The organism is Pseudomonas arabinosi (genome assembly GCF_047758675.1).
GTDB classification, from domain to species: Bacteria; Pseudomonadota; Gammaproteobacteria; order Pseudomonadales; family Pseudomonadaceae; genus Aquipseudomonas; species Aquipseudomonas arabinosi.
Window position 1 is genome coordinate 852,353 of the sequence record NZ_CP180480.1, and the last position, 115,343, is coordinate 967,695.

The window sequence follows — 115,343 nt, forward strand, 5'->3', positions numbered from 1 at the left end:
CGTCACTACACCGATCAGGTTATGCAGATCGAGCCAACGCAGGCGGGTGGATTTGTCCTGGCGCACGGTGGCGAATTTCAAACGGCGCATGAACGGCAGGTACAGCACCGTCCCGGAGACAAGCGCCGCCACGAACAGAATGCCCATGAACGCCAGCAGCAACTTGCCCGGCAGACCGGCGAACATGTCCACGTGCAGGCGCAACATGATCATCATGAAGCCGCCATTGGCCGACGGCATCTCCAGCGCTTCGCCGGTACGGGCGTCGAGCATGAAGGTGTGAGACGAATTCGGTTCAGTGCCGGCGGTGGCCGCCATGATCGTAATCGCGGCGTTGGGCTCGTCTTCATCGAAGCCGAAATACTGCATGACCTCGCCGGGCCGATGCTTTTCAGCCGCTTGCACCAACTGCTGCAAATTCAGCTGTGGGGTGTCCGCCGGCATCGTCTTCAATTCAGCGGCATCGCCCAGCAAGTGGTCGATCTCGTGATGGAAGATCAATGGCAGGCCGGTCAGCGCGAGTATCAGCAGGAACACGGTGCAGATCAGGCTGGTCCAGGTGTGGACGAAGGACCAGCGGCGAATTGTTTTGCTTTTCATTTCATAGCCTTCAGAAATACCAAAGCCGTCCTCGAAGGACGGCCTGGGTATCAGGTGTGTCAGATCAAGCCGTTACCACTTGTAGCCGACGCTGGCCATTACGTTGCGGCGGTCGCCGTAATAGCAGTAAAAACCGTCGCAGGTCGAAATGTATTCTTTATCGAATACGTTGTTGGCATTGACGCTGAGACTGACACCCTTGAGCGTATTGTTCAGGCGGCCCAGGTCGTAATGGACTGCCGCGTCATAGACGGTGTAGGAACTGCTATGACCATCTGACGGGTCGCGTACGAAGCCCATACTGCCGATGGCGATGTTGTCGGTTTCGCCGATATAGCGCACGCCGAAGCCAATTCCAAAGCCATCCAGTACACCTGTATGCCACGTGTAGTCAGCCCATGCAGAAGCCTGGTTTTCCGGGGTCAGTGGTAGTGGGCGGTTTTTATCCAGAGGGTCGGTGACTTTAGTCATCTTGCTGTTGGCGTAGGTGTACGCGGCCGTCAATTTCAAGTTCTCGTTGACGTTACCGGTAGCTTCCAACTCGAACCCGCGCACATTGGCCTCACCCAGTGGGCGAGATACACCCAGGGTGTCACTCAGTACGATGTCCTTGCGGGTCAGGTCATAGGCAGCTGCGGTGAACAGGATGTCGCTGCCCGGAGGCTGGTACTTGATACCGATCTCATATTGTTTGCCAGTACCTGGACGGAAAGCCGCGCCATTGGCTCCACCGGCTTCTGCCTGGAAGGATTCGGCGTAGGAGATGTAAGGAGTAAAGCCGGAGTCGAACACGTAGCTAAGCGCCGCGTTGCCGGTGAAGGCGGTGTCGTCGCGAGTGTCCTTTGCATCGTTCATGTTGTAGAAGGTCGAGTCGGTGTGCAGCCAGTCCTGACGGCCGCCCAACGTCAGGCGCCAGTTATCCAGGGCCATCTGGTCCTGGAAGTACAGACCTGTGTCATGGGTCTTCTGGTTGTAATCATTGAACGCGGTGTAGCTGACGTTGCTGAAGTCCTGGCCGTAAATCGGGTTGATGATATTGCTGGTCGGCGCGCTGCCAAACAGCCATTTGTAATGGGTGTTGACGCGCTGGTGGTCCAGCCCCAGCAACACTGTGTGCTTGATCGAACCCGTGTCGAAATCCGCCTGGAAATTGTTATCCACGGCGAACTGGCTGATGTCTTCGTTGACGACGTTGGCACCTCGGGCCACGGTACCGTCGTCACTGACCGAACCAAAAAAACCGCCTGCGGTGATGCCTTGGAAGGACAGGTCGCTTTTGGTGTAGCGCAGATTCTGACGGAACTGCCAGACATCGTTCATCCGGTGCTCAAAGGCATATCCCAAAGCGTAATAGGTCTTGTCGTAGAACTCCCACTCCGGGTCACCGAGATTCTTGTGGTACTTCACTTCGCCTGCAGGCGTTGAAAGTTTGGTGCCCTGTAAAGGAAGAAACTGGCTGGTGATGCCTGTGTCGTCACGGTTGAACTGGCTGAGGAATGTCAGCTTGGTGTCGGGATCGATGTTCCATGTCAGGCTGGGGGCGATGTTGTAACGCTTGTCGTCGTTGTGCTCGATGGTTGTGTTGCTGTCTCGCACCACGCCGCTGACACGGTAAAGAAAACGCCCTTCATCATCGATGGGGCCGGTGCTGTCGAAGCTGATCTGCTTGCGCTGATAGCTGCCGATCTGCAATTGCACTTCGTTGCTGGCAATGTCTTCAGGGCGGCGGCTGACCATGTCGATCAAACCACCAGGCGGTGTCTGGCCGTAAACCGAGGACGCAGGGCCGCGCAGCAAGGCGACACGCTCCAGATCCCAGGTTTCCATCTTCGGCATGGTATAGGTGCCCTTGGGCAGGGGCAGTCCATCGAGGAATTGGGTGGGCTCAAAGCCACGAACCTTCAACCACTCGGCGCGGCTATCGCTGCCGTAGCTGCTGGCTACGACGCCGGGCATGTAACGAACTGCGTCATCGAGGTTTTGTACGGCGCGGTCTTGCATCTGTTCACGGGTGGCAACAGAAATTGACCGAGGTGCCTCCGCCAGTGCCGTATCGGTTTTAGTCCCGGCGGCCGTACGTTTTGCGAGGTAGCCTTGCACCGGACCCCAGGCGTTCTCGGTGTTTTCCGCGCCGATCACGCTGGTCACCGGCAGGGCCATCACGCCCTCGGGCACGGCCACCAGGCTGAAGGTGCCAGTGCTGCTTTGTTCCAGTTGCAGACCGCTGCCACGCAAGGCTTCGCGCAAGGCGCCGGCTGCGTCGAACTGGCCGTTGACCGGCGCCGAGGTCTTGCCTGCCGCCAGTGACGGGTTCAACGACAGCGCTAAACCAGCCTGGCTGGCGATCTGGTTCAGGGTGCTGGCCAATGGCGCGGTCGGCAGGTTGTAGGCGCGAACACTGGACGCCTGTTCAGCGGCCATCAGCTGACTGCTGGCCAGAGGGGCACTAAGGGCAATGGCAATCGCCAGCAAACTGGGGCGCAACACGGTGTCTAGCGAACGGGACATACAGCGGCTCCTGAATGGAAATATTTCTCAATTGCCTAGGTGCCGAACGAGAATTCAAAAGTGATAGGGCTGATTGAAAATAATTTAGATTCAGTAAACAAGTCAGGGTTTCGTGGTGAGGATGTTGGCCTCTTCGCGAGCAAGCCCGCTCCCACATCTATGGTTACCCCCTGGAGGAACTCGGTCGAATGTGGGAGCGGGCTTGCTCGCGAAGGCGGCCTATCAGGCGCAACACCTCTCAGGGTTTAGCTTCAGTCTTCGCCGCCACCGTCACCCACCACGGCGTGTGCTGTTCGATCTGCACCGGCAGGGTCGGCAGCAGGGCGCTCAGGGCCAGATCGGTGTCGTGTAGCGGGAAGCTGCCGGTGATTCGCAGGTCGGCGATTTCTGGCGCAACGCCAAGATGCCCGCGGCGATAACGACCGAGTTCATGGACCAGGTCCTCCAGCCGCGAGTTATCCACCACCAGCATGCCGCGGGTCCAGGCGTCGGCACCGAGGTTGAGCGCGACGATCGGCCCCAGGCCATTGCTGCGCATCAGGACTTGCTGGCCTTCACGCAGAATCTGCTCTTCAGGACTCGACTCGGGATGGGCCGCCACCGCCGATTTCAGCACGCTCAGGCGCGTACCTTCTTCTTCACGCTTGACCAGGAACCGCGTGCCCAGTGCACGCATGCTGCCTTCGCGGGTTTCGACGATAAACGGCCGAGCGTCGCCATGGCCGGTTTCGACGAGGATTTCCCCTTCCTGGAGGATGATCAGCCGTTGTTTTTCATCAAAACGCACATCCACGGCACTGTGGGTGTTGAGGTTGATCAGCGTGCCGTCGGTCAGGCGCAGGGTGCGTTGCTCACCGGTGGCGGTGCGCTGGTCGGCCAGCCAATAGTCGATCGGCAGATAACGATCACCGGCGAACAACGCCAACCCGATCACCGCGACGATGCTGGCCACGCCGCTGCCGAGTTTGCGCACGCGCCGGCGAATGCTTTCGCGCGATTGCAGTAAAGCAGTGCGAGCCGGGCCGCTGGCGACACTGAAGCGCTGGTCGAGCATGCCCAGTTGGCGCCAGGCCCGCGCATGTTCTTCGTGGGCGGCGTGCCATTTGGCGAACTCTTCGCGCTCCACCGGGTTGCCGGAGTCCAGGGACAATTGCCAGGCAATCGCGGCATCCAGCACCTGCGCCGAGACGGGTTTGGAGCTGACCGGACTCATACCGGCTCACCGTACAACGCGATGTAGCACTGACGAATGCCTTGGGCCAGATACTGACGCACCCGCGGTACTGACACACCCAGGCGCTCGGCGATTTCGGCGTGGCCGAGGCCGTCGAGACGGTTATAGAGAAACGCTGCGCGGGCTTTGCTTGAGAGCTTGCCGAGCAGGCGGTCGATGGCTTTGAGGTCTTCGAGGATCAGCTGCTGTTCCTCCACCGACGGTTGTTCACCGGCGGGGATCAGCATCAGTTCGGTGAGATAGGCCTGTTCCAGCGCGGCGCGGCGGAAATAGTCGAACAGCAGACCCTTGGCAATCGCCACCAGAAACGCGCGCGGTTCGCGCGGCTCCTTCAGTTCTTCACGACCCAGCAAACGCACGAAAGTGTCCTGACTCAGGTCTTCGGCCCGTTGCGGACAGGCCACATTGCGTCGCAGCCAGGCCAATAGCCAACCGCGATGGTCGCGATACAGCGCACCAACGAGCTCACTTTGAGGGCTTTGGACTGACGACACGCAGCATCACCGACTGGGAAGTATTAACTAACGAGAATTGTTCGCGATTGTGGCAGAGGCGGGGGAGGTAAGCAATTGGCGCTGGTCGGGTGGCCGCCAACGTCGGTGTATTGGCGCAAAACCCCTGTAGGAGCTGCCGAAGGCTGCGATCTTTTGACTTTGGATTTTAAGATCTAAAGATCGCAGCCTTCGGCAGCTCCTACAAAGGATTGTGGTGTCTTTTAGAAAGAAGGCGCTCGCTGTCTGCGCTTCCACTGATTCATCCGCTGCTGCAAATTCAACGGGCTATGAATCTGCATCTGCCGTGCCCGGCTGAACAAAATCAACGCCAGTTCAGCGGTGGCCAACGCATCGGCACTGGCATTGTGGCGCTCGAACACTTCCAGTTTGAACCAGTCGATCCACTGATCCAGCCCGGCATCGCGAATGTGCGCCTGAGGGCAAAGCAGCGGCGCGATATCAGCCACATCCAGAAATGGATGCTGCAACTTGTAACCCAGATGATTTTTCAGCGCGCGCCCGAGCATGTGCTGATCGAACGGTGCATGAAACGCCAGCACCGGGCTGTCGCCAACAAACTCCATGAATTCGACCAGCGCCTGCGCCGGATCACTGCCCGCGGCAATCGCACTCGGCCCCAGGCCATGGATCAACACGCTGGGAGCCAATTTCATGTCGGTGCATTGCAACGTGCGTTCGAACTGCTGGCTGAAATCGATCGCGCCGTCCTCGATCACTACCGCGCCGATGGACAACACTCGATCCTTGTTCAGGTTCAGCCCGGTGGTTTCCAGGTCGAGCACCACCCAGCGCTGTTCGCGCAGGCTGCATTCGCCCAGCTCTGCGGCCGAAGGCAAGCGTTGCAGACGTTGTTGAAGTTCGCAGGGAAGGCTGGGACCTGCCGGGCGCAGCCATGAAAACAGGCTCATAGCTGATACCGCAGGGCCAGGCTGCTTTGCAGGCGTTGTGCCTGGCGCAGGGATTCACGCAGGATCCGTCGATCCAGATGATTGAGGCTGTCCGGATCGACCCGGTTGGAGTAGGGCAAGTTCTCCCGGGTCTGTAGCTGATGTTGCTGCATGCGGGCTTGCTGGATGAAGTGATAGGCCTCTTCGTACGCCGCACCGTCCAGCCGTTCGATGACTTCTTTGTCCACCAGTTGGCGGAAGCGCTCCAGCGTGTTGTTCGCCTCGATCCCATGGGCCAAGGCGAGCAGTCGGGCACCGTCGACAAACGGCGTCAGCCCCTGGACTTTTAAGTCCAGAGTGGCTTTCTCGCCATTTTTGCGAGCCAGTACGAACTCACGGAAACGTCCTACGGGCGGACGGTTACGCAGGGCGTTCTCGGCCATCATCCGTTGGAACAGTCGGTTGTCATTCACTTGATCGAGAATGCCCTGGCGCAGCTGCTCGCAGCCTTGCTCGTCGCCCCAGACCACCCGCAAGTCGAAATAAATGCTCGAACCCAGCAGGTTCTCCGGCGTTGCCTCGCGGATAAACGCCGCAAAACGTCGCGACCATTCGGCCCGGGACAGACACAGCTCCGGGTTGCCGGCCATGATATTGCCCTTGCACAGGGTGAAACCGCAGAGCGCCAGGCTCTGGTTGATCTGCTGGGCAATGGGCAGCAACTTGCCGCGAATCTCGGCGGCGTGGGCTGCGTCCCGGGCTTCGAACAGAATGCCGTTGTCCTGATCGGTGTGCAGCGTCTGTTCGCGACGGCCTTCGCTACCGAAGCACAGCCAGCTGAACGGAATGCCGGGGTCACCTTTCTCGGCGAGGGTCAGTTCGATCACCCGGCACACGGTGTGGTCGTTGAGCAAGGTGATGATGTGCGTGATCTGGGTTGAAGAGGCACCGTGGGCCAGCATGCGTTCCACCAGTTGGCCGATCTCGCCGCGCATCGCGACCAGATTTTCCACCTTCTGGGCGCTGCGGATAGTCCGCGCCAGGTGCACCAGGTCGACCCGTTGCAGGGAAAACAGGTCACGTTCCGAGACCACGCCGCACAGGCGATGATCCTTGACCAGGCAGACGTGGGCGATGTGCCGTTCGGTCATGGCAATCGCCGCATCGAAGGCGCTGTGATCCGGCGACAGGAAAAACGGCGCCTGGGTCATGTGGCGCTCGATGGCTTCGTTGAAATCGTTAGTGCCGTCGGCCACCACATGGCGCAGGTCGCGCAGGGTGAAAATCCCCAGCGGCGCTTTATGTTCGTCGACCACCACAATGCTGCCGACCTGCTGCCCGTGCATCAGGGTCACGGCTTCACGCAGCGGCGTGGTCGGGCTGCAGGTCACCGGGTGGCGCATGGCCAATTCACCCAGGCGGGTATTGAGCGAGTACTGGGTGCCGAGGGTTTCCACGGCTTTTTGCTGGACTTGCTGGTTGACCTGATCCAGCAGGCTGCTCACGCCGCGTAGGGCAAAGTCGCGAAACGCGTTGGAAAGTGCGAACAGTTTGATGAACGCCAGCTTGTTCAGCTGTAGGCAAAAGGTGTCTTCGGAGGCCAGATGCTCAGTACGCGTCGCGCGCTCACCCAGCAGCGCGGCGAGGGGGAAACACTCGCCGGTGGTGATTTCGAAGGTGGTTTCGGTGCCGCCCTTGGCCGTATGGGGGCGTTCACCCACGACCCGGCCTTGCTTGACGATGTAGAAATGCTCAACCGGGCCGTCGGCGGGCTTGAGGATGCTCTCGCCGGGCGCATAAAAACGCAGCTGACACTGCTCGACCAGGTACGCCAGGTGGGCCTGTTCCATTTGATTGAAGGGCGGGAAGCGCTGAAGGAATTGCAACGTGCCCTGGATGTTCTGCAACACCGCGGTTTTCCCGGCCTGTGTGAAGGCGTCCTCTTTACTCATAACCATTACCGCAGTCTTTTTTGAATTGTTGTTGTCGGATGACTGAGCCATGGTCGGCCCCTGCGCGCGGGGTGCCCATTGGACGTAAGTCTAGGTAGGCAGTAAGGGTGTCGATATTTGGGAAATGTCCGACGCAAGAGTGGGAAAAACCTCCTACATTGGCTATAGGAAACTTTTCCGACGAAGTGCACATTGAAGGTGTGCTTAGCGATGTCTGACGGATGTGCTAGGGAATAGAAATGAAAACGTAGAGTAAGCCATGTCCGACCACGATATTTTGAGTGACGCGGAGCGCAAGGCGCTGAGTGACGTCATGCTGGAACCTGACCTGCCGCCGCAGCGGGTGCTGATCGTCGACGACGATAAAGATGCGCGCGAGTTGCTGTCGGAGATTCTGGCGCTGGACGGGGTGCGCTGCATGACTGCCGCCAGTGGCGAAACCGCACTCAAGATGTTGGAGACGATGCCCTCGATTGGCCTGGTGATCACCGATCTGCGGATGGGCAATGTCGATGGTCTGGACCTGATCCGCCAGGTCCGTGAATCCGTTCGGGCAGCAATGCCGTTCATCATCGTTTCCGGTGACGCCGACGTGAAAGATGCGATCGCTGCGATGCACTTGAGCGTGGTCGACTTCCTGCTCAAGCCTATCGATACCGGCAAGCTGTTGGAGCTGGTCAAACATGAGTTGGGAATGGATGTGTAGGAACCGATTTGAAACAAAAAAGCCCTGATCTTTCGATCAGGGCTTTTTTTTGTCCGGCGTCAGCGCTTAGTTACAGGCCATTGGCAGCCTTGAACTCGCGGCGACGACGGTGCAGGACCGGCTCGGTGTAGCCGTTCGGCTGCTTCGTGCCTTCGACCACCAGTTCGATGGCCGCCTGGAAGGCGATGTTGCTGTCGAAGTTCGGCGCCAATGGACGGTACAGCGGGTCATTGGCGTTTTGACGGTCAACCACGGGCGCCATGCGCTTGAGGCTTTCCATGACCTGATCTTCGGTGACGATGCCGTGACGCAACCAGTTGGCGATGTGCTGGCTGGAAATACGCAGCGTTGCACGGTCTTCCATCAGGCCGACGTCATTGATGTCCGGCACTTTCGAGCAACCGACGCCTTGGTCGATCCAGCGCACCACATAACCGAGAATGCCCTGGGCGTTGTTGTCCAGTTCGTTCTTGATCTGTTCTGCAGTCCACTGCGGGTTCACCGCCAATGGGATGGTCAGGATGTCGTCCACCGAAGCGCGAGCACGTTTGGCCAGTTCGGCCTGACGGGCAAACACATCGACCTTGTGGTAGTGCAGCGCATGCAGCGCAGCAGCGGTCGGCGATGGAACCCAGGCAGTGTTGGCGCCGGCCATCGGGTGAGCGATTTTCTGTTCGAGCATCGCTGCCATCAGGTCCGGCATGGCCCACATGCCTTTACCGATCTGGGCGCGACCTTGCAGGCCGGTGCTCAAACCGATATCGACGTTCCAGTTCTCATAGGCGCCGATCCACTTCTCAGCCTTCATATCCGCCTTGCGCACCATCGGGCCGGCTTCCATGGAGGTGTGGATTTCATCGCCGGTACGGTCGAGGAAACCGGTGTTGATGAACACTACACGCTCGCTGGCAGCCTTGATGCAGGCCTTGAGGTTGACCGTGGTACGGCGTTCCTCGTCCATGATCCCGACTTTCAGCGTGTTGCGCGGCAGACCGAGTACTTCTTCGATGCGACCGAACAGCTCGTTGGAGAACGCCGCTTCTTCCGGACCGTGCATCTTCGGCTTCACGATGTAGACCGAGCCAGTGCGGCTGTTCTTACGTGAGTTGTTACCGTTGAGGCTGTGGATCGCCGCGAGGCTGGTGACCAGACCGTCGAGGATGCCTTCCGGCACTTCGTTGCCATCCTTATCGAGGATCGCGTCGATGGTCATCAGGTGACCGACGTTGCGCACGAACAACAGCGAACGACCATGCAGGCTCAGTTCTTTACCATCGACGCCGGTATAAGTGCGATCGGCGTTCATGGTGCGGGTAAAGGTCTGACCACCCTTGGAGACTTCTTCCGACAGATCGCCCTTCATCAGGCCGAGCCAGTTGCGGTAGATCACCACTTTGTCATCGGCATCGACGGCGGCGACGGAGTCTTCGCAGTCCATGATGGTGGTCAGCGCGGCTTCCATCAGGATGTCTTTGAGGCCGGCAGGGTCGGTCTGGCCGACCGGGGTGCTGGCATCGATCTGGATTTCGAAGTGCAGGCCGTTGTTTTTCAGCAGGATCGCGGTCGGTGCGGCTGTATCGCCGTGGAAACCGATCAGCTGTGCATCGTTGCGCAGGCCGGTATTGCTGCCGCCTTTAAGGGCCACCACCAGTTTGCCGTCAACGATCTTGTAGCCGGTGGAATCGACGTGAGTGCCGGCAGCCAATGGTGCCGCTTCGTCGAGGAAGGCACGGGCGAAGGCGATGACCTTGTCGCCGCGAACCTTGTTGTAGCCTTTGCCTTTTTCCGCGCCGTCAGCTTCGCTGATGGCATCGGTGCCGTAGAGCGCGTCATACAGCGAACCCCAACGGGCGTTCGAGGCATTGAGCGCGAAACGGGCGTTCATCACCGGAACCACAAGCTGTGGACCGGCCATGCGGGCGATTTCGTCATCGACGTTTTGCGTCGTTGCCTGGAAATCGGCCGCTTCTGGCAGCAGATAACCGATGTCTTGCAAGAAGGCTTTATAGGCCACGGCGTCGTGTGATTGACCGGCACGGGATTGGTGCCAGCCATCGATACGAGCCTGGAAATCATCGCGTTTGGCGAGTAGGGCTTTGTTCTTCGGCGCCAGGTCATGAATGACCTTATCGGCACCGGCCCAGAACTTATCGGCGGTGAGGCCGGTACCGGGAATGGCTTCGTTGTTCACGAAGTCGAACAGGACTTTGGCGACCTGCAGGCCACCGACTTGAACGTGTTCAGTCATTGCTTGCCTCACTCTGCTCAGCTATTTCGCTTTTCAGCTCTTCAATTTAACAATGAAGCCTCTGGCATTTAAACCACAAACCTTTTGACCAGTACATGCCATTGCGGGCGGCTGGGTTATGACCAATCAACGGCGTTGAGGCCTTGCTGACGGGGCTTTCAGGGTTGTGGCTGCACCTGCGGCAGACATCGATCCAGCGTTATGTAGTGCGCGCTGCGGCATACTACATGATGAATTGCGCTTGTGAAAATTAGACTAATTACGTCGTTCTGCGACGCCATGACGCATTGCAGTCACGTCGGGGAACGGGATGTTCTCAAAAAACCATTGGATTGTTCCAGTTAAATATAAAAACTTGTACACATAATCTTCATTGCCCTGCTATGGGGCTTTGGTTTTCTGACACGCCGAGCCGATTCCCGGCCCTTGCCTATACTTGCTTTTCTATAACAAAAGTCATGACAAGAGGGCTGCGCCATGGACCACCTCGTACTCACTGTTTTCGCTCCGGACAAGCCAGGGCAGGTCGAGCGCATTGCCCAATGCATCGCCGAGCACGGCGGCAACTGGCTGGAGAGCCGCATGTCGCGCATGGCCGGGCAGTTCGCCGGGATTCTTCGGGTGGGCGTGCCGGCCGAGGCCTACGATGAATTGGTCGATGCCCTACAGGCATTGTCCGCCCATGGCATTCGCGTGCTGATTGCCGAAAGCGGCATCGAGCAATCCTGCACCTGGAAACCGATAGCCATGGAATTGGTGGGCAATGACCGCCCCGGGATCGTGCGAGACATCACCCGTCTGCTGAGCGAGCAGGGCGTGAATCTGGAAAGGTTGGTCACCGAAGTACGTCCGGCGCCGATGAGCAGCGAACCTTTGTTCCACGCTGAAGCGATTCTGGCAGTGCCGCTGACGCTGTCCCTGGACGTGCTGCAATCGCGCCTGGAAACCCTGGCGGACGATTTGATGGTCGAATTGGTGCTGCGCAGTGACCCCTGAAAAGGTTATCCAAGTTATACGTGCACCTGCCTGTGGATAACCTGTAGAGACAGCCCGCCAGGCCACGTCGGCGGGGGCTCTTCAGGATCTGATCAAAAAACCAGCAGTTTCAGAGACTTGCGCACAAACGCCGGGGATCACGTTGTGGATAACCTTGGGAAGGATCGATGCAAGCCACGGGAGCCGTGGCTTGCAGAGGTTTGGGTGTTTTTTGATCAGCGGCGGCGTCGCAGACTTATCCACGCATCGACGCTGTAAACCGCCAGGCCCGCCCAGATAAAGATGAACGCTACCAATGTGCTTGACGACAAATGTTCGCCAAACAGCAGGACGGCCTGCAACAGCACCAGCGTCGGCGCCAGGTATTGGAGGAATCCCAGCGTGGTGTAGGGCAAATGCCGTGCAGCGGCGTTGAAACACACCAGCGGCACCAGCGTCACGGGACCGGCGGCCACCAGCCACCAGGCTTCGGATGTGGTCCAGAATTCGGGCTGAGCGCTGGTGGCCGTCTGATTGAATAGCAGCCAGGCAATCGCAATCGGCACCAGCATCCAGGTTTCCACCACCAGCCCAGGCAACGCCTTGACCGGTGCCTGCTTGCGGATCAGTCCGTAAAAACCGAAGGTCAGCGCCAGCACCAGGGACACCCACGGCAGACTGCCGACTTGCCAGACCTGCTGCGCGACGCCGACCGCCGCCAGGCCAACCGCCAGCCATTGCATGCGCCGCAGTCGTTCGCCAAGGATCAGCATGCCCAACAGAACGTTCACCAGCGGGTTGATGTAGTAACCGAGACTGGCTTCCAGCATGCGCCCGTTGTTCACCGACCAGACGTAGGTCAGCCAGTTGGCCGCGATCAACGTGCCGCTCAGGGCCAGGATCGCCAGGCGTTTCGGGTTATCACGCAACTCGCGCCACCAGCCCGGATGTTTCCACACCATCAGCAGCAAGGCGCCGAACAGCGCGGACCAAAGCACTCGGTGGATGATGATTTCTACGGCCGGCACCGAGGCGATGGCTTTGAAGTAGATGGGGAAAAGGCCCCAGATGATGTAGGCACTCAGGCCCAGGATGTACCCGCGACGCGGGTTGGCAGCTTGCATGCAGAATCCTTGCTTAGGCAGCTAACAAAGAGGGGATTGTAAGGAGGTTGTATAGATGTGTCGTGTCTGAAAGCAAAAGATCGCAGCCTTCGGCAGCTCCTACAGAGGAATTGCGTACACCTGTAGGAGCTGCCGAAGGCTGCGATCTTTTGCTCTTGAATTTAAAAAAGCTTCAATGGCTCTTCATTGAGCGCCGCCAGTTGTTCGCGCAACGCCAACACCTGATCGCCCCAATACCGCTCGGTACCAAACCACGGAAAACTGTGCGGGAACGCCGGGTCGTCCCAGCGGCGGGCGAGCCAGGCGCTGTAGTGCATCAGGCGCAAGGCGCGCAGCGGTTCGATCAACGCCAGTTCCCGCGGATCGAAGTCGTGGAACTCGCTGTAGCCGTCCATCAATTCCGACAACTGACCGAGACATTCCTGACGATCACCCGCCAGCATCATCCAGATGTCCTGCACTGCCGGGCCCATGCGGCAGTCGTCGAGGTCGACGATGTGGAACATCTCGTCGCGGCACATCATGTTGCCGGGATGGCAGTCGCCGTGCATGCGGATGTTCTTGTGCGGCGTGGCCTTGTAGACCTCTTCCACCCGTTTGAGCAGGTCTCGGGCCACGGACTCGTAGGCCGGCAGCAGACTTTTGGGTACGAAATTGCCTTCGAGCAATGTCGTCAGCGAGTCATGACCGAAGTTCTTCACCCCCAGCGCTTCACGGTGCTCGAACGGTTTTGTAGTGCCGACGGCGTGCAAGCGACCGAGCAGTTGCCCCAGGCGATACAGCTGATCGAGATTGCCCGGCTCCGGCGCACGGCCGCCACGGCGGGGGAACAGGGTGAAACGGAAACCGTTGTGTTCGTGCAGGCTGGCACCGTTGTGAATCATCGGCGCGACCACCGGTACGTCGCACTCGGCGAGTTCGAAGGTGAATTGGTGTTCTTCGAGAATCGCTTCATTGGTCCAGCGCTGCGGACGGTAGAACTTGGCGATCAGCGGCTCGGAGTCTTCGATACCGACCTGATAGACACGGTTCTCGTAGCTGTTGAGCGCCAGAATGCGCGCGTCGCTGAGAAAGCCGATGCTTTCGACGGCATCGAGCACGAGGTCTGGGGTGAGGGTTGCAAACGGGTGGGCCATGCTGACTCCTGCGCGCAGCAGGCTGCCGCGTCCGGCCAAGCATGGTAGCGCAGACGGGGCTTCTTTAGGGGTTGGGCTTGAGATGAGTGTTGTCTGAGCTGACGCCTTCGCGAGCAAGCCCGCTCCCACAGTGGATCTTCAGTGTGAATGCAAATTGCGGCACACCTTAGATCTAATGTGGGAGCGGGCTTGCTCGCGAAGGGGCCTTGTCAGGCGCCGACGACCCCGCCATCTTCCCGTGAAATCGCCATCACCGAAGACCGCGGCTTGCCATTAGGCAGATGCTCAGGGAACGTCGACCCACCGTTTTCCCCCGGATGCTGAATCCCGACAAACAGGGTTTTCTGGTCTGGCGAGAAGCTGATTCCCGTCACTTCGCAGCCCACTGGCCCGACCATGAAACGACGTATTTCCCCGGTGACCGGATCAGCGCAGAGCATCTGATTGTTGCCCATGCCCGCGAAGTCGCCGGCGTTGCTCGAATCACCATCGGTGAGAATCCACAACCTTCCGGCCTTGTCGAAACCCAAGCCGTCCGGGCTGTTGAACATGTTCTGCGGGGTGATGTTCGAGGAGCCGCCCTTCGGCGTACCGGCGTGAACACCCGGGTTGCCGGCGACCACAAACAGGTCCCAGGAAAAGCTCTTGGCACCGTGATCGTCACGGTCAGTGCGCCAGCGCAGAATCTGTCCGTAGACGTTCTTCTCGCGCGGGTTCGGTCCGCCCACCGGTTGGCCATCCTCGCCACGCTTGGCGTTGTTGGTCAGCGTGCAATAGACCTGACCATCCTTGGGGCTGACGACGATCCACTCCGGGCGGTCCATGCGCGTGGCCTTCACCACGCTGGCCGCGAGGCGCGCGTGAATCAACACTTCGGCCTGGTCGGCGAAACCGCTGCTGGCGTCGATGCCGTTTTTGCCGTGGGTCAGTTCGACCCATTCGCCCTGGCCTTTCGGATGATCGGCGTTGCCGTCGCCCGCGTCGAAGCGCGCCACGTACAAGGTGCCATGGTCCAGCAGGTCGCGGTTGGCCTTGGGGGTTTTGTGGTTGATCTTGTCGCGGCTGACGAATTTGTAGATGAACTCACCACGTTCATCGTCGCCCATGTACACCACCGCGTGACCGTCACTGGTTTCGGCCAGGGCGGCGTTTTCATGTTTGAAGCGGCCCAGCGCGGTGCGTTTGACCGGCGTCGATTGCGGGTCGAACGGGTCGATCTCCACGACCCAACCGTGACGGTTGAGTTCGTTGGGGTTTTTCGCCAGGTCGAAGCGCTCGTCGTGTGGGTGCCAGTTGATCTCTTTGCTGGCGGCCACCACGCCGTAGCGTTTCTGTGCAGCATCGAATTTCTGTTCGGCATTGCTGCTGCCGAAGCAATCGGTGAAGTTCTCTTCGCAGGTCAGATACGTGCCCCACGGCGTCTTGCCGTTGGCGCAGTTCTGGAAGGTGCCGAGAACGTTCTTGCCGTGCGGGTCGGCGCTGGTTTTCAGCAACGCGTGGCCGGCGGCCGGGCCGCTCAGGCTGATCGGTGCGTTGCCGTGAATGCGTCGGTTGTAGCGCGAGCCCTGGACGAAATGCCACTGGCCGTTCTTGCGCTGCACTTCGATCACCGACACGCCTTCACAGGCCAATGCCTTGCGCACGTCAGCAGCCGATTGCGGCATGCCGCCGTGGGCGTAGAGGTAGCGATAGTTGGTGTATTCGTTGTTGATCGCCATCAGCGCCCGGTTGTTGTCACCGGGAAACTCAAACAGACTCATGCCGTCGTTGTTGTCGCCGAACTGGACTTCCTGATGTTCGGCGGAGCCGTTGCCACTCGGGTCGAATGCCGGGCCGTTCTTCTGCAGGGGCTGGCCCCAACTGATCAATACCGAAGATTTGTAACCTGGCGGCAGGGTGATGGCGTCGTTGGTGGCGGCGGGAATACTGTCAAAACCCAACAGTTTGCTGGAGCCGGCGCTGACGCTGGCGGCCAGCACGCTGCGGCTCAGCAGGTTGCCACCCAGGAACATCGCTGCACCGCAAAGGGCGCCGGCGCTGATGAAGCCTCGGCGGCTGAGGCCGACCATGTTCTCGAGGTCGGTGGATTGGTTGTCTTCTAATAGGCTCACATCAGGCTCCCTGCGGGTTTTTGCAGTCACCTTAATGAGCGTTAATGACACTTGTGTTTCAAAGCGGTGTACCGAGCAAAACGTTGGAGGGTGCGAACTGCACCAGCACCGGTTTATCAGCGGCGAGGCCGAGGGTTCTCAAGTGCAGCGGTTCGGCCAGCGCGCAGAGTGTCTGGCCATTGGGCAGGCCGATGCGCACTTCGCTGGGGCCGTCCTCGGCGTCGAGAATTTCCTCGATGATGCCCTTCAGGCAATTATTGCCGGGTGTTGCCCCTTGATCGATGCCCAGCAACTCCAGCCAGCCGGCCTTGATCAGTGCGACCACTTCGGTACCGGTTTCGAGTTCCAGACGCAGGGTGCTGTCGTGAGTGATCTGCGCATCGATGCTCAAGCCTTCGGCCAGTTCAAGGCGAATCCGGTCGTTATGCCCTTGGTTATCAATCGCCACAACCTTGCCATGCAGTTGATTGCGCGCGCTGGTTCTGAGCATCAGTCGGCCGAGCAGGTCGAGATCGCTGGCATCTTCGGCGGCTTCCAGCACCTGAGCCTGTAAAGCTTGCAGCTTTTGATACAGGCGCAATACGCGCTCGCCTTCGCTGGAGAGTTTGGCGCCGCCGCCGCCCTTGCCGCCGACACTGCGCTCCACCAACGGTTTTTGCGCGAGGTTGTTCAACTCATCGATGGCGTCCCAGGCCGCTTTGTAGCTCAGCCCCGCGCTTTTCGCGGCACGGGTGATCGAGCCCTGTTCGGCGATGTGTTGCAGCAACGCGATGCGCTGTGGACGACGGACGATGTGCTGGGACAACAACGTAGGCAAGGACATGGCAAGACGCTTTGGGCTGTGACAATTAAGAAGACGTTGGCCGCTTGGGCTGCGGGAGTCAAGTCAGGCGGTAATCCCTGTGGGAGCGAGCCTGCTCGCGATGGCGGTCTGACATTCAGAATTAAAGTCGTCTGACACACTGCTATCGCGAGCAGGCTCGCTCCCACGCTGAATGCATTCAATCAGGCTACGTCACCCGGTTTGGGTGTGCGGGCCAGGCAGTAGACGTCAACCCGTGCCGCGCCGGCGTCCATCAACAGACGAGCCAATGCTTGCGCCGTGGCGCCGGTGGTCAACACATCGTCCACCAATGCTAAACGACGACCCTTGATGCACGCCTCGGGCGTCAGGGCGAAGGCGTTGCGCAGGTTCTTTTTGCGGGCCTCGGCATTCAGGTCCTGTTGGGCGCTGGTGTCCTGAGTCCTCAGCAACAGCGTTTCATCGCACGGAATGTCGAGGTTGGCGCTGAGCCAGCGGGCGAGCATTGCGGCCTGGTTGAAACCCCGTTGGCGCAGGCGCTTGGTGGCCAGTGGCACCGGGATGAGCGCGTCGGGTCGATTCAGGTCTTCATCGAAGCGATGTTGCAGGAACTGAGCGAGAAGCTCGGCAAGCAGGCGACCAAACGGCCACTTCGCAGAGTGTTTGAAGCGCGTGATCAGCGTGTCCACCGGAAAACTGTAAGTCCAGGGCGTAGCGACCCGTTCAAAGGCTGGCGGCTGTTTCAAACATTGGCCACAGGTCAGGCCAGCAGTGGGCAACGGCAGAGCGCAGGTTTGGCATTGATCGCCCAGCCAGGGCAACTCCGTTTCACAGGCCATGCAGAGGGGGGTGCATTCATCGGCGGGTTCTGAACAGAGCAAACAGAGTTGTTCGTTTTTTAACCAGATGTAAACCGGTCCTTCGTATCGTGGTTGACAGCGCATGAGTCTTCCTTAAATATGCCGAACATCCGTGTCGCGTCTGTGGGTATTCCATTCCCCAGTCGCTTGCCAAGCATAAAACAAAGGAAACGCCCATGAGCGCCAGCACCACTGCAACCCTGCGTCATGACTGGTCTTTGGCCGAAGTCAAAGCACTCTTCGTTCAGCCATTCAATGACCTGTTGTTCCAGGCGCAGACGGTGCACCGCGCGCATTTCGACGCCAACCGGGTCCAGGTGTCGACGCTGCTGTCGATCAAGACCGGTGCCTGCCCGGAAGATTGCAAATATTGTCCGCAGTCCGGTCACTACAACACCGGCCTGGAAAAAGAAAAACTGATGGAAGTGCAGAAGGTCCTCGAAGAGGCCGCTCGCGCCAAGGCCATCGGTTCGACCCGTTTCTGCATGGGCGCGGCGTGGAAACATCCATCGGCCAAAGACATGCCTTACGTGCTGGAAATGGTCAAAGGCGTGAAAGCCATGGGTCTGGAAACCTGCATGACCCTCGGCCGTCTCGATCAGGACCAGACCGTTGCGCTGGCCGACGCCGGCCTCGACTACTACAACCACAACCTCGATACCTCGCCGGAGTTCTACGGCAGCATCATCACCACCCGCACTTACGGCGAGCGCCTGCAGACCCTGGCCTACGTGCGTGAGTCGGGGATGAAGATCTGCTCCGGCGGCATCCTCGGCATGGGCGAGTCGCTTGATGACCGCGCCAATCTGCTGATCCAGCTGGCCAACCTGCCAGAGCACCCAGAGTCGGTGCCGATCAACATGCTGGTGAAAGTCGCCGGTACGCCGCTGGAAAATGCTGACGATATCGACCCGTTCGACTTCATCCGCATGCTCGCTGTCGCACGTATCCTGATGCCGCAATCCCACGTGCGCCTGTCCGCTGGCCGCGAAGCGATGAACGAGCAGATGCAGGCCCTGGCGTTCTTCGCCGGTGCCAACTCGATTTTCTACGGCGAAAAACTGCTGACCACCGCGAACCCGCAGGCCGACAAGGACATGCAACTGTTCTCGCGCCTGGGCATCCTGCCGGAAGCGCGCGAAGAGCACGCAGATGAAGTGCATCAAGCTGCAATCGAACAAGCGCTGGTTGAGCAGAAGAGCAGCGAGCAGTTCTATAACGCCGCTGTTTGAAGCCTCCACCGATTCCTCTGAAGGAATGCAAAACACTGTGGGAGCGAGCATGCTCGCGATAGCGATCTGTCAGTCGATATTTAAGTCGAATGTGTCGCCGCATTCGCGAGCAAGCTCGCTCCCACAGGTTCTGCGACATCGCTTCTGAATTCTGATCCACGAGGCCTGCATGTCTTTCGATCTCAGCGCGCGCCTTGCTGCCCGTCGTGCCGAAAATCTCTACCGCCAACGCCCATTGCTCGAAAGCCCCCAGGGCCCGGAAGTGGTGGTCGATGGTCGGCCGTTGCTGGCGTTCTGTAACAACGACTACCTGGGCCTGGCCAATCACCCGCAAGTGATCGAAGCCTGGCGCGCCGGTGCGACCCGTTGGGGCGTCGGCGGCGGGGCGTCGCATTTGGTTATCGGCCACAGCAGCCCACATCACGCGCTGGAAGAGGCCTTGGCCGATTTCACCGGTCGCCCGCGCGCGCTGTTGTTCACCACCGGTTACATGGCCAACCTCGGCGCGGTCACCGCGCTGATCGGGCAGGGCGATACGGTGCTGGAAGACCGGCTCAATCACGCGTCCCTGCTGGATGCGGGTCTGTTGTCCGGAGCGCGCTTCAATCGCTATCTGCACAACGACGCAGCGAGTCTGGCCAAGCGTCTTGAGAAGGCGACCGGCAATACTCTGGTGGTCACCGATGGTGTGTTCAGCATGGACGGCGACATTGCCGACCTGCCGGCGCTGGCTCGGGAAGCCAGGGCCAAAGGTGCCTGGTTGATGGTCGATGACGCTCACGGCTTTGGTCCGCTGGGCGCCACTGGTGGCGGGATCGTCGAGCATTTCGGCCTGAGCCAGGAAGACGTGCCGGTACTGGTCGGCACCCTCGGCAAGGCGTTCGGGACCGCCGGCGCTTTTGTGGCTGGCAGCGAAGAGCTGATCGAGAGCCTGATCCAGTTCGCCCGACCCTACATTTACACCACCAGCCAGCCGCCGGCGCTGGCCTGCGCGACGCTGAAAAGCCTCGAATTGCTGCGCACTGAACACTGGCGACGTGAGCATCTGAAGACGCTCATTGCCCAGTTCCGCCACGGTGCCGAACAAATCGGCCTGGAGTTGATGGACAGTTTCACACCGATCCAGCCGATCATGATCGGCGATGCCGGGCGCGCGGTTCGACTGTCGCAGATGCTGCGCGAACGCGGTCTGATGGTCACTGCGATCCGTCCACCGACCGTGCCCGCCGGCAGCGCCCGACTGCGAGTGACCCTGACCGCCGCGCACAGCGAGGCGCAGGTACAGCTATTGTTAAATGGACTGGCCGATTGTTTTCAACAACTGGGAACGGAGCCAAGCCATGCGTGATCGTCTGATTCTGCTGCCCGGCTGGGGTCTCGGCATTTCTCCCCTGGAGCCCTTGGCGGCAGCGTTACAAGGACTGGATGAACACTTGCGGGTCGAGATCGAACCGTTGCCGGAACTGGAATCGAGCGATCTTGAGGAGTGGCTCGATGAGCTGGATTCGACGGTGCCTCAGGACGCCTGGCTCGGCGGCTGGTCGCTCGGCGGCATGCTCGCTTCAGAGTTGGCAGCCCGGCGCGGTGATCGCTGCTGCGGCTTGCTGACCCTGGCGAGCAATCCTTCTTTTGTCGCCCATGAGCAATGGCCGAGCGCGATGCCTGCCGAGACCTTCGATGCGTTTCTGGCCGGCTGCAAGGCTGATCCGCGCATGACGTTGAAACGTTTCTCGCTGCTCTGCGCTCAGGGGGCCGAAGACCCGCGCGGGCTGTCTCGGCTGTTGCTCGGTGGCGCGCCACACACTTCGGCAGAGGTGCTGATGAGCGGCCTGGAGCTGCTCGCACAACTGGACACCCGACAGGCTTTGCAGGCGTTCCGCGGCCCGCAACTGCACTTGTTCGCCGGCCTCGATGGACTGGTTCCAGCCGAAGCGGCGGGCGACCTGCTGACATTGCTGCCGGATGTTGAAATTGGTCTGATCGAGCAGGCCAGTCACGCGTTTCTTCTGGAAGACCCTCACGGTGTGGCGGGGGCAATTCAGGCCTTTTTGCATGAGTCCGGTGATGACTGATCTATCCCTTCCCAACCTGCCCGGCGGCTTGCCCGACAAACGCCAGGTGGCGGCATCTTTTTCCCGTGCGGCGGCCAGCTACGACAGCGTGGCCGAATTGCAGCGCGACGTTGGCAGTGAGTTGTCGAGTCGTTTGCCAGAGGACTTTGTGCCGGGTGTCTGGCTGGACCTGGGCTGCGGCACCGGGCATTTCAGTCGTGCATTGGGCGAGCGATTTCCCGCCAGTCACGGGCTGGCACTGGACATCGCCGAAGGCATGCTCAATCACGCCAGGCCGTTGGGTGGCGCAACGCATTTCATCGCCGGCGATGCAGAGCGGTTGCCCTTGCAGGATTCGACCTGCGATCTGATCTTCTCCAGCCTGGCGGTGCAGTGGTGTGCGGACTTCGCTTCGGTGCTCAGTGAGGCCCATCGCGTATTGAAACCTGGCGGCATTTTCGCGTTTGCTAGTCTGTGCGTGGGCACACTGTTAGAGCTGCGTGACAGCTGGCGTCAGGTGGATGGCAGGGTGCACGTCAACCGCTTCCGCGAGTTCGGGGTTTATCAACAGCTTTGCGCGGACAGTGGGTTGAGCGTCGTGAGTCTGGAAACCCGACCGCACGTGTTGCATTACCCGGATGTGCGCAGCCTGACCCATGAACTCAAGGCACTGGGTGCGCACAATTTGAACCCCGGTCGGCCGGGTGGTTTGACCGGCAGGGCGCGGATCCTCGGAATGATCGAGGCGTATGAGCAATTTCGTCAGGCCCAAGGCCTGCCGGCGACTTATCAAGTGGTCTACGCCGTGTTGGAGAAACCCTTATGAGCGCAGCCTATTTCATCACTGGCACTGACACCGATGTCGGCAAGACCACCATTGCAGCGGGTTTGTTGCACGCTGCGCGGTCGGCCGGTTTGAGCACGGCGGCGGGCAAGCCGGTCGCCTCCGGCTGCGATGTGACGCCCAAGGGCTTGCGCAATGCCGATGCGTTGGCGTTGCTGGCGGAATGTTCAGTGCCTTTGACTTATGCACAGGTCAACCCTATGGCGTTCGAACCGCCGATCGCACCGCATCTGGCAGCGCGGGAGGCCGGCGTGGCATTGACGGTGCAATCACTGTTGACGCCCATGCTGGAAATTCTCGATATGCAAGCGGACTTCACCTTGATCGAAGGTGCTGGAGGCTGGCGAGTGCCTTTGGCGGATCAGGACAATCTTTCGGACCTGGCGATGGCGCTGGATCTGCCGGTGATCCTGGTGGTGGGCGTGCGCCTGGGTTGTATCAACCATGCGCTGTTGACGGCTGAGGCGATTGCTCAGGACGGTTTGCAGTTGGCGGGGTGGGTGGCCAATATCATCGATCCAAAGACTTCGCGTCTGGAAGAAAATCTCGCGACACTTGCTGAGCGGATCCCGGCACCGTGCCTTGGGCGAGTGCCGAAACTCAAGTTGGTGACGGCTGAAGCGGTGGCGGAGCATCTGCAACTGGACTTACTGGACTGAGTTTTCTAACAGGGGTTTTAACTATGACAAGGCAGTGTGCCATTAGTGTTTTTGTCGGGCCTTTTGACGGTGGGTCTGGTTCAATGGCCGCAGTTGATCCTTTGTAGGACGAGTTCTCCCATGGAAATCTCAGGAAACACCGCTTTTTATGCCGGTCTGAGCACTATTCAGACAGGGCAGAACCGTGTCGATCAAGCCTCTGGCCAGATCGCCAACACGACGATCGAGCGTTCGGTCACCAGCCAGTCTTCCGAGGCTCAGGTTGATCGCCTGCGCTCGGTGGATCTCAGTCAGCAGTCGGATCTGGCCAGTAATATGGTCGAGATGTCCCAGGGGAAATTTCAGGTTGAACTGGGTGTCAAAGTCGCCAAGGCATCCGACGAAGTGCTCGGTACGTTGATCGATACTTTCGCCTGATCGCTTGGCTTAGCGACAAACCAATATTCTTTTAATGCGTACGCTCAATGGCTTGTGACCATTGAACGCATTTGTGTGGCTAATAAATCAGAATCAGGCCCCCAGACGGCCCGATACTCTTGGAAAGCGAGGCCCAATGGTAGTGGCCCCGGAACTGCCCGGAATAACAACTCGCCCTCCCGGTTGTATCGTCACATCGGTACAGTCACCGAAACTATAGTCGCTCCTAAAACTCTCTATTTCTCCGTTTTCGCTAACCCGTTCGTAAAATTCCCTGGTCGTGCCTTCGATGTTGCTTCTGCCCACGACCACAATTTTGCTGTCTGGTTGGATCGCAAGGGAGTGGAGGGACACATTGTCGTCAGGCATCACAAGAGGATTTCCCTTGTTGAAATGTTCATCAATCCTGCCGTCAGATTCGAGCCTGGCAAGTAACCCGTTTTGCAGGCCGTCAGGGTCGTATGTTGAGCCGGCGAGGATGATCTTGTCGTCATTCTGGATGGCAACTCCGGCGACAATATCGGGCCAGAGAAGCCCCTCAACCTGTGACTTTTTCCCTTTCTCGCCGGGCACCACAACATCGGCATAACCTGCTAGGCCAAAGGTATTGTCCAGAATGCCCTCAGCCGTGTAGCGAGCCACGGTCCGTGTTCTCTGTGGTTCACCTTTATATCTCCAACTGCCCGCCACGATAATGCTGCCATTACGTTGGATCTGGACGTGACAGGCATAGCTATCGTGCTCATGGAACTTGATATCGATGAACCCGCGGCCTTCGCCAAACAGCTTGTCAGGCTCGCCATCAGCTTGCAGACAAAACAGCCTGCTCAAAGGGCGCCCTGATTGAAGTTCGTAACTCGCTGCTATGAGTGTTTTTTGGCCTTTTTGCAGGCAGCCATCTACGAATTTGTACCTGATTCTACCGGGTGTCGCATCTTCTGGCCCTGTTGTAATGACTCTGCGACCAAACACCAGGTCGGGACTACCGCTGGAGTTAAAGCGAGTGACGGCGGGCCTCATTACTCCGGCTTTTAACGAGTCACCGATAACCAGGATTTTTCCATCTTCTTGCAGCAGAACGCGCATCGGTGCGGATTGATCGCCATCTTCGAAGTTCCTGGTCGTTTCCCCGAACGAGTCATCTTTAGCGCCGTCGACAAGGTAGCGCGATAGCCGAAAACGGTCGCCGATCTGTGAGGCAAGAATCAGTTTGCCGTCCTGATCAGAGGTGATTGAGTTTGCGGTGCCTCTTTCGCTGATCTCGATGCGGCCATCGATTGCGAAGGTACGGTCGAGATCGCCGGGTGTGCGAGGTTGACTGTTGTCACTTGGCTTCACTTCCATATCGTTTCTCCTGCGGCAAATATTCCCCCAGACCGCAGTAGCCCGAAGATGCGTCCGCTATAGTCAGTACACAGCTTTTGCACCGAGTCCGAACCTGTGAGAACTGACAGTTCGTCATTCTTTAGAAGCCAATAAACTTGCTTCAAGGGCCAGTGGCCGGGAGTTTCCATAGTCGACAGCCTCGCGCATGACGAACGGCAAAAGATCGGCGCTTGACAAGATTTGGGCGTAAACGTATGTTTCAAACAACTGTTTGACCGCCACAACAAATCAACGCGGTCGTTCATTCCCGGTTACATCAGCAGAGGTTTATCGCTATGCCTGACTACAAGGCCCCCTTGCGTGATATTCGCTTCGTTCGTGACGAACTGCTCGGCTACGAAGCGCACTATCAGAGCCTTCCGGCTTGCCAGGACGCAACTCCAGACATGGTTGACGCCATTCTCGAAGAAGGCGCCAAGTTTTGTGAGCAGGTGCTGGCTCCGCTGAACCGCGTGGGTGACACCGAAGGCTGCACCTGGAGCGAGTCCGGCGTTAAAACACCGACGGGCTTCAAAGAAGCCTACAAACAATTCGTCGAAGGCGGCTGGCCAAGCCTGGCTCATGACGTAGAGCACGGCGGCCAAGGCCTGCCGGAATCTCTGGGTCTGGCCGTCAGCGAAATGGTTGGCGAAGCCAACTGGTCGTGGGGCATGTACCCAGGCCTGTCACATGGCGCGATGAACACCATTTCCGAGCACGGCACGCCTGAGCAGCAAGAGGCTTACCTGACCAAACTGGTTTCTGGCGAATGGACCGGCACCATGTGCCTGACCGAACCGCACTGCGGCACCGACCTGGGCATGCTGCGCACCAAGGCCGAACCTCAGGCCGACGGTTCCTACAAAGTCTCCGGCACCAAAATCTTCATCTCGGCCGGTGAACACGACATGGCCGACAACATCGTCCACATCGTGCTGGCACGTCTGCCGGATGCGCCGGCGGGCACCAAAGGCATTTCGCTGTTCATCGTTCCCAAGTTCATGCCGAACGAAGACGGTTCGGTCGGCGCACGCAACGCTGTGACCTGTGGTTCCCTGGAACACAAGATGGGCATCCACGGTAACGCCACCTGCGTAATGAACTTCGACGCGGCCACCGGTTACCTGATCGGCCCGGCGAACAAAGGCCTGAACTGCATGTTCACCTTCATGAACACCGCACGTCTGGGCACTGCGTTGCAAGGCCTGGCCCACGCCGAGATCGGCTTCCAGGGCGGACTGAAATACGCTCGTGATCGTCTGCAAATGCGCTCCCTGACTGGCCCGAAAGCGCCGGAAAAAGCCGCTGACCCGATCATCGTTCACCCCGATGTACGTCGCATGCTGTTGACTATGAAGGCTTTCGCCGAAGGCAACCGTGCGATGGTTTACTTCACGGCCAAGCAAGTCGACATCGTCAAGTACGGCGTGGACGAAGAAGAGAAGAAGAAAGCCGACGCACTGCTGGCCTTCATGACTCCGATCGCTAAAGCCTTCATGACTGAAGTCGGTTTCGAATCTGCTAACCACGGCGTGCAAATCTACGGCGGCCACGGCTTCATCGCCGAGTGGGGCATGGAGCAGAACGTTCGCGACAGCCGCATTTCGATGCTGTACGAAGGCACCACCGGTATCCAGGCACTCGACTTGCTGGGCCGTAAAGTGCTGATGACTCAAGGCGAAGCCCTGAAAAGCTTCACCAAGATCGTCCACAAGTTCTGCCAGACCAACGAAGGCAACGAAGCGGTCAAAGAGTTCGTCGAGCCATTGGCTGCGCTGAACAAAGAGTGGGGCGAGCTGACCATGAAGGTCGGTATGGCTGCCATGAAAGACCGCGAAGAAGTCGGCGCAGCGTCGGTGGATTACCTGATGTACTCCGGTTACGCCTGCCTGGCTTACTTCTGGGCTGACATGGCGCGTCTGGCTGCCGAGAAATTGGCTGCCGGCACCACCGAAACGGCGTTCTACACCGCCAAGCTGCAGACTGCGCGCTTCTACTTCCAGCGCATCCTGCCGCGTACCCGCACTCACGTTGTCACCATGCTGTCGGGCGCTAGCAACCTGATGGACATGAAAGAAGAAGACTTCGCGCTGGGTTACTAAGTCCCACGCTGTCGCTTCATAAAGCCGCTGCTTCCTCGGGAGCAGCGGCTTTTTTGTGTGCGATATCTACGCGTAAATATTCCTGACTAAAACGTTAAGAAGAATGCCTTTGCTGCCGTTAAAGAGGGTGGCGATGTGACATGTCGCCCGAGGAAAAGGCACAATGCCATCCTTGTTTGCCGGGTCGGAGCTTTACCCTTGCCGCGTTCTTCCGCTGTACGTTTCAGCCATTTCCTGCCGTCATTACTGCTTTTGCTCGCGGGGCTGGCGGCTGCGTACGTGAAGGATCTGAACGTCTTTTTCACCTCACTGTTCAACGTGCTGCCAACCCTGGTGTTGTTGCTCGGCGGTGCTTACTGTGCGGTTTACCGACGTCAGCGTGAGCTGTTTCTGATGGTCACTGTGTACATCGCCTACTTCCTGCTCGACACCCAGACCGACTATTACCGCGACAACGGCAAGGTTCGAGAAGACGCCGCAGTGGTCTTCCATCTGTGCTGCCTGTTGCTGCCGTTGCTCTATGGCTTGTTCGCCGGCTGGCAGGAGCGCACCCACCTGTTCCAGGACATGGTGGCGCGCTTCGCCGTGTTGCTGGCCTTCGGTAGCGTGGCGTTGGGGTTGGAACAAAGTTACCCGCAGGCGCTGTTGATGTGGTTGTCGGAGATCCGTTGGCCAGCCTTGCATGGTGCCTGGATGAGCCTGATCCAGTTGTCTTATCCCGTGTTCATCGCCTCGTTTGTGTTACTGGCCTGGCAATACTGGCGTAACCCGAGACCCTTGCATGCCGCCCAACTGGTGGGCCTGCTCGGGTTGTTCTGGATGTTGCCGAAAACCTTCATCCTGCCGTTCACCCTGAACATCATGTGCAGTCAGGTGATGTTGATGATTGCCGCAGCGGTCGCCCATGAGGCCTATCAAATGGCCTTCCGCGACGAACTTACCGGCCTGCCGGGGCGCCGCGCCTTGAACGAGCGGATGCAGCGATTGGGGCGCAATTACGTGCTGGCGATGAGCGACGTCGATCACTTCAAGAAATTCAATGACACCCACGGTCACGATGTCGGCGATCAGGTATTGCGACTTGTCGCCAGCAAGCTGTCGAAAATCGGCGGAGGCGGTAGGGCGTATCGCTACGGCGGTGAAGAATTCGCCCTGGTGTTCGCAGGCAAGACCCTCGAAGAGTGCATGCCGCACCTGGAAGTCATCCGCGAATCCATCGCCACTTACAACATTCAACTGCGCAATCAGGACAGCCGTCCTCAGGACGACCAGCAAGGTCGTCAACGTCGCGCAGGCTCGGGCGCCTCAAGTGTGTCGGTCACCGTCAGCATCGGCGTGGCCGAGCGACTGGAGCAGCGTACCCCCGAGAAAGTGCTCAAGTCCGCGGACGAGGCGCTCTACAGTGCCAAGGGAGCGGGGCGAAACTGTGTGGTGGCGTTCGGTCAAAACCGTCGTGGCGCGGTGCGAATGGACGCCGCTACTGATTGAGTGATGATGGCGCATTCAGCGTCTGGACTGTGATTGTGAGGCCGGTTGCGCGGCAGTAGGTTTGGGGAATCTGCTGCCGGAGAAATGACCATGCCTGAGTACAAAGCTCCCCTGCGCGACATGCGCTTTCTGATCGACCACGTCTTCGATTTTCACAGCAACTACGCCGCGCTGGGCGCCACCGATGCCAGCCCGGACATGATCAATGCGATCCTCGAAGAAGGTGCAAAGTTCTGTGAGAACGTTCTCGCACCGCTGAACCGCAGCGGCGACGAAGAAGGCTGCCATTTCGACAATGGCGTGGTGACTACGCCTACAGGCTTCAAGCAGGCCTTCGCACAATACGTTGAAGGTGGCTGGCACGGTCTGGCAGCTGATCCGGTTTACGGTGGCCAGGGTTTGCCGAGCTCACTGAGGCTGGTGATCAGCGAAATGGTCGGCTCCAGCAACACCTCCTGGGGCATGTACCCCGGTCTGACTCACGGTGCAATGTCGGCGATCCACGCCCATGGCACTGAAGAACAGAAGCAGACTTACCTGAGCAAACTCACCGCAGGCCAATGGACCGGCACCATGTGCCTGACCGAAGCCCATTGCGGCACTGACCTGGGCATCATCAAAACCCGCGCCGTGCCTGCGGCTGACGGTAGCTATTCGATCTCCGGCAGCAAGATTTTCATCTCTGCCGGCGAGCACGATATGAGTGAAAACATCATTCACCTGGTGCTGGCGAAACTGCCGGACGCTCCGGCAGGCACCAAGGGCATTTCGCTGTTTATCGTTCCTAAATTCCTACCCAATGACGAGGGTGAGGCGGGAGAACGTAATGGCGTTTCCTGTGGCTCGATCGAACACAAAATGGGCATCAAGGCCTCGGCCACCTGCGTGCTGAACTTCGACGATGCCAAGGGCTTCTTGATCGGTGAGCCGAACAAGGGCCTGAACTGCATGTTCACCATGATGAACCACGCGCGGCTCGGCACCGGCATGCAGGGTTTGTGTCTGGGGGAGGCGAGCTTTCAAGGCGCAATCAAGTACGCCAATGATCGTCTGCAGATGCGCGCGCTGACCGGCCCGAAAGCGCCGGACAAACCAGCCGATCCGATCATTGTTCATCCTGACGTGCGCAGGATGTTACTGACCATGAAGGCCTTCAACGAAGGCAATCGGGCGCTGACTTACTTCACTGCGCAGTTGCTGGACGTGGCACATCTGAGTACGGATGAGACGGCGCGTCAGGATGCCGAAGACCTGCTGGCGTTCCTCACGCCGATCTGCAAAGCCTTCATGACCGATACCGGACTGGAAGTCACCAACCACGGCATGCAGGTGTTCGGTGGTCACGGATTCATCCGCGAATGGGGCATGGAGCAGTTGGTTCGTGACTGCCGCATCGCTCCGATCTACGAAGGCACCAACGGCATTCAGGCGCTGGACTTGCTTGGAAGAAAAGTCCTCGGCAGCCAAGGGAAATTGCTGCGAGGGTTCACCAAAATCGTTCACAAGTTCTGTGCGGCAAACGCCGGACATCCGCAACTCGCCAGCTACGTGGCGCATCTCAACGAGCTGAATCAGCAGTGGGGAGAGGTGACCACCAAGGTCGGCATGGCCGCGATGAAAAATCCGGATGAAGTCGGCGCGGCTTCGGTGGATTACCTGATGTACAGCGGTTACATCATCCTCGGCTATCTGTGGCTGCGCATGGCGCTGGTCGCTCAGGCGCAGCTCGATTCGGGCAGCGGCGATGCCGATTACTGCCAGGCAAAACTGGCAACCAGCGAGTTTTACTTCAAGCGTTTGCTGCCACGCACGGCGGCTCATCGGGCGGCCATCGAGGCGGGCAGCGATTGTCTGATGAACCTGCCTGCGGAGTTATTCGCACTATAGTGTTTCAAGCCGACGTAAAAGAGCCCGCCTGGTTGCGGGCTTCTTTAATGGTTCGTTCTTTAGTGACTAAAAATAACAAAACGGTCATGATCTGACCCTATGTGTCGTAAAAGTTGTTGGGTTACACTCGAACTCAACGAAAGCACCACTCCTACGAATCACCTGTTTAGATCTTGCGAGGTTTGCCATGGCTGACTACAAAGCGCCCCTGCGCGATATGCGCTTCGTCCTCAATGAAGTTTTCGAGGTCGCCAAACTCTGGGCCGAGCTGCCTGCGCTGGCCGAGACTGTCGACGCTGAAACGGTCGAAGCCATTCTCGAAGAAGCCGGCAAGGTCACCAGCAAAAGTATCGCGCCGCTGAGCCGTGCGGCTGATGAAGAAGGTTGCCATTGGGCGGACGGTGCCGTCACCACGCCGGCAGGTTTCCCACAGGCTTATCAGACTTATGCGCAAGGCGGTTGGGTCGGTGTCGGTGGCGATCCGACCTACGGCGGCATGGGCATGCCCAAGGCTGTGTCGGCTCAGGTCGAAGAAATGGTCAACTCCGCCAGCCTGTCGTTCGGTCTGTACCCGATGCTGACCGCGGGCGCCTGCCTGTCGATCAACGCCCACGCCAGCGAAGCGCTGAAAGCCGCCTACCTGCCGAACATGTACGCCGGCGTCTGGGCCGGCTCCATGTGCCTGACCGAGCCACACGCCGGGACTGACCTGGGGATCATCCGCACCAAGGCCGAGCCTCAGGCCGACGGGTCCTACAAAGTCAGCGGCACCAAGATCTTCATCACCGGCGGTGAGCACGACCTGACCGAGAACATCATTCATTTGGTACTGGCCAAACTGCCGGACGCACCGGCGGGGCCGAAAGGCATTTCGCTGTTCCTGGTGCCGAAGTTCATGGTCAATGCCGACGGCAGCCTCGGCGCGCGCAACCCGGCGACCTGCGGTTCGATCGAACACAAGATGGGCATCCAGGCGTCCGCGACCTGTGTGATGAACTTCGACGAGGCCGTGGGTTATCTGGTCGGCGAGCCGAACAAAGGCCTGGCGGCGATGTTCACCATGATGAACTACGAGCGTCTGGGGGTCGGTATCCAGGGCCTGGCCACCGGCGAGCGCTCTTACCAGAACGCCGTCGAATACGCCCGCGACCGTCTGCAAAGCCGTTCGCCGACCGGTGCGCAGAACAAGGACAAGGTCGCTGACCCGATCATCGTCCACCCGGACGTGCGTCGCATGCTGCTGACCATGAAAGCCTCGAACGAAGGCGGTCGTGCCTTCTCGACGTATGTGGCCATGCAACTCGACACCGCCAAGTTCAGCGAAGACGCCACCACCCGCAAACGCGCGGAAGATTTGGTGGCCTTGCTGACCCCGGTGGCCAAGGCGTTCCTGACCGACCTGGGTCTGGAAACCACGATTCACGGCCAGCAGGTGTTCGGTGGCCACGGTTACATCCGCGAGTGGGGCCAGGAGCAATTGGTCCGCGATGTGCGCATCACCCAGATCTACGAAGGCACCAACGGCATTCAGGCGCTGGACTTGGTCGGGCGCAAGATCGTCGGCACTGGCGGGGCGTTCTACAACCTGTTTGCCGACGAGATCCGTCATTTCACCGCGACTGCCAGTGCTGATCTGGCCGAGTTCACCAAGCCGCTGAACGATGCGGTAACTACCCTCGACGAACTGACCGCGTGGCTGCTCGATCGGGCGAAAAGCAACCCGAACGAAATCGGCGCTGCCTCGGTCGAGTATCTGCAAGCATTCGGTTACGTGTCGTATGCGTACATGTGGGCACTGATGGCCAAGGCGGCTTTTGGCAAAGAAGCGCAGGACGATTTCTACGCGAGCAAGTTGGGCACGGCGCGCTTCTATTTCGCCCGTCTGCTGCCGCGCATTCACTCGTTGAGCGCGTCGGTGAAGGCCGGTAGCGAGTCCTTGTTCCTGCTGGACGCAGGACAGTTCTGACAATGTAACGCTATGTAAGCATTCTCTTACATGACGTGCTGCTCATCTCCCATAGATGAAGATTGGATCCACAGCTAATCTACTTCACATGGACGTCGCGCAGGAAGCGCAAAGCAACAACACGGACACGTAGGATTCTGCCAGGACGGCGGAGTGAAATGGATGTCAGGGAAACAGTCTGCAAAGCCCCGCTTCGGCGGGGTTTTCTTTTGCCTGCAGAAAAGTGCTCAGTTCATCTCATCCAGTGTTGCCGGGCTGCTCAAACGCCCACCCGAGCCATTCATCACTTCTTCCAGCAACGTACGCAATAAAGCCAGCGAGGCCTGTTGTCTCTGCACATCCCGACACACCAATCCAACTTTCAGCGGCACCCTCGGCTCGCTCAATGGTTTCCACAACAGTTCCTTGTTGCCGTGTGCCTGTTGCGAGCGTCCGGGCAGCACCGTCGCCAGTCGCGTGTGCGGCAAACTGTCGAGAATCCCCGCCATGTTGTTCAGTTCTGCCTGTACCTGCGGACGTCGTCCCAGATTGGCCAGTTGTGCCTGCCAGATCTGCCGTACTTGAAACTCTTCACCCAGTAGCAACATTGGCAATTCGGCGGCCTGCCTCATCGAGACCTTCTTGAATTCCCGCAACGGGTGATCCGCCGGGATGACCAGGGTGAGCTCGTCTTCGTACAGCATCACGCCGTGCAATCCCGGCTGACGAGGTGGCAGATAGCTGATACCGATGTCCAGAGAACCGTTGAGCAAGCGCCGTTCGATTTCCAGCCCTGTCAGTTCATAAATCTGCACCACCAAATGCGGCTGCGCCTTGCGCACGCGTTCGAGCATCTGCGGCACCAGGCTGGTGTGGACAGTTTGCAATACGCCGATGGCCAACGTGCGCAGTGCCTGGCCCTTGAAGTTGCCTAAGGCTTCCCGTGCCCGCTGCAATCCATCCAGCAAGGGCAGGGCGTGGTTGTACAAAGTATGAGCAGCCAGGGTGGGCAGCAGACGTTTGCTGCTGCGTTCGAACAAGCTCACATCGAGGTTTTGTTCGAGGTGGCGGATCTGCTGGGACAGCGCCGGTTGGGAGATTGAAAGCCGCTCGGCAGCCCGGCCCACATGACCTTCTTCGTAGACCGCGACGAAATAACGCAGTTGCTTTAAATCCATAAGTAATGCTTATCGAAAATGCTGGGAAATCGAAATGGCTCAAGGCCTTGGCTGAGCCTAGTCTAACCGCATTCACAAGGCTTACAGGGCCACAGAGCGCGATGAATACCGTTTGCTTCGATGGTGTTTACATAGGTAAGGCAAAAAACCTCGCACGAGGTTTGATCAGATGAATTTATTCAACTTACGGCGCAATCCTCCCAGTCTTGATGACTTGGCCGTAGACGCTTTTTTGCCGTCCAAAGACGACGATCTTTCCAGCGAGTGCCTGATGCCCAGTGTCGAGCGACCGAAACAGATATTCGTGCGCGGCCAGGGTTCGTGGTTGTGGGACAGCGATGACCGCGCGTATCTGGATTTCTCACAGGGTGGCGGGGCCAATAGCCTCGGACACAGCCCTTCGGTACTGGTCAACGCCATTGCGACGCAAGCTCAGTCGCTGATCAATCCCGGTTTCGGCCTGCATAACCGCGGCATGCTCAATCTTGCTGAGCGCCTCTGCTCCAGCACCGGCAGTGATCAGGCGTACCTGCTCAACAGTGGCAGCGAAGCCTGTGAAGCCGCGATCAAACTGGCGCGCAAATGGGGCCAACGGCATCGCGGCGGGGCTTCGCGGATCATCGTTGCCAGAAACGGCTGCCATGGTCGTAGTCTGGGGACGATTTCGGCATCGGACAGTTCGAATCTGACTAACCGATTCGAGCCGTTGCTTCCGGGCTTCAGTCACGTGCCGTTCAATGATCTTTCGGCCTTGCATGCGGCCGTCGACGCCCAGACCGTGGCGATCATGCTCGAACCGATCCAGAGCGAAGCCGGGGTAATACCGGCCACCGAGCATTACCTCAAAGGGGTCGAGCGCCTGTGCCGTGAGCTGGGCATTCTGCTGATCTTTGACGAAGTGCAAACCGGTATCGGCCGTTGTGGCACTTTGCTCGCCGAACAATCCTACGACGTGCGGGCAGATATCGTCGTTCTCGGCAAAGGGCTGGGCGGTGGCGTGCCATTGGCAGCGTTGCTGGCGCGGGGCAAGGCCTGCTGTTTCGACATCGGCGAAGTGACAGGCACTCATCATGGCAATGCGCTGATGACGGCGGCCGGTCTAGCGGTACTCGACAGCGTGCAGGACAAGGGTTTTCTCGATCATGTCGGGGAAATCGGTCAGCACCTGTGCGAAGGGCTGCAGTGTTTGTCCCATCGCTATGGTCACGGCGAGTTGCGCGGGCTAGGACTGTTCTGGGGTCTTACCTTGTCCGACGAATCGGCTGACGCCGTCGTCAAAGCGGCGTTGTACGAAGGCTTGCTGCTCAACGCTCCGCAACCCGATTGCCTGCGCTTTACCCCGGCCCTGACCGTCAGCAAAACCAACATCGACGAAATGCTCCTGCGCCTGGCCCGCGCCTTCTCCCGCGTGCGCACTGCGCAACTGCAGTGCCGTAAAGGGATTGCCGTCTGATCAGACCCGCCCTACACGAATTCCCGAACCGTCTCGCGGTATAACGCATCGCCCCACGCCTGATTCTTTTGGCGTGGGGCGTTTTTTTGTCTCTGCGTTTCGCCGGAAAGGTTTCACTCTCGGACGTGATGGCACTGAACCCTGACGAACGGCAAAGGTCGATTAGCTGTAGGCTCACACGAGCCAACTTTAATCAGGAGCTGACCCCATGGACTTTATTCGCATCATCATCGCCATTCTGTTGCCGCCACTGGGTGTGTTTCTGCAAGTCGGTTTCGCCGGGGCGTTCTGGCTGAATATTCTGTTGACGCTGTGCGGTTACATCCCCGGGATCGTGCATGCGGTGTACATCATCGCCAAGCGCTGAAATCATCGGCGTCAGGTAGATCGCTTTCGCGAGCAAGCCCGCTCCCACATTCGACCGTATTCCCCTGGGAGGACTCGGTCAGTGTGGGAGCGGGCTTGCTCGCGAAAGGGGCACCGCAATTTCCGCACTCAGCGCGATCTTCAGCCCGCCAATTCCACCACCCTTCCATAAAACAACCACTCCTGTTCCAGCGCATGGGCCTGATTGCCGGCCTTGCGAAAGCCATGGCGTTCGTCGGCGTAGTAATGCGCTTCAACCAGAATGCCGTTGTCCTGTAACGCCGTGACCATGTCGCGGGTCTGTTGCGGCACCACCACGGCGTCCAGTTCACCCTGGAAGAAAATCACCGGAACACGGATGTTGCCCGCGTGCAGCAACGGCGTTCGAGCGGTGTAGCGTTCGGCATCCTGTACCGGATCACCAATCAGCCAATCCAGATAATCACCTTCGAATTTGTGGGTCGTCCGTCCCAGCGCCACAGGATCGCTGACGCCATACAGGCTGGCGCCGGCGCGGAAGACTGTGTGAAAGGCCAGCGCGCACAGTGTGGTGTAGCCGCCAGCACTGCCGCCGCGAATAAACGCCTTGTTGCCGTCGATCAGTCCGCGATCGGCGAGATGAGCGACGACGGCGCAGGCGTCCTCCACGTCCACTTCGCCCCAGCTCAAATGCAGCGCTTGTCGATAGGCCCGGCCGTAGCCACTGCTGCCGCGGTAGTTGAGGTCGGCCACGGCGAAGCCGCGTTGCGCCCAGTACTGGATACGCGGATCGAGCATCGGGTAGCAGGCCGACGTCGGGCCGCCGTGGATGAATACCACCAAAGGCGGTTTCGCATCACCGGTCATCGCTGGATAGAAGAAGCCGTGTGCCTCGCCCGAACCGCTCGGGTAGCGCAGGGTTTGCGGGACGCTGATCTGCTCGGCGGGCAACGGTGCAATACCGCCAGCCAGTGTTTTGACCTGCCGGGTCTGGCGGTCGATGGCAATGACTGCCGACGAACTGACTGGCGAAGCAGCGATGCAGTAAATGAACTGCTCATCCCGTGCGAGAGAACGGAAGCGGCTGTAATCGCCGGTGAAATCTTCACGGGCACCACCACAAAGACCCAGTTTGCCAAACCCGTCTTCGGTCCAGCTCGCCAGATAGCGGCCTTCGCTCAGCGGCAACCAGGTGCAGCCACCCAGCTGCCACGGCGCTGGCCCATGATCCGCTGCGGCACTCGGCAGCGGACTCAGACCGTCTGCCGATTCCACCCAAGGCTGCCAGTAGCCGCCGCGATCAGTCAGGCAAAACAGACGGCCGCTGGTATCGAATCTCGGTTGTTGCAGCGACTCCTCAGCGTCTTCGCCCGCCACGCAACGCGGCGGAGCAAAACGGCCGTCGTTCTGGCGTTCGGCAACCATCAGGCGGGTCGCGGTCCATGGCTGATCCGGGCGGCTCCACTCGATCCACGCCAGTCGTTGTGCGTCGGGACTCAACGTCGGCGCGGCGTAGAAGTCGGCGCCTTCGGCCAGCAGATGACGTACCCCGTCAACCAGATCGATAGCCACCAGACGATGCCGATCGCGGTTTTCTTCAACCGCCAATACCTGCCCGTTAGCGAACTGTAGATCGCCGTATCGGCATTCGCCTGAGCTCAGTAACTCAGGTGTCTCACCGGCCAGCGACTGCCGATACAGCTGTTGGTCCGCTTCGTTGACGAACACTGTCCCGTCATCGGTCAGACAGAACGCGCCGCCGCCATATTCGTACACCCGACTGCGCACACTGAAGCCCGCAGGCGTCAGGCAATGCGCCTGGCCGTCACGCCAATGCCAGATTCGGCAGGCGGCATCCTCGGGACGGTACTCGTTCCAGAACAAGCCGTGGCGGCCGACCTGCAACTCGGCGAAGTCGATGCCGGCCGCGACGGCCCTGGCAGCGCTGAAGGGTTCAGCTTTTAGCGATGAGTCGTGAATTTCGTTCATTGCGAAAGGCCAGTTGTTCAATGGTCTGGGTCGCGTGTTCGGCTTCTTCGCGAGCCTTGAGGATCACGCCGTGATGTTCCGATTTGCTGCACACCGGGTCGGCGTTGCTCGCGTCCCCCGTGAGCATGAATGCCTGGCAGCGACAGCCGCCGAAGTCTTTTTCTTTCTCGTCGCAGGAACGGCACGGCTCGGGCATCCAGTCGTAACCGCGAAAGCGGTTGAAGCCGAATGAGTCGTACCAGATGTGCTGCATGCTGTGGTCGCGCACGTTGGGAAACTGCACCGGCATCTGTCGGGCGCCGTGACAGGGCAGGGCGGTTCCGTCCGGCGTGACTGTCAGAAAAATACTGCCCCAGCCATTCATGCAGGCTTTCGGGCGCTCTTCGTAATAGTCCGGGGTGACGAAAATCAGCTTGCACGGATGCCCTTCGGCTTCGAGCTTGGCGCGGTATTCGTTGGTGATGCGTTCGGCGCGGACCAGTTGTTCCTTGGTCGGCAACAGACCGACCCGATTGAGCTGCGCCCAACCGTAGAACTGGCACGTGGCGAGTTCCACAAAGTCCGCCTCAAGGGCGATGCACAGCTCGATGATCCGGTCGATCTTGTCGATGTTGTGCCGATGGGTCACGAAGTTCAGCACCATCGGATAGCCGTGTGCTTTCACCGCGCGGGCCATTTCCAGCTTCTGGGCGAAGGCTTTTTTCGAGCCGGCCAGCAAGTTGTTCACTTGCTCGTCGCTGGCCTGAAAGCTGATCTGAATGTGGTCCAGGCCGGCCTTCTTGAAGTCGCTGATTTTCTGCTCGGTCAGGCCGATGCCGGAGGTGATCAGGTTGGTGTAGAAACCCAGCTTGCGCGCCTCGGTAATCAGCTCGGCGAGGTCCTGGCGCACCAGCGGTTCGCCGCCGGAAAAGCCCAACTGCGCCGCGCCCATCTCCCTCGCTTCGCGGAACACTTTGATCCACTGCTCGGTACTCAGCTCTTTGCCTTGCTCGGCGAAGTCCAGCGGGTTGGAGCAGTACGGGCATTGCAGCGGGCAGCGATAGGTCAGCTCGGCCAGCAGCCATAGCGGCAGGCCGATTTCCGGTTTGGGCGGTAACTTGTCTGACGCGCAATCAGGCAAGTTCGATCCAGTGCTGAGCACGGGCGACCTCCATGAATTGCTCGATGTCGTCACCGAGCTCGGGCACGCCGGGGAACTGTGCGTCCAGTTCGGCGATGATCGTTGCGACGTCACGCTCGCCATCGATCAAACCGCCGATCAGTGCGGCGCTTTCGTTGAGTTTGATCATGCCTTCCGGGTAGAGCAGCACATGACCTTTCTGCGCCGGTTCGTACTGGTAGCGGTAGCCCTGACGCCAGGTCGGGGTCCTGCTGCGATCAAAACTCATAAGGTGATTCCTTTATGCCAGACCCGTTGCTCGGTCACGCTGTGATACGGCGGGCGTTTCAGTTCGTAGGCCATGCTCATGGCATCGAGCATGCTCCAAAGAATGTCCAGTTTGAACTGGAGAATTTCCAGCATGCGCTCTTGGCCGGCCCGCGTCGTGTAGTGCTGCAAAGTGATCGCCAAGCCGTGTTCCACGTCGCGACGCGCCTGACCCAGACGCGTGCGGAAATACTCGTAACCAGCCGGATCGATCCACGGGTAATGCTGCGGCCAGCTGTCCAGCCGCGACTGGTGGATCTGCGGCGCAAACAGTTCGGTCAGCGAACTGCTGGCGGCTTCCTGCCAACTGGCACGGCGGGCGAAGTTGACGTAGGCATCGACGGCAAAACGCACGCCGGGTAGCACCAATTCCTGCGAGCGCAGCTGCTCCGGATCGAGGCCGACGGCCTGGCCCAGGCGCAGCCAGGCTTCGATGCCACCGTCTTCACCAGGGGCGCCGTCGTGGTCGAGCAAGCGCTGAATCCACTCACGACGAATCTCGCGGTCCGGGCAGTTGGCGAGGATTGCGGCGTCCTTGAGCGGGATGTTCACTTGATAATAGAAACGGTTGGCCACCCAGCCCTGGATCTGTTCGCGCGTTGCCCGGCCTTCATACATCGCCACGTGGTATGGGTGATGGATGTGGTAGTAGGCGCCCTTGGCGCGCAGGGCTGCTTCGAACTCGGCGGGGGACATTGCTGTGTCAGTCATTTCGGTTCTCCGGGAACAACCGTAGGTGTGTAGTGCTTGTGCCGGTCTCATCGCGAGCAAGCTCGCTTCCACAGTTGATCGCATTCCCCTGTGGGAGCCAGCCTGCTGGCGATAGACCGCGCAGCGGGCTCGATGTCCCTACAGCACAAGACTCATGCCGTCATACGCCACTTCAACATCACGCCGAGCCAGTTCTGCACGCTCTGGCGAATCCTCATCGAGAATCGGGTTGGTGTTGTTGATGTGGATAAGGACTTTGCGCTGGTTGGGCAGCTGTTCCAGCACTTCCAGCATGCCGCCGGGGCCGTTCTGCGCCAGGTGGCCCATTTCCCGGCCGGTGCGGGTGCCGACGCCACGGCGCTGCATTTCGTCGTCATCCCACATCGTGCCGTCCACCAGCAGACAATCGCTGCCCGCCATGATCTCCAGCAGCGGTGCGTCGACCTTGCCCAGGCCCGGTGCGTAGAACAGTTTGCCGCCGGTGTTGAGGTCTTCAACGATCAGGCCGATGTTGTCGCCCGGGTGCGGGTCGAAACGGTGGGGCGAGTACGGCGGTGCGGCGCTGCGCAACGGCAGCGGGGTGAAACGCAGGCTCGGGCAGGCCGGGATGGTGAAGCTGCGGTCCAGCTCGATCTGGTTCCAGGTCAGCCCGCCGTTCCAGTGGGTCAACATGGTGAACAGCGGGAAACCGGTGCTCAGGTCTTCGTGGACCATGTCGGTGCACCAGACCTGGTGCGGGCAACCTTCGCGCAGGCTGAGCAGGCCGGTGGTGTGGTCGATCTGGCTGTCCATCAGGATGATCGCGTTGATGCCGGTATCGCGCAGGGCGCGCCCCGGTTGCATCGGGGCGAAGCTCTGGAGCTGGGCGCGGATGTCCGGCGATGCGTTGCACAACACCCAGTTCACGCCGTTATCGGAAATTGCGATGGACGACTGGGTCCGCGCCTTGGCGTTCAGGCTGCCATCGCGAAAACCGGCGCAGTTCACGCAGTTGCAGTTCCACTGGGGGAAACCACCGCCGGCGGCGGAACCTAGAATCTGGACAAACATGGCCGCTCCATCATTCGAAAACTGAAAATAAAAACGCCTCGGCGAGCCGAGGCGTTGCACTGCGCTACAAAAAGATTAGCGGCTTGCGAAGTACATGGTGACTTCAAAGCCGATACGCAGGTCGGTGTAAGCAGGTTTGGACCAGGACATAGAAGCGCTCCTTCAGGTGATGGGACAGTTGAGATCTATACATATAGTCCACCTCCAGCCGGAGATGTTCAGATAGTTAGGTGGCTATGTTACTCAAAATTACAGGGCGATTGGCCGGGAATCTTTGAGAAAGCTAATTGCAGCACCGGTAATGATCATTTTGCCGCTTGCCAAGGCGAGCCCGGGCACGGTCCGCTGGCCAGACAGCGCCAACCGCCTTCGGCCTGATTCAGTCGTTGTACGGCGGCCAGTAGCGTTTCACGGTCGATCATCAGAATCGTCTGAGGTAGAAGCTCCAGATAATCCGACGAGCGGCCGGCCAGTTTGCCCTGCCAAAGCAGCTCGGCGGCCTGCGCATTGGGCAGCGCCGCGCTATCGAATTGATCGGCCAGTGCCTGGCGGTGGCCGATGAAGGTCTCGTGATCGATATCGTCGATCATCCCGGCCAATCCACGCAGGAAGTGTTCGATGTGTTCCAGCAGATCCAGAGGGGCGACGCTGGGTGATTGCACGCCGAACAACAATCCTGTCTGCCCATGGATCTGCCGCAGGGCGCTGAACACTGCATAGCCGAGCTGCAGTTCTACCCGCAGGCGTTGGTAAAACGGCGTCTGGCAGAGGTGAGCCAGCAAGCGCCAGGCGGCTTCGTCAGCGATGTCCGGGGTTGCGGTCGGACAGAAGAGCAACAAGGCATGTTCGCTGGACCCGGTATCGACCGCGCTCCACAGATGCTGCGCGTTTATCGGAGAGGGCGGCGTCAGTTGATTGTCCGCAATGCCAGGCACACGACTCAAGGCGAAGCCCATCGCCGCTTGCGTCTGGGCGGACAGGCCGGTCGCCAGACCATCCCAGCGTGCGCTCGACCAAAGCTGAGCCAAATCGTCCGAGTCGGCGGTGCGCACAAGGCAGTGATCGGGCAGCGCTTTAAGCAATTGTCGAATCGGCATCAACGCAACGATCGGCGGCTCTTCTTGCGAGAAATCGGCATCAGGGTTTGTCAGTTCTTTCAGCGCGTGCTCGAGGACGGTCGGCATCGGCTCCTGCAGTCCGGTCATTTTCAGCAGCCATTCATTGCCTGATGCGCTGAAGGAAAAGTCCACACCTGCCTGACGAGCGTCCTCACGCAATGGCTGAAGGCGGTTTTCCAGGCTTGTCTGAACGTTGCTGCGAGGTGCCGAGTCCAGACGCCAGCGCAGGTAAACGGCACCTTCGGCACTGTTATCGGGCAACGACTGACTGAACTGCATGGGCGAACGTTCACGACGACCGCGTGAGCGATCCTGGGCAAAGGTCCGCAAGCCTCGGTGTTTGCTGGTCTGGCCGCGGATCAGTCCTGCACTCGGTGCCGGTGCCTCGGCGCGTAAAAACGGATTAGGTGTTGGCAGTTGCCATTGGCCGGTGAAGTTATCCACAGCACCGATTTGTTTCAGGACTTCCTTGAGGGCTGCAACGCCCGATTCGGATAACCCGGCTTCGCGCTGTTCGCTGTCCCATCGGGCCAGTTGCAGGGCGCCGCTGACTTGCTGCTGACGCTGCAGCAGGGCGGCGTATTCTTCGCGCAAACCAGTCCAGGGTTGCTGCGAGGCAAAGAATCCAAGCCAATCCAGTAGCCGCCCGCGGATCCCGTCGGGCGTCGCGTTGGCAGACAACGTGAACTCGATGTGCAACAACGCCTGGCCGGCGAACTGATACAACGGCGCAGCTTTGAGGCTGTCAGCCAGCCCGCACTCTCGCAATTGCGCCAGCAGGCCACCGGGTTTCGCGGCGTTCAGCCAATGACACAGGAACGCCAGCGCCTCGGGCGATGAATCGGGCAACGCGTCGAAGGCAAACAGCAGATCCAGCCGACGTGCTCCTGCTTGTTGATAACTTTTGTCCGAAGAGTCCATCAGCGATGTAGGCGCCTGTTGCGGGACTTTTTCCCCTACGGGAATCGCAGCGCCAAAGCGCTGAGCCATCGCCCTCAACTCATCGAGACTCTGCGGCCCAGCCAAGCACAAGGTCATTTGCCCGGTCTGATAAAACCGCTGATAAAAATCCTGCAAGGCTTGCTGGAACTCAGGTTGCGGCACCGGCAGGCTGTAGCGGTTGCCGGCATGAAACGCCCGCAGTGGATGCGCCGCTGAAACACCATCGAACAACGCGAATTGCTGCTGAGCGGTCGTATCCCGCGACCAGGCGACAAATTCTGCGTGCAGCACTTCCCGTTCCCGCCGCTGATCGTCCAGATTCATACGCGGATGTGCGAGCATGTTCGACAGGCGCTCCAGTCCCCCGCTAAACGACTGAGGCGGTAGCTCGAAAAAGTAGTCCGTGGTGCGTTCGCTGGTCCGCGCATTCACCTGACCGCCATGACCCTGGACGTAGGCCATCAGTGCTTGGCTCGCAGGAAAACGCTCTGTACCGAGAAACAGCAGGTGTTCGAGAAAGTGCGCCAGCCCGGGCCAGGCCGCCGGCACGTCATGGCTGCCAGCAGCGACCCGCAACGCAGCAGCACTGCGCTTCAAATCGGGAACATGACGCAGCGTCACCCGAAGACCGTTCGCCAGGGTTTCAGTGTGAAGGTGGGGGTGATTCAGCGCAGGCATGAGCACTTCCAGAGCAGAGAAGCGCTAATGCTAGCGGATTACGGTGGATCAGCGCTTGTTCAGCTCGCCATAAAGCTCGGGACGGCGATCGAGGAAGTAGCGATTGGCGGCGCGGGAATCGACCATCAACTGACGGTCCAGCTCACCGACAATCAGTGCTTCATCCAGGCCCGCCTGGGCGATGCGGCTGCCATCCGGTGCGGCAATGCTGCTCTGGCCGCAATACTGGATCTCGCCTTCGTTACCGCAATAGTTGGCGTAAGCCACATAGCACTGGTTTTCGAAGGCTCGGGCGCGGACGGTGACGTCGGCAATGAAGTCGTAGGGAATCATGTTCGCCGTCGGCACCAGGATCAGCTCGGCGCCGGCCAGGGCCAGGCGTCGGGCGTTTTCCGGGAACTCCAGGTCGTAGCAGATCAGGAAGCCGAGCTTCCAGCCATTGAGTTCAACCAGCGGAAAGTCATCCGGCCCGGCGCTGAACATCGAGTGATCGAGGTCGCCGAACAGGTGAGTCTTGCGGTAGTTGCACAACCGTTCGCCATTGGCGTCGATCAGCTGCACGGCGTTGTAAATCTGACCGTCTTCGGTGCGCTCGGGGTAGCCATACAAAATGGCGATCCCGGCCGTCTTGGCGATGCGCGCGATCTGCTGCGCCGACTCACCGTTGTGCACCTCCGCCAGCACGCTGACGGCATCGAGGCCGATGTTGTAGCCGGTCAAAAACATCTCCGGCAGCACCAGCAAGTCCGCGCCCTTGGCTTCCAGCGCCAATTGATGCAGACGTTGCAGGTTGCCTGCGACATCCAGGGGCAGCGGTGGACATTGGTAAAGGGCTACGCGCATTTCGGATTCCTCTTACTCGGGCAGGGCGATCGGACCGATCTCGTTGAACACATCTCCTGGACCCGGGTTCTCGGCGTGAGTTTCACCGCCGAAGTGTTTCATGATGCCCCACACCGCATTGAGCGAGGTCTGCACCGCGCCTTCGACCCATGCAGGTGTCCACGAAACATCGTCACCAGCGATGAAAATCCCGCGCTGCTCGGCCGGCATGTCGGTCTGCATGAAGTGCGCGTACATGCGCTGGTTGTAGCGATAGTGACCGGGCAGGGCGCCTTTGAAAGCACCGAGGAAATGCGGGTCGGCTTCCCAGGACACGGTGATCGGATCGCCAATGATTCGCGCAGCGATGTCGACTTTCGGGTAGATCTTCTTCAACGCATCCAGCGCCAGTTTCACGCGTTTTTCCACGGGTTGCGGGAGCATTTTCAACGCGTCGCTCATCCACGAGTACGACAGGCAAATCACGCCCGGCTTGTCGTCGCCGTTGTCGAACAGGTAGGTGCCACGGGTCAGGCGATCGGTGAGGGTCATGCTCATCAAGTCGCGGCCGGTTTCCGGGTCCTTGTCTTTCCAGAATGGCCGATCGACCATCACGAAAGTTTTCGACGATTGCATGTAGCGGGTGCGGTCGAGGGCCATCCACATCTTTTGCGAGAAAAGGCTTTCGTCGCATTCGATCTGGGTGGTCAGCAGCCAGCTCTGGCACGTGGTCAGCACTGCTGCGTATTCGCGGGTGTCGCCCCAGTTATCGGTGACGGCAAAGCGCCCGTCTGCCGCGTGGGCAATTTTTTTCACGCCGGTACGCGGTGCGCCGTTGTGAAGCGAGCTGAGGCTGGTGCCTTCTGGCCAGTGCACGCAACGTTCCGGCACATGACGCCAGATCCCCAGCGGCACTTGTTCCACGCCGCCGACCACCAAGTGCTGGTGATCGTCGCAGTTGGTCATGACCACACGGAAGATTTCCAGCATCGAGTTCGGGAAGTCCGAGTCCCAGCCGCCGGTACCGAAACCAACTTGGCCAAACACTTCGCGGTGATGGAACGAGAGTTTGGCGAAAGCTTTGGAGGTGGCAACGAAGTCGTAGAAGGTGCGGTCGTCCCACAGCGGAACGAGGGTGTTCCACAGCTCTTTGAGGCGCGGCACATCGCGGTCGCGGATCGCTTGCTGGATGTCAGAGAACTGCGAACCGGCTTCCAGCGCATCGGCCCAGGCGTCGGCGACTTCCTGGAACAGTGCAGGAAGATCCGCCAGTTTCTGTGCGTAATGGGTCTGGCCTTCGAGGTCGATCACCGTGCTGCCCGAGGCAGGCGTCAGCGGGTTCGGGAAAGGCTTGGTTTCAAGGCCGAGCTTGTCGACGTAGTGATAAAACGCGGTGGACGACACCGGGAAACGCATGCCGCCGAGCTCGGCGATGATGCCTTCAGCGCCGTTGAATGCCTGGGAACGCAGACGGCCGCCCATTTTCGAGGCTTCGTAGACGACGGGTTTCAGGCCCAGTTTCATTAATTCGTACGCTGCCACCAGGCCTGCGATGCCGGCACCGACGATCGCTACTTCCGCGCCATGGTTGTGCGCAGGGATGCTGCCCAGGCCGGCCGGGTGCTCGATCCAGTCGTCGAAGGCGAAAGGAAAGTCCGGACCGAAAATGGTGACTGGTTTTTTACCGTCTGCAGGATGGCGATTGTTCTTGTTCATGGCTGACCTTGCTGGCGACCGGACGCGGCATGCGCGTCTGAGTATAGGAAAAGATGGCAGCCATTCTAGAGAGCGTAGAACACGTTAATAAGACGCAATGTGTCGTCGTTTTGCTTGTTAATGATGCAATTTGACGAGTGTGACGAACAGATTGGATTAAACCGGCTGCCCCCGATCAATCTTGCTGCTGAGAATGATCGAGGTCGTGGTCTTCTCCACCCCATCCACACTGCCGATCTGATCCAGCAACTGATCCAGCTGCTCAGGTGAATCGGTGCGCAACCACGCCACGTAATCAAATTCGCCACTGACCGCACACAACTGCTGCACCTGAGCCATCGCGCTGAGACGTCGCAACACTTCCTTTCCCGAGCGCGGTTGCACGGTGATCCCGACGTACGCCTGCAAGCCGCCATCCACGACACGTTGCCCCAAACGCACGCCGTAACCGGTGATCACCTTGGCTTTTTCCAGCCGGGCCAATCGCGAAGTGACGGTGGTGCGAGCAATGCCCAGTTGTCGCGCGAGCATGGCCACGCTCTCGCGGGCATTGATCTGCAGGGCTGCAATCAATTGGCGGTCGATTTCGTCAAGAACGGGCGGGCGGGTGTCAGGCAAAGGTCGTCTCCAGCGGTACAGATCAATGGGTTGGCATGTTACAGGCACATCTCGCACCGCGGATGTTTGATCTAGTCTTCAGTACCGTTCAGTCGATTTTCACCTGCGACAATTTGCCATAAGTAACTAGGTGGTACATTATTCCGCGCTTGTCACAAATGGGGAAAATTTCCGACATGAATAATTCTGGGGCTGCCGGCGGCGGCAAATGGTTGCTGTTGGGGCTGGGTGTCCTGATTGCGTTGATCGGGCTCGGCCTGGCCAGTGGCGGCGGCTATCTGGTCTCGCTCGGCGGTAGTGGGTATTTCCTGCTGATGGGCCTGGCGATGCTGGTTTCCGGGCTGATGATCGCCCGTCGTAAGCCGCAGGGGGCGTTGTTGTATGGCTTGGCGTTGATCCTTACTGCGATCTGGGCGGTGTGGGACACAGGTTTGGAATACTGGCCGTTGGTCTCGCGGGTGCTGACGTTTGCCGTGATCGGTCTGGTTGTCGCGCTGGTCTATCCAACGCTGGTGCGTGCTTCGGGCGCGACCGCGGGCCGTGGCGCTTACGGTCTGGCCGGCATTCTGGGCGTGGGTGTCGTCGCAACGCTGGCCTACATGTTCGTGCCGACCCACGTGGTCAAGGCCAGCAGTGAACCTGCGGTAACACCGGTCGCACCGGGCACCGAACAGAAAGACTGGGCCCATTGGGGCAATACCACCGCAGGGAACCGCTTTGCCGCGCTGGATCAGATCAACAAGGGCAACATCGACAAGCTGCAAGTCGCCTGGACCTTCCGCACCGGCGACATCCCGCAAAGTACTGGTGCTGGGGCTGAAGACCAGAACACGCCGCTGCAAATCGGCGACACGGTCTACACCTGCACCGCCTACGGCAAAGTCTTCGCCCTCGATGCCGACACCGGCGCCCAGCGCTGGAAGTTCGACCCGCAGGGCTCTGCGCCAAACTGGCAACGCTGCCGGGGTCTGGGGTACTCCGAAACTCCCGCACCTTTGGACAATCAGCTAACCGCTTGTACGAAACGTCTGTTTCTGCCGACCGGCGATGCGCGTCTGATCGCAATCAATGCTGAAACCGGCAAACCCTGTGAAGCCTTTGGCGACAAAGGCACCGTCGACCTGAAAACCGATATGGGCGAAGTGAAACCCGGCTACTACCAACAAACCTCGACCCCATTGGTCGCAGGTGACGTGGTAATCGTCGGTGGTCGCGTGGCTGATAACTATTCCACCGGCGAACCGCCAGGCGTAGTCCGTGCGTACGACGTGCGCAGTGGTGAACTGGTGTGGGCGTGGGATCCGGGCAATCCGAACACCACCAAACGTCCGCCAGCGGGTGAGACCTATACCCGTGGCACGCCGAACGTCTGGTCGGCCATGTCCTACGACGCCAAACTCGGCCTGGTTTACCTGCCAACCGGCAACGCCACCCCGGACTTTTTCGGCGGCCAACGTACGGAATTCGACGACAAGTGGAACTCGTCCATCGTCGCCATCGACGTGAAGACCGGTCAGGTACGCTGGCATTTCCAGACCACTCACCATGATCTGTGGGATTTCGACCTGCCTGCGCAACCGCTGCTGTACGACGTCCCTGACGAGAAGGGCGCAATGCAGCCGGCCTTGGCGCAAGTCACCAAGCAGGGCGAGATCTTCCTGCTCAACCGTGAAACCGGTGCGCCGATCGCACGCGTCGAAGAGCGCCCGGTGCCTCAGGGCAGCGTGCCTGGCGAACGCTACTCGCCGACCCAGCCGTTCTCGGTGGACATGCCGTCAATCGGCAACAAGACACTGACCGAGTCCGACATGTGGGGCGCGACACCGTTCGACCAGTTGATGTGCCGCATCCAGTTCAAAGGCATGCGCCACGAAGGCGTCTACACCCCGCCGGGCATGGACCGTGCGTTGCAATTCCCGGGCTCATTGGGCGGTATGAACTGGGGCAGCGTCTCGGTTGATCCGAACACAAATTACATGTTCGTCAACGACATGCGCCTGGGCCTGGCCAACTACATGATCCCGCGCAACAAGATCGCCGCCGGGGCCAGTGGTATCGAAATGGGCGTCGTGCCACAGGAAGGCACGCCGTTCGGTGCGATGCGCGAACGCTTCCTCTCCGCGGCCGGCATTCCGTGCCAGAAACCACCGTTCGGCACGATGTCCGCCATCGACCTAAAAACCCACAAACTGATGTGGCAAGTCCCGGTCGGCACCGTGCAAGACACCGGCCCGCTGGGCATCCGCATGCACCTGCCGATCCCGATCGGCATGCCGACCCTCGGCGCTTCCCTGGCCACCCAGTCGGGCTTGTTGTTCTTCGCCGGCACCCAGGACTTCTACCTGCGCGCCTTCGATACCGGCAACGGCAACGAAATCTGGAAAGCCCGCTTGCCCGTGGGTAGCCAGTCGGGTCCGATGACCTACGTTTCACCGAAATCCGGTAAGCAGTACATCCTGCTCACCGTTGGCGGTGCGCGTCAGTCAACGGATCGTGGGGACTACGTGATTGCGTATGCCTTGCCGAAGTAAAGGCTGAATCGCAGGTACGAAAAAGCCGCGCAATTGCGCGGCTTTTTCGTGGGTAGACAGCAACAGTCACTCGTAGTCGAATGCGACATCGAGGGATGCGAGGCGATGGAAATGAAGAACAAGATGCCTCCCGCTGTGCGGGAACATGCATTGCAGATTGCCAATCACGAAATGGCGCACTACGTCATGGCCCGAGCTTTGGGGTTTGAAACGGGCGGCGTGACCCTGACAGTGACCATGGACCTGCGGCATCAAGGCGGGGCGTCCATAAACTTGGCGCGGTCGATTTCGTCGATGGAAGCCATGAGGGAACATCTGGAAGCTCGGATGATGGTCCTGTTTGCTGGCGCTATGGGGCAGACATTAGCTTCAAAGCATTCGCCCAAAAAAAACGTCGATAAGTCGAAAGCGACAGCCATCCTCAAAGGAGAGCTTGGGGCGGAACAGGATTACGCAAAAATAAGGGAATTGCGGCATTTGCTGCGCAATATCGCCTACCCCGATACGGATCCGGCGTCGTCTGACCGCATCACGGCTGAGCTGAAAGAGATTACTGATCGTGTGTGGTTTCGGACTCAAAAAATCGTCGAGGCATTGGCCGATACGATTACCGGATTGGGAGGGGAGCTGGTAGATGACATGGTCATCGTGGAGCAGTGGGGTAGGGCGGCAGATACGTATGAAGTCGTATGGACGGGTGAAATGCTTGAACGGCTGCGATCAGTGCAGGCCATTCCTGCGTTAACTGTTGCTTCTGACTAGTTGAGGGTGATGTGCGCTTATGAAGATTGGAAGCCCCGAAAAGTCGGGGCGTATCTCAAGGAAGAGCTGCCGGTATTCTTCGGACTTCGCCGCAGTCCGAGCCGGTCACCGTGTCAGCACCTTCACCACATCATCAATCACTGCTTTGCTCATTGCCGTCAGATAGTGCGCGGCCCAGGCGTGGCGGTCGGTGTCTTTTGCGTAGGCGGCATCCACCGCAAGCGCTTTGGCTAGGAAAAGAAAATCAGAAGCCTGTGCCAGCGCGTCGCTGATAGGGACGCCGGCGCGGACGTTGAACAGCGCTTGATTCGAGCAATAAATCAACGGGGTGAAGCCGATGGTTTTCAGTTCTGAAGGCTCGGACGGGTTTGTTTTGGTCATGGTGTAGCTCCTAAGCTTGATGAGCTGCCACGTTCGTTTCCAAGCGAATGGGTGGCAGCTGTGCGCAGGTTGGAAACCGGGAGCCTAGGAAACCGGCACGTCCGAAGACGTCCCACGCACAGCCGCCATGACACAGGGATTGCAGCCGTAAAAACGTCTGCGGTCATGTGGGGGCGCGTTGTTGCTATTCGCTCGTCGGGTTTCCAAGCCCGATCGCTGAATGGTCAGCGACGTCCGGAGTGTCGGCGCTGATTGAAAACTGACCCACCCTGCCGATTGAAAATTGACCCAGGGCGGATTGCTGATTTTTGCATCAGCAATTGTGGATAAGCTTAGCAGTCGTGTCCCGGTGGAAGAGGCATTAAGCCCCACCGCATGTGGGCATGCGGCAGGGTATTTTCGGTGCTGATCAGAATAGCTCATCGTCCTCGATACCATCTTCGTCCTTGCGCTTTCGTTCACGTGATTTGATCTTTGTCTGCGCGGCCAGAGTGCTGTGTTGCAGGCGGTAGGACTCGTTGCCCGTTTCGACGATGTGGCAGTGGTGTGTCAGCCGATCCAGCAGCGCTGTGGTCATCTTGGCGTCACCAAATACACTCGACCATTCCGAGAAGCTGAGGTTGGTGGTGATCACCACGCTGGTGTGCTCGTATAGCTTGGATAGCAAGTGAAATAACAGGGCACCACCGCTCTGACTGAAGGGCAAATACCCCAGTTCATCGAGTATCACCAGGTCTGTTCGTAACAGCCCTTGAGCTATGCGGCCCGTCTTGCCGTCGTACTTTTCGCGCTCCAGCAGATTGACCAGATCCACCGTGGAGTAGAAGCGCACGCGTTTGTGATGCGTCGTGATCCCGGACACGGCTAAGGCGGTGGCGAGGTGTGTTTTGCCTGTACCAGGCCCGCCGATGAACACGACATTCTGCGCGGTATCGGTGAATTCCAGGCTGGACAAATCCCTGACCAGGCGGGCGTCTGCGCTGGAAGCGCTGAAGTCGAAACCGGCCAAATCACGATGCATGGGGAGTTTGGCCATGTTCATCTGGTGGTTCACTGAGCGCACCGCTCGATCCGCATGTTCTTGTTGGAGAAGATGCTCAAGCAGCCATTTCGACGAGGTCGTTGAGGCTTCGCCTTGCGAGGCCAGTTCTTCCCAGGCGCTGGCCATGCCATGCAGACGCAGTTCTTTGAGTTCCGCCTTAAGATCACGCATTGCGAGTCTCCTCATCGGTGGTACGGAGCCGGTCGTAGCGTGCCGTATTGGCGACAGGCGCTATCTTGAGTTGCAGGCTGGTTTCGGCGGACGGAGGGGCTGCTGTCGATGTCAGTCGAGCCAGGACATTCAGGATGTGGTCAGCACTCAAGCTGCCTGATTCCAGTACCAACTCCACAGCCACCAATACGGCGTCGAGCCCGGCGATGGGAACAGCCGCCAGTACCTGCGTCATGACTCGATCACCATTGGTGTGCCGCCTCAGACCGCGTTTTAGCAGTTGCAACGGCTTCGGCAGATCGGCAAACGGAGCGCCATTGCGCAGCGCACCGGGCTTGCGTTCGATGAGCGGGATGTAATGCTGCCAGTCAAAACTGACCTGATCTCGATCAAACAGGCGCTCGTGACTGGCAATCATCGTTTCATCGGCGATGACCACCACCCGCGTGGGATACAAACGGCTGCTGACCCACTGACCGACCCGCTCACACGGCACCGAGTAGCGATTTCGCGCCACGCTGATCAGGCATGTGCTGGAGACCCGTACGGTGCGCTCGACGTAGCCATCAAAGGCAGTCGGCATCGGCATCAATTCGGCGCGTTCCAGCGCCAGGACGTCCGCCACTGTCAGCCCGTTGTACTGCGGGTGCACCAGTTCGTCCCAGAGCGCACGGCAGCGTTGGCCGAGCCAGGCATTCAATTCCTCGAAGGTGTGGAACATGCAGTTTTGAGCATCGAGCCAGATGCGCCGTCGGCTGTCTTGGACGTTCTTTTCAACGATGCCTTTTTCCCAGCCGGAGGCCACGTTGCAGAAGTCCGGATCGAATAGGTAGTGCGCACACATGACCGCAAACCGGGCATTGACCGTGCGGCCTTTACCCTTGTTGACCTTGTCGACAGCCGTTTTCATGTTGTCGTAGATGCCACGACGCGGCACCCCACCTAACGCGCCAAAAGAGCGGGTATGGGCATCGAACAACATCTCGTGGCCTTGGCTGGGATACGCAACCAACCAAAATGCGCGACTGGCGCACAGCTTCATATGGGAGACCTGGATGCGTCGGAACAGGCCGCCGATCAGCAGACCTTCTTCGCTCCAGTCGAATTGAAAGGCCTCGCCGAGTGCAAAGGTCAGCGGCACAAAGGCCCGTAAAGACTTGCCTTGCTGGCCGCGCCACGTGCGTATGAAGGCGGTGAGCTGGCTGTAGCCGCCGTCGTACCCCTCGGCCTTGATCTGTTCGAAGAGTGCTTTGGCACTTCTGCGGTTGTGCTTTGCCCGAAACGAATCGGCCTTGAGCGCCTGCTCAAGCGTCTCGTGAAATGGACTGAGTTTGTTGAAGGTTGCGCACCGTTGGTACGCCGGCTGAGTGGCTTCGGGTGCTCTGACCCATTTTCGAATGGTGTTTCTCGACAGCCCGGTACGCTTGGCTATCTGATGCAGCGAGAGCTTGTCGCGGAAGTACATCCGCCGGATTTTTCCCAACATTTCCATGCTGATCACCCTGTGTTCTCCTGCTCGAAAAGTGAGCAGAAGCAATTGAACACCTGGGTCAGTTTTCAGTCGGCAGAACAGCCTTTACTGGGTCAGTTTTCGGTCAGCGGCAACATGGTAGTTACCATCGTGCCACCTGTAGAGGTGTTCATCGGCGACGTCGCGCACGCGGAGCGTGGTTAGCCCTGTCCTATTTTATTTGTTTTTATTTATTTAAATCTTTAAAGGGGTTCGAACTCGGTAGTGCAACCAAGTTTTTTCAGCCTTTGGATTTCTTGTTCGAATGTGTAGTTTGGCAGGTCTTTATTTTGTTTGTCGTACTCGTTCCTGAGAAGTCTAAATAGCTTGCCTGTTTTTTCTTTTGTTTTGCTGTTGAGACTGTTAATAAGGTCATAGTTGTCGGCAGATAAAAACTCAAACTTGTGCTTTATTACGTAATAGGCTGTAATGTTCGAAAGTAATCCTGCCGCGTCTTCGTAATTTTCTCCGAGGTACTTTGCATACTCTTCAAATATGTTTGTCAGTAAGCTTCGTGCTGCGTTTTAAGTACGCTGCACATTTCCTGCCAGTTGCTGACATAAAGATGATCGCCCCAATCAGATCCCCTCGCGAAGTAAATGCCGTTTCCCTTGAAAAAATCGGCGATTTCATGCTGATCTAGAGCCGTTTCGAAAGTGGTTTTCATTGAAGCTTTTCCCAGTCATCAAAATTTTTCAACAGCGTTCCCACGTCACTATTATGGGAAACGCTCTCTGATCCGATCAGAGCAGCTTCTTTTGTCCCACTTTTGGTTGCCCCGCCAGGAACCCATTCGTTCGGGTACGCACCATTTTCTTTTCCATTAGGCATTTCATAGCGGAATCTTGGGTCGTCAGGCTTGATTTTAACGATATATATATGCCCTCGCCCTCTAGAGTTTTTGCGCCAAGGTTTAGCTCGCTATTTAGCACCCGCCAATCGTTGCCGGCAGCTCGGTATTTCGTCGCCGAACTCCGTTTTCTTTAGCAACTGGCCTTTGAGGTCGTATTCATAAGCGGTACGACGACCGTCGAAGCCGGTTTCCTGCTGGATTAGGCCGTTAGAGTGTAAGCGCTCCATGAACCCCACATTCAAAGCGCTTAGCTGATGCCGGATGCTGTGCTCCCGATTCTCTCAGGAGCCAGCTCGTCATGATGCGACCCGACGCCAAAGTTGAAAAAGTTTATCTCTACCCCAAGCCCGTGGACTTCAGAAAGTCCATTGATGGCCTCGCTGCGCTGGTCGAGCTGGACATAAAAGTGGCGGTGTTCGATCCCGTGCTCTTCGTTTTTCTCAACAAGCCCCGTAACCGCGTGAAGATTTTGTACTGGGAGCGCAACGGCTTCTGCCTTTGGCTTAAGCGCTTGGAGTCCGAGCGATTCAAAACATCGCCTGATCTCAGCGATGAAGTGATCGTTCTGACCGTCCAGGAACTGAACTGGCTGCTCGACGGTTTTGACCTGTGGCGCAACCGTCCTCACCAGGTTTTGACTCCACGCTACGTAGCCTGACCCGGTATAATCCGGGCCATGATTTCTCTGCCCGACGATCTTCCTGATGACCCCGTTTTGCTCAAGCAGATGCTGCTTGAGGCACTCAATCGCCAGGAAGAAGTTGCCCAGGCTTATCAGGCTCACATCGTCGACCTGAAAGGACAGATCAAGCTGTTGCGCGACCGCTTGTTCGGGCGTAAGTCCGAGCAGACAGCGCAGCCCAATACGCCGCAACTTGCACTGTTCAATGAGCCTGAAAGCGAGCCGATGCCATTGATCGGCGATGCCGAAGAGGAAGTCGTTTCCCCGGGGCCGCGCCGAGGAAAACGTAAGGCATTGTCGGCTGAGCTGCCGCGTGTCGAGGTCATCCACGAACTGCCCGAGCACGAACTGACCTGTGCCTGCGGTTGCCGCAAGCACGTGATCAGCGAAGAAATCAGCGAACAGTTGGATATCGTGCCGATGCAGATCCGTGTCATCAAACATATCCGCAAGGTTTACGGTTGCCGTGGCTGCGAAACGGCACCGGTCACCGCCGACAAACCGGCTCAACTGATCGAAAAGAGCATGGCCAGCCCAAGCGTTCTGGCCATGTTGCTGACCACCAAGTACGTCGATGGCTTGCCGCTGCATCGTTTCGAGACGGTGTTAAGTCGACACGGTATCGATATACCAAGGCAAACACTGGCGCGCTGGGTGATGCAGTGCAGCGCACACTTTCAGCCACTGCTGAACTTAATGCGCGACCGATTACTGGAAAGCCCGGTGATCCACTGCGATGAAACCCGTGTTCAAGTATTGAAAGAGCCAGGTCGAGACCCTACCAGCCAATCCTGGATGTGGGTACAAGCCAGCGGCCCGCCAGATCGCAAAGTCGTGTTGTTCGAGTACACGTCCAGCCGTGCGCAGGAGGTTCCGTTGCGTCTGCTGGAAAGTTATTGCGGCTATGTTATGACCGATGATTACGCGGGCTATAACGCCTTGGCGTTGCAACCGGGGGTTGAACGGCTGGCCTGCATGGCCCATGCGCGCCGCAAGTTTGTCGAGGCTCAGAAAGTGCAGCCGAAGGGCAAGACGGGACGTGCCGATATCGCCCTAAAAATGATCAACGAGCTGTATGGCATCGAGCGCGAGCTCAAGGACGGCGATGATGAACAGCGTTTAATCGGCCGTCAGCAAAAGAGCGTACCGATCCTGGCTCAGTTGAAAAGCTGGATTGAGAAAACGCAGCCCCAAGTCACGCCACAAAGTGTGCTGGGTAAGGCCATTAATTATCTGGCCAGCAACTGGAGCCGGCTGGAGCGTTATGTAGAAGCCGGTTTTTTACCTATCGACAACAATGCGGCCGAAAGGGCGATAAAACCGTTCGTTATCGGTCGTAAGGCGTGGCTGTTCAGCGACACGCCCAAAGGCGCTACCGCCAGTGCTCAGATCTACAGTCTGGTGGAGACCGCCAAGGTCAACGGCCAAGAGCCTTATACGTGGCTACGCCACGTACTGGAGCAGTTACCACATGCGCAGTCGGTGGCGGACTATGAAGCACTGCTGCCGTGGAACTGTTTGCCAGAGATACGACGTTAAGCCTGACCCTATCGTGGGTGGTTGGATCGTACGCTATCGAGACCTTTCGATATCCTTTGCTGTACCGACAAATCCACCCAACACGTAATAGACTCGGTACGTTTTTTGGGCCTCCAAAGCCCTGTAAAAACGGAAAATCCTACCCCCGGTACAAAAATAGTCCTACCCCCGGTACAGGTCCAAAATGGCTCACATGAGCACAGATAGGGCGTACTTCTCCATTTTCGTGGCATTTATGTGGCATTTGAATGGCATTTAAATACCACAAAAATAGGGCCCATCTTTTGTACCACCTGAAATACCTGGCCTTGGCATTTTTGTGCCACTGAAATAACCAAACTTTGGCATTTTTGTGCCACTAAAATAGCCAAACATTGGCATTCTTATGCCAGCAAAATAGTAAGTGAGCTATTTATGTGCCACAGGTAGAGAAATATGGGGCACCGCGTCTGGGACAGGTGGTGACTTTGAATGTGGGGTTCATGGAGCGCTTACGTTAGAGTAGTAATCGAGTTGGTAGTGTTCGCGACGTTCGTTTTCGATCTCACTGAGCAGTAGGCGCGCATTGTCGTAGCGATAGCGCAGTTGGCTACTATCCGGATTGATACGACGGCTGACTAGATGCAGGTTTACGACTTAGCTCAAAAAGCGGTCCCTTTCCATTTTGTCTTAAGTAGTGCAACTGAAGCTGTTGAGGAACCGCATCCTTCATTATGTAATGATGCGCCGCCTTCTTTCGCTCTATCCAAATTCGACATGCCTTTAAACGAAAGAAGAAACCCTTTAGCCTTGACTGGAGACCGGCTAATGGGTTTCCCGTTTCATTAGGGTTTTTAGTTGTCTTTTTGGGCGTTGTAGGTTCGTAGCATTTCCTCTGAACCGTCCCAGTTCGGGGGCGTCTCCCAATTTTTATTTTTCTTTTGTCCAATTATTGCGCCAATAAATGTATTTTTTTCATCATAAAAAATGCGACCGTCCCAACTTGTACTGTCAATGAAACGCATTGATAGTATTGCGTCAGGCGCCATACTTGAAAGCGCATTTATAAGCTCTTCAACTCCTGGTATTACCGATGAAGTTGTGTTTGCAATTTCTTTTTGAGTGGTGAGTTCTTTTTTATACGCATCGCTAGTTTTTTTTATAATGTAATCGTTTTTAAAAATGAAACTTTCTTCAGTTGATTTTTTTAATAGTTGGGCCGATTTTATCCCGCCGTCTGCGAGATGAAAATTCTGCTGTAACAAATCTAATATATTCATGGCTTAAACACCTCGATATCCCCGCTGCGGGGTCCTTTCAAGAGAACTTCTTGCTCCCCCCAACGATCTTCCGAATACTGCCATGACCACTTATCTCCTTCTTTTGGGGCGCCAATTTTAACTCTCAGAATAAGTCCATCCTCTTTCGCAAATTGCCTGGCGATATCAGGTGATCTTGTCCATGAAGTATAGGGGCTGTCTCCCGAGTGTCCTCCATAATTGTGATCGTCAGGATTTACTACGCCATCAATTTTTCCGGGAGTTACCTTTCCGGAAAATGCGTCATTTTCGGCAGGATGGCCCTTATGAACACCGCGATACAGATATCCTTCCTCTGGAGTGCTTGGGAGACGAGGAAGATTCTCGTAGTCCGTTTCGCGAGATTGGTTTGATTGCTTCTCATCAGGACCGTCGCACGGTTCGCAGCTCAACCCTAATGGATCCACCCATCCTGTAGGGTTAGGCACGTACTGGTAATTGTTCAGCCCGCCTGCAAGCTTGATCGGATCCGGCGTCAGATACCGTCCAGTCCCCGGATTGTAGTAGCGATGCCGGTTGTAATGTAAGCCCGTTTCCGCATCGAAGTACTGGCCCTGAAAGCGCAGCGGGTTGTCGATTTCTGCAACGTCGAGCGTGGCGAGGTTGCCATAGGCGCGGTATTTCGCCGACCACATGATCTCGCCGCTGTAATCGGTGAGTTCCTGCGGCGTGCCGAGGTGGTCGAGTTGGTAGTAGAACGGCTCAGCTTTGAGCGGGCCTTCACCGTCGAGCATCGCCAAAGGCCGGAAGGAGCCCGGCTCGTAGATGTAGCTGCGATAGCGGTTATTGGCGCTTTCTGCGATGAGGCGTTCGCCTTGCCACAGGAACTCTGTGGTTTGGTCGTTGACGGTTTTGGCGATACGGCGGCCGAAGGCGTCGTACTTGTAGCTTGCGATGCTGCCGCTGGGGAGGCTGACACCGATGAGGCGGTGTTGGCAGTCGTAGCGGTATTCGGTGACGAGCTTTTGCTCGGTTCCGCGGCGCTCACGGCTCAAATTGCCAAAGGCGTCGTAGTCGTAATGTCGATCGCCCTGCATCAGCAAACGGTTGCCTTTGACATTGGCCAAGTTCGCGGTGGGTTGGTCACCTTGACCTAGAAGGTTGCCCGCCGGGTCGTGGGCAAAACTTTCCGGGGTGGCGCCTCGAACGTTGATCAAACGGTCGAGCGGGTCGTAGTGATAACTACGATTGCCTTTCCGGCTGTCATTGATGCCGGCGAGGTTGCCGTTTGCATCGTAAGCGTAGCGACGCTGGAACAGGTTGCGATCCTGCTGGCTAACGCTGTGAGCTTGCAGGCGGCCTTGTTCGTCGTATTGGTATTGGCTGAGCAACAAACCCTGTTGACGCTGCTGTTCGCGACCTGCGCTGAACTGGTGAGTGGTCAGGCGTGAACCGTTGAGGTCGATACTGCTCAGTTGACCGCCTCGTTGGTGGCGATAATCAAGCTTGCTGCCGTCGGGTAAGCGGCAGTGGCTGAGTTGGCCGAGTTGGTCGTACTCGTAACGCAGGGTCCCCCAGCCTTGGTGCTCGGTGATCAGGCGGTCTTGCAGGTCGTATTCGTAGGCCAGCGGCCAGTTTCCGTCATCGACGTTCACCAGGCGCCCGAGGGCGTCGTAGCTGTAGTGAATTTCCTCGCCATCGGCCAGGGTTTTCACCAGCAGGCGGCCAGCGGCATCGCGCTGGTACTCGGTAATCAGTTCGTTACCGTCGTCGCCGAACTCGGTTTTCTTCAGCAACTGACCATTAAGGTCGTATTCATAAGCGGTACGACGACCGTCGAAGCCGGTTTCCTGCTGGATGAGGCCGTTCGGGTAGTAATCGAGGTGGTAGTGCTCGCCACGTTCGTTTTCGATCTCGCTGAGCAGCAGACGTGCGTTGTCGTAGCGATAGCGCAGTTGGCTGCCATCCGGGTTGATGCGGCGGCTGACCAAGTGCAGGTTATCGGCATATTCGTAGCGGGTGACTCGGCCCAACTCATCGCGCTCGGCGGTGACGCGGCCGTATGGGTTGTAAGTGAACGCGCGCGTAGCGCCACCGGGCAGGGTGATTTGCGCGAGCCGGTTGGCAGCATCCCATTGGTATTGGGTGATCGCGTCGCTTTCGTCCTGACGGGTGATCTGCCGGCCCAACGCGTCGTAGCGATACTTGCGCTGACCACCATCGGGCAACTGTTCTTCGAGCAGTTGGCCGAGATTGTTCCATCCTAGTTGATGACGGCTGCCATCCGGATGACGGATTTCTAGAAGACGGCCCTGGCGGTTATAGTTGTAGTGGGTTGAATTGCCGTCCGGGTCGATTTGTTCGGTGATATCGCCTTGGTCGTTGCGCCAATATATCCACTTCGCCGGGCCACGATTCACCACACGGACGTAGCCGTGGTAATACTCATAAGAGGTCGGGGTGTCTTCGGGTGGAATAACCGCGATCAGTCGGCCTGCTTCGTTGTATTGGTATTCGGTGACGGCGCCGAGTGGATCTTTCTCGGCGATCAGGCGGCCCTTGTCGTCGTAGGCCTTGAGGTGCTCCGCACCGTCCGGATCAACCTTGGCAACCAGTCGCGCCTTATCGTCGTGGGTATAGACCTCTTCGCTGCCGTCAGCATTGGTAACTGTGACGCTGCCTTTGTCATCCCAGGCGTAATGCGCGTCCATCTGCGAGAAGCTAGCCCAGTGATGGATGCAGCGCGCCGATTTACCTTCTTTTTCCCATTCCCAGTAAAAACTGGTGCCGCCGGCGAGTTGCCGCTCAAGAATGACGTTCTGGTCGTTGTAGGCATAACGCTCGGCTTCGCCGGCGGCGTTTTTGGCTTCGATCAGGCGGTGTTGGGCGTCGTAACTGTAGGTGACCAGGGTCTGGATGGTGCTCCAGGCGTCTTCCAGATTGTCGGCCGGGATGAACTGCTGGTAGTCGATGGCGACGATGTGCTTGCGGTCGTATCGCACGAGAAGGGCACGACCGGCGCCGTTATCGACGCGCTTGATTCGCCCGTGAATGTCACGGGTGATGTGCAGCCGATTGCCGTAGTTGTCGCTGATGGCGATCAGCGTGGCGCCCTTGCTGTTGTAGCGAAAGTGGTAGAACTGGGCACGTTCTCCGGCCTGGGTGAGGATCAGTTCAGAGGGATCATCACCAAGGAAAATCGCTGCTTCTGACAGGCTGTTGGTGATCGCCGGACGCTGCACACTCGGTAACGGGAACGTGGTGATACGGTTTTCGTGGTCGGTCCAGACTACCTCGTCGCCCTGTATATCGACCCGTTGTGCCAAGGCGTGGCTCCAGCCGTAGCCGAGGCCGCAATCAATTTCCGCAGCGCTGGTGCGGTAAAGGCGAGTCCACTCGAAAGGTAGTAGCCCGTCGAGCTGACCATCGGTCAGCGTCAGTAGCTCTTCACCGGTAACCATGGAAACCGGGCAATTGTTGGTGCAGGTTTTCTTGGCGCAGGTTGAGCTCTTTTCGTCGGGCGTTTTTGACTGGGCCGGAGCATCGCTGACTTTTTCCTTTGGCTCCAGGACGAATTGTTTTTCTGCTTTTTTTCGAGCAAATGCCGAGGCGTTTTTTTCCAGTAGTGTTGGGGTGTCGCTGGTGATCGGCAAAGGACCTTTTGCTCTTGCTGCGGTGGCTTGCTCGATTTTCAATGCAGCCTTTTTGGCGGCGTCCATCGGTACGCCTTGCGCACTGGCCAACAGTGGTTTCACGGTTTCGCCGTGAGCCTTCAAGGCGTGTCCCTTACTCGCGGCCAAGAGTTTTTCCGCGAGCTCCTCTAGCATTTTTACCGCTGTACCGGATTTGACCTTGGCCAAGGTTTTTGTGCCAACACGTATAGCCAGCCCGAGGCCGCCAGACAGACAGATCCCTAGTATCACGTTGATCAGAAAGGAAGCGCCGATGGCAGTAATCACTTCCACACAGACTTGCGGTGGCAACATGCCAACCCACGCGATAATGGCGGATAGATAGATGTACATCAGCGGTTCGTCGCTGAGGATCAACAATCCAGTGGCTATGGCTTCTTTCGATGCTGAGTAGAGTTTCTCAACTTCCTCTTTACTCAGGTAATGAAGAAGTTTCTCCACATTTTTAAAGGGGTCGGCTAATAGTTCGAACAGGCTTTTGATGTCATCCCACAGACCTAGAAGCGCTTTCTCAAGACTATCGAGTGCAGACTGCATCAATATGAGCGAGCGACCCGCCCGGTCTGTCGCCGAGTAGCTCGCCCACTGTGGCTGGAACTTACTCGACCATTCGCTTTTCAACCAGCCGTCAAGATTGCCGATGACACCCTGGTATGAGTCGTACAGCGCTTTGACGTTGCTTTCAGAAACGTTGGGAAAAAAAGTGATGCGGTACATCTGGCCCGGCTTACAGCCTTTGATGACTTCAATGCCGCTCGGGCCGATATTCGCAGGAATTACCGGACCGACAACGTCGTATCCGCCGAACATCGCTTTTTTGACGGGTTCGAGCCTGACCGGTGTATTGCCGATCGGCACGTAGCGCGCACTCTCAAACATATGGATCAGCGTGAAATCGCCCATCAACGGACAGGTTGCGTAGGTTTCAACCGGTCCCGTCTTAGTTTTGCGCTCAGTGACGCTGACTTCGTTACCCACCTTGAACTTCTGGTCGACATCCATGGCCCAGCCAGTCCAGAAGCCGTCAGCCCAGGTTTTGTAGTCGGTCAGGCAATTATTGAAGTCTTTGAGAATGACATTCACGTCTGGGGTCTTGGCGTCGAGAACTCGAATAACCAAATTACCGATGGGATCAATCATGACGTGACTTCCTTTGTCAGCTCAGCAGCCAGACGCTCTGCCATATCTTCTGTATTGGATTGTTGGCGCGCGAAGCGCTCGACTTTGTGGCGCAGATTTCTTTCGGGGAAGGAGAAGAAGAGTTCTGGGCAATCCTCTCCCAACCACTGCATTAGGTTGTCGACGACGGTGGTGTGGTCTTTTTCCGCCAGCGTGTCGACTAACTTCTGCGGCACCTCCCACCACGGCCAGGCCTTGGCCGGTGGCACTCCCCTCGGTCCCACTTCCAGTTTCTGGCCATTGATCAGGTAGCGGTCGAACACTGGCAAAACTTCACCCGCGCCAGCACCCAATCCTTCAAGAATCGGGAAAATATGCCGCCCATCCCAAAACCGAAAGAACACCTCGGTCCCATCCGGCATCCGCACTTGAGTCAAACTGCGAAGATGTTCGAACACCACGTCCGGGGTGCTGGTGGACACCGCCAGCCAGCCCCAATCCTGAGCGTCGGTTTCAGCAATCCACTGAAGGAAACCGGCGTTGGGTTTCAGCTCGGCGAGGTAGGGCATCACTGGCTGCCAATCGGCGTACGGCGTGCCGCTCCAGATCGGGATCAGCTCCGGCGCCATCTCCTGCTGGTAGAAGGCCTTCAGTGGCTCTGCATCGCTCGCCGCACTGACAATCAAATAAAGACGTTCATTAGCCTGCAACGGCCGTTCCGCCAGCCAATCCTGCGGGGTCAAAAGATCAGATCGCACAAGCACCTGCCTTGCATTTCTCGCACTCTTCACAGAACGGCGCGTTGCGTTTGAGGGTGTTGATCTGCGCCGGGGTCAGGACCGCGCCGGCCTTGTCGGCATCCGCCTGTTTCAGCACGCCGGGCATCAGTGGCGCGGCGCCAGTGCCGTTGCCGGGGCTGCCACCCGAGTTCATGTTGATCACCGGGCCGCTCAGGGTGACGCCACTGCCGTCGATCTTGATGAAGCTGCCGCCGCCCTTGAGGGTCAGTTCGCTGCCGGCTTCGAGTACGACTTTCATGCCGCTGCTCAGGTGGATTTCCTGGCCGGCTTCGATGAATTGGCCGGTGCCGACTTTGATGTGCTGGTTGACGCCCACGGTGAGGTGGTCGTTGGCGCGGGTTTCGACTTTGCGGTCGGCGTAGACGGTGTGGTGTTCTTCGGCCTTGAATTCGCTGTAGCTGTTTTGCTCGACAGTGTCGTGGCGTTCGTTGCCGACGCGGATTTTCTGGTCGTGCTCGACGTTTTCGTCCCAGTCGCGTTGGGCGTGCAGGAAGATTTGTTCCTGGCCCTTTTTGTCTTCGATGCGCAGTTCGTTGTAACCGCCGCCGCCGGGGGAGCTCAGGGTTTTGAAGGTGCTGCGGGTTTTGTTCGCCGGCAGGGCGTACGGGACGACGTTTTCCTTGTGGTACAGGCAGCCGCTGATCAACGGTTGGTCGGGGTCGCCTTCCAAAAACGAAACCAGCACTTCCATGCCGATCCGCGGGATGGCGATGCCGCCGTAATGGGCGCCGGCCCAGGCGGAGGAGACGCGCAGCCAGCAGCTGGTCTTGTCGTCGGCCTGGCCTTCGCGGTCCCAGTGGAATTGCACTTTGACGCGGCCGTATTGGTCGCAGTGGATCTCTTCACCCTTGGGCCCGGTGACCACGGCGCTTTGGCTGCCGAGGATGCGCGGCTTTTTCTGGGTCAGCGGTGGGCGGTTCGGCACGTCCCACGGGGTGGCCTGGAAGCGGTTGCGGTAGCCCTGGTGGAAATCGTCTTTCAGCTTGGTGGTGTCGCTGGTGACTGACTCTTCCAGCACTTGCGGCTGTTTGCCTTCGTGGAGGATTTCGGTCAGCAGCCACAGATCGTTCCATTTGGCTTTCGGGTGTTGGGTCAGGGCCAGGAAATGGCCGCTGACCAGCAACGGCTGATCGCTTTTGCCTTCGGCGAGCTGGAAGTCGCTGCGGTGACGTTCGAGGGCGCGTTTGGCCAGGTGCTTGCCACGTTCGCGGTCGATAAAACGACCGGGGTAGTCGTAGTCTTCGAGGTCGGGCAGGGCGTCGCCACGGTTTTCGCTTTCCAGGGTCAGGCGTGGTTTTTCGAAGTCGTAGTCGCGGCGGGTGGTGCGGCTGGTGCGGGTTTCCAGGCGCAGGTCGAAACGCTTGATTACCGGGTTGTTGGCGACCATGCCGGAGTCTTGCTGATAGGCCACGGGGGCGAGTTTCGGGAACACCGTCTGGTCATCGCCGAACACCAGCTTGTGGGCCGTGGCGCTGTGCTGGAAGTGGTAGTGGATACCTTCCTCCTCGCACAGGCGCTGGATGAATTGCAGGTCCGACTCATCGTATTGAACGCAGTAAATGCGCTCGGGATAGATCGCCCCGACTTTGAATTCATAGGCGTTGCTTTGGATGCCGTGCTCTTCAAGGACCATGCCGATGATTTTCGGCACGCTGAGGTTCTGGAAGATGCGTTGGTTGATGCGGTGCGCGAGGTAGGACAGTTGCGGGCGCAGGGTCACCGCGTAGCGGGTCAGGCGTTTGCCGGAATCACCCTGGGCGGCGCGATAGATCTGGCCATGGATGCCGCTGCCGTCAGGCGAGAGCTGCAAGAAGGCCGGTTTGTGCAGCAGGGTCTCGAGGTCCAGGGACGGCTGTTCACTGACCAGCTCCACCTCAAACACAAAAGGCTGGCTGATGGCTTCCCGACCTTGCAGGGAAAGGACCTGGAAGTCGCTGGAAAGACCTTCGATGGTCAGGGCAAAGTGGGTTTGATTGGCCGGCGCGAACATCCCTTGTTCCTCGTGCAGTGCTGCGGCGTAAACCAATACCCGATCAAAGGATCAGCAGACGCAAATTCTGGAAAGGCGTAAACAACATCGACCAGCAGAGCTGGCCGATGCGTGAAGCGGTCAGCCGCGATTAAGCGACTGGCTGACGCCAGTCATCGGAACCCGAAGTACCGGATACTTCGTGGGTCCAGGTGATTTTGCGGTAGGTGAACTGTACTTCTTCCAGGTGCGTGAAGTGGGAGTTCGACGGATCCTGGCAGTTGTGCATTTTGTTGTTGATGGCGACGATGATCGCGTCTTCCAGTTTGGTGGTGTAGTAGTGCTCTTGGGTGCCTTGGGCCGAAGTACGGAACCACTGGATAACGATTTCGCTCATGCGCTCGCCCGAGGTCAGAGCCGCTTGCAGCAGTGGCGAAGACTTGTCGTAGACCTTGGTGATCACAACTGGTTTGTGTACGCGCTGACCGGTCGGTTGGCCGGACTGCGGGTCACGCGGGATGATTACGTCGTGGTTGAAAGCCTGAACCATGACCTGGTCTTCGTGACCTTCCTGGTAGGTGTTGCCAACCGAGTCGGCGGTGAACGCACCGGCAGTGATCAGACCTTGTTTTTCGCCAGTGACGGACATGTACGCTGGTGTAGCCATGGATGTGCTCCTTGCTAAATAAATGAGGGTGCCCGGGAGGCGATATCGCCCGGTGGGTGCCTGACTGTTATCAAGGTCCGTGCCAGAAAAGTTGAGGACCAATCAAATCGGGGGGATAGCCGAGGTTTTTCAATCGCTTGAGTGATTTTCAAGGGAAAACACCCCACAAAGTGCGCAACTTCTTGCGCAGTACTGCGCAACTTCTTGCGCACTCGGCTGGAGGCCGCGGCGGGCCTGACTCTCAGCGATGTCGGAGGTGTTTTTTGCGAAATAACTGCGCAACTTCTTGCGCATAATGGCTATGAGGTATCAGTGGGTGATGATGGTGTAGCCAAGCTGTTGCCGCTGGCCGAGCATTGACTTGATAACGGCTGTCCTGCCGGCTGAAAACTGTCCCCAGGTATTCAATTTGCGCCCATTAGCTTTCGAGTAGGAGGACAGGGCTCGCCGGACTCGAAATCAGCAACCTGCCCTAGATCAAATCACGATCGACAGGGTCGGTCAGTTTTCAATCCGTGCCGAGCCCCTCACCACAGACAGCAATCGGCCAAAAGCAGACGACCATGACCGACAGCAATCGGCCCAGAAGCGAACGCGCACCGCCGCTGAGATGCTGCCACCCAAAACGGCCGTGGACAGCTTGGTGGCAAATTGGTAGCTTAAAGTGGCCCGTGTTGAACATTGAAAGGATATCGAATGTCTCTAAAAGATTTATTAGAGCGAGGCTATTTCCCGAAAGAGTTACCTAGCCCTCCGTTCACCACGACGCCCTTTGCAAATATTGTTGCTGCACCGACCAGCTCACTTCCTGCAGATTTCGCGAATGGAGCAGATCCAAAGTACAAGCAGCTACCGACATCAAAAATCACTAGATACTCTCACGCCCGTGGTGGGCTATTACGACGCAAACTGGGAATATGTAATCCACTACACTACTATCTCCTCGCCAAGGCAATAATTGATAACTGGGCGATTATATCTCCCATGGTTTCTGGAACTGCCATTGCTGCAACTGCACCAGAATTAAAAAGTTTGGGTCGGGCAATCGAAGGTCGGCATTCCCAGGGTGCGCGGGCAATGCTTGCACAGAAGAATCGTTTGGGTAGAAGATTTTTATTAGAGACGGATATCAGTCGCTTCTATAGTAGCATCTACACTCATTCGATACCTTGGGCTCTCCATACGAAGGCTGCCGCCAAGATAAATCGCAGCCGGACGACTTTACTCGGAAACAATCTAGATTACCTTGTGAGAATGGGGCAGGATGGACAAACTATCGGAATCCCTATTGGCCCTGACACATCGCTGGTTTTAGCCGAGCTTCTTATGCAGCGATGCGATGCTGAATTAATCGCAAGAGTTCCGAAGCTAAAAGGACACCGATTCATTGATGATTATGAGTTAAGCTTCTATACCAGAACGGAAGCTGAAGACGCATTTCATCTACTCGAAAGAGCGTTGAGCAATTATGAGCTGGCTTTAAACCCAAAGAAAACCAAGGTTCTTGAGTTGCCTTTACAATTTGAGGCGTCATGGGTCACCGAACTTCGAAGTCATAATATTCGGGCATCAGCATCTGGCCAGGCAGTGGACATGGAGGCGCTTATAAATAAGGCCTTTCATTTGCATAAGCTATTCCCAGGTGAAGCAGTCTTAAGTTACGCAATCGCCAAACTTAGAGTGGTCGAACTACTTCCGGATAACTGGGAATTATTTCAGCAACTGTTGCTTCTTTGTGTAACGCCAGAGCCAGCGACATTTCCCTATGCCATTGATCTAATTATCAAATGGGTAAACGCCGGCTTTGCTTCGGCAATTCCAGAATTACATGAGGTCGTAAACTCGATAATTACTACTCACGCGCCATTAGCGCATTCCAGCGAGGTTTCACATGCGCTGTGGGCGAGTATCGCCCTCGGAGTCACACTTACGACTGAGGCCGTGGCCGCACTGTCGATGGCAGATGACTCGGTGGTGGCGCTGATGGCGCTAGATTGTGAGAGTAGAGGACTTATGTCGGCAGTACTCGACAAGTCCAATTGGCAAACCCATATGACCTCGGCTGGACTATATGAAGAACACTGGCTTTTATCCTATGAGGCTAATATTAAAGGGTGGCTGCCTTCAGTAGGAGGAGGTGATCATGTTGCAGACGATCCCAATTTCGGATTCTTAAAGGCATCTGGTGTCTATTTCTACGACACGGCCCCTTTGGTCGCGTTTCCTATTCCGGCTCCGACACTACCAACTCAAATATCTACATCTACAGCGCATTCGCATTGAGTGCGAGCAATGATGATATGTAATTCCTTAACGGGTTGTCGGCCAATCCAACTCAACTATTATAACTTATTCAAGTGGCTAATGGTTTAAGATAAGGAGTCAAGACACAAGTAACCCCCAGCATATCCAAAATAAACAAAATTTGAAACGCAATGAATGAGACTGGAACCATATATGGTATAGCATAAATAGTACCCGCGCGAATTCGTTGATACACTCTCGAGATACCAGTTATACGATAATCATCCTTCATTTCAAGTGAGGCTAGTGAAAAATCCACCCGAGTATGATTTTCAGAGTCAGTAGATATGAGATTATACCGATCATGAAATTTGTCTAGTGGAATGCTTATGCCGCTTAACTTTGACTGTTTTATCTCTGTCCTGAGCTCTCTAATCAATTCTTTTATCTTGTCCCCACACTCATTTAGAGTTTGAGATCGAACTTCATATCTAGCAGTAGAATTTATGACCGAATAAACTAAAACCGCTACTGCGAGAAAAATCTGCAGCATGTTCAAAACCTTGGAGCTGAATGCAATACTCACATCTGAATTCTGTACCAAGGGTATAAAAATCAAGCCTAACGACAGCATGGTAGTAGTAAAAAACGAAAAATTACTTTGCCTTTTTAAGCGCACAGAAGCATTGAATCTGCATCTAGCGGTCACGCGCATGCTGTTCAAAAGTTTCTCCGCAGGATCACCTATATTTTTTTCTATAGGGCCTAGGCTAAAGACCCAAGACAAGATAGTAGCAGCCGCTCCCCTAACGCTTTTTAAACACATAAAGATCTTCTTTATTAGATTAATCGATAGTGAATTATTAGTTATGCTTGATTAGGCATGAAACGCTAATCCCCACTCTCCAGCGAAGATAACACACTCACACTTGCGAACAACATCAAAAAGCCATCAGTGTATCAATGCTGCCTTTTAGGTCAAAAATTATCGAGGTTGCGGAACCCCGCCGGGAAATTGGGCGACGCCTCACTTTCCTGAAGAGATAAAAAACCGCGCAGATCATTAATCTAAGGGATTTTTTAGAGTGGAGGGCGAGGTCGGAATTGAACCGGCGTAGGTGGTTTGCAACCCTCTGAATCGGACACTCTCGTAGCTACCTTGAGCAACAATTTTTGCCCAATTTATCCCAAGGCCGAGCGGCAGTTATGGGTCTGGTCGATTTCTGCCGGTCACGACCGGCAGCAATGCGCAGCTCTCCGCCGCTCATGGTCACGAAGCGTGCTGGTCTGCAGTCAGGTGGTCAAGTGGAGTGCAATTTCGCATACAGAAAAGCTCCGGAGGTGAGGGGGGACGTGGCCAAAATCCCCCGTCTTAAATTAGTAAGCTTCAGCGCCAGGTCTCGTTATTTTGTCCAGTTTACTGACGAGGTCTTCGGCTCGCAGGTGTGTGTAACGCTTAAGCATCTGCATCGATTTATGCCCACTGATAGCTGATACCTCCTGGTCGGACAGTCCGCCTTCGACAAGCCGACTCACTGCTTCGTGACGCAGGTCGTGAAATCTGAAGTCAGGTAGATCGAGCTTCTTCTTCAGCTGACCCCAAATTTTGGTGAAGGTATACGGCCGACGCTTCCCGTCCTTTCCAGGCTCACCGAAAAACACCAGATTGCAGTCGATTGGTCGCACCGGGTTATCCATCGCAGCTTTGAATACTTCAGTGGCGCGCTTGCTCAGTGGAACGGTTCGGGAGCCGCCGTTCTTCGTGTCTGAGAGACGTATTACACGCTTTGCCAGATCCACTTGGGGTCGCCGTAGGGATGAGATCTCTGACGAGCGCATACCCGTTTCCAGAGCGATGCAAACAATCCAGCCCAACATAGGGTTGCTATGTCGATTCACGGCCGCGAGCAGAAGGCGTTCTTCCGCCGGCGATAATCTTCGGTCACGACCATCCCCAGGGCTCGGCTTGCGGATGTTCAGCACTGGGTTGAACGTCAGACCCAAACCCCATTCCTGAATCGCTACCGTGTACAGGTGGCTCAATAGCGCAAGTTCGAGACGCACGGTGTTGTTGCTGATGTTCCCATTGCGGCTGGGTTCGTTCAGACGCTTGTCGCGATAGCCAGCGATGATTTCGGCGGAGAGGGCAGCCAATGAGTACTTGCCCAGGTGCTCGATGAGCTTCTTGGCTTTCGAGGTTTCGCCACGCTGAGTGGTGGGCTTCTTGGTGGGGGTAATGTCGCTCAGGTAGCGCTTGAGGGCTGCTTCCAGCGTCGTGCGCTCAGAGCCGCTGCGCTGGATGTACGCACCTCTGACCATTTCGTCTTCGGTGCGCCGAGACCAGTCCTCCGCATCACGCTTGGTGCGGAAGGTTTTGGCGACGGTGGGCCAGCCAGTTTTACGAATCAGAGCCTTCCAGGTGCCGGAAGGAGTTTTGACGAGAGTTGCCATGAGAGGGTGCTCCTAGGCGGCTGGCGAACCAGCACTGTACCTAATTTGTACCCTTGGACCATAGGACTGTATCTGCGGTGGTCCATCCAGAAACGCGAAAGCCGCGCAATGCGCGGCTTTGAGTATGGTGGGCCCAGTAGGACTCGAACCCTTATGTGGTACTCAAATTGTCCGGATAGACACTGTCCGTCCGGTCTTGCGACCGAAAATATCCAGCTATATATGGACTTTATGCCAATTCGATGATCATGAAACTTCGGTTTTATAAATATAACCTGGGTGTGGTGTTTGGTTTGACGCATATTTCGTCATGGCTACCAGATGCGAAATGGCACTCCACTTGCCCCCTGCTCTGACCACGATTGCATTGGATTTGACCAGCGCGCTTTGGCACCACGACGGCAGCGAATGGCCATAAGCAGTCAGTCGCGACAAGCAGAGTCAGCCTGATAGCCTACGCCCAACATTAAAGACATCCCTAGGGGAGGGTGGAGCTAGTGAGAATTCGGAAAAGAATGGCCAGGATCAGGGGGGAGGTATCCCTCCCCCCATCAGCCTAGGAAACAAATCTGTCTAAAAGACCGTTAGCAATAAATGCTAGCGCCCAAAGACTGACTTCCACCTGTACCACCTTTGTCTGCAACTTGAACATGGCAAAAGCCCTGCGAAGTGCTGACAGCGCTGCCAACTTTTAAGGGTTGGTTATTTATTAAGCGCCTTGCCGGGCGCTTGCTTTTGGCTTACCGCGAATGGCCGCAAGCATCGGCTCCAGTGTTTGAGGTATCCGATCGGCACCGCCGGGAACGGGCTCGTACACAATCACCTTAAGCGGCCTGACGGGGTCGCAGTCAGAGGAGTCACCCCCCTAAGACGTCCTGGCTTAGCGAGGACCGCCCTAATTCAATCCTACCCCAGGAAGTTGAGTTAGAGCGCAAAATTTCACAACCCGTTAAAAAATATGGAAACGCACGTATCCCCTCCCGCTGAAACGCCTCACCTTGTTTTTCGCCAGATTGAACATCCTCTGTAGCGAATGTTGAGCAATCGCTTTCGGTGCCAATTAGGGGCACTGTCGCTGCTATGCTTCGTCTATCAGGATTCTTGGTCAACTGGAGAAAATGTCCAAAAGCGCGAGATTGTGATAGGCGAATTCAAGATAATCAGAAATAAGGATAATATTTGATGGGGAAAGAACGAAAAAAAAAGAAGACTCCAACTCAATATATCGGTGTGTTCCCTCAAGAGACTGGTGAGTCTGCTATAGGTGACTTGAAATTAAAAGGTTCTAACACTTTACTTAAACTTCACTCCGATAAACCTTTGGGCGCAATGACATCCTCATCTCTCAAAGGTACCGCATACACGGGGGAGTGCATTACACTCATTGATTGCTATAGCCCTGGTTCTGGACATACATTCATCAGAGGACAGCTAGTTAAGTATCATACCGACGTTTTCCCACATTTTGTTGCAATAGGCGACAGGCATTTAAGTCCGGAAAGCTCTAATATCACTATCATAGAATTTTCAACAAATGATCTTAGTAGTATTTTTTACGACTTCGATGCCTTTGGTCATGTAATCGATTCAAAAACTGTCATTAATTCTGTCCTTGAAGAACGCCGTAAAATTCGTCCCGTAGAGTCGGGTGAACGACCATTGGTTGCATATTTCACCGGTAAAAATCGTATCATCGAAGTCTCTACAGAACTTGGTAAGATTTCAGTTCATCACCGCCCCTCCTATAATATGGGCGGGCCATCGGGAGTATTCTTAGATAATCGAATAGTCGTATCGATAGAGCCAGAGTCCTCTATTACATTCGATGAGTCAATCGACAGGTTACATCGTGTAGCGAATTTCTTATCGGTAGCAGCGGGCCGCGCCCAGAGCGTTAGCCATATCACAGTCAACACGGAAAACTCCTCGGAAGCACACTTAACTCCCTTCTCCATTAATCCAACCCTACCCTGGAAAAGCAACAATGCCTCCAATCTAAAACCGCATCCTGGAGATATTCCATTAGATGCTGTACGTAGACCAAGCGAATTTGACACTGCTTTGTCAAACTGGGTTAAGAGAGATAAAGACTGGCGAATAGCACGCGTTCGACATCTAGGGTGCATGCAGAAAGGAAACAATTATGATGCTGACAGACTAGTTGCAGCTGCTAACATGTTCGATATATTACCGCAACACGCAATCCCGTTGCCCAATGAATTATCCGAAGAATTAATTACCACCCGAGATGCCTGCAAAGCATTACTCAAGAACCTACCTGTCGGAATAGACCGAAACAGCGCACTGAATGCATTGGGTAGAATGGGAAAACCATCTCTACCGAAAAAAGTAGCTTATCGAGCCTCTGTTGTCACTGCGGAATTAGGAAGCATTTTTCCAGACCTGTCTCTTATTGCTAGCATTGCAGTTAAATGTAGAAACTTTTTTGTGCATGGTAGTGCCGGAGATATAGATTACTCAAAAGTGGAACCGTTTATGCCTTTTCTCACCGACACCCTTGAGTTCATATTCGCAAGTTCAGACCTAATTGAGTCAGGTTGGAATCCTCAACATTGGGCGTCTGAGCATCACGGATGGGGGCACAGTTTTACAAGATACCGAGCTGAATACGCCGCCACATTGGCAGAGCTACAGCTCGCTACTGCCTCCTGAAGGGTATGTGCCCTTTACCGCTGCTGCTTGATGCCACGCTGGCAGGGATGGCAATAACAGGATTTGTTCTGAGTGTTATCGAGTACATTGATGGATGCGCCTACGCGCAGGCATGGTGGTGTCGCGAAGGCTAATTTTTACAAACACTATCGGCAGGTCGATCACTTCATCAAGCAGGGATCACGAAATGAAGTATGAAAAAATACTCAGAAAGTTGTCTGGGAACCCCAAGCTGACAGAAGAACTAATAGTCGCAGCTTTTAATAAGTATGAAAACAAAGATGTAGATGTCTGCGCTAAGACTATCGAAAAACCTGGATTTGAGATCGCTACCGATGCTGGTTTGTGCTTCATCACAGAGCGACCGATAAGCTATTATAATGATAGATGGGGGCGGGTTACTGGGGCGCAAGAAAGAGCATTGCCGTTGTTTTTACCAGTACCGCTTCATATTATAGGTGAAGGTCAGTTGAACGAGGCGATATTCAAAATGAATAACGCCGAAAACCCGAAAGATGCTGCGGATTCTTGGCTTAATGAATTTTTTGCACCTGAAATCGCAGCAACCTATTTCAATAAATTTTTTTCTGTCAGCGATTCGCTCAAAGATTATCGACTAATCGTATTTGAAGCGATTGAAGCCTATTATCTTGGGATGGATCATGTGGCGATCATGTCTCTAATACCGGTATTTGAGGCAGGATTGAGGAATATCCAAAATTTACGGCTTTGCGTAGATCCTGGTAACGTCAGTGGTGAAAAATTTGAACGCTACCTTAGAGACATCATAATACAGTGGGGGCGGAGAAGGCTTGAGACATATGTTTGGCACCCAGGGAAAGATTATAATCAGCCAGTAGAGATTGATTTTTTAACGCACATTTGCCCTCAGTCCGACGTAATTAACGCATTCAGAATATATTTCAAGAATATTCTTTACAAACCTAGCTATGGCGACGTGAATGGTTTTAATCGCCACATCATAATGCATCTATTAAAGAACGACTTTAATAATCCGGCGAATTTCGCAAGGATATTTATCTGTCTGACCCATATAACTTTTATAGAAAGTCTAGAAAACAAAAATGTCCCGTTCTTTTGGCGGGGAATTGACGACAGAGATTTAGAAGTTGCAGCGTATTTTACTGGGATATCCAGAATGCTTGGCGACCCTCGTCGCCCCATTTTGCGCTCGCTAGGGGTAGATGGATATTAATTAACATCAGTGGTCCCGCCGATGCGGGGCATGTAGCGTTTTTAAGGAATTGAGTAGGCTCGGTGAAGCTCAACTCGAATGCACACGCTTGGTCAGCAGGATGCAATGTTCAGTGGCAAGGGAAATGGGTGGTCGATCCCATGCAATTACGCAGTCGAAAAATTATGCAAGTACACTGACCACGCCGGAGCATTGACTTTGCCATATTCCGCTTGTGTGTGAGCGTGATCATGTCAGCCATCAGCGTGATCAGAACATTAAACTCACCTTCAAACTCTGCGCTTCGCTCATAGGGCCGCACCATTTTCATATCCTTTACTTTGAGGCTTCGACTCTGGAGACATCCTCTGTAATCTGAGCGCAAAGTGGTGGTATCCGGTCCTCTCTGGCCTTGGAAAAGAAACCTCTTTCAACCGCTTTTACAAATCCACGCCTTACGGCAGGGTGAGTTTCACCGAGTCACTTCTGCTCGTTGTGCCCGTACCGCACGCCGGCCCTCTATGGATGGAATACAGTCAGCGACCAGAGGTCAGAATAAAAGGGTGCAAGGGCGAATATATGCTAAACCCTAGGTAGATCCATAGGGGCCCACAGCCGATGCAAGGCTCTTGCTGATGGGTAGGTAGGGGAATATCCTCCCTGCCTCGCGCCATCGACAATTGTCGGCTGGGCTAGGGCTCCTAGGAGCTATCTCCTATGTTGCGTCAACAAGGAAGCTGTTTTTATGTAAGAAGGGATGACGAATTGCTAGAGGAGAATGACAAGTGAGCAAACATCGCGAGCATAAAACTTTGATGGATAGACTGAAAAGCTATTACCAAGGTGCCGAGCGTGAAGCCGCAAAAACAACGCCTTTCTACGTCACGGGAGACGGCGTAATGTTTGCTGACCCAAAAGAGGTGATTCGCTCGCAAGCTGTGCAAAATCAGCTTTCAGCATTCGAATCTTTGAGGACGGAGATTCAAGATAAGAAGAGCGATCCTAGAAAGTGCGTCGCACAAGGCGATTAAACCGGGCGTTAATCGCCTCCTAAGGATAGGTTGATGCTCAAAGCAGCGCTGGCGTTTTTCCCCTTGATAGCGGGCTATCTTTTCGTAAGCACATGGCATCAAACCAGATACCTGATAAAACGTGAAGACTCTCAGAAAGTCTACATCAGGGCCGCATTCTGGGGTATTTGGCTATTCCTTCTAGCCTTTGCTTTTCTCACCTCGGTCAAACAAAAGGTAGAGCCATATCTGGCATTCGTAAGGGAGTGGGCAGACCTGGCAATACTTCAGGAGTCCAGTGACCGGCCGACAGATACAGCTTTTTGGCTCCTCGTTCTGTTTTCCACATTATTTTTAGGGATGATTGGTGGTTATTTTCTCAACTGGCTGCTAGCGCTCAAAACCATTTCAGGACAAGAGTTTTTCCGACTGCTCGTACGTCGGATTAAAAATCGTGATCACCAGTTTTTTGGGCTGATTTATGCCTATTCCAACCGGACTGCGCTTAAGACAGCAGTGCGTGTGCTGAATGCCGATCTTGAGATTATCTTGATGAGGTCATTAGAGTTGACCATTCCAGTATCCGTGACCTTGGGGAACGGTAAGGTATACATAGGCTATGTGACCGGGGCGATTGATCCGGGTGACAAACGCGACATGCTTAGGATCCTGCCCGTGGTGAGCGGCTATCGCGCTGGAGAGGAAATGAAGCTTTGTTTCACCACCTGGTACATAAATGTGTATCAGCGATTCAAAAAGGATGAGTCACTTAGCCACTTGAACCCCGAGTTGTTTGAGGTGGCCTTCCCTTTAAGCGAAATCAAAACCATCAACCTGTTCGATATCAAGGCATACCAAGCCTTTCAGCAGGAAAACGCTTCGCCCGCGTGATCTACGTCACTCTCTGGGATCCTGCATTGTCATCTACGCCGATTTTACAGGCTTGTCGGATGGGCCTTCGACACGAATTACGACCGGCAGAGAGCGGCCGATTTCCCACTCTCCAAAGATCCGCTTTTCCCGCATTGCATCGGTAAGCGTCTGGCCAACTCACCTTGCGCAAGTTAGGCCGGCACCCACTGCGGCAGTAGGGGGCGGCAGGCAACTGCCGTTCCTACCGCGACCAGTTTTCAATCAGCGCCAACATCCCATGTGCTCAGTAAGTACAAGGCAAGCGAGCCTGCCAGATTCACTGCCAATTCAGCATGGCGTGGAGCTGGTTTCACGCCTGCCTTACCTGTGCCATGAGAATCGCTGAGTCGATTTCGTAGCGCACCCAATCCTTCCACCACTGACGTGCAGCCGCCTAGGATCTGCTTAAAGACCTTCTCAGTGTGTTGGGATGGAGCAAGGTTGAGTAATTCTGCTGTTTGGCGGTACAGCTTGTTGAGGTCTGGCGTTTCGTCGTACTCAGTCCCGGCTTCTTCCAAGATGTGCTTGCAGACAGATTCCAGAAGGGTCCGCGCCATGGTGATTGCGCCTTCTGGATCTGTGGTACGCCTCTCCAGCGATTTCGTCCATGCAACCCTCACATGCTCAGAGTCGAACCGCTCAATCGCACCAGTAACCACATGGTCCGCGGGTGATGAACCACCCTTCTCAACGTAGTCCAGAAGCGGACGGAATTCGTCCCATAGGTAGGTTCTGCGCTCGGCGTATGCGCCGTATTTGTTCTTGATGAACTGCCAAAACTGACTGAGGCTACGGCAGGTGTTCACGCATCGAGGCACCATCGTGGCAAGGGTTGGATCATCTAGAATGGCGCGCCTGAGCCTGAGATACGCCTTGTCGTCCTCGTTACCGCCTGTAGCCTGTGAGACCAGAATGTTCTGGAGCGCTTCTGCTTCTTCGGATAGTGGATGCATTTCTGACCCTGATACCCAATGAGAATTTGGGCAACCATTACCCAGTCTATAGCATACCGGCGATCCGCGATTAGGGGGCTTTGGCGATGGCTAGCCGACCTCCTAAGCGGGTAAAGTAGGGGATTGATTTTGCCGTCCCTGGAAGCCTTCTGAATGCCTCTATTGTCTTGGTTCAACCGTGATGCCGACCTGACGCGGGCTGCCCTTGCGCCATACCGTCTGCTTGAGCCGGTTGCTAAACTGTCTCATGGAGAGCCGGACTCTCCGAACATGCTGATTGAAGGCGATAACCTCGACGCGCTGAAAGCGCTTCTCCCTTACTACGCTGGTCAGGTGAAATGCATTTTCATCGATCCGCCGTACAACACGAAGTCAGCGTTTGAACGTTACGACGACAACCTAGAACACTCAAAATGGCTGTCCATGATCTACCCTCGGCTGGAGCTTCTTCGTGAGCTTATGAGTCAAGAGGGATCGATTTGGATCACCATCGACGACAACGAAGCTCACTATCTGAAAGTCATCTGCGACGAGATTTTTGGGCGCAAGAATTTCATCGCTGAAATCATCTGGCAAAAACGCACGTCCCGTGAGAACCGGGCGGCAGTTGGCTCATCCCACGACACCATGCTGGTCTACGCCAAAATGGAAGCGTCGAAGTGGAAGAAATACAGAAATCTTCTTCCTTCCAACGATAAGGGCTACGGGAATGCTGACCAAGATCCACGCGGTCCTTGGCGATCCATTCCGTTTTCAGCGCAGGGATTCCGACCTAATCAGATGTACCCAATCACCAGTGACTCAGGTGACGTTCATCTGCCTCCGAAAGGTAGGTGCTGGGGCGCGGTGGAGTCGGTATTTAATCGGTATCGTGCCGAAGACCGTGTTTACTTTCCAAAAGACGGCAAGGGCAAGCCGCGCCTTAAGCGGTTTCCATGGGAGGACGAAGGTCTAGTGCCAATGACGCTTTGGCATGCCTCGGAGGCTGGCACGACCGAAGAAGCGAAAAAGGAAATTTTGGCTCTGTTTCAGGATGTAGAAGCCTTCGACACTCCGAAGCCTGAACGCCTTTTGAGGCAGGTTTTGGAAGTGGCAAGCAAGCCCGGTGATTTGGTACTGGATAGTTTCCTAGGCTCAGGCACCACTGCTGCGGTTGCGCACAAAATGAAGCGTAATTGGATAGGTATTGAAATGTCAGCCAACGCTCGGCTTTTCTGTGCCCCTCGACTGCGGCAGGTTGTTAACGGGGAACAAGGTGGTATCTCCGAAGCGATGGGCTGGATTGGTGGGGGAGGCTACCGATATTATAAATTGGGTGTTCCCGTTTTCGATGATTCAGGACACATTCGGGAAGGCATTTCCTTCGAGCAATTAGCCGCTCACGTATGGTTCGCAGAAACCGGTACTGCTCGTTCATCATCCGCTGAGAAATCCCCATTTCTCGGTGAGCACCATGGCACGTCCTATTACCTCCTGTTCAACGGCATTCTCGGGGATCTGACTGCGGCAGGCGGCAACGTCCTGACTAAGCGCATTCTCAAAGCCTTGCCTAAGACTGATGGTCCTATGGTGATTTACGGAGAGGCGTGCGCTATTCCATCTGAGCTTCTTCTGGAATCCAAAATCACCTTCCGGCAAACCCCATACGACATTAAGGCTCGCTAACCATGGCTCTCACGCTAAAGCTGTACCAGAACCGTGCATTGTCGAGCCTTGAGAAATTCCTCGATGTTGCTCGTTTGGAAGGACCATCAAAGTCATTCGAACAGACCGTAGATGTTGGGCTGGTCAGCGACTACAAGTTGATGCCGGGTCTGCCTGAAATCCCATACGTATGTCTCCGCATTCCTACGGGCGGCGGGAAGACTGTAATGGGTGCCCACATCATCCAAATTTGTGGCTCGTCCTACCTTGAGCGGCAGTACCCAGTGGTTCTCTGGATGGTGCCGACTACCCAGATTAAGAACCAGACCATTGACGCTTTTCGCGACCATCGTCATCCGTACCGCCAAGAGCTTGATGATGCTTTTGGCGGGCAGGTTGCGATTTTTGATGTTGCTGAATTCACGCGCATCCGCCCAGCAGATTTGGTCACTAAGGTCTGTGTAATTATCTCCACCGTGGCAGCGCTACGTGTGGATAAGGAAGAGGGGCGAAAGGTCTACGAGTATCATGAGGAACTGGAGGGGCATTTCACTGGATCTGCAAAGCATCTTGAACACCTTGATAAAGGAAAGGACGGAAAAGCAGTAGCGTCCTTCGCGAATCTTCTCAAGCTTCATGGTCCGTTGGTCATCATGGACGAAGCTCACAACGCCACGACGCCGCTTTCTTACACTGTGTATGAACGTTTGGGTCCAAAGGCTGTGGTAGAGCTTACAGCCACCCCTGATGTTTCCAGCTCGAACGTACTGGTCAGCGTTTCTGCATTCGAGCTGAAAGCCGAAAACATGATCAAATTCCCTGTCATCCTAAAGGAACACAATGGGGAATGGCAGGTTGCTGTCAGCAGTGCCGTAGCAAGACGAAAAAGCCTCGAAAAAACGGCGGTTGGTGAACCCGAATACATTCGTCCGATCCTGCTAATTCAGGCTGAGAACGCCAAGAGCGAAGCTACTGTTGAAGAGGTCAAGCGACACCTCATCGACACGGATGGTGTGGATGAAAAAGCTATCGCTATCGCTACTGGCACACAGCGCGAAATTGATGGAATCGACCTTTTTGCAAAAGACTGCCCAATCGAAGTCATCATCACCAAGCAGGCGCTGAAAGAGGGCTGGGACTGCTCGTTTGCATATGTCTTCTGCTCTGTGGCTCAGGTGAAATCAGACAAGGACATTCAGCAGCTTCTTGGACGTGTTTTGCGTATGCCGTATGCGGTTTCCCGCCGTCAGGAAGCGATGAGCAAAGCATATGCACACGTCACCACGGATACTTTTGGACGTGCTGCCGGAGAGCTTACCCAATCGCTCATAAACATCGGCTTCAACCCTATGGAGGCTGCTGCCGCCATCCGTAAGGAAAAGACCCCTGAGCTGGCACTGCAAGGAGGTCAGGTGGGTACTCCTGAGCTTCCAGTGTCTAGGGTGGTTGTAACTAAGGCTCCTGACTTTTCGAAGATTCCTGAGCGTGACCATGAACGAGTTCTGTTCATGCTCGATGCTGAAGGACCTGGAGGGGTAATCGAGTTAAAAGACGAACTCGACCTGCTAACTGTTGAAGCCATCGTTTCGACCGTTTCAGGCAAGGATAAGAAGGCAGCGGTCGCTGCTGAGATAGAGAGGCATCAGCAAGCTACGGTAGCTGCTAAAGCTCCTAGTGAAAGGGGAGTGGTGTTTCAGGTTCCACGCCTTTACTCAGTCGAGCAAGGTGAGCTTGAACTGGTTGACCGGGGCGCGGTTTCAGCATCGTTTAGCTGGGATCTGCTGTCGTCACCACCAGACCTATCATCCTTCCGGTTTGATGAATCGAGCATGACGTTCGAGGTGTATCTCGACGACAAAACGGTTCAGTTCCAAAACGTGAAAGACGATGTGGGCACTTACCTTCCCGGCTTCGCGCAGGACCGTACTGCATCAGACCTTATAGGATGGTTGGATCAGGAAATTCGTGAGCCTTCAATCAAGCAGCCAGTGCTTCGCGAATGGTTGCGTCGAGCGGTTACGGGGCTATTGGAGGATCGCGGCTTCTCCCTGTCGCAGCTTTTGAAAGGTCAGTTCATTCTTCGTAGAAAGCTTGGTGAGCAGTTGTTGCTTGCGAAGAAGAACGCCTATGACAAGGGGTTCCAGCAGGCTCTGTTCCATGATGATCTGGAGCTGGTCACGTCCTCAGAACCTGACCATGCGTTTACCTATCCAGCAGACATGGCGCTGTACCCGGCAACCTCGTATTACGCCGGGTCATTCAAGTTCAAGAAGCACTACTACCCGTTTCCGGGCATGCTTCCTTGGAAAACATCCAAGGGTGAGGATGCTGAGGAATATCTCTGTGCGCAGGCTATCGAGCTGTTGAATGAGGTCGAATTTTGGGTCAGGAATCTCGTTCATGCGACCCAATTCTGGATGCCTACGGCGATTCAACGCACATACCCTGATTTCGTAGCTCGTCTCAAGGACGGACGCCTTTTCGTGATTGAGTACAAAGGCGGCGACCGCGTGAGCAACGATGACAGCAAAGAGAAGCGCCTGATAGGTGAGCTTTGGGCTAAGAAGTCTGGTGGTAAGGGGATCTACCTCATGGCGCAGAAGAAGGATGAGCAAGGGCGTGGCTTGCGTGATCAGCTGCTCAACGCAATTAACGGAGCGTCCTGACCCTTTGTAAAACGGCTCAAATTTCTTAGCTTTGAGCCGTCATAGATCAATGACCGATGCCCGTGCATAGATGACTTGGCCGGACGGATACTTGCATCGGACTCGGTCATGAAGAAGGTGCGGTGGAAAATTAGCTGATGCCTATAACTGCCGAAGCCGCATGATGGCGTCTATGATGCCTTGAGCGTTAGTGTCCAGCGTTGCCATGGCCGCAATTGCATTGGCGGCGACACCCTCCACTCCATTCTCAGACAGCGACTTGGTCACCTCTTCAATTGCTGCGCATATGGCGTGCTGGTTGTGCAGAAGCAGTGTGAGAGCATCCGCAGTGACTATGTTGGCTTCAGAGTAATCTGGCATGGTTTTCGTCCTTGAGTAACTGGTACGGAATGGCTAGCTGAACTCGCCTCTGGCTGGAGCCATTTCTCCAGATCCATTGACTCTGGATAGTCTCAATGACTTGACCACCCGATGGAAACTCATACGACCAAAGCCGGAGGATACACATGAAACGAAAAAGACCACAGGCCCGACCCGAAGACCCGCAGGTGGAGCGGTCCGTGGGCTCATCGGAAAAGATCCCTTCTGAAGCAGCCCTCAAGCGGATGAAGCTTTCCCTTGAGAGCCTGCTAGCGGAAACACCTGAGAACAGTCGTGACGAAGTCTGGGAAAAAATGGCGTCAGTGGGAAAGGAATTCTAATTCACCAGGATTGCCAGCCTTGTGGAGCCTTCGGTATCCGACTCGTCCGACCTGCCAATGCGCGAGCGGCCCTGTCGCCAAAAGATATTAGCTGGGAAGGTTCGCCCTCAGAACTCATCGGTAAAAAAACCCCACTTACCGACCAATTCATCTATCGCGAGCGAAATCCTCGACTCAGCCATCAGCTCCGCAGGCGTGTAACTCAAAGCCACCGCGACCGCCATAGCAAACTCATTCAGATCTCCTGGCTCGAATGGCCAAACTTGAAGTTTCATCAGCGACGGGTCGTTGGGACTGTATTCATCGACAACCTCTAACGTGCCCTCCAAAAGCAGATAATTCGTGAGCGATATGGCCATGGTTTTTTGAGGGTAGTCCGCCAAGAGCGTGCGCGAATCCAAATATGTGTCGCCAGCTTCGGCTATTGCGGAATGGCTGAAAGCACGGACGAACAACGACCTCAACCTCGGCGACGATACGAGACTTCGCACATACCTTAAATCTACAGGACCTTGGCTGAATTCCCATTCCAGTTCGCGGCGCAAATGATCCTGGAGATTTGGATGATTCGCCATCGCCACAGTTGGAGCAGTAATCAGTTCCATAAAGTCACACGCCAACCCCATGTTCCAACCGATTCAGAAAAGTGAAAATCGTCTGACACCCCTCTTCCGTCGCCAGCATTTCGCAAGGTCGCCGACCAGCAAAAGCGGTGCGTTCTTGCTGTACCCAAAGCACTGCGCCTTCTCCGAAAAATGACAAAATCAAGTTCACGGCCTCGACGTAGCTGGCGATGTAGTTTTCGTCGCTCTTGAGGTTTTCATCCCGAGCTATCTGATGCGGCCTCGAATGGTGGCCACATCGCGCTTGGAGCCAACCATCAATACATATCGCCGCACCTGGCATCCCGCACATCTCACAAACACTACCTGATACCGACTCCGCGATCTCGAAAGCGGCACCGATGCTTCCGTCCCCTCCGCGATGGTAGATCCTGAGCTGACCAAACTTCTCTTTCACCTGCGTGACCTTTACGTCGAGCGCCTTCAGCTCAGCATGTTGCTGGGTTAGCCGAAGAGTCGCTTCGATGAGATTCGCCCACCCGTCATTGCATTCAAAACCAAAGATTGCACCCTCGGAAAAATCTTTCGAAAAGAGCAGAGTGCGGTACTGATCTGCGAGAAGCCTTTCGATGAAATTATTCATTACCCATTGCCCGCTTTGACCACAACGGGACGCGGGTCTGACCTAGCAATTTTGATGGATACACTTGTCCGTCCATCAGCTCGTAGCAGACCCGCTCGTCCACTTCCTGAATCTCCCGAATTGGCTCCATCAGCCATTTACCCTTTTGGTTCAGCCAAGGGGGCGATACGAGCTGAACCTCATGAATGAACTGCCCGGGCGTATCTCTTGAGGCCAAATCCAAGAGGAATTGTACTTTCGAAATCATGAACTGCTGCTGCGAAGAACCCTCCTCGCCTGCTACTTCATATGTGACAAAAAACCACTCGTCATTCGTCGTTTGCGAGATGTACTTCCAGCGGCGTGCGCCTTCTTCAAGCACGAAGAATGGGGACGGCAATCGTGCCTGATCGTGGGTTTCGAACATATTATATCTCCTGGAAATTCTAATGAGTACTATAGTACGCTGCTAAGAATCTCTCAATGTGGCCATATACTCCTTTTTAAGGAGTTGCCATGCGGGAGCTGAATGACGCATTTGCGCAGGCCCTAAGGGATATGCGGCTCGGGGCCAGTCTGGCACAGGCTGACTTTCCACCGACAGTCAGCCGGGAATACATCAGTTTGCTTGAGCGCGGGCTACGCTCGCCTAGCTTGGAGGCGATTGATAACATCTCTGAGGTGATCGGCATCTCTCCATTAGCATTAGTGCTTCAGTGCTACCTGCATCGCGATCCGTCCACCAGCCTTGGAGCGTTGCTGGCGACAGCAATTGGCGACGTCAGACCGGAAATGATTTCGTGCACACCAAATAATGAGGATGCTGGCTAAACCAGACTCAGTTGCTATGGCGCCGTTCCTTGTTTTGGGGCATGCAGCCAATGTCGAATCTTGGCTCTCCGAGTAGTTTTTTCCTGTGACTAAAAAAGGGCCCGACAGGGCCCTTTTTGCATTGTGTCGACTGCCCTAGAAGTGAACTGTTGAAAACGACCCAGCAGTGCGCTATCTAATCTTGCATCGTAATCGAGCACCAGCAATACCAATTGCCAAGATGGCGACAATAAGGACACAAGGATTTACTCCATGAGCATAATCTCCAACGATCCTACGACCCGCCTCGCGTTTTCAATGCACGAAAACCAAGGTGTATATGCAGTACTCATAGGATCAGGGCTCTCACGATCTGCCCGGATACCTACTGGCTGGGAGATCACTGTAGAACTGATTAGACGGGCAGGCTTAGCGGCAGGAGTTTCGGAACAGGAAGACTGGGCACAGTGGTACGTGACCACAACAGGAAAACAGCCTAACTACTCTACCCTGCTGGAGGAACTCGCACAGACACCAACGGAGCGCAGGGCCATTATTCAAGGTTTTTTGGAGCCCACAGAACAAGAATTTTCAGATGGCTTAAAGCTACCGACACCAGCCCATAGGGCTATTGCAGAGATGGTCAGATCAGGGCATATCCGTGTCATAGTCACCACCAATTTTGACCGGTTGATGGAGAATGCACTGAGGGATGTTGGAATTGAGCCGACCGTTGTCAGCTCACTTGATGGCCTATCCGGGGCTGAACCAATTACTCATGCCAAGTGCTACGTCTTAAAAATTCATGGCGATTACAAAGACGCCAGAATCCTCAATACAGATGTAGAGCTTGATTCGTATCCACCAGAATTTAACTCTCTGTTAGACAGAATCCTTGATGAGTTTGGATTGATCATCGCTGGCTGGTCTGGAGAGTGGGATAACGCTCTGCGTGCCGCTTTCATGCGGGCTCCAAGCAGGCGGTATCCAACCTTCTGGCTCTCGCGAGGAAAACTCGGCGCACGCGCGCAGGATCTCGTAACGCAGCGAAAAGCGATAAACGTCAGTATCCCAGACGCCGATTCGTTTTTCGAGGCGCTGAAATTAAAGCTTCAAACGCTCGCTGACGGCGAGCAGCGCAATCCCGCAAGCCTTGACCTGATGGTCGCGATGACCAAGCGGTTTCTTTCAAAACCTGATTACAAGATCCAGCTGGACGACCTGCTTACCTCTGAGCACGGTCGACTCATGGAAACTCTTACCCCCATATTTTCAGACCAAAACAAACTTGGAAGAGAAACTGAAAAGTGGAAAGAAATATATGAGCACGCGACAACTCCTCTTGCTCATTTAGGGGCGGTCATAGGCAGGTGGGGTGGCGAATCGGAACATACGCTGGTGATTTCCACAATAAAGGAATTGGTGGCTGACGCAGCAAGAACTCCTAGTGGTGCCCACAGGGTCGACTGGAAAAAAATGAAGTTCTACCCAGCGTTTCTCCTATTCACGGCCTACAGCTTAGGACTGACCCGAGCAGGCAGGCTGAGCACCCTGCAAAGCCTAATGGCTCTAAACGTTTTAGTAGATGAGCGAATCACCTCGACTCTAGGAGAATTTTTCAATCCTTCATACTTTCAATCTAGGACTGGCTCTGAGCTTTGGGACGAAGAAGGAGCAACGAAACGTGAAACCCCTGTAAGCAACCGTATCGTTGAACGGCTTCTGCCAGTTTGGGCTCCAAACTTCGCCGGCGTCAGTAGTCTCCAACTTCTCTTTGCTCGCTATGAATTTTACTCCGCCCTGTTTTTCTATAGCAGGCGCTCATCTGAGGAATCCTTAGAGGAGAGCTTGGCTAATGGGCGCTCAAGCCAACTGGTCATCGGGAGGCTGAAATATGACTACGAATCTAAAAATATCATTGAACAAGAGTTTGATGCTGGAGACATCGAGGGACATGTCGTGGGTGCGAACCTCGTTCCGAGCACTCGGTTCCTCGAACTCTTTATGCAGTGCATGAAGAAAACGTCTTGGTTTTAAATACCTAGATTTGACCATTGTGGTTCCGGGGCAATGGGTGGGTAAGTCCGTGCAGTTACCCAACTAGAGAGGCAAAACCCTGGGGCGCTGCCCCAGACCTCGCTCTACGCCGCCCGAGGGGCTCGGGAAGCGGTGAGGCGGAGCCTCATCACTTCCAGAGCCAAGGCTGATCGCTTCGCTGGATGAGGTGTTGTCAATAAAAATAACGGTTTCTACCTGTGCTTCGCACAGGCAGACACTCCGTGATTTTTTTTGACAAAGCGAAATGGGGGGGTGAGAAATGAACAGCGAACTCAAATCGAGAAGCCAACACATAGGGTGTCACTGCGGTTCGGCCGAGCTACGCCCTGCTGCAAAATCTCTTGGGTGCTTAGTATCAGCGCAAGTCGTTTTGATCGTGAGATGCCGGTGTACAGCATGCTCCGCTCCACAAATTCACTTTGGCTCAGAGAGCAAATGATGGATGTCTGGTACTCGCTTCCCTGCGATTTATGGATCGATATTGCGTAGGCAAGCTTCATCCCAAGCACGAACAAGTCCATCCTGGAGAGGGTTATTTCGACCCCATTGAAAATGAATATGCCGGAAATCTGGTCATCAATTGAGATAAGACCAGACATGACGCCGGTGTTGCCGTTGAACAGATTGTGCTCATAGCTGTTCTGAGTGACGATTACAGGGTCGTTAATCCGCAGCCAATACTTGCCCATCCATATACCTTGCGCCTCATCAGTTTGCTGAAAAGCGCTTTGTAGGTAGTTGTTTATTTTGTGGCCGGAATCAGGCATCCGGTCAGACATGTGGGGCGTAAGGATTTGGGCGTCTGGGATGATTTGTTTGATTGACGCCAGATGGGCGAGCAAATCCTTAGTGTTGGTGCAGTGGATCAAAAACACTCCGTCTCGCTCACCTCTCCAGGCTGGGAGGGTATTTAGCTGCCCTGATCGAACCTGCATGGCGGTTTTCTGAAGGTCACTATCGCCGATAGTCCTGTGAATTTTAGTCAGATGCGTCAATGGCATCGCCGTCGATTTCGCCAGGACGTGAAAGAAAACTCCATAGCCCACAGGGGATAGCTGACCGGTATCCCCTACAAGCAGGAGGGAGAGTTCTTTCTTGGCGAAAGCATTCAGAAGCTTCAGCATGAGTGCAATATCAACCATGCTGGCCTCATCGACTATCACAAGCGGATCGCCTCCATTGGTGAGGCCCGAGTCCTTGCTGCCGATCTTTATCAAGAAGTTGTGAATGGTAAAAGTGTCTCGACCAATTGCTTCCTTAGCCCGCTCTTTAGCCTTACCGCTCAGCGCCAGAATATGTACGGGACGATAGCCGGAAGCAACATCGACGATAGCTTTCAGTACTGTTGTTTTTCCCGTGCCCCCGAATCCGGTGAGCGTGCTGACCCGGTTAGTGAGGGCCATGAGCACCGCACCTTTTTGCTCTGGGGTGAAGGAATGTCCAGAGGAAATTTCGCTGCGTAGGCAGTAGTTCTCAATCGCGTGCTCTAGTTCCTGTGGCGAGCCATGGAGTAGCGAACTCTGAGCGGTAAGTAGATTTCCTACGCACTGCTCAAGTTGACTCTCAACGAGGGCGGCCCCAAGTGGCTGTAGCAACGTTACGCCGTGCAGCTTTTTCACACACACGGCACGACGATCAAGGGCACAAGTGATAGCGAGATCAGCCAGCGCAGAAGACGACAGTTTCTGACTCAGCTCATTTCTGAGTTCGTCAACCGGGCAGGCTGTATGTCCTTGATCCAAACGGAGGTACAACAGATTTTCAACGATGCCGGCCAACCTGCGAGGATCATTGGGAGCGATACCTAACTTGGATGCAGCGGCCTCCACTATTTTCCACATGTTAGGGTGAATGCCTTGAAACGCAATCAAGCTGTACGGGTTGCGCTTCAGGCGCTCCACTGTGTCCGTTTGGCAGACTCTGAGGATGCTTTTAGCGAGGGCTGGGTCGAAATGGTGCTCCATGAGAAATTCAATAGTTGAAATCTCGTTCTGCAATGTCATCCAAGCATCTACGAGTTTTTGAGCAAGTTCTGGATTGATCACGTCTGCTAAGTGACTGACCTTTCCGGCAGTTAGAGTCTGAGCAAGGTTCTCTGCTCCAAACTCTCTGATAAGTTTCGAAACTTTTGCCTTGCCAAATGAAAGCCCCCTAAATGCTGGGTGTTTTATGAGCAAACGCTCCACATACGCAGCAATAGGCAGGCTCACAATGTGGCAGCTTTCGACTAGAACAAAGTCCCTGAATTGATCGTGGCCTACGATTGAACCCTTGAATTGCCAGCACTCGCCGGGTTGTGGCACGCGAGTGATGATTTTATAGCTAGCTTTACAGGTGTAGATTTTGTTTTCGCCAAGGATTCGACCAGAAAAAATGGCACCGCCAAAGCCACCTGGCTTCACTGAACTGACTTGAATTACATTGGACAGGCTACTCATAAAATAAATGACCGCCCTGAATCGATAATCAGTTCCTGCTGGGTAGTGATTTCGGCGGCACTAGCACGAAGCAGGCGCACCTCAGCGGATAGGCGTTCGACCTGTTCTCGTAGTATCTCGTTTTCCTTGGACTTCTGTTCCAGCATCGAGCGTAGCCGGTTAGCTTCTCGGCTTTTTGAATCGGCGATATCAACCAGAACTGCCTCGGGATCTTTAGCCAAAACAAATTCGCTGCCAATGCGACGAATATCTTTGGCGATGACCTGCTCCAGGGTATCTCCATGGGAGCAAAAGACCTTCTTTGCGCTTTCGGAAAACCACTGCCGACGATTTCCGCACTCGTCAGCAATTTTGCTGAAGTTGACATCTCCGAACTGGTTGACCGGAAATTTTTTGCCAGCTTGCTCCAGCTCTAAAACATAGTCCCTGTAACGCTCGAATGGCGACCGTTTTTTTTCACTGCTCGCCATGATTTTTCCCTTTTGCTTTCATCCATTGGACAAAGGGTGCAGCTAGCTCTTTTGGGACAAGTCCCTCAATCGGCTCAAGGTCATTGTATGCACAGCTAATCTTGATGGCGTCTAAATCAACAGCAAACATACTATCGCTCGCATCAAGTACCAATTTGAGGGCGCGGCAGGTTTTGTCAAATTTCGTCATGAAATCTTGATCAGTATGTTTTGAGTCCGGCAGGGTCATAGGCGAAGCGCCATGATTACGCAGGGCTGCCCTAAGAGCCTCTACCTCCTTCTTCAGCCTTTCTGTCTCTGCTTGAAGTCCGTCTGCGCGTTGTGATGCCAGCTTCCCTACAAGTTTTTCTTTCTTGGATTCCATGCTGCCAGACGAATCCCAGTGCCTGTAGAAAAGCGGCCCGATCAGCGACCAGTATTCAGTGCTCTGGACAAGGGTTCTGTAGCCAATGTTCTTTTCATTTACGGGAAGGCCATCATTGTAGAGTTCGGCACAAAATCTGGAGAACGGCGTGATTCCGTCGAATGACGTTTTCCCCACGAAAGCTTTCAGCTTTGGAATGACCTCATCTTTAATTCGAGTGACCCTGTAATCGCGACGGCGCTGTTGGGCGCCTGCAAAACGGTTCTGTCCTGGTTTAGCTCCCTTACTCATGCTGGAACACTCCCAGGGTTCGAGACCAGCTTCAGAATCACGTTGGGGCGGTCAAGCGCCAAGGGCTTGTCCATCGCACTGCTCAGGTCATGCAGGGAAAGGTTAAGGACTTCACACGCAGATCGAATCAGCCCCCTGAACTCATCGATCAATGTGAACCCAGTCGGGGCCTCCTGTAGCATGCGATTGAAGTCACCAGTGAAAGCCAGGAGCTTGTTACGCGCAACCATGATCTGTTGCTTCAACTGTGGGGTGAAATACTCTGCCTGTGATTTGGCTTCCACAGTGCGAGCAATCAAGTTAGATAAACTGTGACCGCCCAAGTCGAGTCGCTCCAGATGCTCAGAAATGATCTCTGGCTTTTCCACCAGAAAACTAGATCGAGTCTTGATCTCGCTATGCATTTGCTCAAGGCAGTGAGCGGTAACGCTCCATGAAATGACCTCTGAGGCCAAGAATTTGCGGTGATTGGCTTTCTGCATCAGGCTTTGGGGCGACGCCCCATTTTTTCTGGCCTCAGCTATGTGGCTTTCCAGCTCACTGCACTCATCAGTGAGCACGCGAATAAGCCCATGGATTCTGGGCAGGTGGTCGACGGTTTTGATCGAGTAATAGCAACCGCCGCAGGGCATTCTTGACCCCGGCACAGCGCCCAAGTCTTTCATTACATCTGCTGGGCACTGGTTCCCAAAAGGGCAAATGTGAGTGGGCATAAAAGCAAGCGAATCAATGGGGCGCTGCTTTGCTGCCTTGATTCCTGATAGGACGTCATCCTTGGTTTCGCGGTCGAACGAAATTGCACCGAAATCTACCAGGGATTGTTCTTTGTCTCGGCGGAATGCTTGCTGCAACTTGGATGTAACATCTTCAGCCTTGATGGAGGACATTGCTGGTCGATCCAGCAGCCAGCCCTGCTCAACGCTCATTTTTTGATGTTGGGCTACCGTTTTCAAGTATGCCCGATCAAGCTTTGCGTAATACATCACATGGGCATCAGTGGCATGTCCTGTAAGGTGGCTGCCGATGATGTGAGGAGGTAAAATTCGGATGTACTCAGATACTACAGACACCCGGCAGGAGTGGGGCGTGTGCTCAATAAGCTTGCTTGCTTCCGCTTCTAGTTTAACCGCCGCTAAAAATTCTACAGGGTCTTCAATTGACTCCATATCAGCCAAAGCCTCAGGCATCTGGTTAGATGCTTCAACCTTTAACTGATATCGACAGAATAAGTCGAACGAGTAAATTAGCTTTTTAAAATACTTCATATAGGAATCAGGCTGAAGGGGGCCGGATGCCATCCATTTGGGGAAGATGGTAACAATCTTTCCGAAGACGCTATCCTCATGGTCGTCATACCAAACTTCTTCTGACATTGGCGAATTGTTGTACCAATTCACCATCGCGTATTGCCGATCCAACACTTGGATTACATCTCTAGACACCGATGCGTCCCAAGCACCATTCACTTTGTCCGTATTGATGTGAAGCTTGCATATTGGAGGTAGCGGTCGAGAACGGTCGATGTTCTGATCATAGGTTCTCCTGTCAAGCCACCGGATATGGATGCTTCGGATTCCCGTTTCCAATGCAACTATATTGTGGCGAATGTAGTTAAGCTGCGGATAGAAAACCCAACATCCATTGATTTCTATGGCTACGTCAATTATAGGAATTAGTGATTTAGAGATCAGCCGCAGTGGCTCGTACTTCATCGGCCTGTTTGAACTGCTTTTCGGAGATGACGGGTCAAACAAAGGGTTTTTGTAGAATACTAACGGAACGTAGCCAAACTTCTCTGTCTGAATAACTTTTCGCGTGTAATTCCAGTTTTTTGCTTCAATGTCCGGCCTGTATTCTTCCGCGTATAAGTTTATCTGCTCGAAATGCACCTTGTCGGAAAGGTAGTTTGCAAACGACTCTACAGCATAACAATACTGGATAAGATATGGAAAATGCTCCGATTCGAATGCTGCCTTGTTCGTGCCGGATTTTCTTTTTACTATCGGGAAGTCAATGTCGACGAGTGGATTAACGAACCCCGTTAAGCCCTCATCGGAGCTTGAGTGTGCTGCCATGTAATCAAAGTATGTATCCAGCTGATACAGCAGTTGCTGTACCGTATTAGAGGATCTGCCGGATCGGAGTAGCTTCAATAAGCCATCGAATCCGTCGCCCTCTAGGTGCCTCCGGTTGAATTGGTTTGGCAAGGGCGGAGGAATGCCAGCAGCTAGTACAGTGCTGAATAAGAATGTGTTCAGTATCGCAAGTGAACGCTTGTAGGCATCATAAGTCTTCAGCCCGCGAGCTTTTAGGCTTTCAATGAACTTGGCTTGGTATTTCAACCATGTCGAAACGCACTCAGAGTGTTCATCAGGGATGTGGAAATCCCCTCTGTTTATAGCGCTCGCAGATGCCTGCACATCATTTTGTATCCCGTGCTCTGGAGTTTCGAGCTGGCAGCGGGTTGGGTAAAGCTTCTGAATATACGAAAAGAATGCTTTAGGCGCGATGGGGTAGGTTACCCAGTCGCTCTCACCTTTTCTAGCTGAAAGTAGAGCCTTGATGCATGCTGCAACGTCCACCGGATCTATGTCTTCAATCTTGTACCAGTTGGTTGCCCGTACCATTCGCCATGCATACCACCCAAAATTCTTTAGAGCAGAAGATGGCATCACTGTGCGAATGTCGGGTATGTCCGTGTATTCGACATGTGTGACGTAAGGGAGGCTTACCAGCGCTAATACCTCTGGATATGTTGATGCTGCAAATTCTTTGTAGTTTCCGCCTGTGGCGGAATCCCTGCCGGTTGGCCTTCTAAGCGTTACTGGTAAAAGAACTGCGCCGACATGCCAAAGAAAATGTAGGATGAGCACAGAATCCTGCTGTAGCCGCTCTAAGGATGATTTATTAAGCCATTCATGTGCGCTTGTAGGGAGAACACGCTTTGCCAAGTCAGCTACCGGTGTTTTCTGCGTGCATAAAAAAATATTTCGCACCCAGTCCTCATCGTAGATAGGCGAGAGAGTAGGATCAAGGTAGTTGTCGAATAAACGGAAAATAGATGCCTGATAGAATTCATTTCTAGAGGAGCTAGATATTTTGCTTGGGGAGATATAAGTCCCGTTGTATAGCTCGTTTTTTACGCAGTTCTTAGAGAGCGATATGGCAAACTTGATAGAGTCGGACAGTTCTGGTCCCGATTTTATGATCAATACTTCACGGGTAAGATTAATCATGCGGTCGTTCCCTCGATCCGCTGGACTTCTTGTTGCAAAATCTCCAATTGGCGGATGTGGAACTCTTGTCGAATGGTGCTCATCGACTGCTCGCCCCGTTGGGTTATGTATTGGTTGGCGTGGTGAAAGTATGCTTCAATCAAATCAGTGTCATGCTTTGCGTACTTCATTGTCGAAGTGATGTTGGAGTGCCCCATCAGGATCTTGACGTATGTTAGCGGAAGGCCTGGTGTTTCCTGGCCAGGAACTGGCATGTAATTCAGTGTATAGGTTCCGTACATGTGCCTTAGGGAGTGCAGGCTGATCCCCTTGCAGTCGTCCAGCCCTGCTCTGCTAGCATAGCTCTTGAACGTTTTATCTCTACTACTTCTGTCACTGGTGAAGTATGGCCTTCCATCAATATCTTGGAATAGGAAGTCATGCCCGCAACTAGAGTTATATTCCAGGGCCAAATACTGCTCTAAGTGCTCAAAAAATATCTTACCGAAAGGTTCTATGAGGAACGTAATTTCTGTGTCGCGACCTTTCCAAGCGAGCAGGCGGTGCTCTTCTTCAGTTATGCCCGGATTTTTTCTCGAAAATGGATCTCTCAGGTACACGGCTAAGTTGTCAGCGTCAATATCGATAAGTCTCAGCTGAAGCACTTCGCTCGTGCGACCCCCGGATGCAGCCAGCAGCGCATAAATGGCCATATCACGGTGAAACACCTTGGATCTCTTCGGTTTTTCTTGGCGAACGAGAGACACAGATGTTTCGATGGGAAAGGCAACCGTTTTATAGGCCTGCTTATCGTTTTTTCTGTCCCGACGTTTCGCACGCGGGAAGAGGGTTTCCCCTTTCCGCTTCGGGAGAGCGGCGACAAGAGCATCTCTTATCGTACCGGCTAGCCAAGAGTTTGCTTTTATTGCCGAGATCTCATGATTCTGCCTGTATTCAGGACGGTTGATGTAGAACCGACTGAAAAGCGTGTCTGGCGAAATGCTGTTACGGGTTTCACAGACTTGAAGAAACCACCTGATAGAAGATTCGATTGTTTGAGCAAGTGATGACTGGCTGGTGGTCTTTTCCTTTCCCAGCTGCTCCGCCATTCTTGCGGCTATCGGGTTTGATGAGCTTTTGCCAAAAAGTAGGAAGGACTGGTAGCTGTAGATGATCGACGAAATTGAGAGTTCTACATCCGAATCGAACTGGGAGATGGAAACCTCATACACATAGTCGATGAATCGGCCTACGTGTTCAGAGTAGAGAAGATCGGTATTGAATGCATAGCCGCGCTGAGCTAGCCACCGGGAGTAATGGGTGAATGGCCCAAACTCGCGCTGATCATCTGGGATCGCCGGGTCAAGGTGGAGAAGGAGGTGCGAGGCCTCGACTGTCACCGGGGCTTGAACGAGGATAAAATTTTTCATACGCACCGCTTCCAAGTACCACACCCATCAAGCATTGGGTGTGGCGTTTGCAGTGTCAACAAGAAATTTGCACGTGACGACTTTTCAGACACAAAATAAAAAAGCCAGACCTGTCGGTCCGGCTCTGGAATTGGTGGGCGTCCCCGGAGTCGAACCGAAATGGGGAGTACAGGCACACTGGCGGAAACATCCTTAGGAATTTCAACAGATGGCCGTTAATATCAAATATGCGTGTTGCCGCACATTAGCCGCACTTTTTGCCGCTCTCATTTAGCCTTTACATTCAGGCTCCTCTCCTTACGTGCACCACTGTTTAACGGGGCCGCTTACAGAAATATTTTCAGTCCTAGCTGTGGCTGACATGTTTTTCTGTCGATAGAAAAATATCTTGCTCCATCATTTCTTTAAATAAACTGTATTTGTAACGCTCTGCATAGGGCAGTGTCGTAACGTATCGATCAGCGCTGTGCGTTCCATTCAGCTCAAGCGGATGGGTACCATCAGTGGCGAAAATGCTGCTTGGATCGTGATCCGGGATCTCGTCCTCGGGAACCTTTCTGTACACAGGCTGGTAGATCGTCCCATGGTCGGCCCGCAGGTAGTACGTTGGGTACTTCGTTACCTTGTCTAGAAGGATTGCACCGGCAGTGAATCGAGCAGGGCCGTTCACTGTGCGAACCTTGCCATCTGAGAGCTTGTAAGTGCCATTTCGAGTGTGCAGCTCCATCACGAAGTTAACTATAGACCGAAGCGACTTGCTGACTGGTACGCCCTTGCTGGTGACGTAAACGAGGAAAGCATCAGACAGGGTTTCTGCTGACAGCGAGCTACCATCAATGAACTCAACAACTCCACCGGCCAGCGCTCGTTCAAGGTCAGTGGCTGCTATCAGTAGTGGTTTTAAAGAATGGTCAGCGGCCTTTGCACGATCCAGAAGGTGCAGCATGTTCAGATCGTCCTGCCCCGAGGGAACCCTATCGGAACGTTGGACCAAAAAAGACTCTTTAAAAATACCCCGCCAGCTATCCAAGCACTCGTTTTTGGAATCCCAGATCACAAGTTGGTCATCCAATTGCAGAGGTAAGCGCGTTGAGCGCAGTGCCTCGATGAGCATGTGCAAAGGCGCGAAATAATCACCGTCCTTTTCTCGAAAGCGAACAATTAGCCCTTCATATTTACCCGCGATCAAGCCATCCAATGACCACTGACCGATTTCAGCCGTTTGGCCCGTCCAAACCATGAGAGAGATTTCGGAATGCTTGGGGATGCCATGGGCATCAAGCTTCATCAAAGCGCTCACTTCCTCCTGGTTAAGATCACAGGGAGGCGGTTTGCTCAAAGATTCTTGACGTGGAGTTTTCTCAAGACTGTCGATGATTTTTTCATAGTCTTCTTCCCCCGTGGAGAAGCCACCGGACTCACAGAATTCTTCCCACTCGCTCATTTTATTGGGCCTTAACTGGGTAGCGATGATCGAAGAGGGCGGTGTAGCTCTTGTAGAGAGCGTCATACCGCTCCCATGACGTTGCCCCACTCGGTGAGTAGATTTTGATGTTGATGGTCGTGCCCTTAATCGCCGTCTTGCCTTTGTACAGAACAGTGTTGGCCATCTCGTAGTAGTCGATGAGCTTTTCGTCAGTCGCGTTCACAGGCACGGGATAGCGTCCAGCCCATACAACGCTGTGCTGATAGAAATTCAGGATCTTCCTCTGAGCAGGGTTTCTCTTCACTCCAAGCAAATGAGCCAATAGGTTCAAGTCGTGATGCTCTGGTGGGTTAAGACCTAGGCTTACAAGCACTGACTTCATTGCTACTTCCAGCGAGAGCCCGCAGAGCATGTGGTAAACGTGGGAACAGGCAAGGTGCATGTCGAACCCTTCACCTAAACCAAGCTCCCTAGCTGCGTCATGGCCACGCCCGTTTGACATGGAAAGCCAAATGGCACCGGCAGAGGCATGAAGGTCGTTAGCACGATTCCGCCAATGATTTTGATGGCTCTTGTCGTCCACCAGCGTGGGCCGTTGGTGGTGCTGGTAATCTTCATACTCTGGGAAATCTTCTTCCACGTTCCGTCCCTAATGACAGACGAAAAAAAGCCCCAATAGGCCGGGGCTTCATGCTAGCAGTTTGGAACCATCAAGCGATGGGTGTACCCCTCGAAAGCGGTTTTCTCGGTGATAGCCTTAATGATGTTTGGTCGTGTACCCAAGTGGTATCAGTTCAACGCTGATACATCTTGGTATAGGCGCCTCAAATGCTGGTCAGACATGTCCAGAATCGGCTCGTACATGAACGAGTTCAGATGGATGTTCTCCGGCGTCATCAGCGTGACACGTTGCAGTATCTGAATCGCTTCGACTTGATCTGAAAATGTTTCTCTGTAGCGCCGTAGCAGGACGGGTGTTTGATTCGAGTTGATACTGGCGAGCCAATCGTCATCGATGATCCGGGCGGCCATGAATTTCTCAGCCAACAGTCTCGTGGCAATAGCAAGTACGACCTTGTTCTCGAAATTGATACCATCCGGCGCCTGCAAGCACGCCTTAGCCTCAAAATCTATGATCTCAAGAACTGTTTCTGCCCCGTTTGGGGACCTTCCCGTGGCGCCAAAGAGTCGGTCATAGATGCCGTCCAGATCTGCAACAGTGATCTGGTTTGACCTTGCCTTCCAGTGCAAGAGGGCGGTCAACAGATCGTAATCAGCGTCGCCATCGCCTTTGGTGTACTCGATTAAGTTTCGCATGAAAGGAATGCAGCCGATCTTCTTACGACGATCCCCGTAGAAGTTGGGTTTCCAAGAGTTCATGAAGATATTTTTGATGCCGATTGCCTCTTCCAGCTTCACCCCGGCGCTGGTTTTGGACACCATGAAGCAATTGCTTCGCCGCACTAGGCTACGGCTTTCGATGGTGCGATAAAAATCAAAGTTATGAGTCAGGATCAGTTGTTTGAAGGTGTGATCTTCGGCGAGGTCGATGAGGTATTGAATAATTGCATACTTATTTTTGTAGTCGAACGAATCCGCAATGTCATCAACAATCACCAATGTTTCTTTGCCAGACTGACGCCGTACTTCAATGTCGAATAGCATGTTGAGCACATAGAACGCTTTCTTCTCGCCGGTACTGAGTGTTTGCAGCAAGGCCTCACGACCGACCTGAACCTCCTCTTCCCCATCTTGAAAGACGAAGCCTAGGCGCAGTACTGCTTCCTGGCCGAGCATCACTTCAACTTTGTTGATCGCCTCCAACCGGAAAGGCACGACAAAACGATCATTAAAGATATCGATGACTGCTTGCCATTGCGTCCCTTCGCGGGCGGCTTGCTCTTGGATTTCCTTAGTGCGAATTGCAGCAGCCTGAACCTTCTCCAGTAAATTTACGTACAGCTCGTAGTTCGCTTTGATGTATGACTTCCAGAGTTTTTCCTTGAACGCCGGCAGGTCTATCAGTTCGGGCAGCAGTTCTTCGTGCTCCTGCAAATATGCCTCAAAGTCGCGTAGGGTGACGTTTTTCTGAATCTGCTTTTCAAGCGCGTCAAACTTTGAACGAAGCTCTGCGTCGGTAGAGATTTTTTCCTTCTCCTCTCGTATAAGCTGTTCAAGCTGATCCTCAGAAGTAATTTCGACCCGGCTGTCGCCATTGAGACTGACGGTGTGTTTGGCTTGGAAAAATCCGTTCTCCTTCAATTGGCGCGCGACGATGGAAGCGTTGTAATAGGTGAACGTGCCCTTCTTAAAGTATTTCGAAGCCGCAAGCAGTTCGTTGTATTTTTTTACGTAGTCGTCAATGGCTGTCTTGGAGTCACCGTCGGCCAAAAATGCTTGGACTTTCTCGTCCATGACCGTCTCGTAGGGGATAGCTGCAAGAGGGGTGTCTGGTTGCTCTGCAATTTCATCCTTGATCCGGATCAGAGCAACGTTGAACTGGTCGGCACCGGCAGTAAAAGTTGAGGAGATTTCGCGCTCGATATCCCGCTTGGTTTTTGACTGAGTTTTAAGTGCTTTAATAAACGCAGATTTCGCGATATTTATTTCGGCATGGAGCGCTTCAAACTCTTTACGTAAATCAAGGTTCACCAGAAGAGTCGCCGTCTCTTCCTTCTGGTTGGATACCTCTTCATAAGGACGAAGAACCAAGATGCAGTTCGATGGCAGATCCTCCCCCAATTCGTTGGTTATTACTCGCTGCGTGGCTCGATCAGGAAAAATGCGATCTTTTGATTTATTACCGTCGGCGATGTCTTGGAACGTGTTAGCTAGCGAACTTTTCATGGCGCCGTTTGGCGCATAAATGGCGACGGTGGAGGAGTTGCTGAAGTCCAGAACCGCATCGAGCTTACGGATGCCGTAGCAGTTTTCCAGCGCAAGGTTCAGTTTATTCATTGCTCAACCATCCTCCATGGAAATTGGGGCATGCGTAGATAACGAATTATTGTTGCGGGGCAGTTATTTCTGATGAGCGAAAGGATAGCTCTGACTGGGCAATACGCTACATTATTTCACTAGTGGACCTAGTGCCATGAGCGCTCGCAATCTCTTGTAGATCCCATCGAATTTCTAGGGATAAAATTCAAAAAAAAGTAAAATAGCCATCGGATTTATTGATGTAATGTCTCGTTCGTTTGTAACCACCAAGGTGCCAATGGAAATGAACTTGAAACAGGTGGTTGGGATTCTGTACGATTCGGGCCGGCGTACCCGTCTCAACTATCCCGGTTAGATGACTGCGGAGTTTAAGCGACTCGTTGTTTCGACAATGCGTCAGTACGGAAATCCGAGGCGGGTGCGTCACTTGTCTTTTTTGCACCACCAAGCCGCCAACGTGGCTACTTGAGTGATGTCTGCTGCGCTAAGCGGGCGCTTTGTCCACTCCGTTGGATAGGTGATTTCTTCTCGAATCCGAACCAGGAGTGAATGGCTCACTCCGTCAATCGTAAGTGCCTGCCGATACCAGCACATCAGATACCTTGATTCCTTCGTCATCGAGCCGTTGACTTCTAAACCGACGAAGTTACAGGTGTAACGATCTGGCGGTTTTCCGAGGAATGCTTTCAAGTGGGGAACAGCCCTAAGCGACAATGTACGTCTTGCCTCTGACTTTGAGCGTCTTGTGATGTGTCGCCAAGCCAACCGGGTGACTTGAAGGCGGCCCACCAAGGGGTTACTCCACTGCTTTGATTTCAGCGCTTTGTATGCGCTCCGTGCTTTCGGCAGCACATCCGTGGAAAGCGGGCCAATCGTTTGTGAAGTGGTGCGATACGACCATGACGCGTAGTCGTACAGTCGAGTCAGGTCGTACCGAAGCGAGGGTCGTAGGTACTGTGTTTTTGGTATTTTGGTAGGAGTCTTGAGCGGGGTGCGCGGGTCGGTTACATACCAATAGAGTCGATCCATTGGCGGTGGTGGCACCCAGATTACCAGTCCGGGCATTCCTGTCCCTGACAGTGCTTCAAGCGTTTTTCTATCGATTGCTAGCGTAATTGAATCTGCATCTGAGGTTCTACGATAAGACGGGCCAGCTTTCACTTGCGCGTGTGCAGTTATCAGTTTATTCGTTAGTGCGATATGTCGGAACGAAAGCTTTACGTCAACTTTCCCAGCGTCCTCAGCCATCGTAGTAGCCGTGGTTTCAGCGCAGGTAGCAATTCCCAGTAGGCCGGCTGCATATCGTGCAGCAGCGGCGCCGTCGGTTTTTGTATGAGAGGCTAGCGTCATTTTAGATGAGTAATCAACAAAGTTATAAACCGAACAATCTTGCCCCTTTTCCGAGTGTGTGGATAGCCTTTATCGACATGGGGAAGCATCACGCCGGAGGCGCAAGCGTTAGCTGTTAATGATTCTATAAGCGGAAAAGTTGAGCTTGCAATGCTATCTATACCGCAGTGTGTGATAGGGAGTTGATCCCACGCATGCGGTACAGATGACTGTTTCAAGTGAATGCCTATGACCGAGTAAGGTGCATACCTGCGATGCCATAGCTGAAGAAGAGTAATTTCGGGGAATAAAAAAACCGCATCATGGATGCGGTTTTTTTTAAATGGTGGGCCTCCCCGGAGTCGAACCGGGCACCAACGGATTATGCTTACCACTTCGATTTTCACCGCCCCTTTCGGGTTCGTGGTCTGGACTGTCTCTTACCTTTCGGCCCGCCCGTACAGTCTCTACACCTTCCTCAATTCGAGGCTTGGCTCGGGATTACCACGCTTACGCAGAGGCTTCCCCGAATTTGAGCGATTCTACCAAGGGACAGAGTGAACTTACCCCAAGGCAACCCATTTGTTCAGCACCATGCCCTGAGGGTTTAGGTGCTGATCTGTTAAGTCCGCTGCTCTAACCAACATGAGCTAGAGGCCCAAAAACATCTTTGAGGCTATAAAATCGATGGTTTAAATACCACCCTTTACTACATACCACATAAGAACCTACGACCAAGGGATTATGAGTCCCCTGCTCTAACCAACTGAGCTATAGGCCCTCAGTAGGCCGCGGATTATAGCGACGGTTTCTCGGCTGTGCTATCCGAAAAGTCTGAAATGGCTATACGAAGAAACGTCGCGGCAAATTCTTCCGGTGGCAAGGGCAGGCTGACGATGTAGCCCTGGATCTGTTCACAGCCTTCGGCAGCGAGGAATTGCTGCTGCGCGAGGGTTTCGACGCCCTCGGCGATGATGGTGAATTGCATGCTGCGGCCTAAGGCGATGATGGCGCGAACGATGGCTGCGTCGTGGGGATCATCCGGCAGGCCGCGGACGAAAGACTGGTCGATCTTGAGAATGTCCAACGGCAGACGTTTGAGGTAACTCAGGGACGAGTAACCGGTACCGAAGTCGTCGATGGCCAGTTGCACGCCCAGGTGTTTGAGTTGATGCAGCACTGCCAGCGCCTCTTCTGCCTGGCTCATGATGAAGTTTTCAGTAATTTCCAGTTGCAGGAAACCGGGTTTGAGGCGGTTGTCCTTGAGCAATTGTTCGATCCGGCCGAGCAGGTTCGGCTGGCGCAATTGAGCCCCCGCGAGGTTGACCGACAGCGGGCCGACGGGTTCGTAAACCTGATTCCACTCGAACATCTGCCGGCAGGCGGTTTCGAGAACCCAGTCGCCGATTTGCAGGATCATGCCGTTTTCTTCGGCCAGCGGAATGAAGTGCTCCGGCGGCACATCGCCGAAGGTCGGGTGGCGCCAGCGAATGAGCGCTTCTGCGCCGACCAGACGATGGTCGACCAGGCTGATCTTCGGTTGATAATGGAGGTGCAGTTCGTTGCGCTCGATAGCGCGTCGCAGCTCATGTTCCAGTGCCACTCGCTCGCTGGCTTGAGCGGTGAGGTCGCGGGTGTAGCTTTCGACCCGGTTGCGACCCTTGGCCTTGGAGCGGTACATCGCCGCATCGGCGTTTTTGACCAGCGTGGCGACGTCGCAGCCGTCCTTGGGATACAGGCTGGTGCCGATACTGGCGCTGATAAAAAACTCATGTTCTCCAGCCTGGAACGGTGCGCCGAAGCAATTGAGCAACTTGGTCGCGATGTTGTCGGCGTCACTGGATTGCTGTAACCCGGGCAGCAGGATGATGAATTCGTCGCCGCCTAGGCGCGCCACGGTGTCGATGTCGCGCAACTGCTCCTTGAGGCGCACGGCAATGCCCTTGAGCAGCAGGTCGCCGACCGGGTGCCCCAGGCTGTCGTTGATGTGTTTGAAACGGTCCAGGTCCAGGAACAGCACCGCGCCCTGGCCGCCGTTTTCCTGTTGGTTGTTGAGCGCGGTCAGCAATCGGCTCTCGAACAGCGTGCGATTCGGCAGCCCGGTCAGCGGGTCGTGGTGTGCCTGGTAATCGAGCTTGGCCTGGGCGTGTTTGAGGCTGGAAATGTCCGCGAACACCGCGACAAAGTGGGTGACGAATCGGTCCCGGTTGCGCACCGCACTGATGGTCAGCCAGCTCGGATAGAGCTCGCCATTCTTGCGCCGGTTGGAAATTTCGCCCTGCCAATGACCTTCGGCGGTCAGTTGATGCCACATGGCGGCATAGAACGCGCTGTCGTGCAGGCCCGAAGCGAGCAGGCGAGGGGTGTGGCCCAATGCTTCGCTCTCGCTGTAGCCGGTGATTTCGGTAAACGCACGGTTGACCGCGCTGATGTGCTGTTGGGTGTCGGTGATCAATACGCCTTCGGCGGTGCTCTCGAATACCGTGGCGGCCTGTTGCAGTTTCTCCTGCATCAGGTGTCGCTCGGTGATGTCCCGGGCGATGGTCAGCATGCAATCTTCATCGCCGATCGGTAGCGGACGGCTGGACACCTCGCAGAGGCGGATCTGTCCGTCGCTGCGGCGTATATGGCAACTGAAGTCGCGGACGAAACCGTCCCGGTGCAGCAAATCGAGCAATTGTTTGCGTTCGTTGAGATTGACCCAGATTCCCAGCTCGAGGGCGGAGCGATCCACGGACATCGCGCTGTTGAAACCGGTAATGCGACTGAAACCCTCGTTGACCTCAATCAGTAAACCGTCGCTCTGCCGGGACAATAGCAAGCCGTCGGGTGAGGCATGGAAGGCCTTGGCGAATTTCTCTTCGGAGGTTTGCAGCTGTTTCTGGGTTTCCTTGAGCTGGCTGATGTCTCGCACGACCACTACCAGCGCAGGGGTTGTATCGAGGTCGAACGGTTCAGCGGAGATCAGACCGGTAAACACTTGGTCATTGTTGCGGCGAAAGGGCATCTCCAGGTTTCGGATGCTGCCGGCCTGCAACCGTTGCAACAACCCGGGCCCGACGCCGGGTATGCCCCAGATGTTCAGGTCGGTGGCCGTCTGGCCGATGACGTCTTCGGCCTTGAGACCGATCTGTTCTTCGAACGCTTCGTTGACCTCCAGCAGGCAGCCGTCGGAGAGTCGCGCGATGACCAGAATGTCCGGGCATTGCTGGAACACCGAGGCGAACTTCTGTTCCGACAGGCGCAACGCCTCTTCGGTGCGCTTGGCTTCGCTGATGTCGATCATCAGCCCGCGTCTCACCGGTTCATGACCGTGTTCGATCAGGCTGACGATATCGCGCACCCAAATGCAGCGGCCATCGGCGGTGATGACCCGGTAGTCGAGGCTGTGATCGCGCCCGGCCAATACTTCGTGATCACAGAAGGTCTGGGCGCGGGTCAGGTCGGCCGGGTGGATAATGTTGCGCCAGAAGCCCGGAATCAGCCAATGAGACAAGGGGTAACCGAGCAGGTCCTCGGCATGGGGCGACACATAGCTGTAGGTGAAATCGCTGATCCGCGCTTCCCAGGCGATGGCCGAAAGACTCTCCACCAGCCCGCGGTAATGGTATTCGCTGCTGCGCAGTTCTTGCTCCAGGTCGACCCGGCGGGCAATTTCTGAACTCAGCCGACGGTTGATCCGGATCACCATCGCCAGCACGATGATCAGCAGCAGTAATCCTGGCAGACCGTAAACCAGCAGATCGTTCCAGAATGTCCGATGATCGAGGACGTTGCCGACCCAGTGCTCCTGAATTTCATTGATTTCGTTCGGGGTCATGTCCGCCAGGACTTTATCCAGAATGCCGACCAGTATCTTGTTATCCCGGGGCACGCCCATTGCCAATTGATAGCGATAGGGGGTTTCGCCGCTGACGTAGAGCCCGTCGAGCTTGAGCTGACGCAGGCTCCAGACGCTGGAGGCGAGATCGCCGACCACCGCGTCCACTTCATCGGTAGCCAGCGCCTGCAGCGCTGAGCTGACGTTAGGCATCGCCACCAGATTGAGGTCGGGATTGTGGGTGCGCAACAGCTCGTGGGGGGCGTAGTTTTCCACCACGGCGACTTTCAGACCGTACAAGTCTTCGAGTTTGCGTGGCTGGGGGCCTCCGACATGGGCAAGGATGACAATCGGGAAGTCCAGATAGGGGCGGGTGAATGACAGGTAAGCCTGGCGCTCCGGGGTCGACATGATGCCAGGCAGCAGGTCCAGCTTGGCTTGTTTGGCCTGCTCCAGGACGACGGTCCAGCTGACGGGCTCGATAGGCGTGAGCTTGATGGCCAGGCGTTGACGGATGAGGTCGATATAGTCTGCCGCAAGGCCCTGATAACGGCCCTGATCGTCGCGAAACTCGAAGGGTGGCCATGACGCATCGACACCCAGGCGCAAGTCCGGGTGAGCCGCCAGCCAGCTACGTTCTTCGTCGGTCAGAGTCAGCGCGCCAGCCGTTGCGGTCCAGGTCAATAGCGACAGCAAAAAAAGCACGGTCGGCAGTCTGGGCATAACGGTCTCGTTATGGCTCGGGGAATGTTTCGAGTGTAGACGGGCAATTCGGAGGGGGGGAGGTGCAGAGGATTTAATCTGTATAAAAGCAAAACCCCCGGCCTGGGCCGGGGGTTTTGTTGTTACTCGTCGAGGAAGGAGCGCAAATGCTCGCTTCTCGTCGGGTGGCGCAGCTTGCGCAGCGCCTTGGCTTCGATCTGACGAATCCGTTCACGGGTCACGTCGAACTGCTTACCAACCTCCTCGAGGGTGTGGTCGGTATTCATGTCGATACCGAAGCGCATGCGCAGAACCTTGGCTTCACGGGCAGTGAGGCCGGACAGAACTTCGCGAGTCGCTTCTTTAAGGCTCTCAACAGTGGCGACATCGATTGGCGACTGCATGGTCGAGTCTTCGATGAAGTCACCCAAATGGGAGTCTTCGTCATCACCGATCGGGGTTTCCATGGAGATCGGCTCTTTAGCGATCTTCAATACCTTGCGGATCTTGTCCTCAGGCATTTCCATGCGTTCGCCCAGCTCTTCCGGGGTCGGTTCGCGACCCATTTCCTGCAACATCTGGCGGGAAATGCGGTTGAGCTTGTTGATCGTCTCGATCATGTGCACCGGAATACGGATGGTGCGGGCCTGGTCGGCGATCGAGCGAGTGATCGCTTGACGGATCCACCAGGTGGCATAAGTCGAGAACTTGTAGCCGCGGCGGTATTCGAATTTGTCTACCGCTTTCATCAAGCCGATGTTGCCTTCCTGGATCAGATCGAGGAATTGCAGACCACGGTTGGTGTACTTCTTGGCGATGGAGATCACCAGACGCAAGTTCGCTTCTACCATCTCTTTCTTCGCGCGGCGGGCCTTGGCCTCGCCGATCGACATGCGACGGTTGATGTCCTTGATCTCGGCGATCGTCAAACCGGTTTCGGTTTGCAGCGCGGTCAGCTTCTGCTGGCAACGAATGATGTCCGGTTGCAGGCGACCAATGGCTTCAGCGTATTTGCTTTTGCCTTTGGCCAGTGCGTCGGTCCAGCTTTCGTCAACTTCGTTGCCCGGGAACTGGCGCAGGAAGTCGGCACGCGGCATACGAGCATCACGAACGCAAAGTTGCATGATCGCGCGCTCTTGTTGACGCAGACGATCCAGGGCACTGCGAACACGCTCGACCAGGCCTTCGAATTGCTTCGGAACCAGTTTGATCGGCATGAACAGCTCAGCCAGGAGCACCAGCTCGGCAATTGCCAGCTTGTTGCCACGACCGTGCTTTTTCAGCGCCTTGCGGGTGACTTCCATCTGATCGGAGACAGCGCCAAAGCGCTGAGCTGCGATGACCGGATCCGGACCGCTTTCGGCTTCTTCTTCGTCGTCGGTGCTGGCTTCAGCTTCGTCGTCGTCGGTGTCGTCATCCGCTTTCACGGCTTTCGGATCGACAGGCGGCGGCACTTCGGCTGCAGGCGGCGCAATGCCGTCGTCCGGGTCGATATAACCGCTCAGGACGTCGGACAGGCGGCCACCTTCGGTGGTGACGCGAGTGTATTCGGACAGAATGTGGTCAACCGTGCCAGGGAAGTGCGCAATTGCGCCCATCACTTCGCGGATGCCCTCTTCAATACGCTTGGCGATTTCAATTTCGCCTTCACGTGTGAGGAGCTCTACCGTACCCATTTCACGCATGTACATGCGCACTGGGTCGGTGGTGCGACCAATGTCGGTCTCGACCGCTGCCAACGCTGCTGCTGCCTCTTCGGCCGCGGCTTCGTCGGTATCGGCGTCGGCCAGCATAAGGGAATCCTTATCTGGCGCAACCTCGAATACGTTGATCCCCATGTCATTGATCATGCGGATGATGTCTTCCACCTGTTCCGGATCTGAAATATCCTCCGGCAGGTGGTCGTTGACCTCCGCGTAAGTCAGGTAACCCTGCTCACGACCAAGTGTGATCAACTCTTTGATACGAGACTGCTGTTGCGCTTTTCCGGACATAACACCCTATCCACTGAAGGTCTTGGCGGGCAAAAAACAAGCCGAGGATTATACCTGAGCTATGACCTCACGCGCCAGTTGAGGTCGGGCTTGTTGCGGAAACATTGCGACTTAATAGGTCGCGCAGTTGATTTTTCTCTTCGGCACTCAGTTCACTTTGACGTGCTTTCCTGAGAAGTTGTTCCAGGTTTCGCTCGCGTTGGCGGGCTGACAAGCTAGTAATGGTGTCGAAAAACTGTTGTTCAAGGTTATCTCCGTCAATCAGCCATTCCTTTTCTGCCAGCGCCTTGAGCAAACGTCCTTGCTCCGTACCGTGCCAGCGTGCAATCAACTGAAATGAGTTTAGCTTGGGATTCTTCTGTACGGCTTCGAGAAGGGCCACCAGTAATTGCGTGTTGGTGTGATCCTCGGCAGCAAAGTGCCCGGCATCCTCGACTTTCTCGGCCAATTGCGGGTGATGCAATAGCGTGCGCAAGGCGGCCAGGGTCGGTGGCTCTACAGCGGCCGGCACCCGTGGCGCGCGGGGTTGATCGTGATCACCGCCGCGTTTGCCGTTTTTGTCCCACGGTTTTTTGTCCCATTTTTTGCCGCCGGCGCCGGGTTTCTTCGGCGTCCATTCCTGCTGCGGCACATACATCTCTTGTGCCTGCGGCTGATGGTGGTCGCTGTAATCCGGCATGGCGTCGTAATCGATGCCCGGGTCGTACGCCGGCGGCGCTTCCTGGGGTGCGCTTTGTACCAGTTGGCTCACGGCTTCACCGCTAAGCCCGGTAATTTCGGTCAGGCGCTGACGCATCAGGATGCGCAGGTTCGCCCCCGGGACTTTGTCGATTAGCGGTGCTGCGAGGGTGGCCATGTGGGCCTTGCCTTCGAGCGAGCGTGGGTCCGATTCCTCGGTCAGCTGTTGAAAAAAATAATCCGCCAATGGTTGGGCGTGCTGGTTGATCCGTGCGCGGAAGGCATCGGTGCCTTCGGAGCGGACCAGCGTGTCCGGGTCTTCGCCTTCGGGGAGGAACAGAAAGCGTGCGCGCCGCCCGTCCTGCAGGCTCGGTAGCGCTGCCTCCAATGCCCGCCAGGCGGCATTTCGACCTGCCTGATCTCCGTCGAAACAGAACAGCACGTTGGGCACGACGCGAAACAGGCGCTTCAAGTGCTCTTCGCTGGTGGCGGTGCCCAGGGTCGCGACAGCATTGCGCAGGCCTTGCTGGGCGAGGGCGATAACATCCATGTAGCCTTCGACGACGATGATTTCGTCGAGGTTGCGGTTGTTCTTGCGCGCTTCATAAAGGCCGTAGAGTTCCTGGCCCTTATGGAATACCGGGGTTTCCGGTGAGTTCAGGTATTTCGGCTTGTCGTCGCCCAGTACCCGGCCGCCGAAAGCGATGATTCGCCCGCGGCTGTCGCGGATCGGGAACATCACGCGATCGCGGAAGCGGTCATAGCGTTTGCCGGTTTCGGCGTTCTCGATCAGCAGGCCGGCATCGATCATGGCTTTCTGCTGCAGGGTGTCGCTGCTCAAGTGCTTGAACAGATTGTCCCAGCCAGGCGGGGCAAAGCCGAGGCCGAAGTCTCGGGCGATTTCGCCGGTCAGTCCGCGACCTTTCAAGTAATCCACAGCTGCTTTTCGCGATGGATGGCTTTTCAGTGCCTGACGGTAAAAGTCGGCGGCGGCGGTGAGTAGCGGGTAGAGCGGCGAATCGGTCGGCTGCCGCGGTTTGTGCGGCCGTCCGCTTTCTTCGCGGGGGATTTCCATGCCGGCGGCTTTGGCCAGTTCTTCGACAGCCTGGACGAAATCCAGATTGTCGTGGTCCATCATGAAGCCGAGGGCGTTGCCGCCAGCGCCGCAGCCAAAGCAATAATAGAACTGCTTGTCGGGGCTGACGCTGAAGGAGGGGGTTTTCTCTTTGTGAAACGGGCAGCAGGCAGTGTAATTCTTGCCGGCCTTTTTCATTTGCAGGCGCGAGCTGACCACATCGACGATGTCGGTGCGGTTCAGAAGGTCGTCAATGAAGCTCTGGGGAATTAGCCCGGCCATGGCGTTCTCGTCATCTGCGCTGCAATGGATCCGAAACGAAGAGCGGCTGAGCGCGGGTCGTTGTTTGAGGCGCGCAAAATGTGCGGCTCGACCGGTGTCGTCTGCGTAATCGCTGTCGGGAAGTGTATCTGCCGAAAATCCACTGACGTTAGTACCAATCAGTATTCGACTATTTGAAAATGTTGCGCTGAATCCGGCTGCGACCAGTCGATGGCCTCGGATAGCTCATAAGCTGGCACGCAAGAAGGTGCCTTGGGCTGATCGTCGTGAGAGGAATCAGTGGGTGTGCTCGTCAGTAGCCTTGGAAGGCTCGTCAGAAAAGACGTGCACCGCTGGCAAAAGAGCCAGGTCTGACGCTGTGAAGCAGATTTGTCTCGGTCGCGTCTGCGGCTTTGACGGTGAAGCATCAAGCGTTTTCCGCAAATGCCATTAGCCCGGCTGAGGGCCGGGCTTGGCAGAAGCTTGCTACGAACGTCTGTGTATTAGTACAGACGAACCGCGCGGCGCTGTTCGCGCTGAACTTTCTTGGCGTGACGCTTAACAGCGGCTGCTGCTTTACGCTTACGCTCAGAAGTAGGCTTCTCGTAGAATTCGCGGCTACGAACTTCAGCCAGTACACCGGCTTTTTCGCAGGAGCGCTTGAAACGACGCAGAGCTACGTCGAAGGGTTCGTTCTCTTTTACTTTGACGGCTGGCATCCAGAGCTACCTTCATTCATTACCGGGGTCAACATCCTCGTGGCAAAAGAGCACTTGAAGACGTCGGTTTTTAAGGGTTGCGGATGTTAACTCCTCATCGACCGGAATGCAAAGCCTCTGATCGAAAACCGCTAGTCGGGGCATCCCATGGCGACTATTATGCGCGCCTTCGAATTCAGCCTAAACAAGGCGCAAACCCATGCTAGTACTGGGATTAGAAACCTCCTGCGACGAAACCGGTGTCGCATTATATGACAGTGAGCGCGGCCTGCTGGCCGACGCACTGTTCAGCCAGATCGACCTGCACCGCGCCTATGGCGGGGTCGTGCCGGAGCTGGCCTCGCGTGACCACGTCAAACGCATGCTGCCCTTGATTCGTCAGGTGTTGGCCGAAGCTGACTGTGTGCCGACCGAGATCGACGCCATCGCTTATACCGCGGGTCCTGGCCTGGTCGGTGCCTTGCTGGTGGGCGCCTCTTGCGCTCAGGCGCTGGCCTTCGCCTGGGGCATTCCGGCGCTGGGTGTGCATCACATGGAAGGTCACCTGCTGGCGCCCATGCTGGAGTCGCAACCACCGGAATTCCCGTTCGTCGCTTTGTTGGTGTCGGGCGGTCATACGCAGCTGGTTCAAGTCGACGGGATCGGTCAATACACGCTCTTGGGCGAGACCCTCGACGATGCCGCCGGTGAAGCTTTTGACAAGACCGCGAAGATGATGGGCCTCAATTATCCGGGTGGCCCGGAAATCGCCCGGCTGGCGGAGCAGGGGGTTGCAGGACGTTTCACTTTCCCGCGTCCGATGTGTGACCGCCCGGGCCTGGCTTTCAGCTTCAGTGGCTTGAAAACCTTCGCCCTGAACACCTGGCAGCAGAGCGTCAGCGCCGGGGACGACAGCGAGCAAGCCCGTTGCGACATCTCGCTGGCGTTCCAGCAGGCCGTGGTGGAGACTTTGACCATCAAGTGCAAGCGAGCCCTGAAACAGGCCGGTATGAAGCGTCTGGTGATCGCTGGCGGCGTCAGCGCCAACAAGGCTCTGCGTACTTCGCTGGAGAAGATGCTCGGCGACATGAAGGGCGATGTTTTTTATGCCCGTCCGGAGTTCTGCACCGACAACGGCGCGATGATTGCCTTTGCCGGCTGCCAGCGTTTGCAGGCCGGTCAGCATGAAAGCCTGGCGATCAGCGTGCAGGCGCGTTGGCCGATGGAGCAATTGTCGGCGCTGTGATGACGTGTGGGATGAGCGGCGCTCATGCCCGGTATTTAAAAATGCCGTTCGCGCCCGGCAAACAGGTCGCGTAGATTGCCCCGATGGCGCCAGACGATCAGTCCCGTGAGTGCGCTCATGGGCAGCAGTGCTGCCGGCTCTTGCCAGGCCAGTAGCGGCAGGGTCAGCGGTGTGGCGATTAAGGCTGCCAGTGAGCTGGTGCGAGTCAGGTAGAACGTCAGCAGCCAGGCGCAGACTGCCAGCAGTGCGGCGGGCGGATAGAGACCCAGCAACATGCCGGCAGAAGTGGCGACACCCTTGCCACCGCGAAAGCGAAAGTACAGCGGGAACAGGTGACCGATGACGGCACAGACGCCGATCCAGGCCTGCTCTTGAAGCGAAAGGCCCGCAACGCCGGCGATCAGTACGGGTAGCAGACCTTTGAAGAGGTCCCCGATCAAGGTCAGGACGGCGAGTTTTTTGCCGGCCAGGCGCAACATGTTGGTGGCGCCGGCATTGCCCGAGCCACTCATTCGCGGATCGGGGTTACCGGTCAGGCGGCTGAGCAAAATGGCGAAGGACAGAGAGCCGAGCAGGTAGGCGAGGGTCGCCAGTAACCAAAACATGCTAACTATTCCGGGCGAGGACGCCCTGATTCTAACGGCGCATTGCGCCCTTGTCGTGCAGCGGAGAAAAGTGCTTGGACAGAGTGTTTATCGAGGGCCTGGAAGTCGACACCGTGATTGGTGCCTACGACTGGGAGCGAGGCATCCGACAGTGCTTGCGTCTTGATCTGAGCTTCGCCTGGGATAATCGCCCGGCCGCCGCCGGTGATGACCTGACGCTGGCGCTCGATTACGCCAGTGTGTCGTCGCGTATCCAGGCCTTTGCCGAGCAGGCGCAGTTCCAGCTGGTCGAGACCTTCGCCGAGCGTCTGGCTGAAGTCCTGATGAGCGAATTCAACATCACCTGGATGCGCCTCAAGCTGACCAAGCCAGGCGCCATCCCGGCTGCCACGGGTGGTGTGGGCGTGGAGATCGAGCGCGGATGTCGCTGACTCAGGTGTTTCTCGGGCTCGGTAGCAATATCGAGCGCGAATCCCATTTGCAGGCTGGCCTGGAAGCCTTGGCGGGCTTCCTGGTGGATATACGCTGCTCGGCGGTGTTCGAAAGCCAGCCAGTGGGGATCAAGAGCGGGCCGTTCTTCAATTTTGTGGTGTCGGCTTTTACCGATTTGCCGCTGATGGAGCTGGATCGCCGGCTGAAATTCATCGAGGCGGACAATGGCCGTTATGCGCCAGACCGCAAGGGTTTGCCGCTGGATATCGATGTGCTGCTGTTCGGCGATCTGGTGGGTAACTTCGATGGCTTGATCCTGCCGCGGGCAGAAATTCTGAAAAATGCCTTCGTGCTGTGGCCGTTGTCGCTGATTGCGCCGGATCGCGTGCATCCGGGGGTAGGCAAAAGCTTTGCGACGTTGTGGCGTGAGGCGCAGATTGATCAGGTGTTGGCGCCGGTGGCGTTTGAATGGCGCGGTGAGCAGCTGACGCCTTCGAATTTGTTGTGAGGCGGATGACGCCTTCGCGGGCAAGCCCGCTCCCACAGGGCTTGCGCTGACCTTGTGGGAGCGGGCTTGCTCGCGAAGCTTTTCAGGCAGACGCCGCCTCTTTGTAAGCCTTTAGCGCTTTAAGCCGCTCACGCTTGATCGCCTCACCCAACTCCGGCCCTTTGAATCCCTTCTCCAGCAACGGCTGAACCGCTACGGTCCGAGTAGCATTTGCCGCTCCCCGCAAATATTCCGCCTGTGGATAACTTCGCTGTTCCAGGCCTTTGCGTCCTCGGGCGTCCATCTCGCACGCCGCGATAAATTCCTCGAACCGATGTGGCCGACGGTAAACGTCAAAACTCTGCAGCAACTCCAGCAGCGTCGACGGCTTCAGCTCCAGGGCACGATGGCCGTGGGTGTGATATTCGCCCACCAGCAGTGCCAGCTCCTGACAGTCCTTCGGCGCCTTGAAGCGTTCGTTGACCGCTTTGATCAGCTTCAAGCCCTTGTGCTCATGAGCAATGTGTCGGGGCCACTCTTCCTCGGGCGTCAGTCCCTTGCCGAGGTCGTGCAGTAGGCAGGCCCAGCGCACGGTGAGTGGTTGTTTGTGCTGCGCCGCTTGCTCCAGCACGCTCAGGGTGTGCACGCCCGTGTCGATTTCCGGGTGATGGGCTTCCGGTTGCGGTACGCCGAACAGGGCATCGACTTCCGGCATCAATACCTTGAGAGCTCCACACTCGCGCAGTACTTCGATGAACACCTGTGGCTGATCTTCCATCAGGGCGCGGGAAATTTCCTTCCAGCTACGTTCGGCGGTCAAGGCTTCGAGTTCTCCTGACTCGCTGAGTTGGCGCATCAGTTCCAGTGTCTCCGGCGCGACGGTGAAACCGAGCCCTGCATAACGAGCAGCGAAGCGGGCAACACGCAGAACCCGGAGCGGATCTTCGGCGAACGCGGGGGAAACGTGACGAAGCAAGCGCGCCTCGAGATCGCGCTGACCGTGGTAAGGGTCGGTCAGGTTCTGCTGATCGTCTTCGGCCATGGCATTGATGGTCAGGTCACGGCGAATCAAGTCTTCTTCGAGGGTGACTTCGGGGCTGGCGTGAAAGGTAAAGCCGCCGTAACCGCGTCCGCTTTTGCGCTCGGTCCGGGCGAGGGCGTACTCCTCACCGCTTTTTGGGTGAAGAAATACCGGGAAATCAGCACCCACCGGCCGAAAGCCCTTGGCGAGCATTTCTTCAGTGGTAGCGCCAACCACAACCCAGTCGATGTCGGTGACAGGCTTGCCCAGCAGGCGATCACGTACCGCGCCGCCGACTTTATAAATCTGCATAAAAAACCTCCGTTAGCCCGACAGAATAACCTTTGCGTCGAACTTCCGGAGGCAGAAACAGGATCAAAGATGGATGACAGCCAGGTCCAGCCGGCCGTAATCCCCCTCGGCGTGTTCACCTCTGGGTGGAACATGATGGACTTTCATCACCTGATCGCCTTGCAGGGTTTCCAGGTGAATGTCGAAGCCCCAGAGGCGGTGCAGGTGTTTGAGCACTTCCTCGGTGGACTCGCCCAGCGGTTTGCGGTCGTGTTGCTGGTGACGCAAGGTCAGGGAGCGGTCGCCGCGCCGGTCGATGCTGTAGATCTGCACGTTGGGTTCGCGATTGCCGAGGTTGTACTGCGCCGCCAGGGTTTCACGGATGATGCGGTAGCCCGGCTCATCGTGTATGGCGGGCACCAGCAGATCGTCCTTCTGGTCGTCATCAAGAATGCTGAACAACTTCAGGTCACGGATCACCTGGGGTGACAGGTACTGCAGGATGAAGCTTTCATCCTTGAAGCTGCTCATGGCGAACTTGATGCTCGACAGCCAGTCGGTGCCGGCAATCTCAGGGAACCAGCGGTAGTCCTCTTCGGTCGGGTGTTCACACATGCGGCGGATGTCCCGGTACATGGCAAAGCCCAGGGTGTAGGGATTGATGCCGTTGTAGTAGGGGCTGTCGAAGCCGGGTTGATAGACCACGCTGGTATGGGACGTCAAAAACTCCATCATGAAGCCGTCAGTCACCAGGCCTTCGTCATACAGGTCATTCATCAGGGTGTAATGCCAGAACGTGGCCCAGCCTTCGTTCATCACCTGAGTCTGTCGTTGCGGGTAGAAATACTGAGCGATCTTGCGCACGATTCGCACGATTTCCCGCTGCCATGGCTCCAGCAGCGGTGCATGTTTTTCGATGAAGTAGAGGATATTTTCCTGAGGTTCGGCGGGGAAACGCGCGTTGTCCTTGTCGCTGTACTTGTCTGCACCTTTTGGAATGGTCCGCCACAGATCGTTGATCTGTTTCTGCAAATGCTCTTCCCGATCCTTTTGCCGGCGACGTTCTTCTTCGGCGGAAATCGGATAGGGGCGTTTGTAGCGATCGACCCCGTAGTTCATCAGGGCGTGGCAGGAATCCAGCAGGTCCTCGACCGCGTCGATACCGTGGCGCTCTTCGCACTGCATGATGTATTGCTTGGCGAAAACCAGGTAGTCGATGATCGAACTGGCGTCAGTCCAGGTGCGGAACAGGTAGTTGCCTTTGAAAAAACTGTTATGCCCGTAGCAGGCATGGGCGACGACCAACGCCTGCATGCAGATGGTGTTTTCTTCCATCAAGTAGGCGATGCAGGGGTCCGAGTTGATCACGATTTCGTACGCCAGACCCATCTGGCCGCGAGAGTAGGATTTCTCGGTGCTGAGGAAGTGTTTGCCGTAGGACCAATGGTGATAACCCAGCGGCATGCCGACAGAGGCGTAGGCGTCCATCATCTGCTCGGCGGTGATCACTTCGATCTGGTTAGGGTAAGTATCGAGCGCGTAGCGAGCCGCCAGACGACTGATTTCTTTGTCGTAGGCCTGAATCAGCTCGAACGTCCATTCGGAGCCGGTGGAAATGGGTTGGCGCTTCTGCTCTTTGGCGGTCATGTCACTAACCTGCGCTGGAAGAGTTCACGGAAGACCGGGTAGATATCCCCGGCCGAGACCAGTTGTTGCTGGGCAAAAGTGTCAGAGAAGGCTTCGGCGATGCGTTCGTACTCGAACCACAGGGCCTGATGTTCGCGGGGGGTGATCTCAACGTAAGTGTAGTACTGCACGAACGGCATGATCTGGTTGATCAGAATGTCGCGGCAGATTGGCGAGTCATCGTTCCAGTTATCGCCGTCGGAGGCCTGGGCGGCATAGATATTCCACTCGTTGCTCGGATAGCGTTCGGCCATGATCTCCTGCATCAGTTTCAAAGCGCTGGAAACGATGGTGCCGCCGGTTTCGCGAGAATAGAAAAACTCCTCTTCATCCACTTCCCGGGCACTGGTGTGGTGGCGGATGAACACGACGTCGATCTTGTCGTAGTTACGTTTAAGGAACAGGTACAGCAGGATAAAGAAACGCTTGGCGATGTCCTTGGTCGCCTGGGTCATGGAGCCGGACACGTCCATCAGGCAGAACATTACCGCCTTGGAACTGGGGTTGGGTTGCTTGATGAGCAGGTTGTATTTGAGGTCGAAGGTATCGAGGAACGGTACGCGATGAATGCGCGCACTGAGTTTTTCGATTTCTGCTTCGATTTTCTGAATATCGCCGAAGTTGTCGGGCTCATCCCGCTTCAATCGCAGCAGTTCTTCTTTGGCTTCGCGTAATTTTGCCCGACTGCTGCCAGACAGGGCGATTCGCCGTGCATGGGCCGAGCGCAAGGTGCGGATAATGTTGATCCGCGACGGATTGCCCTCGTTACTGATCCCGGCACGAACGGTCTTGAAGGTGTCAGTGCCGGTCAGGTTACGCTTGACCAGGTTAGGCAACTCAAGGTCCTCGAACATGAATTCGAGGAATTCCTCCTGGGTGATCTGGAAGACAAACTCGTCCATCCCTTCGCCCGAGTTGCCGGCCTTGCCGGGGCCTCTGCCACCGCCACCTCCGGGTGGGCGGGCAATGTGCTCGCCGCTGGTGAATTCCTTATTGCCCGGGTGCACGACGGTCTGCTTGCCACCGCGACCGTGGTGAAGCACCGGCTCGTCAATGTCGCGGCCGGGGATGCTGATCTGTTCGCCGTGCTCCATATCGGTAATGGAGCGCCGACTGACCGCCTCTTCGACAGCCTTTTTGATGTGATCACGGTAACGCCGCAGAAACCGCTGACGGTTCACCGTGCTCTTGTTCTTGCCATTGAGACGTCGGTCGATCACATAGCTCATGACTGCTCCTTAGAAGCTGTCCTGAAAGGGGCGAGCGGTTATGCAGCATCGACGGTGCCAAGG

At 55.8% G+C, this 115,343-nt stretch carries 89 protein-coding genes (1 of these 89 cut by a window edge); 31 read left to right on the plus strand and 58 right to left on the minus strand.

Going from position 1 to position 115,343, the window contains the following annotated elements; translation table 11 throughout:
* The 6 genes from ACMXYJ_RS03895 to ACMXYJ_RS03920 form a co-directional block, all read right to left on the minus strand.
* Positions 1-600 carry the 5' portion of a PepSY-associated TM helix domain-containing protein gene (locus ACMXYJ_RS03895; RefSeq protein WP_415758846.1) on the minus strand. The gene continues 531 nt to the left of window position 1, outside the view, so 600 of the gene's 1,131 nt are visible here — the first part of the coding sequence; its start codon is at positions 598-600; its stop codon lies beyond the left edge, outside the window.
* 72 nt (positions 601-672) lie between these two features.
* Positions 673-3,108: a TonB-dependent siderophore receptor gene (locus tag ACMXYJ_RS03900; RefSeq protein ID WP_415758847.1), complete on the minus strand. Its 2,436-nt coding sequence runs from the start codon at positions 3,106-3,108 to the stop codon at positions 673-675.
* 238 nt (positions 3,109-3,346) lie between these two features.
* Complete coding sequence (locus tag ACMXYJ_RS03905; protein WP_415758848.1) at positions 3,347-4,321, minus strand: FecR domain-containing protein; 975 nt, start codon at positions 4,319-4,321, stop codon at positions 3,347-3,349.
* Complete coding sequence (locus ACMXYJ_RS03910; protein WP_046052410.1) at positions 4,318-4,836, minus strand: RNA polymerase sigma factor; 519 nt, start codon at positions 4,834-4,836, stop codon at positions 4,318-4,320. Before ACMXYJ_RS03910 ends, ACMXYJ_RS03905 begins: the two co-directional genes overlap by 4 nt.
* A gap of 221 nt (positions 4,837-5,057) precedes the next feature.
* A complete protein-coding gene (locus ACMXYJ_RS03915; RefSeq protein ID WP_415758849.1) occupies positions 5,058-5,765 on the minus strand; it encodes a 3'-5' exonuclease in 708 nt (235 codons plus the stop codon).
* Entirely contained in the window at positions 5,762-7,702 is a 1,941-nt protein-coding gene (locus ACMXYJ_RS03920; protein ID WP_415760676.1) for a putative nucleotidyltransferase substrate binding domain-containing protein, read from the minus strand. Before ACMXYJ_RS03920 ends, ACMXYJ_RS03915 begins: the two co-directional genes overlap by 4 nt.
* A gap of 253 nt (positions 7,703-7,955) precedes the next feature.
* Between ACMXYJ_RS03920 and ACMXYJ_RS03925 the strand changes: the two genes are divergently transcribed.
* Positions 7,956-8,402, plus strand: coding sequence for a response regulator (locus ACMXYJ_RS03925; RefSeq protein WP_415758850.1), 447 nt, complete (start codon positions 7,956-7,958; stop codon positions 8,400-8,402).
* A gap of 70 nt (positions 8,403-8,472) precedes the next feature.
* Here ACMXYJ_RS03925 and ACMXYJ_RS03930 read toward each other — a convergent pair whose 3' ends face one another.
* Positions 8,473-10,650, minus strand: coding sequence for a malate synthase G (locus ACMXYJ_RS03930; protein WP_415758851.1), 2,178 nt, complete (start codon positions 10,648-10,650; stop codon positions 8,473-8,475).
* Between the two features lie 477 nt (positions 10,651-11,127).
* Here ACMXYJ_RS03930 and ACMXYJ_RS03935 point away from each other — a divergent pair, with 477 nt between their 5' ends.
* Positions 11,128-11,646, plus strand: a complete 519-nt coding sequence (locus ACMXYJ_RS03935; RefSeq protein WP_064680143.1) for a glycine cleavage system protein R — start codon at positions 11,128-11,130, stop codon at positions 11,644-11,646.
* A gap of 215 nt (positions 11,647-11,861) precedes the next feature.
* Here ACMXYJ_RS03935 and rarD read toward each other — a convergent pair whose 3' ends face one another.
* The 5 genes from rarD to ACMXYJ_RS03960 form a co-directional block, all read right to left on the minus strand.
* The gene (gene rarD / locus ACMXYJ_RS03940) at positions 11,862-12,749 is read right to left on the minus strand and encodes an EamA family transporter RarD (RefSeq protein ID WP_415758852.1); all 888 of its coding nucleotides are present in this window, start codon (positions 12,747-12,749) and stop codon (positions 11,862-11,864) included.
* 161 nt (positions 12,750-12,910) lie between these two features.
* Positions 12,911-13,885 carry a serine/threonine protein kinase gene (locus tag ACMXYJ_RS03945; protein ID WP_046045338.1) on the minus strand — a complete coding sequence of 325 codons (975 nt, stop codon included), beginning with the start codon at positions 13,883-13,885 and terminating at the stop codon, positions 12,911-12,913.
* A 209-nt stretch (positions 13,886-14,094) separates the two neighbouring features.
* Positions 14,095-15,996, minus strand: coding sequence for a PhoX family protein (locus tag ACMXYJ_RS03950; RefSeq protein WP_415758853.1), 1,902 nt, complete (start codon positions 15,994-15,996; stop codon positions 14,095-14,097).
* Positions 15,997-16,054: 58 nt separating this feature from the next.
* Positions 16,055-16,819, minus strand: coding sequence for a TOBE domain-containing protein (locus ACMXYJ_RS03955; RefSeq protein WP_415758854.1), 765 nt, complete (start codon positions 16,817-16,819; stop codon positions 16,055-16,057).
* Between the two features lie 182 nt (positions 16,820-17,001).
* Positions 17,002-17,742, minus strand: coding sequence for a ComF family protein (locus tag ACMXYJ_RS03960; RefSeq protein WP_415758855.1), 741 nt, complete (start codon positions 17,740-17,742; stop codon positions 17,002-17,004).
* 92 nt (positions 17,743-17,834) lie between these two features.
* Here ACMXYJ_RS03960 and bioB point away from each other — a divergent pair, with 92 nt between their 5' ends.
* The 6 genes from bioB to ACMXYJ_RS03990 all read left to right on the plus strand — a co-directional run bounded on the left by bioB (position 17,835) and on the right by ACMXYJ_RS03990 (position 22,861).
* A complete protein-coding gene (gene bioB / locus ACMXYJ_RS03965) occupies positions 17,835-18,890 on the plus strand; it encodes a biotin synthase BioB (protein WP_415758856.1) in 1,056 nt (351 codons plus the stop codon).
* A 169-nt stretch (positions 18,891-19,059) separates the two neighbouring features.
* The gene (bioF, locus tag ACMXYJ_RS03970) at positions 19,060-20,238 is read left to right on the plus strand and encodes an 8-amino-7-oxononanoate synthase (protein ID WP_415758857.1); all 1,179 of its coding nucleotides are present in this window, start codon (positions 19,060-19,062) and stop codon (positions 20,236-20,238) included.
* On the plus strand, positions 20,231-20,962 hold the full coding sequence (locus ACMXYJ_RS03975) for an alpha/beta fold hydrolase (RefSeq protein WP_415758858.1): 732 nt from the start codon (positions 20,231-20,233) through the stop codon (positions 20,960-20,962). Before bioF ends, ACMXYJ_RS03975 begins: the two co-directional genes overlap by 8 nt.
* Positions 20,955-21,767, plus strand: coding sequence for a malonyl-ACP O-methyltransferase BioC (gene bioC / locus ACMXYJ_RS03980; RefSeq protein WP_415758859.1), 813 nt, complete (start codon positions 20,955-20,957; stop codon positions 21,765-21,767). Before ACMXYJ_RS03975 ends, bioC begins: the two co-directional genes overlap by 8 nt.
* Positions 21,764-22,444: a dethiobiotin synthase gene (gene bioD / locus ACMXYJ_RS03985; protein WP_415758860.1), complete on the plus strand. Its 681-nt coding sequence runs from the start codon at positions 21,764-21,766 to the stop codon at positions 22,442-22,444. Before bioC ends, bioD begins: the two co-directional genes overlap by 4 nt.
* Positions 22,445-22,564: 120 nt before the next feature.
* Positions 22,565-22,861, plus strand: a complete 297-nt coding sequence (locus ACMXYJ_RS03990) for a pyrroloquinoline quinone biosynthesis protein PqqE (RefSeq protein ID WP_403140664.1) — start codon at positions 22,565-22,567, stop codon at positions 22,859-22,861.
* A gap of 93 nt (positions 22,862-22,954) precedes the next feature.
* Here the strand turns inward: ACMXYJ_RS03990 and ACMXYJ_RS03995 are convergent, their stop codons facing one another.
* Positions 22,955-24,205 (minus strand): hypothetical protein, encoded by a 1,251-nt coding sequence (locus ACMXYJ_RS03995; protein WP_415758861.1) that lies wholly within the window; start codon positions 24,203-24,205, stop codon positions 22,955-22,957.
* Between the two features lie 317 nt (positions 24,206-24,522).
* On the opposite strand from ACMXYJ_RS03995, the gene ACMXYJ_RS04000 reads away from it, so the two are divergent.
* From ACMXYJ_RS04000 to ACMXYJ_RS04015, 4 genes are all read left to right on the plus strand, one after another.
* Positions 24,523-26,328, plus strand: a complete 1,806-nt coding sequence (locus ACMXYJ_RS04000) for a phenylacyl-CoA dehydrogenase (protein WP_415758862.1) — start codon at positions 24,523-24,525, stop codon at positions 26,326-26,328.
* Positions 26,329-26,526: 198 nt separating this feature from the next.
* The gene (locus ACMXYJ_RS04005) at positions 26,527-27,816 is read left to right on the plus strand and encodes a GGDEF domain-containing protein (protein ID WP_046045348.1); all 1,290 of its coding nucleotides are present in this window, start codon (positions 26,527-26,529) and stop codon (positions 27,814-27,816) included.
* 90 nt (positions 27,817-27,906) lie between these two features.
* A complete protein-coding gene (locus ACMXYJ_RS04010) occupies positions 27,907-29,703 on the plus strand; it encodes an acyl-CoA dehydrogenase C-terminal domain-containing protein (protein ID WP_415758863.1) in 1,797 nt (598 codons plus the stop codon).
* Positions 29,704-29,890: 187 nt separating this feature from the next.
* The gene (locus ACMXYJ_RS04015; protein WP_415758864.1) at positions 29,891-31,669 is read left to right on the plus strand and encodes an acyl-CoA dehydrogenase C-terminal domain-containing protein; all 1,779 of its coding nucleotides are present in this window, start codon (positions 29,891-29,893) and stop codon (positions 31,667-31,669) included.
* A 227-nt stretch (positions 31,670-31,896) separates the two neighbouring features.
* On the opposite strand, the gene ACMXYJ_RS04020 is transcribed toward ACMXYJ_RS04015, so the two are convergent.
* Positions 31,897-32,826: a LysR family transcriptional regulator gene (locus ACMXYJ_RS04020; RefSeq protein ID WP_415758865.1), complete on the minus strand. Its 930-nt coding sequence runs from the start codon at positions 32,824-32,826 to the stop codon at positions 31,897-31,899.
* A gap of 169 nt (positions 32,827-32,995) precedes the next feature.
* Between ACMXYJ_RS04020 and ACMXYJ_RS04025 the strand changes: the two genes are divergently transcribed.
* Both ACMXYJ_RS04025 and ACMXYJ_RS04030 read left to right on the plus strand, forming a co-directional pair.
* Entirely contained in the window at positions 32,996-34,279 is a 1,284-nt protein-coding gene (locus ACMXYJ_RS04025; protein WP_415758866.1) for an aspartate aminotransferase family protein, read from the plus strand.
* Between the two features lie 208 nt (positions 34,280-34,487).
* Complete coding sequence (locus ACMXYJ_RS04030) at positions 34,488-34,646, plus strand: YqaE/Pmp3 family membrane protein (RefSeq protein WP_007904205.1); 159 nt, start codon at positions 34,488-34,490, stop codon at positions 34,644-34,646.
* A gap of 140 nt (positions 34,647-34,786) precedes the next feature.
* Here ACMXYJ_RS04030 and ACMXYJ_RS04035 read toward each other — a convergent pair whose 3' ends face one another.
* From ACMXYJ_RS04035 to ACMXYJ_RS04080, 10 genes are all read right to left on the minus strand, one after another.
* Positions 34,787-36,613 carry an alpha/beta hydrolase family protein gene (locus ACMXYJ_RS04035; RefSeq protein ID WP_415758867.1) on the minus strand — a complete coding sequence of 609 codons (1,827 nt, stop codon included), beginning with the start codon at positions 36,611-36,613 and terminating at the stop codon, positions 34,787-34,789.
* Positions 36,579-37,733: a pyrroloquinoline quinone biosynthesis protein PqqE gene (gene pqqE / locus ACMXYJ_RS04040; protein ID WP_176471511.1), complete on the minus strand. Its 1,155-nt coding sequence runs from the start codon at positions 37,731-37,733 to the stop codon at positions 36,579-36,581. The genes ACMXYJ_RS04035 and pqqE overlap by 35 nt, the downstream gene beginning before the upstream one ends.
* Complete coding sequence (gene pqqD / locus ACMXYJ_RS04045) at positions 37,726-38,001, minus strand: pyrroloquinoline quinone biosynthesis peptide chaperone PqqD (protein WP_415758868.1); 276 nt, start codon at positions 37,999-38,001, stop codon at positions 37,726-37,728. Before pqqD ends, pqqE begins: the two co-directional genes overlap by 8 nt.
* Complete coding sequence (pqqC, locus tag ACMXYJ_RS04050) at positions 37,998-38,750, minus strand: pyrroloquinoline-quinone synthase PqqC (protein ID WP_415758869.1); 753 nt, start codon at positions 38,748-38,750, stop codon at positions 37,998-38,000. Before pqqC ends, pqqD begins: the two co-directional genes overlap by 4 nt.
* Positions 38,751-38,888: 138 nt before the next feature.
* Positions 38,889-39,800 (minus strand): pyrroloquinoline quinone biosynthesis protein PqqB, encoded by a 912-nt coding sequence (pqqB, locus tag ACMXYJ_RS04055; RefSeq protein ID WP_415758870.1) that lies wholly within the window; start codon positions 39,798-39,800, stop codon positions 38,889-38,891.
* 75 nt (positions 39,801-39,875) lie between these two features.
* Positions 39,876-39,950, minus strand: a complete 75-nt coding sequence (gene pqqA, locus ACMXYJ_RS04060) for a pyrroloquinoline quinone precursor peptide PqqA (protein ID WP_009045898.1) — start codon at positions 39,948-39,950, stop codon at positions 39,876-39,878.
* Positions 39,951-40,105: 155 nt separating this feature from the next.
* On the minus strand, positions 40,106-42,538 hold the full coding sequence (gene pqqF / locus ACMXYJ_RS04065) for a pyrroloquinoline quinone biosynthesis protein PqqF (protein WP_415758871.1): 2,433 nt from the start codon (positions 42,536-42,538) through the stop codon (positions 40,106-40,108).
* Between the two features lie 48 nt (positions 42,539-42,586).
* A complete protein-coding gene (locus ACMXYJ_RS04070; RefSeq protein ID WP_415758872.1) occupies positions 42,587-43,381 on the minus strand; it encodes a carbon-nitrogen hydrolase family protein in 795 nt (264 codons plus the stop codon).
* Positions 43,382-43,393: 12 nt separating this feature from the next.
* Positions 43,394-45,076, minus strand: a complete 1,683-nt coding sequence (locus ACMXYJ_RS04075; RefSeq protein WP_415758873.1) for a flavin monoamine oxidase family protein — start codon at positions 45,074-45,076, stop codon at positions 43,394-43,396.
* 156 nt (positions 45,077-45,232) lie between these two features.
* Complete coding sequence (locus ACMXYJ_RS04080; RefSeq protein WP_007980298.1) at positions 45,233-45,694, minus strand: Lrp/AsnC family transcriptional regulator; 462 nt, start codon at positions 45,692-45,694, stop codon at positions 45,233-45,235.
* A 176-nt stretch (positions 45,695-45,870) separates the two neighbouring features.
* On the opposite strand from ACMXYJ_RS04080, the gene ACMXYJ_RS04085 reads away from it, so the two are divergent.
* Positions 45,871-48,225: a glucose/quinate/shikimate family membrane-bound PQQ-dependent dehydrogenase gene (locus tag ACMXYJ_RS04085; RefSeq protein WP_415758874.1), complete on the plus strand. Its 2,355-nt coding sequence runs from the start codon at positions 45,871-45,873 to the stop codon at positions 48,223-48,225.
* 111 nt (positions 48,226-48,336) lie between these two features.
* The gene (locus tag ACMXYJ_RS04090; protein ID WP_415760678.1) at positions 48,337-48,987 is read left to right on the plus strand and encodes a peptidase M41; all 651 of its coding nucleotides are present in this window, start codon (positions 48,337-48,339) and stop codon (positions 48,985-48,987) included.
* Positions 48,988-49,092: 105 nt separating this feature from the next.
* Here ACMXYJ_RS04090 and ACMXYJ_RS04095 read toward each other — a convergent pair whose 3' ends face one another.
* From ACMXYJ_RS04095 to ACMXYJ_RS04120, 6 genes are all read right to left on the minus strand, one after another.
* The gene (locus ACMXYJ_RS04095; RefSeq protein WP_415758875.1) at positions 49,093-49,368 is read right to left on the minus strand and encodes a DUF3077 domain-containing protein; all 276 of its coding nucleotides are present in this window, start codon (positions 49,366-49,368) and stop codon (positions 49,093-49,095) included.
* 409 nt (positions 49,369-49,777) lie between these two features.
* The gene (gene istB / locus ACMXYJ_RS04100; protein ID WP_415756579.1) at positions 49,778-50,581 is read right to left on the minus strand and encodes an IS21-like element helper ATPase IstB; all 804 of its coding nucleotides are present in this window, start codon (positions 50,579-50,581) and stop codon (positions 49,778-49,780) included.
* On the minus strand, positions 50,574-52,073 hold the full coding sequence (istA, locus tag ACMXYJ_RS04105; RefSeq protein WP_415756578.1) for an IS21 family transposase: 1,500 nt from the start codon (positions 52,071-52,073) through the stop codon (positions 50,574-50,576). Before istA ends, istB begins: the two co-directional genes overlap by 8 nt.
* 520 nt (positions 52,074-52,593) lie before the next feature.
* Positions 52,594-52,758 (minus strand): hypothetical protein, encoded by a 165-nt coding sequence (locus ACMXYJ_RS04110; RefSeq protein ID WP_415758876.1) that lies wholly within the window; start codon positions 52,756-52,758, stop codon positions 52,594-52,596.
* Positions 52,755-52,922 (minus strand): hypothetical protein, encoded by a 168-nt coding sequence (locus tag ACMXYJ_RS04115; protein WP_415758877.1) that lies wholly within the window; start codon positions 52,920-52,922, stop codon positions 52,755-52,757. The genes ACMXYJ_RS04110 and ACMXYJ_RS04115 overlap by 4 nt, the downstream gene beginning before the upstream one ends.
* Before the next feature lie 90 nt (positions 52,923-53,012).
* Positions 53,013-53,171, minus strand: coding sequence for a hypothetical protein (locus ACMXYJ_RS04120; RefSeq protein ID WP_415760840.1), 159 nt, complete (start codon positions 53,169-53,171; stop codon positions 53,013-53,015).
* 71 nt (positions 53,172-53,242) lie between these two features.
* Here ACMXYJ_RS04120 and tnpB point away from each other — a divergent pair, with 71 nt between their 5' ends.
* Positions 53,243-53,602 (plus strand): IS66 family insertion sequence element accessory protein TnpB, encoded by a 360-nt coding sequence (gene tnpB, locus ACMXYJ_RS04125; protein WP_049285761.1) that lies wholly within the window; start codon positions 53,243-53,245, stop codon positions 53,600-53,602.
* A gap of 18 nt (positions 53,603-53,620) precedes the next feature.
* On the plus strand, positions 53,621-55,165 hold the full coding sequence (gene tnpC / locus ACMXYJ_RS04130; protein ID WP_415758878.1) for an IS66 family transposase: 1,545 nt from the start codon (positions 53,621-53,623) through the stop codon (positions 55,163-55,165).
* A gap of 833 nt (positions 55,166-55,998) precedes the next feature.
* Here the strand turns inward: tnpC and ACMXYJ_RS04135 are convergent.
* The 5 genes from ACMXYJ_RS04135 to ACMXYJ_RS04155 all read right to left on the minus strand — a co-directional run bounded on the left by ACMXYJ_RS04135 (position 55,999) and on the right by ACMXYJ_RS04155 (position 64,650).
* Positions 55,999-56,424 carry a hypothetical protein gene (locus ACMXYJ_RS04135; protein WP_415758879.1) on the minus strand — a complete coding sequence of 142 codons (426 nt, stop codon included), beginning with the start codon at positions 56,422-56,424 and terminating at the stop codon, positions 55,999-56,001.
* On the minus strand, positions 56,421-61,235 hold the full coding sequence (locus tag ACMXYJ_RS04140) for an RHS repeat-associated core domain-containing protein (RefSeq protein WP_415758880.1): 4,815 nt from the start codon (positions 61,233-61,235) through the stop codon (positions 56,421-56,423). Before ACMXYJ_RS04140 ends, ACMXYJ_RS04135 begins: the two co-directional genes overlap by 4 nt.
* Positions 61,232-61,972, minus strand: a complete 741-nt coding sequence (locus ACMXYJ_RS04145) for a DUF4123 domain-containing protein (protein ID WP_415758881.1) — start codon at positions 61,970-61,972, stop codon at positions 61,232-61,234. Before ACMXYJ_RS04145 ends, ACMXYJ_RS04140 begins: the two co-directional genes overlap by 4 nt.
* Positions 61,962-64,004, minus strand: coding sequence for a type VI secretion system tip protein TssI/VgrG (gene tssI, locus ACMXYJ_RS04150; protein ID WP_415758882.1), 2,043 nt, complete (start codon positions 64,002-64,004; stop codon positions 61,962-61,964). Before tssI ends, ACMXYJ_RS04145 begins: the two co-directional genes overlap by 11 nt.
* 130 nt (positions 64,005-64,134) lie before the next feature.
* Positions 64,135-64,650 carry an Hcp family type VI secretion system effector gene (locus ACMXYJ_RS04155; protein WP_017338154.1) on the minus strand — a complete coding sequence of 172 codons (516 nt, stop codon included), beginning with the start codon at positions 64,648-64,650 and terminating at the stop codon, positions 64,135-64,137.
* A gap of 696 nt (positions 64,651-65,346) precedes the next feature.
* On the opposite strand from ACMXYJ_RS04155, the gene ACMXYJ_RS04160 reads away from it, so the two are divergent.
* Positions 65,347-66,933 (plus strand): RNA-directed DNA polymerase, encoded by a 1,587-nt coding sequence (locus ACMXYJ_RS04160; protein WP_415758883.1) that lies wholly within the window; start codon positions 65,347-65,349, stop codon positions 66,931-66,933.
* A 70-nt stretch (positions 66,934-67,003) separates the two neighbouring features.
* On the opposite strand, the gene ACMXYJ_RS04165 is transcribed toward ACMXYJ_RS04160, so the two are convergent.
* Positions 67,004-67,720 (minus strand): SLATT domain-containing protein, encoded by a 717-nt coding sequence (locus tag ACMXYJ_RS04165; protein WP_415758884.1) that lies wholly within the window; start codon positions 67,718-67,720, stop codon positions 67,004-67,006.
* 551 nt (positions 67,721-68,271) lie between these two features.
* A complete protein-coding gene (locus tag ACMXYJ_RS04170; protein ID WP_415758885.1) occupies positions 68,272-69,345 on the minus strand; it encodes a site-specific integrase in 1,074 nt (357 codons plus the stop codon).
* Between the two features lie 1,182 nt (positions 69,346-70,527).
* Between ACMXYJ_RS04170 and ACMXYJ_RS04175 the strand changes: the two genes are divergently transcribed.
* From ACMXYJ_RS04175 to ACMXYJ_RS04190, 4 genes are all read left to right on the plus strand, one after another.
* Positions 70,528-72,018, plus strand: a complete 1,491-nt coding sequence (locus ACMXYJ_RS04175) for a HEPN domain-containing protein (protein ID WP_415758886.1) — start codon at positions 70,528-70,530, stop codon at positions 72,016-72,018.
* 187 nt (positions 72,019-72,205) lie between these two features.
* A complete protein-coding gene (locus ACMXYJ_RS04180; protein ID WP_415758887.1) occupies positions 72,206-73,234 on the plus strand; it encodes a hypothetical protein in 1,029 nt (342 codons plus the stop codon).
* A 764-nt stretch (positions 73,235-73,998) separates the two neighbouring features.
* Positions 73,999-74,244, plus strand: coding sequence for a hypothetical protein (locus tag ACMXYJ_RS04185; protein WP_415758888.1), 246 nt, complete (start codon positions 73,999-74,001; stop codon positions 74,242-74,244).
* Between the two features lie 33 nt (positions 74,245-74,277).
* Positions 74,278-75,114, plus strand: a complete 837-nt coding sequence (locus ACMXYJ_RS04190) for a hypothetical protein (RefSeq protein WP_415758889.1) — start codon at positions 74,278-74,280, stop codon at positions 75,112-75,114.
* A 239-nt stretch (positions 75,115-75,353) separates the two neighbouring features.
* Here ACMXYJ_RS04190 and ACMXYJ_RS04195 read toward each other — a convergent pair whose 3' ends face one another.
* Positions 75,354-76,088 carry an abortive infection family protein gene (locus tag ACMXYJ_RS04195; RefSeq protein WP_415758890.1) on the minus strand — a complete coding sequence of 245 codons (735 nt, stop codon included), beginning with the start codon at positions 76,086-76,088 and terminating at the stop codon, positions 75,354-75,356.
* A gap of 153 nt (positions 76,089-76,241) precedes the next feature.
* Between ACMXYJ_RS04195 and ACMXYJ_RS04200 the strand changes: the two genes are divergently transcribed.
* Both ACMXYJ_RS04200 and ACMXYJ_RS04205 read left to right on the plus strand, forming a co-directional pair.
* Positions 76,242-77,753 (plus strand): site-specific DNA-methyltransferase, encoded by a 1,512-nt coding sequence (locus ACMXYJ_RS04200; RefSeq protein ID WP_415758891.1) that lies wholly within the window; start codon positions 76,242-76,244, stop codon positions 77,751-77,753.
* 2 nt (positions 77,754-77,755) lie between these two features.
* Positions 77,756-80,398 carry a DEAD/DEAH box helicase gene (locus ACMXYJ_RS04205; RefSeq protein WP_415758892.1) on the plus strand — a complete coding sequence of 881 codons (2,643 nt, stop codon included), beginning with the start codon at positions 77,756-77,758 and terminating at the stop codon, positions 80,396-80,398.
* 141 nt (positions 80,399-80,539) lie between these two features.
* Here the strand turns inward: ACMXYJ_RS04205 and ACMXYJ_RS04210 are convergent, their stop codons facing one another.
* On the minus strand, positions 80,540-80,758 hold the full coding sequence (locus ACMXYJ_RS04210; protein WP_415758893.1) for a hypothetical protein: 219 nt from the start codon (positions 80,756-80,758) through the stop codon (positions 80,540-80,542).
* A gap of 146 nt (positions 80,759-80,904) precedes the next feature.
* Here ACMXYJ_RS04210 and ACMXYJ_RS04215 point away from each other — a divergent pair, with 146 nt between their 5' ends.
* Positions 80,905-81,099, plus strand: a complete 195-nt coding sequence (locus ACMXYJ_RS04215) for a hypothetical protein (RefSeq protein ID WP_415758894.1) — start codon at positions 80,905-80,907, stop codon at positions 81,097-81,099.
* Positions 81,100-81,206: 107 nt separating this feature from the next.
* Here ACMXYJ_RS04215 and ACMXYJ_RS04220 read toward each other — a convergent pair whose 3' ends face one another.
* The 3 genes from ACMXYJ_RS04220 to ACMXYJ_RS04230 are packed head-to-tail and all read right to left on the minus strand — an operon-like array spanning position 81,207 to position 82,711.
* Entirely contained in the window at positions 81,207-81,704 is a 498-nt protein-coding gene (locus ACMXYJ_RS04220; RefSeq protein WP_415758895.1) for a hypothetical protein, read from the minus strand.
* Between the two features lie 4 nt (positions 81,705-81,708).
* Entirely contained in the window at positions 81,709-82,305 is a 597-nt protein-coding gene (locus ACMXYJ_RS04225) for an MbcA/ParS/Xre antitoxin family protein (RefSeq protein WP_415758896.1), read from the minus strand.
* Complete coding sequence (locus ACMXYJ_RS04230; protein ID WP_415758897.1) at positions 82,298-82,711, minus strand: hypothetical protein; 414 nt, start codon at positions 82,709-82,711, stop codon at positions 82,298-82,300. Before ACMXYJ_RS04230 ends, ACMXYJ_RS04225 begins: the two co-directional genes overlap by 8 nt.
* An 89-nt stretch (positions 82,712-82,800) precedes the next feature.
* On the opposite strand from ACMXYJ_RS04230, the gene ACMXYJ_RS04235 reads away from it, so the two are divergent.
* Entirely contained in the window at positions 82,801-83,115 is a 315-nt protein-coding gene (locus ACMXYJ_RS04235) for a helix-turn-helix domain-containing protein (RefSeq protein WP_415758898.1), read from the plus strand.
* 252 nt (positions 83,116-83,367) lie between these two features.
* Positions 83,368-85,131: an SIR2 family protein gene (locus tag ACMXYJ_RS04240; RefSeq protein WP_415758899.1), complete on the plus strand. Its 1,764-nt coding sequence runs from the start codon at positions 83,368-83,370 to the stop codon at positions 85,129-85,131.
* 293 nt (positions 85,132-85,424) lie between these two features.
* Here the strand turns inward: ACMXYJ_RS04240 and ACMXYJ_RS04245 are convergent, their stop codons facing one another.
* The 12 genes from ACMXYJ_RS04245 to rpsU all read right to left on the minus strand — a co-directional run bounded on the left by ACMXYJ_RS04245 (position 85,425) and on the right by rpsU (position 108,304).
* Positions 85,425-87,590, minus strand: a complete 2,166-nt coding sequence (locus tag ACMXYJ_RS04245) for an AAA family ATPase (RefSeq protein ID WP_415758900.1) — start codon at positions 87,588-87,590, stop codon at positions 85,425-85,427.
* Entirely contained in the window at positions 87,587-88,060 is a 474-nt protein-coding gene (locus tag ACMXYJ_RS04250; RefSeq protein ID WP_415758901.1) for a hypothetical protein, read from the minus strand. Before ACMXYJ_RS04250 ends, ACMXYJ_RS04245 begins: the two co-directional genes overlap by 4 nt.
* A complete protein-coding gene (locus tag ACMXYJ_RS04255) occupies positions 88,047-88,715 on the minus strand; it encodes a hypothetical protein (protein ID WP_415758902.1) in 669 nt (222 codons plus the stop codon). The genes ACMXYJ_RS04250 and ACMXYJ_RS04255 overlap by 14 nt, the downstream gene beginning before the upstream one ends.
* Positions 88,712-91,951 (minus strand): hypothetical protein, encoded by a 3,240-nt coding sequence (locus ACMXYJ_RS04260; protein ID WP_415758903.1) that lies wholly within the window; start codon positions 91,949-91,951, stop codon positions 88,712-88,714. Before ACMXYJ_RS04260 ends, ACMXYJ_RS04255 begins: the two co-directional genes overlap by 4 nt.
* Positions 91,948-93,360 carry a tyrosine-type recombinase/integrase gene (locus ACMXYJ_RS04265; protein WP_415758904.1) on the minus strand — a complete coding sequence of 471 codons (1,413 nt, stop codon included), beginning with the start codon at positions 93,358-93,360 and terminating at the stop codon, positions 91,948-91,950. Before ACMXYJ_RS04265 ends, ACMXYJ_RS04260 begins: the two co-directional genes overlap by 4 nt.
* A gap of 346 nt (positions 93,361-93,706) precedes the next feature.
* Positions 93,707-94,804, minus strand: a complete 1,098-nt coding sequence (locus ACMXYJ_RS04270; protein WP_415758905.1) for a hypothetical protein — start codon at positions 94,802-94,804, stop codon at positions 93,707-93,709.
* A 1-nt stretch (position 94,805) separates the two neighbouring features.
* Entirely contained in the window at positions 94,806-95,426 is a 621-nt protein-coding gene (locus ACMXYJ_RS04275) for a HEPN domain-containing protein (RefSeq protein WP_415758906.1), read from the minus strand.
* A gap of 149 nt (positions 95,427-95,575) precedes the next feature.
* On the minus strand, positions 95,576-97,744 hold the full coding sequence (locus ACMXYJ_RS04280) for a hypothetical protein (RefSeq protein ID WP_415758907.1): 2,169 nt from the start codon (positions 97,742-97,744) through the stop codon (positions 95,576-95,578).
* A gap of 2,107 nt (positions 97,745-99,851) precedes the next feature.
* Positions 99,852-103,598 (minus strand): EAL domain-containing protein, encoded by a 3,747-nt coding sequence (locus ACMXYJ_RS04285; protein ID WP_415758908.1) that lies wholly within the window; start codon positions 103,596-103,598, stop codon positions 99,852-99,854.
* A gap of 122 nt (positions 103,599-103,720) precedes the next feature.
* Positions 103,721-105,571 carry an RNA polymerase sigma factor RpoD gene (gene rpoD / locus ACMXYJ_RS04290; RefSeq protein ID WP_415758909.1) on the minus strand — a complete coding sequence of 617 codons (1,851 nt, stop codon included), beginning with the start codon at positions 105,569-105,571 and terminating at the stop codon, positions 103,721-103,723.
* A gap of 67 nt (positions 105,572-105,638) precedes the next feature.
* Positions 105,639-107,606 carry a DNA primase gene (gene dnaG, locus ACMXYJ_RS04295; RefSeq protein ID WP_415758910.1) on the minus strand — a complete coding sequence of 656 codons (1,968 nt, stop codon included), beginning with the start codon at positions 107,604-107,606 and terminating at the stop codon, positions 105,639-105,641.
* A 482-nt stretch (positions 107,607-108,088) separates the two neighbouring features.
* On the minus strand, positions 108,089-108,304 hold the full coding sequence (rpsU, locus tag ACMXYJ_RS04300) for a 30S ribosomal protein S21 (RefSeq protein ID WP_002551877.1): 216 nt from the start codon (positions 108,302-108,304) through the stop codon (positions 108,089-108,091).
* A 199-nt stretch (positions 108,305-108,503) separates the two neighbouring features.
* On the opposite strand from rpsU, the gene tsaD reads away from it, so the two are divergent.
* The gene (gene tsaD / locus ACMXYJ_RS04305; protein WP_046045367.1) at positions 108,504-109,529 is read left to right on the plus strand and encodes a tRNA (adenosine(37)-N6)-threonylcarbamoyltransferase complex transferase subunit TsaD; all 1,026 of its coding nucleotides are present in this window, start codon (positions 108,504-108,506) and stop codon (positions 109,527-109,529) included.
* A gap of 35 nt (positions 109,530-109,564) precedes the next feature.
* Here tsaD and plsY read toward each other — a convergent pair whose 3' ends face one another.
* A complete protein-coding gene (gene plsY / locus ACMXYJ_RS04310; protein WP_008147193.1) occupies positions 109,565-110,134 on the minus strand; it encodes a glycerol-3-phosphate 1-O-acyltransferase PlsY in 570 nt (189 codons plus the stop codon).
* A gap of 74 nt (positions 110,135-110,208) precedes the next feature.
* Between plsY and folB the strand changes: the two genes are divergently transcribed.
* Together folB and folK are read left to right on the plus strand one after the other, a co-directional pair.
* Positions 110,209-110,565, plus strand: coding sequence for a dihydroneopterin aldolase (gene folB, locus ACMXYJ_RS04315; protein ID WP_008008297.1), 357 nt, complete (start codon positions 110,209-110,211; stop codon positions 110,563-110,565).
* Positions 110,556-111,074, plus strand: coding sequence for a 2-amino-4-hydroxy-6-hydroxymethyldihydropteridine diphosphokinase (folK, locus tag ACMXYJ_RS04320; RefSeq protein ID WP_008147195.1), 519 nt, complete (start codon positions 110,556-110,558; stop codon positions 111,072-111,074). Before folB ends, folK begins: the two co-directional genes overlap by 10 nt.
* Before the next feature lie 82 nt (positions 111,075-111,156).
* Here the strand turns inward: folK and ACMXYJ_RS04325 are convergent, their stop codons facing one another.
* The 3 genes from ACMXYJ_RS04325 to ACMXYJ_RS04335 all read right to left on the minus strand — a co-directional run bounded on the left by ACMXYJ_RS04325 (position 111,157) and on the right by ACMXYJ_RS04335 (position 115,280).
* Positions 111,157-112,386 (minus strand): multifunctional CCA addition/repair protein, encoded by a 1,230-nt coding sequence (locus ACMXYJ_RS04325; protein ID WP_415758911.1) that lies wholly within the window; start codon positions 112,384-112,386, stop codon positions 111,157-111,159.
* Positions 112,387-112,449: 63 nt separating this feature from the next.
* A complete protein-coding gene (locus ACMXYJ_RS04330; RefSeq protein WP_415758912.1) occupies positions 112,450-114,012 on the minus strand; it encodes a SpoVR family protein in 1,563 nt (520 codons plus the stop codon).
* Entirely contained in the window at positions 114,009-115,280 is a 1,272-nt protein-coding gene (locus tag ACMXYJ_RS04335) for a YeaH/YhbH family protein (RefSeq protein ID WP_095127215.1), read from the minus strand. Before ACMXYJ_RS04335 ends, ACMXYJ_RS04330 begins: the two co-directional genes overlap by 4 nt.
* Positions 115,281-115,343 lie beyond the last annotated feature (63 nt).

Bases quoted from the DNA above. Each gene is read 5' to 3' on its own strand.
- ACMXYJ_RS04000 (WP_415758862.1), top strand. From the start codon at position 24,523: ATGCCTGACTACAAGGCCCCCTTGCGTGATATTCGCTTCGTTCGTGAC.
- tssI (WP_415758882.1), bottom strand. From the start codon at position 64,004: ATGTTCGCGCCGGCCAATCAAACCCACTTTGCCCTGACCATCGAAGGT.
- ACMXYJ_RS04035 (WP_415758867.1), bottom strand. From the start codon at position 36,613: ATGAACGAAATTCACGACTCATCGCTAAAAGCTGAACCCTTCAGCGCT.
- folK (WP_008147195.1), top strand. From the start codon at position 110,556: ATGTCGCTGACTCAGGTGTTTCTCGGGCTCGGTAGCAATATCGAGCGC.
- ACMXYJ_RS04115 (WP_415758877.1), bottom strand. From the start codon at position 52,922: ATGCCTAATGGAAAAGAAAATGGTGCGTACCCGAACGAATGGGTTCCT.
- ACMXYJ_RS04205 (WP_415758892.1), top strand. From the start codon at position 77,756: ATGGCTCTCACGCTAAAGCTGTACCAGAACCGTGCATTGTCGAGCCTT.
- bioF (WP_415758857.1), top strand. From the start codon at position 19,060: ATGTCTTTCGATCTCAGCGCGCGCCTTGCTGCCCGTCGTGCCGAAAAT.
- ACMXYJ_RS04135 (WP_415758879.1), bottom strand. From the start codon at position 56,424: ATGAATATATTAGATTTGTTACAGCAGAATTTTCATCTCGCAGACGGC.
- ACMXYJ_RS04200 (WP_415758891.1), top strand. From the start codon at position 76,242: ATGCCTCTATTGTCTTGGTTCAACCGTGATGCCGACCTGACGCGGGCT.
- istB (WP_415756579.1), bottom strand. From the start codon at position 50,581: ATGCGTGATCTTAAGGCGGAACTCAAAGAACTGCGTCTGCATGGCATG.
- ACMXYJ_RS03905 (WP_415758848.1), bottom strand. From the start codon at position 4,321: ATGAGTCCGGTCAGCTCCAAACCCGTCTCGGCGCAGGTGCTGGATGCC.
- ACMXYJ_RS04075 (WP_415758873.1), bottom strand. From the start codon at position 45,076: ATGAACAAGAACAATCGCCATCCTGCAGACGGTAAAAAACCAGTCACC.
- ACMXYJ_RS03960 (WP_415758855.1), bottom strand. From the start codon at position 17,742: ATGCGCTGTCAACCACGATACGAAGGACCGGTTTACATCTGGTTAAAA.
- ACMXYJ_RS03920 (WP_415760676.1), bottom strand. From the start codon at position 7,702: ATGGTTATGAGTAAAGAGGACGCCTTCACACAGGCCGGGAAAACCGCG.
- ACMXYJ_RS04015 (WP_415758864.1), top strand. From the start codon at position 29,891: ATGGCTGACTACAAAGCGCCCCTGCGCGATATGCGCTTCGTCCTCAAT.
- pqqC (WP_415758869.1), bottom strand. From the start codon at position 38,750: ATGACTGACACAGCAATGTCCCCCGCCGAGTTCGAAGCAGCCCTGCGC.
- pqqD (WP_415758868.1), bottom strand. From the start codon at position 38,001: ATGAGTTTTGATCGCAGCAGGACCCCGACCTGGCGTCAGGGCTACCGC.
- tsaD (WP_046045367.1), top strand. From the start codon at position 108,504: ATGCTAGTACTGGGATTAGAAACCTCCTGCGACGAAACCGGTGTCGCA.
- ACMXYJ_RS04250 (WP_415758901.1), bottom strand. From the start codon at position 88,060: ATGGCGAGCAGTGAAAAAAAACGGTCGCCATTCGAGCGTTACAGGGAC.
- ACMXYJ_RS04280 (WP_415758907.1), bottom strand. From the start codon at position 97,744: ATGAATAAACTGAACCTTGCGCTGGAAAACTGCTACGGCATCCGTAAG.
- ACMXYJ_RS04095 (WP_415758875.1), bottom strand. From the start codon at position 49,368: ATGACCAAAACAAACCCGTCCGAGCCTTCAGAACTGAAAACCATCGGC.
- ACMXYJ_RS03925 (WP_415758850.1), top strand. From the start codon at position 7,956: ATGTCCGACCACGATATTTTGAGTGACGCGGAGCGCAAGGCGCTGAGT.
- ACMXYJ_RS04210 (WP_415758893.1), bottom strand. From the start codon at position 80,758: ATGCCAGATTACTCTGAAGCCAACATAGTCACTGCGGATGCTCTCACA.
- ACMXYJ_RS04285 (WP_415758908.1), bottom strand. From the start codon at position 103,598: ATGCCCAGACTGCCGACCGTGCTTTTTTTGCTGTCGCTATTGACCTGG.
- ACMXYJ_RS04235 (WP_415758898.1), top strand. From the start codon at position 82,801: ATGCGGGAGCTGAATGACGCATTTGCGCAGGCCCTAAGGGATATGCGG.
- istA (WP_415756578.1), bottom strand. From the start codon at position 52,073: ATGGAAATGTTGGGAAAAATCCGGCGGATGTACTTCCGCGACAAGCTC.
- ACMXYJ_RS04110 (WP_415758876.1), bottom strand. From the start codon at position 52,758: ATGAAAACCACTTTCGAAACGGCTCTAGATCAGCATGAAATCGCCGAT.
- tnpC (WP_415758878.1), top strand. From the start codon at position 53,621: ATGATTTCTCTGCCCGACGATCTTCCTGATGACCCCGTTTTGCTCAAG.
- ACMXYJ_RS03975 (WP_415758858.1), top strand. From the start codon at position 20,231: ATGCGTGATCGTCTGATTCTGCTGCCCGGCTGGGGTCTCGGCATTTCT.
- ACMXYJ_RS04160 (WP_415758883.1), top strand. From the start codon at position 65,347: ATGTCTCTAAAAGATTTATTAGAGCGAGGCTATTTCCCGAAAGAGTTA.
- bioD (WP_415758860.1), top strand. From the start codon at position 21,764: ATGAGCGCAGCCTATTTCATCACTGGCACTGACACCGATGTCGGCAAG.
- ACMXYJ_RS04240 (WP_415758899.1), top strand. From the start codon at position 83,368: ATGAGCATAATCTCCAACGATCCTACGACCCGCCTCGCGTTTTCAATG.
- ACMXYJ_RS03930 (WP_415758851.1), bottom strand. From the start codon at position 10,650: ATGACTGAACACGTTCAAGTCGGTGGCCTGCAGGTCGCCAAAGTCCTG.
- tnpB (WP_049285761.1), top strand. From the start codon at position 53,243: ATGATGCGACCCGACGCCAAAGTTGAAAAAGTTTATCTCTACCCCAAG.
- ACMXYJ_RS03900 (WP_415758847.1), bottom strand. From the start codon at position 3,108: ATGTCCCGTTCGCTAGACACCGTGTTGCGCCCCAGTTTGCTGGCGATT.
- ACMXYJ_RS04020 (WP_415758865.1), bottom strand. From the start codon at position 32,826: ATGGATTTAAAGCAACTGCGTTATTTCGTCGCGGTCTACGAAGAAGGT.
- ACMXYJ_RS04030 (WP_007904205.1), top strand. From the start codon at position 34,488: ATGGACTTTATTCGCATCATCATCGCCATTCTGTTGCCGCCACTGGGT.
- ACMXYJ_RS04265 (WP_415758904.1), bottom strand. From the start codon at position 93,360: ATGAAAAATTTTATCCTCGTTCAAGCCCCGGTGACAGTCGAGGCCTCG.
- ACMXYJ_RS03995 (WP_415758861.1), bottom strand. From the start codon at position 24,205: ATGGAAGTGAAGCCAAGTGACAACAGTCAACCTCGCACACCCGGCGAT.
- ACMXYJ_RS04120 (WP_415760840.1), bottom strand. From the start codon at position 53,171: ATGGAGCGCTTACACTCTAACGGCCTAATCCAGCAGGAAACCGGCTTC.
- ACMXYJ_RS04230 (WP_415758897.1), bottom strand. From the start codon at position 82,711: ATGTTCGAAACCCACGATCAGGCACGATTGCCGTCCCCATTCTTCGTG.
- ACMXYJ_RS04330 (WP_415758912.1), bottom strand. From the start codon at position 114,012: ATGACCGCCAAAGAGCAGAAGCGCCAACCCATTTCCACCGGCTCCGAA.
- ACMXYJ_RS04155 (WP_017338154.1), bottom strand. From the start codon at position 64,650: ATGGCTACACCAGCGTACATGTCCGTCACTGGCGAAAAACAAGGTCTG.
- ACMXYJ_RS04140 (WP_415758880.1), bottom strand. From the start codon at position 61,235: ATGATTGATCCCATCGGTAATTTGGTTATTCGAGTTCTCGACGCCAAG.
- ACMXYJ_RS04270 (WP_415758905.1), bottom strand. From the start codon at position 94,804: ATGAGCGAGTGGGAAGAATTCTGTGAGTCCGGTGGCTTCTCCACGGGG.
- ACMXYJ_RS04170 (WP_415758885.1), bottom strand. From the start codon at position 69,345: ATGGCAACTCTCGTCAAAACTCCTTCCGGCACCTGGAAGGCTCTGATT.
- ACMXYJ_RS04175 (WP_415758886.1), top strand. From the start codon at position 70,528: ATGGGGAAAGAACGAAAAAAAAAGAAGACTCCAACTCAATATATCGGT.
- ACMXYJ_RS04190 (WP_415758889.1), top strand. From the start codon at position 74,278: ATGCTCAAAGCAGCGCTGGCGTTTTTCCCCTTGATAGCGGGCTATCTT.
- ACMXYJ_RS04260 (WP_415758903.1), bottom strand. From the start codon at position 91,951: ATGATTAATCTTACCCGTGAAGTATTGATCATAAAATCGGGACCAGAA.
- ACMXYJ_RS04245 (WP_415758900.1), bottom strand. From the start codon at position 87,590: ATGAGTAGCCTGTCCAATGTAATTCAAGTCAGTTCAGTGAAGCCAGGT.
- bioB (WP_415758856.1), top strand. From the start codon at position 17,835: ATGAGCGCCAGCACCACTGCAACCCTGCGTCATGACTGGTCTTTGGCC.
- dnaG (WP_415758910.1), bottom strand. From the start codon at position 107,606: ATGGCCGGGCTAATTCCCCAGAGCTTCATTGACGACCTTCTGAACCGC.
- ACMXYJ_RS03935 (WP_064680143.1), top strand. From the start codon at position 11,128: ATGGACCACCTCGTACTCACTGTTTTCGCTCCGGACAAGCCAGGGCAG.
- ACMXYJ_RS04225 (WP_415758896.1), bottom strand. From the start codon at position 82,305: ATGAATAATTTCATCGAAAGGCTTCTCGCAGATCAGTACCGCACTCTG.
- ACMXYJ_RS04070 (WP_415758872.1), bottom strand. From the start codon at position 43,381: ATGCGCGTAGCCCTTTACCAATGTCCACCGCTGCCCCTGGATGTCGCA.
- pqqF (WP_415758871.1), bottom strand. From the start codon at position 42,538: ATGCCTGCGCTGAATCACCCCCACCTTCACACTGAAACCCTGGCGAAC.
- bioC (WP_415758859.1), top strand. From the start codon at position 20,955: ATGACTGATCTATCCCTTCCCAACCTGCCCGGCGGCTTGCCCGACAAA.
- ACMXYJ_RS04215 (WP_415758894.1), top strand. From the start codon at position 80,905: ATGAAACGAAAAAGACCACAGGCCCGACCCGAAGACCCGCAGGTGGAG.
- rpoD (WP_415758909.1), bottom strand. From the start codon at position 105,571: ATGTCCGGAAAAGCGCAACAGCAGTCTCGTATCAAAGAGTTGATCACA.
- ACMXYJ_RS03990 (WP_403140664.1), top strand. From the start codon at position 22,565: ATGGAAATCTCAGGAAACACCGCTTTTTATGCCGGTCTGAGCACTATT.
- plsY (WP_008147193.1), bottom strand. From the start codon at position 110,134: ATGTTTTGGTTACTGGCGACCCTCGCCTACCTGCTCGGCTCTCTGTCC.
- ACMXYJ_RS04325 (WP_415758911.1), bottom strand. From the start codon at position 112,386: ATGCAGATTTATAAAGTCGGCGGCGCGGTACGTGATCGCCTGCTGGGC.
- pqqB (WP_415758870.1), bottom strand. From the start codon at position 39,800: ATGTTTGTCCAGATTCTAGGTTCCGCCGCCGGCGGTGGTTTCCCCCAG.
- ACMXYJ_RS04090 (WP_415760678.1), top strand. From the start codon at position 48,337: ATGAAGAACAAGATGCCTCCCGCTGTGCGGGAACATGCATTGCAGATT.
- ACMXYJ_RS04180 (WP_415758887.1), top strand. From the start codon at position 72,206: ATGAAGTATGAAAAAATACTCAGAAAGTTGTCTGGGAACCCCAAGCTG.
- ACMXYJ_RS04195 (WP_415758890.1), bottom strand. From the start codon at position 76,088: ATGCATCCACTATCCGAAGAAGCAGAAGCGCTCCAGAACATTCTGGTC.
- rpsU (WP_002551877.1), bottom strand. From the start codon at position 108,304: ATGCCAGCCGTCAAAGTAAAAGAGAACGAACCCTTCGACGTAGCTCTG.
- ACMXYJ_RS03955 (WP_415758854.1), bottom strand. From the start codon at position 16,819: ATGTCCTTGCCTACGTTGTTGTCCCAGCACATCGTCCGTCGTCCACAG.
- ACMXYJ_RS04165 (WP_415758884.1), bottom strand. From the start codon at position 67,720: ATGTGTTTAAAAAGCGTTAGGGGAGCGGCTGCTACTATCTTGTCTTGG.
- ACMXYJ_RS04335 (WP_095127215.1), bottom strand. From the start codon at position 115,280: ATGAGCTATGTGATCGACCGACGTCTCAATGGCAAGAACAAGAGCACG.
- ACMXYJ_RS04025 (WP_415758866.1), top strand. From the start codon at position 32,996: ATGAATTTATTCAACTTACGGCGCAATCCTCCCAGTCTTGATGACTTG.
- ACMXYJ_RS04085 (WP_415758874.1), top strand. From the start codon at position 45,871: ATGAATAATTCTGGGGCTGCCGGCGGCGGCAAATGGTTGCTGTTGGGG.
- ACMXYJ_RS04220 (WP_415758895.1), bottom strand. From the start codon at position 81,704: ATGGAACTGATTACTGCTCCAACTGTGGCGATGGCGAATCATCCAAAT.
- rarD (WP_415758852.1), bottom strand. From the start codon at position 12,749: ATGCAAGCTGCCAACCCGCGTCGCGGGTACATCCTGGGCCTGAGTGCC.
- ACMXYJ_RS04255 (WP_415758902.1), bottom strand. From the start codon at position 88,715: ATGAGTAAGGGAGCTAAACCAGGACAGAACCGTTTTGCAGGCGCCCAA.
- ACMXYJ_RS03945 (WP_046045338.1), bottom strand. From the start codon at position 13,885: ATGGCCCACCCGTTTGCAACCCTCACCCCAGACCTCGTGCTCGATGCC.
- ACMXYJ_RS04010 (WP_415758863.1), top strand. From the start codon at position 27,907: ATGCCTGAGTACAAAGCTCCCCTGCGCGACATGCGCTTTCTGATCGAC.
- ACMXYJ_RS03915 (WP_415758849.1), bottom strand. From the start codon at position 5,765: ATGAGCCTGTTTTCATGGCTGCGCCCGGCAGGTCCCAGCCTTCCCTGC.